This window comes from Streptomyces lasalocidi (genome assembly GCF_005280215.1).
GTDB classification, from domain to species: Bacteria; Actinomycetota; Actinomycetes; order Streptomycetales; family Streptomycetaceae; genus Streptomyces; species Streptomyces longwoodensis.
This window is the reverse complement of record NZ_SZNQ01000003.1, coordinates 288,358-403,700: the sequence shown is the minus strand read 5'-3', so window position 1 is coordinate 403,700 and position 115,343 is coordinate 288,358. Positions and strand designations below refer to the sequence as shown.

Below are 115,343 nucleotides of genomic sequence, written 5' to 3'. Positions count from 1 at the left end.
TCCTTGAACAGCTCAGGGATCTTCGGGCCCGGCTGGGTATCGGCGATCACCTTGCATGTCATGACGAAGAGATGGACCACTTCCCAGTCCGGCGGTTCCACGAACTCGGCTTTGAGGAGGCGGCTCACCGTGGAGCCGTGCAGTTTCTTGGTGCTCTTCTGCTTAGCACCCTGCTTCGCCAGCTCCTTCAACGAAGGCGTGTTCGCCGCGCGGTGCACTTCCGCGAGGCAGTGCGCGAAGTGCTTGCGGGCTTTGTCCCATATCTCCATGCCGGCCGCCCCCACTGAGAGCCGTTCAGAATCATCCCGAGCGACGCGCGGCCGCCTTCATGTGACCAGGGTGGATCGCTCGTGTTGTACCAGATCGTTCCGCGAAGCCCACTGCGGGCGCCGTCTCCCGGATCGTCTTCTTGTCGGCCGACACCACCCGTCCGTGTCCAGCCGGAAGGAGAACGATGAGCAGGCCCCGTACCCGCCGGCCCCGCCGAGGACAGACGCCCTGGGCGAAGACCGTGCTCGGCGCCGCTGTCAGTGGCACCGTCCGTGCCGTAGTCGCCTGGCTGCTCGACCACTTCGCACGCTGAGGCAGCCACCGAGTGCGCCGACGCTCCGCTCGTGACGGGGCGTCGGCGGCTCCCCACCGACCGCCGAGCCTGCTTAGCCCGGAAGCCACGAGGGCGCCCGCCCCTCCATGACAGCACAGCGGCAACCGGCGCAGGGGCAGAACGGCACAGCCAGGGTGCGATCACGCTCGCGGCCTCCCGCTGGCTCACGAGCCAGCCACCGTCGGCAGCCCGTCGAGTGATCGCGTACTCGATGCGCAGCGGTTCGAACACGGTTCTGGAGGTCGCGAATCTGGATCCCCACCACACCCAGGAGGCAACGGTCTACACCCGTAAGGCAACGGTCTCGTAGGACAAGGCAGGAGACATGCCCGAAACAGCACTGGAAGGACAGAGCATGACAGGACGTCAGCAGTCGATAGCGGGCTCGCAGGAGCGGCGGGCCTGGGCCCTTATCGAGCGGCCCTCGCCCGCGGCCACCGGTCTGCTCAGTCTGGCTCTCACACAGGCCGGGGACCTGGTCTATGAGGGCAAGTCGCTCATCGGCGCTTCCGTCGCAGCAGTGGCGATCGGAGCGTTTATGAAGTCGATCTTCAAGCGCAGTCACTGACTGCGCGGGTGGGCGCCGACCGCCCGCAGGGGAGCGATGCCTCGTCCGTCCGGGCACGTGCCCGGACGGACGACGGCCTCCCTCTCACACCCCGTCCGGGATATCCGTGCCCCTCGTCCCGCGCGGCCGCACTCGACCGCGGGCGCGGGCGGCTACGGTCAACAGGGCAGGCCACTGGCGACAGCGTTGCAGGGTCAGGCAATCGGAACCCCGCTGCGCCCCGTCAGCGCCACACGCGGAGTCGGCGCAGCCATCGCACCGGCTCACGCAGGTTCTTCTGCTCGGCGCCCCACGCCTCCCAGTCCGCCGCAGCCGCAGGTCACAGACGACAGCGGTAGGGCGGTCGGGCACAAAGCAAGAGGGAGGGCAGCGCCAGGACAGGACGGCGGCCCGGACCGGCGTACGGCAGGCGGTCCGGGCCGCCGCGGGGCGCAGAGACCTCGGTCTGCGTCAGACCTGGTGGTCCAGGAGTTCCGTGCACGTGCCCCGGCAGTGTTCACAGGTGCCGAGGGCGCTGTGCTGACCGGGGTTGCATGCGGTCCCGCAGGGGTTGCCGTCAGCTCGTTCGGCGGCGAGTTGGACCTGCCCGGGGGAATACAGGCCCTTGCCGCCTCGCAGGTAGTAGCCGGGGTCGGCAGCGAACATCCGGACGGACGCGACGACCAAGGTCTGCCCCCTGTCCGGGCCCGTCAGGACCAGGACGGAGTCCCCGGCCTTGTGATACTGCCGCATGAGCGCTGTCCTCACTTCTCGCGGAAACCGGGATCGTCACCGGCCGGGGCTTCGTCGACGGGGTCCGTCAGCGCCACCCCAGCTCCCTCTCCCAGTCGAGGAAGTCGGCGCCTTCCTCTTCCTGGCGCTGGTAGTCGTCGGCGGCCTGCCGGTTCGCTGCCCGTTCGGCGTCGTTCTTCGGGTCCGGGAACGGGTAATTGATGCTCGCCATTGAAGGCTCTGGAATCAGTAGTCGAGATCGAGGTAGTCGATGTCGTTGATTGCCACGTCCGACAGTCCCATGGCGCGTCCTCCGCCGTCCTGGAAATAGATTTCCTTGAATCCGTCGGCGATGATCTGGCGCATCTGCTGGTCGCTTGCGCCTGCGTCGCGGGCGTCGAAGAGACGCTGCGCGTACTCGGGGGGGAGGTGCACGGTGAGGCGGCGGAACCGGCCGTCGTCGGTCGTACCGACGGGGGCGGTGTAGCCGAAGCGGGCCCGGGTCTCGACGGTGATGCCGGTGCTGGAGGCGGCCTGGCGCTGGCGGCGCTTGCGCACCAGCGGCTGCCAGCGGGCCCGCACTGCGGTCTCGATTTTCGCGGCGACGTCGGGGCGGGCGTGCTTGCGGGCGCCGCGCCGGTAGCGGTTCACGCTGTCGGCGGTGACGCCGATCTCCTGTGCTACGGCCTTCGCGCTGCCGAACTGCCGGATCAGGAACCCGATCTGGCCCTTCAGCGTCTTGGGCGGTTCCTTAGTGAACGACTCCTGGTCGGCGCGCTCGATGGCGTCCTCGATCTCTCCGGCCACGGCTGTCAGTTCCCTTCGCAGGTGGGGTCCTGGCCGTCGGGGTCGGCCAGCCGGATCCAGGTCTCACGCATCTCGCGCAGGTCATGCCGCCGCAGCTCGAAGTGCGGCGAGGGCCTGCGGGTGCGCATCGAGAACTGCAGGCCTCCATGCGCGCTTCAAGGCGGTCCAGCGTCCGCTCCCGCTCGGCGCCGGCCTCGAGCGGCGGCGCGGAGCTTGGGGCGGATCCGCCCCAAGCAGCCGGGCGGGTGGTGTCGGTGGTCACGGCCTACTCGCCTTCGTCCAGGATGGCGTCGCCGCCCTTGATGTGGCGGGCCGGGTTGAGGCCCTGTTCCATCAGCTCCACCGCCCACAGCATCGGCTGGACGCCCTCCAGTTTCGCCAGGCCCGGCGTCGGCCCGAGGCGGAAGCCTCCCGGCTGGGGCTTGCCGGAGGCCGCGTAGGGCAGGAAGTCCAGCGGGCTCGCGCCCGGCGAGGGGTAGACGACGCAGTCGGAGAGCACGGCGAGCGGGTACAGTCCGGTCATCTTCGCCATGTTGCTGAGCTTGCGGTGCATGTTGACGCGGGCCTTGCTGATGACGGCGGCCCTGATGTCGGGGCGCCAGGTCGGCCGCTGGAGGGCCGGCCAGCGTTCGCCCTCCTTGTACTTTCTGCCCTGCGGGCGCTCGCGGAGCTTGCCGATGCCGCCCTTGACGGTGGCCTTGATGGCCGCGAGGACGGCGGCCAGGGCCGGGTCGGCCTGCTTGTGCTGCTCCATCGCCGCGAGGAACTCCGCGTCGGTGAGGTCCTTGGTGACGCCGAGGTCGGCGAGGGTGTCGACGTAGGCGGTCTTGAGGCGGTCGTGCCACGGGTCCAGGTAGGCGCCGGTCTCGCGGCGCAGGTATGCCTCGATCGGGTGGACGTCGTAGCCGAGCTCCTGGGCGTAGGCGACGGTGTGTGTCTGGTACCAGGCCGGCCCGGTCGGACGCTCGCCGGTCGGCGTGAACGGCGAGGGCAGGCGCGGGTCGATCTCGATGTGGGAGAGGTCGACGAGCCAGCTTCCGGGGATCTTCGGGTTGAACTTCGGGGCGTGGAAGTGGTCTGGGGCGGACAGGCCGACGACCAGGCGGGCCGCGGCGGCGAGGAAAGCTGTGTTCAAGTCGAGGCCGACCGCGAAGGGCAGCGCGCACTCCGCGCCGGTGAGGGAGTCCACCGACCGCACCCACTGGTAGGCCTCCTCGTTGAGGAACCCGCCCGTCCAGCCGGACTCCACGACGACCGGGTGCTCCGCGGTGGCCTCGGGCGGTGCGGGGTCCATGGGCTCGGTGCCCAGGCTGCCGGGGTTGTGGCCGGAGATCCAGTTGCCGGTCTGCGGGTCGCGTTCCGGCTTCGTGGGCGGGCGCAGCGCCGTCATCAGTTCCAGCCCGGAGACGGCTGTGGAGCCGCGCGGGGTGATGACCCGTTGCGCGTACACGCCGAGGACGCGGGCGACGTCGGCCGGCTCCATCTCGGCGACGCCGGGCCAGGAGCGCTCATCGAGGGCGTCCCACGACAGGATCGCCAGCTGCACGCACTGCCGCTCGCGGCCCTGCGCCTTGCGGTAGATGCGTGCCCAGGGGCCGAAGCCGCGCTGCGTGAGGTGCCACTTGGCCTTCGCCACCTGCTTGACGACCGGGTGGTCCTCCGGCAGGCGCAGGGAGCGGCGCTGCTCGTGGCCTTCCAGGCGCTCGGGCAGTCCGAGCTTCACGGCGGCGGCCGCCGTGAGGACGATCAGCGGGTCGGAGTCCTTGCCGAAGCGGTTGAGCTTGGGCGCGCCGAGGCCGGACTCGCGCAGGGTCCACTCCACGAGCTCCACCACGGTGGTGGCCGGGCAGTCGAGCACCAGGCCGTCGACGCCGTACGCGGAGCCGTCGCCGTCCAGCACGGCGAGCGGGCCGTGAGGGAAGCGCGGGTCGACGGCCGGCGCGGCCGCCTTCGGCTTCGCCGGGCGCCGGGACGTCGGGCGGACCGCCGCTGCCGGACCCGTCGAAGCCGGGGCGGGGCGCGGCGGGCGCGCGCCGGTCCCGGGGAGCGCCGCGGTCGCCGCGGCGCCAGCGGGGCCGGCCTGCTTTGCGGGCGCGTGCGGTGCGGGGGGTGCGGCCGGTGCGGGCGCAGGCCTGGTGAAGGTCTCGGGGACCGGTGCGGGTTCGGCCGGGTGCTGGGCTGCCCAGCCCTCCAGGAGCCGCAGGTACGCCTGGCGGCGCGGTGCGCGAGGTTCGGACCGGCCGGACTCCCAGTTCTTCACCGTCTGCGTCGTCGTCTTCAATGCTTCGGCCAGGCGGGACTGGCTGACTCCGGCCGCGTCGCGAAGCCGGGCCCGCTCGGCCGGCGGCGGCAGATCCGGTTCACCTGCGAGCAGCTGGTCCACCGCTGCGAACAGCTCTTCCTCAGTCGGCTTCGGCATACCACTCACCCTACGAGCTTAACTCTGAATATGTCTAGTTCTTTAGCCTTGGATTTGCGATGGGTGCTAGGGTGAGGCCGGGCCGGTTCAGGCTGTATGCGCGCCGCCTGCCCGGGCCGCACAGGATGCGAGGAAGGGGACAGCTTGTGACGGGGATCAAGCTGCGCGACCACCAGGTCGAGGCCGTCGCCGCGATCGTGCGGGGCCTGGACATCCCGCCGGGTGGTTTCCCCGCGAACGGGCTGCGCGGGCAGGTGCACGCCGCGTGCGGGACGGGCAAGACCATCATGGCCGCGGCGGCCGCGAAGCGGATCGCGCCCAAGGGGCGGATTCTCGTCCTGGTGCCGACTCTGGACCTGCTGACCCAGACCGTCCAGGCGTGGCGCGCGGCCGGCCACACCGGCCCAGCGGTGGCGGTGTGCTCGCTCAACGACGACCCGGAGCTGTGGACCCTGAAGGTCCGGTCCACCACCAACCCCATCCAGCTGGCGCTGTGGCACGGGCAGGGGCCGGTGACCGTCTTCGCGACGTACGCCTCGCTGGGCGTCCTGGCGGAGGCCTTCGAGGGCGCCTACGGCCAGCAGCTGGCCCCGATGGACCTGACCGTGGTCGACGAGGCGCACCGCACGTCGGGCTCGATGGGCAAGGCGTGGGCCGACGTCCACAACCAGGGCGTCATCCCCTCGCACCGCCGGTTGTACCTGACGGCCACGCCGCGGATCTGGGAGGCGCGCCTCGACCGCGAGGTCGCCGAAGGAGTGCGCGACCCGCTGCCGCGCGAGGTGGCGGCCTCCATGGACGACGAGAACGTCTTCGGGCCCGTCCTGTACAAGCTCAGCCTGGCCTCGGCCGTCTCGCGCGGGCTGCTGGCGCGGTACCAGATCATCGTCCTGGAGCTGAAGGACCCGGTCGTCACCCCGGAACGCCTGATGGGCGAGGACCGGCACACCGAGGAAGTCCGCGGACAGCGCCTCGGGGCGCTGCAGGCCGCGCTGCTGCACACCATGGCGCAGCACAACCTGCAGACCTGCATCACCTTCCACCACCGCACGATCGAGGCCCAGGCCTACGCGGAAGGCCTCGAGCGGGTCGCGGCGAAGCTCCACGCCAACGAGCCGGAGACCTACCCCGCTCGGATCTGGGCGGACTGGCTGTGCGGGGAGCACGTACCCGAGCACCGGCGCGAAGTCCTGAGCAGCTTCGCCACCACCGCGCGGCGGGCCGTGCTCTCCAACTGCCGCGTCCTGGGCGAAGGCGTCGACATCCGCGCCGTGGACAGCGTGGCCCTGCTGGACCCCAAGGGCGCACCGCACGACATCGTCCAGGCCATCGGCCGCGCGCTCCGCCAGAAGCCCGGACAGGGCAAGCTCGCGTCGTTGATCGTGCCGGTGTTCCTCCAGCCCGGGGAGAGGCCGGAGGACATGTTCACCTCGGGGTCGTACCGCCCCTTGGTGAAGGTACTGGCCGGTCTGCGCGCGCACGACGAAGAGGCCATCGAATTGCTCGCGATCCCTCAGGAGCCCCAGAAGGACGTCGCCCAGCCGTCCGTCAGCATCGGACCAGAGCCCGAGGAAGGCGAGGAAGAATCCCGTCTCCTGCTGCGCTTCGCGGCTCCGCGTGACCCGGCGATGGTCGCGGACTGGGTGTCCTTCAACGTCATCGACACCGAGAAGCAGGACTGGGCCCGCGGCTGGGCAGCACTCAAGCGGTTCGTCGAACGCGAGGGTCACGCCCGTGTCCCGTACGGGCGCAAGGAAGGCGCTTATCCCCTGGGACAGTGGATCGCCGAGCAGCGACGCGCCTACGGGGCGGGGCAGATGAGCGGCCTGCGCGCGGCGCGGCTGGAGAAGCTCGGCATGGTCTGGTCGCTGGCGGATGAGCGGTTCCAGGAGAACCTCGAGGCCGCCAAGGCGTGCTACGAGCAACACTGGACGCTGTGCGCACCCCGCTCCGCCACCGCGCTGGACAGGCCGGTGGGGCAGTGGCTGTCCAACCTCCGCCGCCCCGGCGCCCTCGACGGGCACCCAGAGTGGAAGGCCGCGCTGGACGCCGTGGACGCGGACTGGAACCCGGCATGGCCGGCCGACTGGCAGCGTCACTACGCCGCACTGCGCGAACTCGTGGCCGATGAAGAGGGCAAGGCAGAGGTCCTGCCCGGCTTCACGGTCCACGGCATGGACATCGGCAAGTGGCTGGCCCGCCAGCGCACGTACGAGGTCTGGGAGGCCCTGACAGACGGGCAGCGCGAGCGCCTGGAGCAGCTCGGCATCACGCCGCTCGCTCCGGAACCGCAGGGGCCCGCGAAGCCGTCGACAGCGCCCTCGGGTGCCTTTGAGCGGGGCGTCGTGGCCCTGGCGCAGTACAAGGCGCGCACCGGCTCGGTGAAGGTTCCAAGGGCTCACGTAGAGCGGCTGGAGGACGGCACCGAGGTCAAGCTCGGCGTGTTCCTGTCCAACACCAAGACCAGGCGCGCCAAGCTGAGCCCCGACAACCTCCAAGCGCTGGCCGCCCTCGGACTGGAGTGGGCTGCGCAGCCTGGCTGATCTGCAGGGCCTGGAGTTGCGAGGCAGAACACGGTGCCGCTTCCGGCATCGTCCGCGCCTCATCGCCCTGGATCATCGAGGGTGACGGCCGGGCCAGCGTGAAGATGCCGACGAGCACGGCGACGAGCAGGGCGATCAGCGGTGAGCCGATCGGAAGACGCGCTGCACGGTGTGCTCGGGGTCGTCCACCACGATGTCGACCAGGGCCTTGGCCAGCATCAGCGCCCTTTATCTAGGGGGTGAGGCGTTTTCGCCCAGGTCAGATCGCTGATCGGCAGTGCAGGCATGTAAGGCAAGTAGGACTTGGCATGTCCTCGGGAAGCGTTTCGATCGAAACACTTCCTGCACTCACGTTCGGAGCAGGTCCTCTACCAGTGAGTACACCGCCAGGCGTTGCGCCGTGTCGGGCGTGATGTACCCCAACTCCATGAACTCGCGCTGCTCTACGCCGGGTGTGAGTAGTTGCGGTACAGAAAGTGCCGTTGAGATTGATCATGCTCCGGCTGGCGTTGGGGTGAGCTGTTCGTCCGGCCGGCGGATGGCAACTGCGTTTGCGCTCCACGCTTGCGTGCCAAGATCAATCCGACGGCACGAGGCCGTCAGGACTCCCCTGGAGTGAACATGAACGAGCGGCAGACCGGAACCGTGAAGTGGTTCAACGACGAGAAGGGTTTCGGCTTCATCACACCGGACAGCGGTGGCGATGACCTGTTCGTGCACTTCAGGTCCATCGAGTCGGACGGATTCAAGTCCCTGAAGGAGGGCCAGCAGGTCTCGTTCGTTGCTAACCGCGGGCAGAAGGGCATGCAGGCGGAGGAGGTGTACGTCCTCTAGGGACTCCACCTGAACTGCGTCCTGTGACTGGTGACCTCGCCTGCGGTGCCCCTTGTGGAACCCGACCGACGGGGCGGGCGCGTGGGGGAACGTCCCGTACGCCTCGGCCTGCTCATCAGTCAGCCAAGATCAGTCTCAACGGCACTTTCTGTACCGCAACTACTCACACCCGGTGTACGTCACGAACACACCGACATGCCTGACAACCCCCGGATAGCTGTGAGGAACGTTCCTGAACAGGTGCTTGCCTCACATGCCTGACGCTCGTTTCTCACCCGAGATAACACGACCGGCAGCAGGATCGTAGCCAGCGTCGCCAGCGAGGGGAGCCGACGGGGGAGTACGGCGGAGAGAGGAGGTGTGGTGCCGCCGGTCCTACGGGGCCGGGTCGGGGAGCCGGTCCAGCGCGGCGACGGCGCGCTCGGCGATGTCCTCGGGGCCGCCGGCCACGTCGACGCCGACGCCCGCCTCGTCCGCCCCGAGCGGCTGGAGCGTGGCGAACTGCGAGTCGAGCAGCGCGGTCGGCATGAAGTGGCCCTGCCGGTGGGACATCCGGTCCTCGATCAGCGCCCGGTCACCGGTGAGGTGGACGAACACCACGCCGGGAGCGGCGGCCCTGAGCCGGTCGCGGTACGACCGCTTCAGCGCCGAGCAGCTGACCACCCCGCCCAGTCCGGCCCGCTCGTGGGCCCAGGCGCCGATGGCGTCCAGCCACGGCCACCGGTCCTCGTCGTCGAGCGGCACCCCGGCCGTCATCTTGGCGATGTTGGCCCGCGGGTGGAAGTCGTCGCCCTCGGCGTAGGGAACGCCCAGCCGGGCGGCGAGCAGGGGACCGATGGTGGTCTTGCCCGTGCCGGCGACGCCCATCACCACGACGACGTGGGGGGTACGCATCACTGCCTCGCTGTCCTCTTCGACATCCGACACCGACATCCGGCGTCCGCCACGATGAAAGCCACGTGCTGCGTGGCCGGAGTCACGGGCCAGCAGGACACTGGCCTGCTGGTTCGCCCCGGCCCCCCGCAGCGCCTCCAGCAGCCTGGCGACGGCGGACGGGTCATCGAGGGCGGCGTGCGCGGCCGGGTCACGCTCCAGCAACACGGTCAGCTGCTCGCTCGCCCCGGCCTCCCGCAGCGCCTCCAGCAGCCTGGCGACGGCGGACGGGTCATCGACCGCGGCGTGCGCGGCCGGGTCACGCTCCAGCAACACGGTCAGCTGCTCGCTCGCCCCGGCCTCCCGCAGCTCCTCCAGCAGCCTGAACACGCCGAACGGGTCATCGACGGCGACGTGCGCGGCGGCCCGCCCGGCCAACACGGTCAGCTGCTCATTCGCTCCGGCCTCCCGCAGCGCCTGTAGCAGCACGGCGACGTCGTACGGGTGGTCGAGGTCGGCGTTGGCGATGGCCCGCTCGGCCAACGCCGAGGCCTGCCCACCCTTTCCGACCCTCAGCAGCTCTCGCAGCAGTTCGGCGACGACGTCCTCTGGCGGTGCGGCCGAGGGCCGCGTGGCGGCCGGGTCGGCAGGGGCGGTGGCGCGGTCCGCAAGGTCGTCTGCGGGAGTGGTGGGTGTGGCGGAGATGGGGGCGGCGTCCCGTGAGCCCGTGGCCGGGGCGGTCGTTGCGTGCAGGGGCTCCCCTTTCGGAGCGGACACGGTGCCCGCGGGCTCCGCGTTCGGGACTGCGGCGCGCGGCAGGCGGGCCGCCAATACGGCGTACTGCCCGCCGAGCTGGGCTAGTACCGAGGCCGCGACGTAGGCGAGCGGGGGGCCGCCGCCGGTGCGTACTGGAAGTTCGGCCGATGCGGGGTCGGCGAGCAGCGCGGGGAAGTCCAGCGGCTGCCCGAATCGTTCGGCGACGAACGCGCTGGTGCGTTCCAGGATGTCCACCATGTCGTGGCGCGTGAGGTACTGGTTCAACTCGGCCCGAACGCCCGGCAGGAAGTCGTACGCCACCTGCTCGGGATCGGCTCCGGCCGAGTCCACCGAGGCAGTGAGCAGGCCGCCGAGATACACCTCGGCGAGGTGGCTGGTGTCCGAGTCAGGTAGAGCCACACGCTGCACCAGCCGCATCACCGGAAGATTCAGCCACGCAGCCGACAGGCAGCAGGCGAGCCGGAACGCCGTCGGCGACGCGGCCGCGCGGAACCTGCGCACGACGGCTGCGGGGTCGGCGGCGAGATGCGCGCCAGGAGAGCTGCCGCTCGGCGCGTCGCCGGTCCCCGTCGGCGAAGGCGTCCCGGCTGCCCGCACCGTCTCAGCCGCGGCCTGCGCCGCGCCAGGCGCGGGCCGGGCGCCGACCTTCATGGTCTGTGGCCCTAGGAGCGCGGCGTTGCGCCAGCTGGGCGCGCCCGCGATGAGGTCCGCCCACTGGGCCAGCCACCGTTCGGACAGTTCGAGCACGGGAACCGGGACATCCGGGGCCGGCATGCGGATGCCGGCGTCTGGACGGCCGCGGACCCGGGCGTCGAAGGACGCGTTTGCCGCGCCGGGGAAGGGCGCGCGCAAGGCGGCTGGCACCGCCTTCAGCCCCGCCCCGGACCACATGCGCTGCGGTAGCAGCGTGACCACGGCCAGCGGTGCGCCTGCGGCCCAGCCGCGCAGCACCGGATCCAAGCGGCCGTCTTGCCAGGCCGGACCGACCGTGTCGGAGACCACCAGGACCGCCTGCCCACCCGCGGTCGTATCGAGCGACGCGGTCGAGCGCCTGCCCTCAATGTCAGGGCCCTGCGACGGGAGCTCCACGCCGCCGCGGCCCTCGGGGAGCAGCAGCACCGCCGCGGCCGGGTCAGGCGGCGCATACAGGCGGAGCACCCGCACGGTGCGGAACGCGCCCATCTGCTCCATCAGCGCCCGCAGTTCTTCCACCGTGCGGCGCCAGACCACCATCGTCGGCGCGGCATCGACCACCAGCGTCAGGTCCAGCCAGCGGCGCGGTGCGGGGCGCAGCACGGGTGACCACAGGCCCTCCTCGGCGATCCGGGCGGCCGTCGCCTGCTCGTCGACGACGAAGGTACCGGGGTCTGGGACCCGGCGCTTGAACGGCCGCAGCGCGCGGGCCAACCGGAGTTGGTGGCGCAGTGCGGGGACCGCCGGTCCACGGGCCTGCATCGCCGCGGCGCCGGCCGCGCCGCCCTCCTCCCCGCGGGTGTGCAGAGTCGTCCCGGCGGTGCCGCCGCCGGCGGCATGGCCGGGTGTGTCGACGGGCGCCACGTCGGACGCCGCGGTGGCTGGCTTCGCGGACGCTGGGCCGGCGCCGGCGCCGGTGTCGTCGGAGACGGCTGGGGCGGCGCGCACATGCTGGGCGAGCCACAGAGCGTCGCACAGCTCGCGGGCGTCCGGCTGCAGCCCCGCCGCGCCGAGCACCGGCAGCAGGTCCTCGATCACTGCCGCGCCGCCCTGCTCATTCCGGCCCCGTCAGCGGGCGCATGACGGCCTGCACGACCGCCTCCAGAGACGCCGTCTCCTCGGGCGTGCGGTCCTCGTGCCGGCTTCCCGAGGTGGCCAGGTAGACGGCGTTGAGCAGTTGGTCGGTGGTGACCTCGGACCGCTCGCGGCGGGCGAGGAAGGCGGCGACGTGCTCGGCGGCGGCGTCGGCGGCCTCCCGCCCGAGGTGCGCGGTGACGATCGCGTCGAGCTCCTCGTCCCCAGGCTGCTGGAGATCCAGCCGCAGGCAGCGGCGCAGGAAGGCGGCCGGGAACTGCCGCTCCCCGTTGCTGGTCAGGATGACCATCGGGAAGGCCCGGCAGCGTACCCGGCCGCCGACGACGTCCGCCGTGCCGTCGCGGTCCGCGGTCATCACCGTGACCGGACCGGTCCCCTCGGGCAGGCGGGACAGCTCGTCAATCTCGAACTCGCCCTCCTCGAAGACGTTGAGCAGGTCGTTGGGAAGGTCGACGTCGCTCTTGTCGATTTCGTCGACGAGCAGCACCCGCGGCCGTGCGTAGGGCAGCAGCGCGGTCCCCAGCGGGCCCAGCCGCAGGTGCCGTCCGACGTCCGCCGCCTCGGCCGCGTACTCGTCGCGCCCGCCGCGCGCACGGCCCGTCGCAGGCGCAGCATCGGCCGAGGCGCCCACGACGCGCCTGAGGTGCCGTACGTTCTCCTCGCGCAGCCGGCCGATCGCGTCATACCGGTACAGCCCGTCGGCCAGCGTGGAGCGGCTGGTGATCGGCCAGCGCAGCAGGGGGCCGAGCGACAGCTCCTGCGCGATCAGCGCGGCCAGCGACGACTTGCCGGTGCCCGGTCGGCCGGTCACCAGCAGCGGGCGGCGCAGGAACAGCGCCGCGTTGACCATCTGCACCTCCATCGGGTCCGGCACGCGGACTGTCCCCTGCGGCAGGGCGCCGAGCCGGCGGCGCGCGGCCGGGTCGGGCGCTTCGGGTGAGGGCAGGACCGGGCCGCCGTCGAAGCTGCGCCAGTTGGGCGGTGGCGGCAGCCGGTCGACGCCGTCGTGCGGCACGCCGCTGCCGGTGTAGATGGGCCATGCGGTCACGGTGCGGCTCCTGACAGGACGGGCGGCTGCCAGCGTAGTTCGGGCGGCAGCCGGTCGGGGTCGTCCCAGAGCAGCACCAGGCCGTTCCCAGCGTGCTCCGGCGTGGCGTTGGGGTGCCGGGCGGCGGTGCGCTGCCTGCGGACGACATCGGGCAGGTCGCGCAGGGCCCGGCCGTTCAGCACGGCCTCCAGGGCGGTCCTGCGGTCCGGGCGTTCGGGGGCGGCCCGGTGCCACAGCGCGACCGGCATGCCCGCGTCGAGGACCTCCCGCAGCGCCGGGTCCTCGGCCGGGCCGTGCGGGCGTGTGTAGGCCAGGGCGGCGCAGACGTGCGCGTCACCGGGGGTGCAGCGGCCCTCAGGGCCGTGGTCGGCGGCTTCCTGCGGGGTACCGCCGCCCAGTACCCAGTGGATCGCGTCCCGCGCGTAACCGTCGCCGCACGCCGCCAGGCCCTTCCAGCGCGTCCGCAGGGCGTTGCGGGCGGCCCCGTCGTCCAGCCGCTCCAGCGGGCGGACCACCACCGGGCACAACTCGCCGACCGGTCCGGAGCGTTGCTGCACCCGCACCGGCAGTGCCTCCACCTCCTGGTCCAGCAGGGCCAGCGGCAGCAGGAACTCCACCACCGGCGCCACCGCCTGCAGGTCCCCGGCGTAGTCGGCGATCACCTCGCCCAGCTCCAGCGCGACCCGCGGCAGATCCCACGGCTCGCTGTCGGTGTACGCCTCCTGGCGCACCTCCGCGTCATGGACCGACCAGCCGGTGACCTGAAATCCTTCGCCCAGCAGGTCGGGCCGCAGCCGGAAGACGACGTGGGTGCGGCGCAACTGCCCGTCCAGCTCGTGGAGTTCGGCAAGCTCGACGCCCCAGCGCGGCGCCGTCTCGTTGAGCCACTCCCACAGCCGGTCCTGCGTGACCCGGTCGGAGGCCGCGGCCAGCCGCACCAGGAAGTGGAAGAGCGGCCGGGGCGACACCGGCCCGCGCAGCGCCCGCACAGTCGACAGCAGGTCGTCGGACAGCGCGGGCGGCGCGCAGCCGGGGACGTCCCGGGTCGCGTCGCGGAACAGCTCTCGCAGCCCTTGCGGGGCCGGTGCGCCGTCAAGGATCTCCCGCAGCGCCCGGAACTCCGCGTGGCTGAGCAGTTCGCTCGATGTCCGCCCGGACGCGCCGGGCGGGGCGCCGAGGTCGAGGGCGAGGTGCTCGGCGCCGCGCGAACGGAACCACAGGTGGCTGGGCATCTGCCGGGCCTGGCCGGCTGCCCGCAGCTTCTCGAACTCGTCTAGCACGGCGTCCCGCAGGGACTCCGCGTCGGGCGGCCACCGTTGCGGCAGCCGGGTCAGCTCCTCACGGAGCACGGCGGAGAACAGGCCGGTGCCGCGCGCGTCGTCGTTGGTCGCCGCCTCGCCGGGACTCGCCGCCGTCAGCACCCACTGCTCACGCCACAGGTCGGGCCGGCCCTCGGCGAACCGCTCGTCCGGCAGCCGGTCCGCCGCCCGGCGGGCGGGCAGCGCGCACGCGTCCACGAGCACCAACTGCCGCGGGTGGCCGGAGTAGGTGGACGACCGCAATGAGCGCAGCAGCACGGTTAGGTTGAGGTTGCGCTGGTCGTCGGAGGTCGCGTCGGCGTACAGCAGGCGTCGTTCCTCGTCCTCGATGACGCCGTGCCCGCCCCAGTAGACGACCAGCAGGCCGCTGGTCCGCCGGCGCAGCTCGGTGAGCACGGCCCGCACCGTCGCGCTGTCGGCCGGGCGAACCGGCACTTCGCCTGCGGCCGCCGCGACCGCGGGGGCGTTCCTCTCCAGCGGTGCAAGTAGCAGGGTCACCTGGTCCGCAGGAACCCCTCGTTCAGTCAGCCAGCCGGCGAACCGGCAGGCGTCCAGGGCCGGCCCGTCCAGGGACCAGCCGCCGCCCGCCGCGTAGGCCTCGACGCCGACGACGACGGCCAGGGTGTCCGCCGGCTCGGGCGGCGGAGCGGCGGCCTGGCGGCGCCGCAGGCTCACGCCAGGACCTCGTCCGGCGGCAGCACCTCGTCCAGGACCGAGTAGAAGGCCCGGTTGCCGAAGTAGGCGCTGTGGGCGCGCGGGAAGGCCGTGCGGTTGTCGATCACCCGGTCCTCGACCCGTCCGGGGAAGACACCCTCGCCGACGTAGCCGAGCAGGTCACGCCGGTCGTAGACGTTGACCCAGCGCGGGAAGGAGGCGGGCAGGCCACGGCCGAACGGCAGGACGGGCAGGGCGTCCAGCTCGTACAGCAGCGGCGCTTGGGAGCCGACTGTCACCAGCAGCTCCACCGCCGGCAGGTGAAGGTCGGCCAGCAGCTCTGCGCAGGCGATGCCGCCGAGACTGTGCGCCACCAGGACCACCGGGCCGCCGACCGGGTGCACCGCCTCGGCCAGGAAGCCGCGCAGCGCCTCCCCACGGGCGAGGTAGTGCAGGACGTCGCCGGCCGCGGGCGCGGATGCCTCGGTCAGCGCGGACCTGCGGCGTTCCAGTGGGCGGGTGGCGCCCAGCCGCAGTGCGACGTTCAGACCGAATTTCCCCACGGCCGCGCCGACGCCGCGGTCGGACCCGCCCAGCGCCGCGACCAGCGCAGCCACCAGCGCGTCGCGGTGGTCGCCGTCGCACGCCCACGTGCCCTCCAGGCGCTCGTCGGCCATACGCAGCGCCTGCGCGACGACCGCCCGGGCCAGCGCGACACGCAGGTCGCCGTCCGTCCACGAGTCGCCCAGCGTCTCGGGCTCCGCCTCCAGCGCCTCCTCGAGGACCTCCGCGTTCAGCACCGCTTCCAGCGCCGCGGCAAGGACGGCGTCGAGCCCGGCGGCTGACGCGGCATCCGCCACGTCCGGGTCGTCGGCCGACAGGGCGGCAACGTCCAGCAGTTCCTCGCCGCGCGACGCGACCCCCGGCGGCGGGGACACGGGATGCGGCGCCTGGCCGAAGGGGCCGTCCGGGACCGATCGCCCGGGGCCGGCCCAGGGCCCAGCGAAGGCGCCCTCCGCGCCGGCCAGGCGCAGCTCGAAGAGCGGGTCCCGCTCCAGTAATCCCCACAGCGCAGCGTCGGCCTCCGCGGCGTCCACCGCCGCGGACGGCTCGACCGCGACGTCACCCGGTCCGCGGTCGGACTCCCCCGCCGGCACGGACACGCCGCCCGCGTTCAGCCTCGCGCCGTGGGCGTCGCCCCAGTAGCACCGTGCCGCTTCTGCCCGCGGGCGCACCGCGGCGAGCCCCGCGGAGAACAGGGCGAACGTAGCGTCATACGACGCCTTGCGCACCCCGGTGCCGTGCACGAAAAGAACCGTCGTCAAGAGTCCCCCACCCCCGGGCGCGCGGACGCGCCCCCGCGCTGGGCGCCGGCCGTCCCGGACCGCCGCCCTCTCGTCCAAGGTCCGAACCCCACGTCCGAACCTGCCGTTCTCCACGGTAGACGCCGGTGGCTTGGGCGTTCGTGCGTTTGCGAGAAAGCGACCGGCCACGTACCGGGCATGTCCTGGGCTCTGCCCCAGCCGATACTCACCACCGCCGTGGACAGCCCTGCCCTGCCCGCCAGCTGGGCGGCCGAGCCGAAGTGGGACGGTTCTCCAGACATTCAGCTGTGTCTCACGGTCGGGTTGCAGCGATAGTTCATGGCTCCCCAGCGCTGAAGGTTCGAACGGTGCGTGTCTGCCGTCCTTCGTGGCCCTACAGCGGGAATCGCATGCCACACGTCAGCCGTCGAATCGGCTCCACTCGACATCGGCACTCAGCAAAGGCTGCAGAGCGCTTCGGTGCACAGCGCCGGCCCCCACCTCGATCCCGTCGCCTGTACCTTCGTCCGATACGTAAACGACGAGCCCGGGAGCGACGTAAAAGCGGGTCAGAGCCCATGGCCGAAAGGGGCGTAGAGGCACAGGGTGGAGTCTTGCTGTGAGCTGCTCTGCTTGGCGTGTTGTGAGCCTGTCGGCCAGTGCTGTGTAGTCGGCGCCCATGGCGGCTTCGAAGAGCGAGAACTGGATGAGGAATCCACTGAGGGGTTCATTCTCGGCGATCGGGGCTTCGTCGAACTCGCGAAACCAGACGGTTGGATCAGGCTCCGGCTCGGAGCATGTCCACAGCAGGCCCCAGGAGAAGCATCCCTGGTTCTCGACACCGAAGACCAGTAGTTCGCCCAGGTGGTCGGTACGGAGCTCGTGCTCAGGGACGATGTGATTCTGAGATCCGAGTACGGCCGGTCGCTGCCGCGCCAAGCGGTACAGATGCTCCAATCCCTCGGGCAAAGGCCGTGACGGTTCCGGCATGCTCGGTGAGCACGCGGCATGGCCGGTGTCCGGGTACCAGCCCGTGATGAACTGCTCAAGCGCTACCGCCCGGTTGTCGGTCACGTGCCGGAGCCACCGCAGGTCCGGTAGGCCCGGCGCTAAGTGGAGTGGGCGGACCACATCGAGAACTGACCTATGCAGCGGCGTTCGGAGGCGCAGCAGGCAGTCTGTCAGTACATAGTCGGTACAGCCCGGCCGCAGCACCGTCGTCGCGTGCCCGACGTGGCCGGTGCCCAGGTACAGCAACCTTTTTCCGACCCGGACGGCCAGGTGGATGGGCAGCGACGTCTGGTCCGCGCCCACTCGTCCTCGTCGCCCCACGAGGCGATCCATGACCGGTGCCGGGGCCTGGCCCACCAGGCGAACCTCCTCGGCATTCCACACGCAGCTCCGGTCCAGCGCATCGCCCACCTCCGTGATGGCTACAGTCCCCGACGGGCCCATCACGACGGTCGCACCGCCAAACATGGAGCGCTCCACGGTGGCCGCGCTCCCCGCCAGAGCCTCCATCTGCACCTCATCGGCCAGAACTGCGGTAGGTATCGCCGGACCTTGATCTGTCATGGCTGCATTCTCGCTGTGATCCCGTAGACCATCGGGACGGCTGGGCCAATTCACCCCAACAGCGAGCAGGCCAACAAGGAGGCATGGAGCCAAGGGCTGACGGAGCGAAGACGGTGTGTCATGAGACACCGCCCAGTCTGGAGAAGGACGGCTTCCGTGCGCAGCTCGCTGTGCACGCTGGCGGGCGGGTGTTGCTGCGCTCGATACAGGGCAGCGATATGACCGGCTCGTTCTCCGAGACCCGCGCCGCGGCCCTCGCGCAGCTGCCGGAGAGCACCGGCCTGGACGGTGTTATGTGACCTGTACGGGTGTCTCAGGCCCAAGGTGTCTCAGGCGGTGCACCTCCGTAGACGAGACGTGTTCGCTTCCGATAGTTCGCGAAGCCGAGGAAGGCAATCGGGCCATGCGGCCGTCGGTACGGCGCGGATAACCTGCGCGAATGAAGCGGATTCAGCGAGCGGCCGGCGCGGTCGTCGGCTCAGCGGTGGGCGACGCTCTGGGCGCCCCCTTCGAGTTTGGCCCCCAGGGAGCGTTCTCTGCGCGGTTTCCCGCGCCTGGTGCCGGTGGCGAGATGTGCGGAGGTGGTGGCTGGGACCCCGGCGAGGCCACTGACGACACGCAGATGGCCGTCTTGGTCGCGGAGTCGCTGCTGGAGCGGGGCGGGCTGGATCTTCCGGACATCTTCGCCCGCTTCCAGCGGTGGGCGGCATCAGAGCCGAAGGACATCGGCTTGCAGACCGAAGACGTCCTGACCAACGGCATGCCCTGGGACCTCGCCGCCGCGATCCACTTCCAGGTCAACCAACGAGCGGCGGGAAACGGCTCCTTGATGCGGGCATCTACCTCCGCGGTTCACTTCGCACCCGCTGGCCAGGAAGCCACCATGGACGCGGCCCACCGCATCGCTGCTCTCACCCACGGCGACCGCGCGGCCTGGGAAGGCACCGCGATCTTCCACGAGCTCATCCGCCTCACGTTCGTGGACACTGACCCCCTCGCCGCGCTCTCAGACATCCTGGCCCTTGTCCACCCCGACCACCGCGGCCGCTACGCCACCGTCCTCGCCCCCGACTGGCACCCCGATCAGGCAACCGAGTTCAACGGCGCCGTCTGGCCCTGCCTGGGCTCCGCCGTCTGGGCCCTACGCACCACCAACGACTTCGAAGGCGCGATACGCGCGGCGATCGACCTCGGCGGCGACACAGACACCGTCGCCGCAGTGACCGGAGGCCTCGCAGGTGCGTATTACGGGCTGGACGCCATCCCCGCCCGCTGGACCCAACCGCTCCATGTCCCCCTCCCAGGCTTCGACGGACGGGTGCTGCACCTGGCAGATCTACTCCGCCTTGCAGAGCGCCTCATGGAGGGGCCGTCGATGAGACAGGCGTCGCAGCCCGCATAAACGGTGAGCTGGTGATGTGGGAGCACAGCCGGCTCGCTTTCGAGCGGCTCCACTGCCGACGTTCCTTATGGGTAGACCACGAAGTGCGCCAGCCACTGCCCTGCCCCCTGAACCGCGCCGCTCTCGCGCCGGGCGAGGCACTGCTGGGTGCCGGCTCTCACGCTGGAGCAGCGCAGGCCAACAGTTGTCCAGCCGTCTGCTTCAACCCTTCGGTAGATGACCCGGCGCCCATGTGTAGCTCATCCCAACTTGTACGAATGATCGACGATCATCGCTTTGTTCCGTTCATGCCGAAAATGGTCTAGTCATGCGGTCTCGTGCTCGCGGAGACTCTGAGGCGCCAAGCGCGGCGGCACCCCGGCGAACGTCTGCCTGGGCGTTCGCTCCTACGACCCCACCGAAACGAGGGACTGCATGCGCGCACGCAAGAAACTGGCGGTAGTAAGTGCTCTGACCGCGGTGGCGGCCTCAGCCGGGATGCTGTTCGGGGCTTCCCCGGCCTCGGCCGGGCCCAACTGCGCGTCCGGCTACCACTGCGTGTTCTACCTGGGCATCAACGACTCGGCCCGCCACTCGTACTTCGACAGCGACACCGACTTCGGCAACGACACCTTCAACCAGCTGACCAGCCGCGCCGGGGGCGGCCAGGTGGTGCACAACAACGTGGACTCCGCCAGCAACTCGAGCAGCGGCAACTACGAGAGCCACTACTACACAGGTGTCGGCAGCGACTGGGGCGGCTTCCTGTTCTGCGTGAACCCGGGCTCCTCCATCGACTACCTGCCGTCCAGCCTGCAAAACCGGGCGAGCTCCCTGCAGGTACGGGCCAGGACCAGCATCCACTGCTACTGACCCCTCACTGCACCGGGCCGGGGGCAGCAGGCCACGTCATCTGCTGTCCCCGGCCCACGGCACGGAGAGAAGACCGTCAATGCCCTCGACACGCTCCACGCCCTTCCCCGGAACGCGGCGCAGGCCGCTCGGCATCGTCTCCTTAGTCCTCGCTCTCCTCGCCGTAGCTGGCCTCGCCGTCTGGACTTTGCACGACCGCCACGGCTCCTCCGCCCCACAGGACACTCAGCAACTTCGCCCGCAGCCCGCGGCCTTGCGCGCCCGGCTCCCTCTGCGCCCACTGCTTCAGGCGCCCACCGCGACATCCCGGCGAGTCCACGAGGCCGAGCAGCGGCTGATCTCCACCTGCATGGCACAGCGCGGCTTCCGCTACGAACCCGCGCCCGCGCAGACCGAGACGGATTCCGACGAAGGCTGCCCCGCCCAGTTCGGCATCGAGACCCTCGATCCGCCCTCCAACGCCGTCCCGCCCTCCGCGCTGCCCTCGGAACGCCCACGCGGAGAAGCCTTTACCCAGGCCCTCTACGGCGACCCGAAGCAGAGGATCTCCGCCCGTAACAAGGTGATCCGCGTGAGCCGGCCTGCCACGGGGTGCCTCGCCGAGGCACAGACCCGGCTGCTCGGCCCGGGCGGCCGCCAACGCGACCTCACCTTGCGCCTCCAGCTTGACCAGGGCGAGCGCGACGCTCTTCAGGCACTGGCACGGGACCCCGCCTACCGCCGTGTCACCGCGCGCTGGCGCACATGCGTGCAGCAGGCAGGCGTAAAGGCACAGGATCCGCAGAGCCTTGCCGCCGGGCTGAGTCCGGACCAGCCGCTCACCGCCCAGCCTGCAGCCCGCGTCGACGTCAACTGCAAACAGAGCACCGGCTACCTGCGCCAGGCCTACGGCCGCTTGGCCGCCATGCAGGAACGCTGGCTGAACGCCCACAGGGAAACAGAGAACGCTTGGAAGGTGCTGAGGGAGCGGGAGGCCGACGCCGCAGCCCAAGTCCTCGACATCCGCTGACCCCCGGCGCCCGGCCCTTCGGCTGGCAGCTCCGAGTACGCGGATGGCTCCCCGGACCGCTTGGAAGGCCACCGGGCATGTCATGGGCTTCGCCCGAGCCGATGCCAACCGCCTCCGGGCCCGGCCCAGCAGCGCGACCCCGTACTCGGTCCCAAGGGCTGTTACTCACTTTCGGGTGATTGCGGGGCGGTCCCCCGGGTGGCGCGTCCTGGCGACCGCGGGAAGCAACCCATGCCTTGACGGAGCAGCTGTATCTGTCGGACCGTCAACATCGTGCATTTGGGACATAAATGGAGAATGCATCTGTGGGTCACTGAAACATGAGCAGTGAGTAACAGGGCTCATGTTTTGTCCTCGATTTCTGCCTGACGTGGACAAAGTGTGTGTGCGGCCAGCCGGTCGCAACCCGCACACCGCACCACCTCCGGGCGGCCTTCACGGCCGTTGACCGGGGGGTGCCCGCACCCTTCAGGGGGACTTCTTGTCCGCTTCCGCTTCCGTCACCGGTCGTCGTCTCGCTGCTGCCGTGCTCGCAGCCGGCGCTCTCATCTCGGTGGCCGCGCTGCCGGCGTCCGCCGACGACCACTCCCGCGCCCCGCGCCACCTGGTGGAGATCTCGGCCGTCCAGTACAACTCCCCGGGCCCGGACGACCGCTCGAACCGCTCACTGAACGCAGAGTGGGTGGAGGTCACCAACACGGCCCGTCAGGCGGTCAACCTCGACGGCTGGACCCTCGAGGACGAGGACGGCCACACCTACACCTTCGACGACTACCGCCTGGCCGGCCGCGCCACGGTCCGCATCCACACCGGCGTCGGCCGCGACAGCCGCACCGACCTCTACCAGGACCGCCGCAACTACGTGTGGGACAACCGCTCCGACACCGCCACCCTGCGCAACGACCGCGGCCGCTTCATCGACGAGGTCTCCTGGGGCTACGACCGCGACCGCCACCACCACGGCGACCGCGGCGACCGCGGTGGCTGGGGCGACCGCGGCGACCGCGGCGACCGGGGCGACCGGGGCGGCAACCGCCGCTGACACCACGACCGGGTGCAGGCGGCACCCGCACCCGGTGACCTGATGCGGCGCGTCCGGCTCCCTGAGCCTGGCGCGCCGTCGTCACGACGGCGGCCAGTGCCGCTCCCCGCCAGTAGTGCGGCGGCCGCTGGCTCTGGCCGGCGTGCATGCTGTGCAAGGCCAGGGCCGCGCCGGGCTGTCAGGTCGTGGACGTGCAGGTCCTGGCCGTCAGCGGATGGTCGTCGTAGTCCGAGCGTGTTCTTTGACGGGCCGGCAGGTCTGGCCCGGAGGGCCGGGACGGTTTGCTTCGCCGCGTCCATGGCAGGGTGGCGGTCAGCAGCCAGGTGACGCGTTCGGCGAAGCGTGGTTCCGGCACCGGGATTTCGATGCCCGGGTGGCGGGTGTAGTGCCGGCTGACGGTGTCGGCGACGTAGGTGGTCAGAGCGTCGATGCGGTGGCGCCGTCGCAGGCGGGGTGTGCCGGGGCTGGCGTAGAGGCGGCTGAGGGTGTGCAGGACGGTGGGCAGGCTGGCGTCGAAGCTGATCGTCTGCGTGGGGCAGGTGCCGACGACGGTGAGGCTGTCGGTGTCGGTGGCTGCTGTGATGCGGTGGGCCTGGTGCTGGTAGAAGTCGGCGGCGTGCTGTTCGCCGCGGGCCTGGTGGTGGAGGGCCAGGCAGTAGCAGGCGGGGGCGTGGCCGTCGCCGGCGGCGTACTGCCACCAGAAGCGGGCGCCTTCTTCGAGGCCGGCGGTGTGCAGAGCGCATCCCAGGAGCCAGGCGGAGTGCAGGTCGGGCATCTGGTCGGTGAGGAAGGTGAGGGTGGTGGGGGTGACGGTGGCGAGGGCGGTCTCGCACAGGGTGGTCAGGTGGCGGGCGGCGGCCTGGTGACGGGGGTCGCGGTGGGCGGGGTGTGGGGGGTGGGGGTGGTCGGCGGGGTAGGGGGTGTCTTCGTAGGGGGCGCTGTCGTCGGGGACGTCGGGCTGTGGGTGGAGGCGGGCGCGGGCGAGGAGCTGGTCGATGGCAGTCATGGCGGGCGGGATCACTCCGGGGTCGGGGTGGTGAGGAGGGCTTCGAGGGCGGCGCGGGCGTGGTGGTCGACGGCGCGGGCGAGGGCGGGGGCGATGCCGAGGATGCGGGCGATGGCGGGGTGGGGGGTGCCGCACAGGTGCTGCAGGACGGCGATGTCCATCTGGTCGTCGGGCAGGCGGGTGATGGCGTCGAGCAGGTCGATGAGTTCGGTGAAGACGACGAGGTGCCCGGGGGTGTCGGGGTGGTCGTGGACTGCGCGGGTGGAGAACACTGCGGCGCGCAGGTCGGGGCGTCCGTCGCGGTGGCGCGGTGCGCGGGCCATGACGCGTGAGCGCAGCAGGCGCCAGGCGTAGCGGTGCAGGTTTTCGCTGGCGGTGGCGGTGTCCCAGCAGACCCAGAGGATGTCGAAGGTCTGGGAGACGACCCAGCGGGCTCGTTGGTCGGTGAGGAGGAAGGCGCGGGCGTAGTCGGTGTAGATGCCGCGGACGTCGTCGGTGAACGCCTGGTAGGGCAGGGGCGGCTCCTCGCCGTCGTGGGCGACCTGGTCTATGCAGTTCTTGATCCAGTCGTCGGCCTTGTCGGCTTCCCGGGCGGCCGCGGCCCACAGGCGGCGCAGCGGCCGGGTGGGCAGGCCCAGGGCGCGGGTGACGCTGAAGGTGATCTCCCAGGGCGGGTAGTAGTCGTTGCCGCGCAGGAGCTGGCTGATGCGGGTCTTGGAGTAGCCGGAGCGCACGACGAGGTCGTCGAGGGTCAGGCCGCTGGTGAACAGGGCGTGGCGGACGGGCTCGAGCCAGGCGCAGTGCGAGGGGCCGGCGTCCGGGGAGATCGGCGCGGGCGGGCGGCCGCGCTTGGCGGTGGTGTGCAGGGGCGGGGGCTGGTGGGACGGCCCGGGCAGGGGCATCATCGCGCCCCCTCCTGACTGTCCGCCCCCGTCCGGCCGGCGCCGGCCGGGCGGATGGGGCCGTCGGGCGCGGTGAGGGCCTGGACGATCTGCTGGATGAGCAGGCCCAGGGAGGGCAGCAGGACCGCAGCGGCGGCCGCGTGCCCGAGCACGATCATGATCGTGCTCCACGTGAGGACCACCGCCAGCACGGCAGCGGTCACCACCTTCTTACTCGACATTGCACTCGGTTTCTGTGAGCGAAGGCAACAACAGCCCTTCCTGACAGTGGTGCTGAAGCACTATCAGGAAGGACCGCCAGCATGACCGCCCCCCGGCTCACCACGCCACGTGATCATGGAGTTACGGAACAATGAACGGATACGCCACCATGCGCTACCTCCCGCCACCCCTTCACCCGAACGGAACGGCCGAACGTTCAGCACTTTGGGGCTGATACGTCACTTCTGACCGCCAGCACTGGCCTGTCCGCCATCATGGAAGGCGAAGGCGCCACTCGACGCCGCACTCCGTGCGGCCCCCTGTGCTGAAGCAACACCCAAGAGGGGGCCGCACGACCCCTCCCCCGCGCCGCGATCCGCGCGCGTCCAGCACGCCACGTCCCGGCCGGGCACCGCCCTGTCACCGATCGTGCTTGATGCCCTGACCGCATTCAGTGTCTGCACGCGAGTGGCTTCGCGGGCTGCGTGGAAGGCCTGCGGGCATGCTGTGGACGCTGCCCGAGCCGATGCTCACCACCGCCGTGGACAGCCCGGCCCTGCCTGCCGGGTGGGCGGCCGAGCCGAAGTGGGACGGCTTCCGCGCCCAGCTCGCTGTACACGACGGCGGGCGGGTGCTGCTGCGCTCGAGGCAGGGCACCGACATGACCGCCTCGTTCCCCGAGATCCGGGAAGCGGCCCTCGCGCAGCTGCCCGCGGGCACCGGCCTGGACGGTGAGCTGGTGGTGTGGGAGCACGGCCGGCTCGCCTTCGAGCGGCTCCAGCAGCGCCTCGCCCGGCGCGGCAGCGGCGCGGTGGAGGGGGCGGGCCGGTGGCCGACGCACTTCGTGGTCTTCGACCTGGTCCACGCGGACGGGGCCGACCTGACCGGCTGGCCGTACGAGCGGCGGCGAGGGGCACTGGAGACTCTGTTTGCCGAGCGCCGGCTCGTGGCGCCGCTGACGTTGTGCCCGTCGACGACCGACCCGGCCGTGGCGCGGGGGTGGCTGGAGTGGACGGCGGCCGGGCTGGAGGGCCTGTGCTTCAAGCGGCTGAACGAGCCCTACACTGGGGGCGCCCGGACCTGGCGGAAGTACAAGGTGCGCACCACCACCGAGGCGATCATCGGCGCCGTCACCGGCCCCCTGCAGGCGCCCCGGACCGTGCTGCTGGGCCGCTACGACACCGCGGGCCGGCTCCAGTACGCCGGGCGCAGCACCACGCTGTCCGCGCGGTTCGGGCGGGCCCTGGGCGACGTGCTGGCCCGGCCGACGGGCACGCACCCGTGGCAGGGGTGGGCGTTCTCGGCGGACTGGGGAACACCGCGCACGCTGGACGTCGTCCTGGTGGAGCCCGCGGTGGTGCTGGAAGTGGCGGTCGATGTCGCCCGGGATGCTGCCGGACGGTTCCGCCACCCGGCCCGCCCGCACCGCGTCCGCACCGACGTCGATGTAACGCAGGTGCCGCTGTTCGGTTAGACGCTGTCTTCTGACTCTCTGCGCTGTCTGGCTGACCGTCCGGGGAAGTCGCGGGCGGCCATCCAGATGGTGAGGTCGCGGGCGATGTCGTTGATGCTGGCCGCCGTGGTGACCTCGTGTTCGTTGCGGGAGGCGTCGCGGCGGACGATTTCGTAGCCGCCTTCGTCCAGGACAGCCGCGGAGGCGAACCAGCCGGGGTCGTTCTCATCGGACTGAACGACGACAAAGGTGTTGTCGGAGTCGTTGAGGTTGCTGATCATCATGAACAGCGCATCTTCAGAAGGGTCATCGATGTGGTCGCCACTCTCACTGTCGGCGGCGTAGTACTGAGCCCTCATCGTTTCCCACCTCGCCTGTTCATTAATTTGCTGCCAGCATGACATGAGGAACCGACAGTTCAGGCCCGTTACAGCCATTCGCCGATCACGGCCGTCGGGACGCCCGGGACACGCCGGTGAGCGTCAGTCTCCGAACATCCCGGCGAAGGGATCGGGTTCACCTGTCCAGGGATCGAGTCCAGCCTTCCTCAGCCGCCGCTCCTCAGCCCTGTGCACAAAGCATGGCGAAGCAGCCCCCCAGAGTGAGAGATCGCTCAGCGGACACTCTTCGAATTCCGCACGGAATACGCGGCACAGAAACTCCAGCATTCCGCATGAATACTCGGTCCATCGCGCATCGCCCCGCCCCCATACCAATACGGGCCATTTGTTCGGATCACTGTCCGCGGCCAGCCAGCAGAGGATGTCAGCGCTGGAATCCACACCCCAGGTGATGAGGCGCGGAACCTTCGCTGCCTCCGGCCTGGCAGTCCGCCACAAATCCTCGGCGTTCGCTGACTCCTGCTGCATGCCCGAACAAAAGGACTCGCCGCCAGGAGCAACATAGGCTTCAGGCGCCATCAGCTCCAAGTAGTCATCAACGGCGCCTTCCCCGTACGCAGCGGTGAATTCTTTGTAGTCGTCGGGAAAGCGTGTTCCCCAACTGGCCTCGATGACGTCCCAGTTCACGGGGTCACCGGCGCCCGGATGGGCGGGCATGATGCGCATCACGTCGTCAAGCCAGGCCACGGTCCATCACCTTTCGCAGGTCATCACGGCATCGACCCAGTCGGCACGGCAACACCGGTGCGACTATCGGCAACCGATCCATTCCCAACCTCACTTGCCGTGGACGAACTTGCGGTGGCGGTTGCCGGTGCAGGAGGCCCGGGTGAGGGGCAGGACCGGGTTGATGCGGGTCAGGGGCGCGACGCCGAGGCCCGCGGCGATCAACTGGGCGGGCGACGTTCCAGGCGGGGGCATGGTGGACGATGTCTGGGGTGACACCGCATGCGCACGGACACCGACATCGCGCAGGTGCCGCGGTTCGGTGGGCCCCGACAGATCTCGCCGAGCCGTGGCACCTGCACCCGGAAGGACATTGTGCAGGCCTCGCCGACCTGGAATTGCGGGCGTGAGGTACGCCCGCTGACCTCCGTGTGACTTGGCGCTCTACTTGGCCCTTACGGCTAACCCGAACGCTCAGCGGCGGGACCCACGAGCTTGGCCTTCGGAGGTCAGGTGCCACCCAGGCCCCACGCATCAAGTCCGCCGTAGATATGGGCCCTGAGGCAGTGGGGGGCGTCAAAGCCCGAGGCTTCGCCGCGGTAGACGGCGATCAAAGATTCCTTGCCCCGCCACCAGGTGTCAGCAAGTCCCTGGACTTCAGGTACCGGCTCGAATCCGTCGAGGTCCAGCTCCTCAACGGCGCCACCCTTGATCTTCGTGATCGTCTTGGCCCAGTGACCCGCATGGTCGGCCAGAGCCAGGGCTTCCACCCAACCCTCTGTGCTGGCGTGCAGCGGTGTCCAGTGGTCGGCGTCGATCCCGAACTCGCCTCCCGGCCCGATCATGAACGCGTAGGCCATCGAGACCCGACAGCCGCCTGCCGAGAACCGCCATCCGCTCACGGCCGAGCCTTCGGGCACATCGGCTTCCAGAACCCGCGGGCCGCCCTCGTATGCGGGGGCAGGGGGCAGAGCGATGCCGCCCCAGCGCTCTTGGAAGGCCACGGCCCGGTCGATCTCCGCAGGTGGTATCCCGTGCTGTAGCCATACCTCCCGATAGAGCGTGAGGTCGCGGTGTGGAACACGCAGCCCGTGCCCCTCGACGAAGTAGCGGGCTCGTCGGCTCAGGCCGTCAGGCGCCTGAGGGATCAGTGGCAATCGCGTGTCCGCCGTCATCACTTCTGCCTTTCGCAGGGAGAGGTTGATTCGGCCGGGCGCGGCGGTGCGAACGGCTGCGGAGCGCGGGACCAACGGACGGGGTCGCCGCCGGCGCCGCTGGTGAGCCAGGAACCGTCACCCAGGGGCACCAGCTCGTACGGGTTGCTCACCTCGACGGTGAACTCGCCGCTGAGGGTGCCCGTGCGTACGTCGACCAGGTGATAACGGAACCACTCCTGCTCGTCCTGACTCTCACCGCCCAGGGTGACGATGGCCGTGTCCTCGGTCAGGTAGCCGCCGCTCCATTCCACGAAGGAATCCTGCGGGTCGTACCCGAAGGCTTCAACGGGGAGCGTGAAGAGCACGCCCCCGTCGGGGTGATCGTGGAAGGCGACGTCCGCCTGCCCGTGGTCCACGGTCATGAACTGCTGCCCTGACGGCGCCAGGTCGATCAGGCAGCGGTCCGACCACGGATACGTCACGAACTCCGGCTCGCTGTCCGCCCCGACCGTGCCCCGGAGAATCACGGAGCCGTCCTGGCCCTCACCGATGTCGAGGTAGATGCTGCCGTCCCCGGGATGCAGGTGGTGAAAGGCGCCGTGACCGACCGTCTCCAACTCCCGGCGGGCGATAACCACACCGCTGTCGGCGTCGTGCACGACCCACTGGTCCCCGCCCCCGCGGCCCGCCATCGCGTCCGGCCGGTAGACCCACACCGTCCGGCCGTCCAGAGACAGCGCACAGCCAGGCCGGTGGCCATGACGTACGTCGGAGTGCGGTTCGAAGTCCGAGGCCCACACAAGGTCGCCGGCACGCGTGAGGCAGACGACTCCGTTCAGCGTCGTGTACACGACCCGTTCCAGATCCTGCCGGACCACCGACGCTACGACCTCGTCTCCATCCCGCGGCCGGAACACCGCTGCCTGCTCCAGCGTCCCGTAGACGCCAGCGCCCACGACGTAGGCGTGGATCCGCCCGTCGCGGTGACGCGTGATGACCTTCGGTGGCGGCTGAGGAATCATCCGCTGAGGCTAACGCCCAGGCCAGGCTACTCAGGAGCGGGGGCTGTGAGTGCCCAAGCAGGGGAGGCGCGGGTCAGCTAGAGCGCGAAGTGGCCGTGTGTATCGGTCGGTCAACTGCTGTGACTGAGCGCAACATCAGCCAACTAGACCGCTAACCTGCCAACTACGCCGCTAAGTCACACTCCGGCTGCGAGCGTGAGCCAGAATTGTTCGCTGCATGAGTGGCTGTCGGTGTCATGCGGTTCGATGGGGCATCGCACCCTGCCAGGACTCATCGACTCCTCTCGCCGGCCGTGAGCGGCTCACGCAAGCCATCCGCAGGCCTGGCTGGGGCCACCGGTACAGGCGCATCCCCACCCGCCGGTCGCCGTGCGGGTCGATCTCCACCTGGTAGTACAGCGTGCCGTCGGCCCACTCCTGCAAGGCGAGGATCGGGGCGTAGCGCTCGGCGCCGTGCGAGCGCACCCACAGTGCCGGGCGGTCCGTCCGCGGCCACGTCCACACCGTCGGTCTGGGCCCGTCCTCCGGGCGCCACGGGCGGGCGGGTTCTGGCTCGGTGGCGGTGCTCATGGCCGGGTGCTGGTGTGGCGGACCTTCGGGCCCCACTGCCCCAGTGCAGAGCGCATGCACCACTGGCAGAGCGGTCCTCCCCCGCGCCCGTACCTCTGCGTCTTTCGTCGGCAGATGGCACACGGGCCGACCTGGTCGCTGGGACAGGTCAGCGCGGACGGGTCCGGCTCGGAGACCGGCGGTACGGGAGTCGTCATGGGGTGGTTCCTGTTCTTGAGCGGCGGAGGCGCGTCACCTCGTCGCAGGTCACGGCACGCCTAGGGGTCGCACAATCCCGCTTTCGATAATATGTTCGATAACGTAGATGGTGGGAGGTGAGCCGTGATGACGACAGGACCAGGGTGCGGCGAGGTGCCGACGGTGATGCATGTGCGCTGCCCGGATGGGCTGCCGGAGGACCTCTACCGGCAGGTCCTGGAGCTGCTGTCCGACCTCTCTCCGGTGGTGCAGGCGTTGCCGCCGTCGGCGGCGCTGGTGGAGCTGAAAGGCGCCCTGCGCTACCACGGCACCGACACCCGCCGCCTGGGCGAGGTGCTGCGGGTGCGGACCATCTCCCGGCTCGGGGTCGACGTCCGCGTCGGCATCGGCCCGTCCATCACCGTCGCGGCGACCGCCTCCGCCCAGGTCGAAGCTCCCGGCGGGGTCCTGGCGGTGGCGCCCGGCGAGGCGGCCGGCTGGCTGGCACCGCTGCCGGTGGAGGCCCTGCACGGCATCGGCCCCCGCCAGGCCGAGGCCCTGCACGAGTACGGCATCCACACCGTCGGCCTGCTCACCGCAGTCGCTCCGGCGACCGTGCAGCGGCTGCTGGGCGGGCGTGCCGGGCGCCTGGCCGCGGAGCGGGCCCGCGGCATCGACCCGCGACCCGTCGTCCCGCGCGCCCTGCCCGCCTCGGCGAGCGTGCGCCACGCCTTCGACCGGCACACCCTGGACGGCGCCGCGGTGCGCGCCGCCCTGCTGGACCTGGTCTTCCAGCTCGGTCTGCTGCTGCGCGGGCGCGGCCAGGCGGCCCGCGCGCTCACGCTCTGTCTGCGCTTCGCAGGCGGCACCTCCTGGGAGAGGACCCGGCGTCTCGCGGAGCCGTCCGCGCACGAGGACGACCTGCGCCAGCTCGCCTACCAGCTGATGGACGCCGCCGGCCTGCAGCGCGGCCGCCTGACCGGCCTTGTCCTGCGCGGCGAGGACCTGGTCGACGCCGACCAGGTCGCCGAGCAGATCAGCCTCGACGGCGCCCGCGAATCGCGCCTGGTCGCCGAGCAGGCCGCTGACCGGATCCGCGCCAAGTTCGGCGACCGCGCCATCGGCCCGGCCGCCGTCTTCCGCCGCGCCTCCTGAACCCCGCCCATCAACCCGCCTGGAGGTGAGGATGCTGCTCGACCCGCCCGGCATGCTGCCGGTCCACCTGCTGCCGCACTGGCCCTACCTCCAGGCCGTCGACACCGCCCTCGCCGGACGCGGGATCCCGCCCGGGGCGGTACGCATCAGCCGCACCGGCCCCGAGCACGGCGAGCTCATGACCATGCGCCTGTACTGGGACGCCAGCCGCACCGGCGGCCACGGCGGGGCGCGCCTCGTCTGGGAGGAAGAGACGGGCTGGGAGTACGCGCTGGTCGGCCTCGCCCAGGACCAGGTGATCCTCGCCGGACAGGTCGACGCGCTGCACCGCATCTACGCCGCACCCGAGGACGTCGCCGAGGTCGCCGAGCACATGGTGCGCACCTGGCGGCGCCCGGCCGGCGACTTCCACCAGGAGTGGCCGCAGGCGGCCCGGACGCGGACCGCGATCGACGCCTTCCGGCGGCCATCGCCCAGCGAACCCACGAAGCGCTCTTCGAGGTAGTTGGAGCGCGCCAAAGCCGTTGGGCTGGCGCCCAAGCGGCCGGGGGACCGACTGGTATGCAGGGCCTCGTGAGGTAGCCGATGATCCATCCATGAGACCCGAAGTGCAGGCGTTCGTCGCCGCTGGCCCACTTCCCGACTGGGACGCGAGCGAAGAAGAACTTGAGAGGCGCGTTCAGCAACTTGACGCGATCTCCGCGCCGGTCACTGGGGACGAAGCGCGAGCACTCGCCTCCTGCTTCGGCCCCGACGACTGCTACGGCGTCGCTTGGAGGCTTCTCCATCTCATCAGGACGGGCCCGAACCCCGTCCTGATCACCGCCCCCCGGACAGGACGCCAACGAGTGGCACCAGCGTCTTTACAACCGAGCCGTGAACGGAGGACTTGCCTCCTGAGCCCTGGTTCGAGCAGACCTGCGCCCCGGTTCAACTCCTCGTCCTTCTCCGCGGTGCCGTGCACCCCCTCTCCTGAATCAGGTTGCCGGGGTGTCGCCTTCCGCCCGGTCGGCTTCAGCTCGGAGAGCGGCGGCCTTCTCCAGCCACATCTGTTCATCGTCGGTATGCGGACCGGCAGTCAGCGGCGGGACTCGCTGCTCCAGTTCGGCGGCGGGCCCGGAGTTCGCTGGGAGTGGTCACGGTCGGTGTCCTCATTTCTCGGTGGTGAGCCTCAAGCACTTCGTGCAGGTGACCTCGCTGCCCTCGGGCAGCCACTGGTGCGGGGCTTCGGGGTCCAGCCAGCAGTGCATAGGGCAGCCACAAGTAGCCAGACGGAAAGGGACCCACGCGGCAGGCGCGCTGGCGTTCGGTGCAGTTCAGGGCTCACCGTGGCTGGCCATGGTTGGTGTCCTCACTTCTCGATGGCGTGGGTGCGGGTGACCGCGCGGTTCGACGCGCAGGCGCACGTTCCTCGGCAGTGGTCGCAGGTGCCCAACGCGTCGTGCTTGCCTTGGTCGCATGCGGTGCTGCAGGGGTTGCCCTCGGGCCGTTCGGCAACCAGTTTGACCGTTTTTGGGGAGTAGAGGCCGCTGCCGCCACGGAGGTAGTAGCCGTTGTCCGTGGCGAACATGCGAACGGACGAGACGGTCAGCGTCTGCCCCTTCTCCGGGCCTTCCAGGACGAGGACGGAGTCCCCGGCCCTGTGGCACTTCCGCATGGTTGGTGCCCTCACTTAGCGTCGCGGTTGGCTAGTCTGGCCAGCATCGCGGTGTGGTCGCCGATGCTGGAAACGTACGCACCGCCGGGGCCATACGCGGTGGTGCGGGTGGGCAGGTACCGCTGGCCGTGGTTGTCCGGTGGAATGAGCAGGTGGCCCCGGTAGGCGTCGTCGTTGGGGGTGTCGCCCGCGTACAGGCAGAGGCGGTGGAGTCCGGTCGAGTCAACTCCGTGGACGAGCACGTGCCCAGCGGGGGTGACGGAGTCAGTGCCAGTCCAGACGATGGTTAGGTCGGCGAGACGGACGGCGCTCATCGTGTCCTCACTTCTCGCGGTGGTAGCGGTTGACGTGGTTGTTGATGCTCTCGCGGGCGCCGCGGTAGCCGCAGCCGCGCGGGCAGTCCTGCCAGATGCCCTTGCCCACGGCGGCCTTGGTGACGGACTTGTCGTCGTCGGGCCCGTAACCGTGGGCATGGAGCATCTGAGCAACGCTGGCGTCGTGGTGGATGGCGAGGAAAGCGGCTTCGGCGGTCTTGTCGTGGCCGGCGGCGAAGTAGCGGCCGTAGCCGATCTCTCGACCGCATCCGCAGTAGCAGTACCCGGTGGGCCGGGCGGTGTCGTTGCTCATCGGACACTCACTTCTTAGCGCTGTTGGAACGGATCACGGCGAGGCAGTCGGGGCACCACCGCTCACCTTCCTTGTCGAGGCTCAGCGGTACCTCGCGCTTGCCGCTGGGCATCACGATGCCGTCCTCTTCGCTGCATGCGATCTGCTGGAACGTGCGCTCAGGGTCGGAATCGACGGGCTTGTGCCAGATCAACCCCTCCGTGATTCCGCCCCGTCCCAAGATGCGTTCCGAGACAGCCAACATGACGACCTCCTCAGTGCCCGGTGATTGCTGATGCCTCATCAGAGTAGCCAGCCTTGAGGTAACTTGGCAAGGCTTGAAATCCTTGGATGTCTTGGAATGGCTTCAGGGTATGGGTCAATCAGCACCAGGACAGCGAGGACGGAGAATCGTTCCTGACGAAGAATCGAACGCATCGAACACCGGTGGCTCCGTCCTCCGCGCCGAGGCAACGGTGCGCTTCGCTCTGGATAATGTTCCTTCTCGGTTGCCAGCAAGTTCAGTTTCAGCCCGCGTCCGACCCGCTTCGCCATGGCGATCTCGGCAACCCGCACGAGGGCTCGCTGATACGCAGCAGCGTAGCGGGGCTGCTTCTGCCACGTTCGGATGGTGACGGTAGCGGAGTGCAGAGCGCTCAGACCCGGGAGCAGCGGACCGGACGCGGGACGCGATTGGCGCCTTCCGGCAGCCGTCCCCCTGACCCACTGCCGCGACCGCGGGCGCACCGTTCTTCCCGGCGTCCGGGCGGGCTCACGCCCCGGCTCGGGGGTTCAGGATGGGAGCCCGCGCTCCCCCGGGTCCGGGCGGCCGCACCGACCCGGTGCTGCTTGTGGTTGCTGCGGCCCGGCACTCCGCCCGGGCCGCACAACCACAAGCAGCACATGCTCCCCCTCACAACGCGGGTCCGGTTCACTCAGCCCTGCTCCCCATCCCCTTCGGCAGACCACCGCGAAGCTTCGGGCGCCGTGGCCTGTCACCCGCGGCGGTGCACCACCACGCCCTTACCTCACGTCGACAACGTCGTGACCGAGCACGTCCATGATCATCATGTCCGTCATCCTGACAGCGGGGACGGACAGCCATCGACGGTGCGTGGCGGTGCCCGGGACCGAGCATGCTCCCGATGATGGCTGGGTGCCGAGCACGCCGTCTGCCTATGTGCGGCCTGACACCACCCTTGCCTGCATCAGGTTGCCGAGGTGTGGGCGATGCCGTGGTCGCGGGAGAAGCGGTTGGCCTCCGCTGCCGAGCCAGCCATCTTGTGCAGCCACAGCCCGTAGGCGATCGAGGCCATCTGCTCCGCGGTGAGGTAGACCCGCCACCGGCCACTCACCCGGTCCTGCACGGCCGCCCGCACCCGCTCGTCCAGGCCCGGCGCGGGTGGCACCTGCAGCTGGTCCGCCAGGCCGGTGACCACCCGCACCACATCCATCTGCGAGGGCATGAGCTCGACCAGGCGGTACTCCGGTCCTGCCGCGGCAGGGCCTGCAGCGTGCTGAGACCGGGCGTACAGCAGCAGGTCACGGCCCTGACCGGTGAGACGGGCCGCCCAGCGCACAGGGCGCCCCGCCCGGGCGGAGAGTTCCGCTCGTTCATCGCGCTCGGCCAGTTCCACCAACCCGGAGGCGGCCGCCTTCAGCACGCCCTCGCGCGGCACCCCGTCCACGTCCAGGACCCAACCGTGCTCCGCGGTCTCCTGCCACTCCTCCACTACGCCCAGCAACTCGAGCGCCGCCGCCTGTTTCACCGCACCCATCCTGCTCCTCCCCCGCCGCCGCCGGCCTGCCTGAATGCTCAGTTCCGACGGGACGCGCGCGGCGATCTCCTTCGCCAGCCGGTCCGCCTCCGCCGACACCGGCCCACCCTCCTGCGCCACCGTCACCAGCACCCGCAGCAGATCATGGGCTTCCTCAAGAGTCAGCAACGCGAGCCGGCTCGCTGTCGCCTCAACGGGCGCGAAGTCACTGTCCTGGAGCTCGAAAGGGTCGTAGTCGTCCACACCTGTCCAACTCCCCCAACACTCACCTGGTCACCGCCGGGCTGGCACACACTGCGGCCCCGGAGGCAGGATGCCGGTCCGGGGCCGCAGTGGAAGAGGGGTGTGGTCGTGAAGGGCGGTCGCCTACGCGGCGAAAGGCACTGCCGGGCTTCAGCCGAACGATCGTCCCGACAGGCAATAGGTGAGGCCCGGGGACACTGTCCCTTTGACCACCACGCCCTGCACAACGCCACGCATCGCGCAGCCATTCCCGCACGCGGGCGGGCTCCCGCCCTGGCTCGGGGGGTCACAGGACGGGAGCCCACCACCAGCTTCCCCCGGATCCGGTCCGATCGGACGCGTTACGCGCTGCGCGGCCGCCGCGCCGCCGTCTTCTTCGCGGCGGTCTTCTTCGCCGAGGCGGACTTCTTCGCGGTCTTCTTCTTCGGCGCGGGCATGTCGTGCACGTCCGCCTCGCCGTCGTCCTCGCCGCGGGAGGCCTTCGCCTTGGCCACCGACTCCTGCAGCGCGGACATCAGGTCCAGCACCTTCGCCGGCTCCTGCGGCTCCGGGGCCTCCGGCAGCGGCCGGTGCTCCCGCTTCGCCTCGATGATCCGGGCGAGGGCCTCGGTGTAGGTGTCCTTGAACTCCTCGCCCTCCAGGTCCTCGCGGCTCATCGTCTCCATCAGCGCGAGCGCACCCTCGATCTCCTCGTCGCTCACCTCTACCGGCGGCGGCAGCAGCTCGGAGGGGTCGCGGATCTCGTCGTCCCAGTGCATCGCATGAAGCACCAGCGCATCTCCGTGCACCCGCAGCAGGCCCAGGCGCTCCCGCCCGCTCCACGCGTACTTCGCCACCGCCACCTTCGAGGAGCGGCGCAGCGCCTCAACGAGCAGCTTGTACGGCTTGGCCGCGACCGTTCCGCCGGCCTGGAGGTAGTAGCCGTCGCCGATGCGGATCGGATCGATGTCCTCCATCGGGACGAACGCATCGATCTCGATGGCCTTCGCTGTGGGGAGCGGAAGATCCCGCAGCTCCTCGTCGGAGATGGGAATGACCTGGTCCTTCGTCCACTGAAAACCCTTGCCGATCTCCGCCGTGGACACCTCGCGGTCCTCGACCTCGCAGAACTTGCGCACCCGCACCCGGCCCATGTCCTCCAGGTGGTACTGGTGGAACTGGATGCTGTGGCTCTCGGTCGCGCTGACCACGTTCACGGGGACCGTGACCAGGCCGAAGGAGATGGCGCCGGACCAGATGCTTCGGGGCATGGCACTCCTCCGCAGAAGCCCCGAGCACCACCAGCGTACGAAGACCGGCGCCATTCGGCACTCCGTCGCTTTCGCGCCTCATCCTGTCCTAGGACGGGTCAGCAGCGTGGCCGCGGTGTGGCTAGCCACCGAGTCCTGGGCGCCAGCAGCGCTGAGGGGCCGGTCACCGCCTGGAGCACCTCGCCCGGCATCTGCCCGCGATATGCCGTGAACGCGGCCGGCAACCTTCGGCGGTGCGGCTGCGCTGGGGGCCTACCGGGCGAGCGTGACGGCGACGGGCACGTTAGAGCAGCGGCTGAGGATGTCTGTCAGGGCAGCCGATTCCGCTTCGTCGGCTGTCAGGCGCCAGCGGAGTTTGTCGGCGATCCAGTCGGTGGCGTACTGGCAGCGGTAGCCCTCGGCCGGAGGCATCCACGTGGTGGGGTCCTGGTCCGCCTTCGACCGGTTCGAGGCGGCCGACACCGCGATCAGTGCGCGATCGTCGCCCAGGTCGTTGGCGTACGCCTCGCGTTCGGCGGCCGACCAGTTCGAGGCGCCAGAGTCCCAGGCCTCTGCCAGCGGGACCAGGTGGTCGATGTCCAGGCCGCTCGGACCTTGGATGTAGCGGTCGTCGTAGGGCGAGTACCACTGGCCTCCTGACAGGGTGCAGCGCGGTCCTTGGTCGGGGGCGATGACGGCCTCTGCCTTGAGGACTTCGGCGCGGGTGGTGCAGCCGTCCCGGTCCGCGTCGACCCAGTGCTTGAACGCCGAGCGCTCGTATCCGGTGCGATCCTCGCTGGCCACCGGAATTTGGGTCAGTGCCTCGCGCACGGGCAGGGTCACGGTCTGGCCAGGGTCGCGGAGCAGGGCGGAGGCTGGGGCGGCGTGGGCGGTGGCGGGGAGCAGTGCGGCCGCGAAGGCGGCGGCAGCCGAGAAGGTACGGGCGAAGCGCACGAGTGTGTCCTTACGGAGATCACCGACTGGTCGGGATCTTCGTAGCGGTTGCGCACAGCAACCCGCCCGAGGACGGCGGTGGCTCTACCCGATCGAGGGGTAAGTGCGATGGTCAGCGCGCCGACGCGGCCCGCCCATCAAGGCCTGCATGGGCAAGGGGGCGGCCGCACTCCGCATGCACCAGTACGTGGCCTCCTACCGACGGCCGTATCTCCTCGACCGACGTCTAGCAGCGTCGCTGGCGCAGATCGGCATTCGCCGGTCTCGCTTGATGGGCCCTGGCAGCGACGGTTCAGGCTGGCTCCTCCACTGAGTGGGAGTCGGTGAGCGTGAGCGCACCGCCCGTCGCGATCACCCCGACGATCACTGCGAGTACGGCGTACGTGATCCGCTCGCCGTGGAAGAAGGAGTGCACGAGGTCGCTGCTCCACACGCCCGCGGGCAGTTGGGTGGTGACCAGTGCGGCGATCAGGGTGCCGACGACGGCCGTGCCGACGCTGGTCCCGACCTCCTGGGCGGTGTCGTTGAGGGCGGTGCCGATCGACGTGCGGTTGGCCGGCATCGCTTCGACCAGGGCGATGGCACAGATCGTCATCACGGTGCGCAGCCCGATCGTCATCACGACCATGGAGACGGCGATAGCGGCGTACCCGTGGTCGACGCCCCAGGCGAGGCCGGCCAGAGCGGCGGCCAGACAGGCCGCGCCGACCAGGCAGGCGGCCCGGTGCCCGAAGCGCTTGCCGAGCCATTCCGACAGCGGCGTCGCGATGATCATGGTGATGATGATCGGCAGGTTCGCCAGGCCCGCCCGCACGGGGCTCCAGCCGTAGGCGTACTGGAAGTGGAGGATCAGCCCGAACATCACGCCGGCCATCGCGATGGACGTGCCAATCTGAGCGATGGCCGCGCCGCGGACGGTTCCGCTGGAGAAGAGCTTGAGGTCGAGCATGGGCGCGGCGCTGCGGCGCTCGTGCCACACGAACGCGAAGCCGGCGGCGACGGCGCCGAGGATCGATGTGATGGTGGTCGGGGAGAACCAGCCGTGCTCGACGCCGCTGGTCAGGGAGTAGCAGGCCAGGCCGATGGTGAGGACGCTCAGGACGGCGCCCGGCAGGTCGAGGCGGTCCTTGGTCAGGTCGTCGGGTTGGTCGGCGGCTGCCCCGAGGCGCACGCCGATGGCCGCGATCAGCGCGATCGGGGCGTTGACCACGAGCAGCCATTCCCAGCGCACGTGGGCGAGGGCCGTGCCGCCGAGCAGCGGGCCGAGGACGAAGCCGGACATGCCGACGACGATCATCAGGGTCATCGCGCGCATGCGCAGCGCCTGGTCGTCGAAGAGCCGGAAGACGAGGGAGTTGGTGATGGGTGCCATGGCGGCGGCGGCGGCGATGCCGAGCCCGGCGCGCAGCGCTATGAGCTGTCCTGCGGAGTTGACCGCGACGACGCAGAGGCTGAGCAGTCCGAAGGCGGCGAGGCCGACGAGCAGGACGCGGCGTCGGCCGAGCCGGTCGGCGAGTGACCCTGCCGTGAGGAGGAGGCCGCCGAAGGTCAGCGAGTAGGCGCCGGTGACCCATTGCAGGGCGGTCGTGCCGCTGCCGAGGTCGCGGCCGATGGTGGGCAGGGCGATGGAGAGCAGCGTGTTGTCGACCATCTCGACGAAGAAGGCGAGGCAGAGGGCGGCCAGGGGCATCCAGGCGGCGCGCAGTGACGGATAGGTACGGCTTGACGGTGGAGCGGAATCGGTGACGGCAGTCATGGCCAGCCCCCTCTCTTGGAACGCCGTAACGAACGACGTTCGATAGTGGAACGATGTTCGATGGTAGAACGATGTTCGATGCGGAAGCAAGCTGTGATTGGATGGACGCCATGACAGGCCCGCGCACGCTCCCCGCCTCCAAAGGCCCGTCCCGCGGGCGCAAGCGTGCTTCGCACTCGCTGGAGGCGGTCCTCACCGCCGCCGTGGCCCTGCTCGACGAGGCGGGCGCACCGGCACTGACGTTCCGCGCGCTCGCCGCCCGTCTCGGCACCGGCGTCGGCACCATCTACTGGTACGTCTCAAGCAAGGAAGAACTACTCGACCGCGCCACCGACCACGCGGTCGGCGCGATCCTGGCCCTCGTCGAGGGGCAGCCGGAGAGCGACGACCCCATCGCCGACCTCCGTGCAATGGCGATCACGCTGTTCGACGCGATCGTCGACCGGCCCTGGCTGGCGGCTTACTTCATGCGCAACACCGACGTGCAGGGCAACTCGCTGCGGCTGTACGAGAAGCTCGGCCAGCAGACCCTCCGCCTCGACCTCACCCCGCGGCAGCGTTTCCACGCAGTGTCCGCGATCACCAGCGTTGTCATCGGCACGGCCGCTGACCTGGGCGCGGAGATCCCGCAGGAAGTCCTCAACGGCGAGACGGACCGCGATGCCTACCTCCGCCGCTTCGCCGAGCAGTGGAAAACGCTCGACAGCGCCGCATTCCCGTTCGTGCAGCAGATCGCCGACGAATTCGCGGGACACGACGACAGAGACCAGTTCCTAGCCGCACTGGAGCTGACGTTGTCAGGGCTCCGCCTTCAGGCCGGCACCAGGTGAGAGTGGGAGCGGCCCGCTAACCCACGGCTGAGCGCGCCAGCGCTAGACACGCCGTAGTGGAAGCTCGCCGCCGAAGAGAACCCGTATCCGCCGCTCCCCGGAGTACTTGAGCGGGCGGTGGCCGCGGCGAGGCACTGCACAGCTAACGGGTCCGCACTGCCAGCGGCTGAGCGACCGCAGGTCATTCAGTGTGCCGTCTGCGGCCTCGTGGAGCTGGGCGACGACGTCGGCCACCACGTAGCGGTGCGGCAGCTGGGCAGCCGGTCCACGGTCGTTTCAGCCCTTCTCTGCTCGACGTCGGCCCGTGGCCCCACCAGATCAGCCCCTGCAAGGACTTGCCCAACGCCGGGGGGCCAGCCGGCCGGAGTGGCGCGGGCGGCCTTGAGACCGGCGGCGCCGCTGACCTGCAGCCCTCAGGGCCAAGGCGCGTCGAAAGGCCAGGGCGTCAGAAGGTGAGGTTCCAGGCATCGAACACTCAACGCAAGGCGGCCTGAACCGCGGCGGACACTCCCCGCTGCCCCAGTTTTTCTCCCGTGCTCCGACCTCCGCGTCGGAACACCACTCGTCCACCTCAGCACAGAGGCAGCTCACGGCGTTGCCGTGAGGTGAAGAAGGACGTCCTGCAAATCGCCCCTCATTGACGTGACGTACATGAGGAGCGGCGCGCAGGACGTCAGGTGGCTCGCCGGAGCGGGACGACGACGCTTTCGCCCATGCGCTTGGGGTCGAGCCGGTAGTACCGGATGTGCCCGATCCTCTCGGTCTCCTCCAGCCAGCCGGCTTCGATGACCTGCTTGCGGGTGCGGGAGAAGACGGGAGGGGCCATCCCTACCAGCTTTGCCAGGTTGGCGGCGGTCTCCAAAACAGCGCCAGACCGGTCGGTGGGGTGGAGCGCGTAGAGCATGACGACAAGTCGCTGGTTAGCGGTCATGCCGACTGTCTTCTCAAGCAGATCGAGGTTCTTCTGCTTGTCGTCGCTGCTGATCACTGGGCCTCCCACCGTGCAGGAACGTTGTCGTCGAATCCGGGGATGTCCGGCGGGTTGCACGTCTTCACCGCTTCACGCTGTTCGATCCCAGTGCCGTGGAAAGCGATGTAAGGGCTGATCCGGTAGAAGTTGTAGTTGCCGACACGTCCTCGAACGATCAGGATGCGGTGCTTCGCCAGCTTCCTGTTGATCTTGCCCACCGCGTCAGTGGACATGCCCACGCGCTTGGCGATGTCCGCGCCGGTAGCACGCAGTGGTTCCATACCCTCAGGGGAGACTCCGATCCACCACAGAACGAGGAACTTCTGACTGGGCGTGAATGCCTTCGATTCAGTGATCGCCTCGACGCGCGCCTTATCGACCTGCGTGTGCCTGCCGGAGAAGGCGTACGGCGCATAAGGTACCGGCTCGCCCGTGTCGGCATCGACCAGCCTGCGTACTGCTCCCAACGGGCCCTCCGAGCAAGGGGGGTGACTATCGATTTATGAGGGACGGCTCCGAGGCCGACCTGATGAACTTAACGTACATGAGCAGGAAGTCAATCAACTCCGCTTGTCGGCCGTGTCGTCTGCCGCCTTGCTCAGGGCATGGGTCACTGCGGCACAGCTCTCCTCATCCGCCTCATGTACTTCACGTCAATATGGCGCTGCTGCAGGAACCGGTACTCAGATCCTTCAGCCGTGGTGACGGTTCCCTCAACCGTGGTCCCTGCTTGCTTGAACGTGGTGCACGACTGCCAGGACTGCTTACCGGGTTCAGAGATCCGTGCAGGCAGTCCTCCTGGTCGTTCTCCACGGTTCCCGGATCTGCCTCACAGTTCCGACGATCGTGGTCGCTGCACGTGTTTCTGCAGGTCAGAGGCGTTTTGACGACTGCGCTCTCTTACTTAGGTAAGCATCCGCGGCGTTTGGCTGCCCTTCAATCCCCTGGCGTGATCTTGAGCGCGGCCGTACAGGAGGCGGGTGGACGCTCCCCCCTCCCCCGCCTACTGGACTTGGACCACTAGCCCTCACTCGGTCACAGCTGCCCCAGTACAGCGTCGGTTGACTCCGCAGCTGGACTGTTGCGGTGGATGGCGTGGCGCCCGTACCGAAGTGCGACCCGCTGCTTTCCGGCGCGTACGTCCTGCACCACGACGAAACGGATTCGCGCCGGAAAGTGGCGGGGCAGCGGGGTCCAGGGGCCGGCGAAGGCCCCTGGTACCACGCTGCCCCGCCACCCCCAGGACGTCTTCCCGGCAGGCAGTCCCTGAACTACCGACGACTCCTGCCACCTTGGGAGGGGTGACGCGCACTTGAGGTGCCGGCTGCACCAGCAAGAGAGTTCTGGGCGAAGGTCACAGGATTCGCACTGTTGGTGCTGTGATCAAGAAACGCGAGTCGGCGACAGCCTCGATCAGTCCGAATCTTGCTGCTTCCCACCTCCATGGGGTATGGCGAGGCAGGCCCTCGAGTTCCCCGCGGCCGGTGCACCAAAGGGGTACCTGGGTGGGGTCTCCTGGCGGGGCGGCGGGGTAGAGCCGGCTGAATGCGGCTTGGCTCAGCGATGCTGGTGGCAGTCAGTCCACGGGCAGACCTCGCGTGATGTCATGGGTATGCAGCAGGATTTCGGCGACGCTCATTGCCGCGAACCCTTCGGGGTCACAGGGGCACAGTGCCCGGCCCTGAAAGTCGGGTCGGCTGTAAGCAGGCACTACTGAGCAGCCTGCCGCAGGCCTTGGCGCCCCAGAGTGCTTCGGCCGGCGAGGCAGTGAGGCGAACGTTCAGGTCGGCAGGAAGGCAGACGTCGGCGGAGCGTGCCGCCAACCGTCCGGCATAAGCCAACAGGCCGTGACCTATGTGGGCTGTGGTCTGCCAGCAAGTCCACTCGAGCGGCCGCGTGGGATCGTCCAGTCCTCGCCGTATGGGGCCACGCGCTCGCGGAACTCCTTACGGTCGGTCTTGTGGCTGGATCCTCCTCAAACGTCGCCGATCGGGGACATCCGCCCAGCGCCCTTCTCACTGCGGGTGGGGCCACGCTCCCGGCGTTGCGCAGCGAGCTGCAGGTTGCCAGTTCAGATCGGGCAGTCTGCACATTCGTACAAGCTCCCCCACTACACCTGCAGCGATCAGAACTGACACCACCGTGCCGACTACCCGTGCCGGTCACGGCACTGGACAGCAGTCGCGCTGAACTTGACTTATGTAATGAGCCTGCGGCAGTGGCCATGGCCACTGCCGGAACAAGATCTCAGGGAGTTGATATCGGAAGCAGCGACTGAAGCGACTGAAGCCAGAACATTCGGCTGGGCCAACGGGACAATGGGGACCCGCATCCTTGCTCAGCCCTGGTGATGGGCATGCGGTATCCAGCTTGGTGATCGGTGGCAAGCCGAGGCGGCTGTCAAGCGCAGTGCGTGAGCTATGCCGCACGCAGCGTGAGAAGCGATGCTGATCTGCAGACGCTGTCAACGAACCAGAGCGTCGCTGGACGACATCGACGTTCGCCGCCCCTGAGCGGAGGATCGTTTCTGACGAAAAATCTGACGCTTCATCAGGTAGCTGGGGCTCACGCCTTTGCTACTTCCTGGAGGCGCCTGAGACGACCGCCAGCAGCGAGGCCACGAGGCGGCTATGAACGCTAGTTCGATGGCCGTGCAGTCGTCAGCGAGGCGCGGGGAGACCGTCATCCTCCGGGTGACGATCAGCATTACCGTCCGCCGACTCACCCGGCGCGAGGTGGGCAGCCTGTTCGGCGTCGGTGATCTCCCTTTTCCTTTCGCAGTAGGGTGATCTTCTTCAGCGCCATTGTCCGAACGCGGTCTACCTCGGCAGCCCGTCAGAGAAGCTCCTCGGCACGACTTTGGTCTCCACCATCCTTGCGCTTCTCGGCAAGCCGAAACAGCGCTTGGGTCATGCCCGCATCGGCCGCCTGCTGGGCGTAGTGTTCGGCGCCGTCGTGATCACCAAGATGCTTCCGTAGGAGGGCCGTCCCGCCCAGGGCCGCGATGCTGCCTGAGTCGGCCGCCGCAGGGAACAGGCTTTCGGCTGGGGTGACGTCGTCGGCTGCCTCAAGTACCGCCGCCCCGCCGCAAGTCGCCGCAGTGCGTCGGGTTCGCCGTCGTCCGCCGCTTGTCGCGCGAGCCGTTCTGCTTCGATGCCGTCGCCTGTCCCCTTCCGCGGTTCGATGATCGAATAGGGGAAGGAGAAGCTGCAACCGGCATTGGCCATTCGTGAAACAGGGCTCTGCCGCTGTGAGGTTGCCGGCCTACTTGCGATCGCTTGCCAGCCGCCGCAGCACGCCGGGCTGGCTTTGTCGGCGGCCGACGTGCGAGCTCCAGGGCCTCGTGGAAGTCTCCAGCCCCGTGTCGGCTGGCGGTGAGCTTATCGAGCGCGTAGCCGTGACCTGCTGCAGAGGCCTCACGCAGTAGGTCATCGCATGTTGCGCGGTTTGCCCTTTCTCTTTCCGCGCGCAGCATTGCGAGTTCGCACATGACAAAGCCGCGGTGTGCTTCGAGACCCTTCCGGGCGGAGCGCTCCGCCTTCTCGTGGCGTCCCGTCCGTTCCCGGTTCTACGCCAGCTGTAAGAGGCCGTCGAGGTCTCCTGACTTTGCGGCCTGCAGGTAGACGGTTTCGGCTGCCGGCTGGTCCTCGGACGCCAAGTACAGCGCGCCCAAGCGGCTCAGCGATCGTGTGCTGCCCGCGCCGACAGCCTTCTCCAGGAGCCGACGGAGAGCGTACGGTCACGGTGGCTGGCGGCCTGGGTCAAGATCGCAGGGCCTCAAGACCATTGAGCTAAGCGTGTGCGGCCGCCGTGAATGACGTCGGCGAGCATGGCTCATGTGGACTCCCGGTACGCTGATTCACAGAATGTGAATCAGCTCCGCGAAGGAGTCCCGCGTCATGGCCCGGTCCGCCCGAAAGCGCCCAGCTGCGGCAAAGCCCCTGCTCAAGCCCCCTACTCGGATTGGCAAGCTGGATGCCGCGGCCGTCATCGGGGAGCTTCGTCAATGGCACGAAGAAGCTGAGGACGAGAACATCGGCCGGATGCCAGCCGATGACGAGCTGTACGGAGCCCTGCTTTACCTTGAGGCCAACGCGGGCGCGCTCAAGAACCAGATGGTCCGACGCGAGGCCGCAATCGCCCGCGTTCGGCTGTGGGAGTACATCCGCGAAAGAGCAGACCTGCATCAATCAAGAGCGATCGAGCACGCCCGAGCTGCGGGGGCAGAGTGGGCCGATCTGACTCCAGCACTAGCCGTCAACGCGCCCAGTGCCGCGTACAACAAGTCGAAAAGGTTGCAGGCGGCGGTCCTCAGCGAAACATCACGCGTCGATCAGCCTCTCCGCCGCACACCTGAAGCTGTCCGTGAAGCTGAGCGCATCGCGGCTGCCGAAGCCGCAGCCCAGCGTCGCGTAGAGGAAGAAGCAGCACGCCGTTACGCGCTGCTCTCCCCTGTCGCACGGCGGCTCCTTGAACATCGGGCCGGCCTGAACGAAGACGACGATGTCACCTTCTGGCTAGACCAGATCGAGGCCGTGCTCCCCAGCTGCCATACCGCCACTCAACTGGTAAGCCTGCAGAGGTACATAGAAGCCCTAATCCGGGAGCTAACGAGGGTCGAGCGAACGGGACGGCAGGCAGCAACCACCGAGAACGCACGGCTCGCCTTTGTATCTGCAGCCGAACTCGTCACAACGTGAGGGCCGGTCGGGAAGGGACGGCCTGACGGCGGCCATGACAAGCTCCCCATAGGCGGCCACTTACCGCCCCACTGATGGCCACGGGATTCCCCACGTACGGCCAGATATCTCCCCGCTCGCATTGGACGCATCCCGCTCGGCGAGGCTCGGGCGGGTGAAGAACAGCAGGGAGATCATGGAGATCCTTGAGGCGTACGACCTCACGGGCAGTTACCGCGCCGCGGCCGAACTGACCGGCGTCGACCACCACACGGTGGCCCGCTATGTGAAGATGCGGGCCGCCGGCCAGCACCCGGACCAGCGTCGTCACCGGGCCCGCGCGATCGACGACTATCTGCCGAAGATCGAGGAACTGGTGGTCCGTTCACACGGCAAGATCCGAGCGGACGTGGTGCACAAGAGGATCGTCGCGATGGGCTTCACCGGCGGGGAACGCACCACCCGCCGCACCGTTGCCGAGGCGAAAGCCCAGTTCAGGGCCGGTCGGCGGCGGGTCTATAGGCCGTGGGTGACCGAGCCGGGGCTGTGGATCCAGTACGACTTCGGCGACGGACCGACCATCGCCGGACGCAAGACCATCCTGTGGTGCGCCTGGCTGGCCTGGTCCCGGTTCCGGATCGTGATCCCGATCTGGGACAAGACGCTGCCGACGGTCACCTCGTGTCTGGACGCGACGTTCCGCCGCATCGGCGGAGTGCCGGCCTACGTCCTGACGGACAACGAGAAGACGGTCACCACCGATCACGTCGCCGGGATCGCCGTCCGCAACCCGGAAATCGTCGAGGTCGCCCGGCACTACGCACGACCATACGCACCTGCCTGCCCGCGGACCCCGAGACGAAGGGCGGTTCCGAGGCGACGGTCCGCATCGCGAAGGCCGACCTGGTGCCCAAGGACGTCAACCTGCGCGAGCACTACAAGACCTTCGGTGAACTGGAGGCGGCCTGCCGGGCGTTCTGCGACGAGGTCAACTCCCGCACCCACCGGGCGACTCGGCGCAAGCCGGTCGAGCGGCTCGCTGAGGAACGACAGCGGCTGCACCCGCTGCCCAGGAGGCCGTTCACTGCCGCGTTCGGCACGACCCGGCGGGTGAACTGGGAGTCCACGATTTCGGTCGAAGGGGTCCGTTACTCCGTTCCGCACGAGCTGATCGACAACCGGGTCTGGGCCCGGTTCCACGGCGACGAGCTGATCGTCACCGCGGTCGGTGAGGACGGCTCGGCCCGCGAGGCCGCCCGCCACCGCCGCGGCCAGCCGGGCACCCCGGTCCTGGACGACGCCCACTACCCGCTGCGGGAGAACAAGGACAACGACCGCACCCCGAAGGCCACTTCGGCAGAGGAGGCTGCCTTCCTCCAGCTCGGTCCTGGGGCAGCGTCATGGCTGGTCGAAGCGGGGGCGGCCGGGGTTCGCCGCATCAAGGCGAAGATGGCCGAGGCCGTCGCCCTGTCCAAGCTCTACTCGGTGGCCGAGGTCGACCGGGCCCTGGGCACCGCCGCGGTCACCGCACGCTTCGCGGACAAGGACCTGCTGTCCATCGTCGACTACCAGGCCACCCGCGAACACACCGAACCCGTCCGCCGCAGCGAGGAACACTCCCTGCAGCCCGGCACCTCCGCCTGGTCCTCCTTCGGCCTGCCCACCCAGCCCGCCTCCGACGTCTCCGAGCACGACGAAAGCGATCCCGCCTGATGGCCACCCCACTTCGCACCGTTCCCGGCACCAACGGCGACCCGCTCGCCGAGGCCATCGAGCTGACCCGGCGGCTCAAACTCCCGCACCTGCGACGGGTGTTGGCCGACCTGATCCCCACCGCCAAGGCCCAACGCTGGGACCCGGCCGAGGTCGTCCGCGTCCTGCTGGCCGAGGAAGCCGCCGGCCGCGACCGGGCCAACCTCCACACCCGCCGCAAACGGGCCGGCTTCCCCACCGGCAAGACCTTCGGCGACTGGGACGAGACCAAGTCCGCCATCCCCCGACCCACCCAGGACGCCCTCAAGTCCCTGGAATGGATCGGCCGTCGGGAGAACTTCTGCATCTGCGGGCCCTCCGGCACGGGCAAAAGCCACTTCACCGAGGCCCTCGGCCAGACCGCCATCGAGGCCGGTCTGACCGTCTCCTGGTTCACCATCGAGGACCTCGGAGCCCTGGTCCGCCGGCACCGCGCGGACGACTCAATCGCCCGAGCCCTCGCGAAGATCATCCGCTCGGATCTGATCATCGTCGACGACATCGGCCTGCTGCCCGTCTCACCGGACGCCGCCGAGGGCTTCTACCGCCTGGTCGATGCCGCCTACGAACGACGCTCGGTCGCCGTCTCCAGCAACCTCCACCCCTCCGGTTTCGACGAGATCATGCCCAAGACCCTGGCCACCGCCACGGTCGACCGGCTCATGCACCACGCTCACATCGTCGTCACCCAGGGTGACAGCTACCGGCTCACCCAGGCCACCAGCGGACAAGGAGTGAAGCCCTTCAGCTGACCCGACCGACCCGAAGGCGGGGAATTATCTGGCCGCCACCGGGGACAACTCGATGGCCGCCAGCGGGGCGAACTCCTGGCCGCCTACGGGGAGAACGAAATGGCCGTTGACAACGGCCCGGACTCAGACGAGCGGGGTTTGCTCCGAACCTTGCACGAGGAGCTGCGCACTGGATAGGAAGCGCTCAGGCGGCGATCTTGAGGGGACGCCCGCCCCAGCGGATGCCTTTCTCGCTTTGGCCGCAGGTGCGTTCACGTCGTTCGGCGACCAGAACGTCACGGTGCGGCGTTGGCGCTGCGCCAGCGCAAGTAGACGTGCAGGGCGCGTTTGGGGCTGAGAGCCCTTCATGCCACTTGCCGTATCGGCGGAGCCTTGACCGGGCAGGAAACTGACGCTGCAGTCTCGGATGGACCGCTGTATTGCTCCACCCCGTAGCCTTCGATGTGAGCGGCACCTGCTGATCGATGACGGTCGACGCTTGCAGTGCCGGGGGAAGCATCGGCTGGTTCCCCCTGGTGATTACGCCGTAATCACCAGCGGGCGAGACCGTCGCGTGCGTGCGGACCCATTTGAGGCCTGGTCGCGCCGCCGGAGGCTAACCGCCTACGGCCGGCCCGTGGATGATGGATGGGTGACTGGTTCCGGTCTGTCACTGCATCAGATCGGGGTATGGCAGGGGGCCGACCCTCCAGTGAGAGACCCGGCCCCCTGCCATACCGGCTTTGCAGTAAGTGCGCCGGGGAAGCGGATCAGTCGAGTCAGTTCGTGTCAGCGTTAGCCAGCCTGGCTGTCCCAGTTCGGGATGAGCAGGGCCAGCACCTTGCCGAACTCCGCATCGGCATGCCGCAGATCGGATTCCTCCCCCGAAGATCGTCGCTGCACGCGGCAACGGCGGACCGATGGCAGTGAGCGTCAGCGGTGCCCGGGGAGGCACGGGTGATTACGGCGTAATCACCCGGCACCGCAGGCCTCATCCAATCCGGCTGACGGCGTGCCGCGGATCAGGTCTCTCCCTCAAGGTTCTCGCTGCACGCGGCAACGGCGGTGTCCTGTCTCAACGAAGCTAGTCGTCCACTCCTGCGCTGACCTGCGTGGACTGGATTGGTTGAGGCGCGGCGACTTGGTTCGTTGAGACAAATCTCGGGGGCCGGGACCGAACAGGCTGAGTCCTGTCCGGTCCCAGGTCGGGCTGCCGCTGTACTGGTCGGGCCGTCAGGCCCTGGCGCTGGCGACTCCTGAACTGTCCATGTAGTCGCGGACTCGCGTGATCAGTCCGTTGCGGACGTGGAGTATCAGGAGGCCGGGGACAGTGAACGTGGTGGCCTTGATCGGCAGCGTTCCCACCACGACGTGCTCGGCGACGATCACTTCGGGATCGGCGGTCTCGTAGGCCGCGACCCTCCTGACCTCCTCCACTTGGACGGGGCTGGCGCCCCAGACCGCCCGGTAGCCGGCGCGCACGGCCTCACGTCCTTCGAAGCTCGGGGGGAAGCCGGGTGAGGTGAACGGGAACTCGTGCACCGCGTCGATGGAGTAGAGATCGGCGAGATCGTCTGGGGACTTGTCGAGCATGGCTTGGTAGTAGCAAGTCAGCACCTCGTGAGGGGTGCGTACAGCAGGGTATTCAGAAGTGACACGGGGGTTATTCCATTCGCTCAACGCTTGTTGACCCACTCACGGTAGGGTCGGCCGGAAGTTCGGTCAACGGCTGTAGAGTGAGTCAGTGTCCACTCCTCGCCAGTCCCGTGTCGACCGCCGCAGAGCGACCGAGGTACGCATCCTCGACAGCGCCCGGGAGCTGTTCGCCGAGAAGGGATTCGAGCGAACCACCATTCGCGCCGTGGCGGCCTCGGCGAGCGTCGATCCGGCTCTGGTGATGCAGTACTTCGGCTCGAAGCGGGAGCTGTTCAGCCAAGCCGTGCAGGCGGTCTCCTCCCCGCTGACGGCCGCTGATACCGACGAGCTCGTCGATCAATTGCTGGCCTCGCTCGGCCTCAAGCTCGGCGGTCTTCCTGAGGGCACGTTGGTGATGATGCGGTCCATGCTCACCGATCAGGCCGCAGCAGATCACGTCCGTGCCTCTCTTGGCCGGCAGATCGAGAGCGTCGGTGCCGCCCTGCCCGATGCCGAGGATGCTGAACTGCGCGCCGCGCTGATTGTCACCGCGTTGCTGGGCGTGAGCATCGGCCACCAACTCCTCGGCCTGGCCGCGCTTCGTGAGGCCCCTGCGGATCGCATCGCCGTGTTGTTCCGCCCGGCCATCAAGGCCCTGGCAGGACCGCCGGGGTGAACTCAATGCCCCTGTTGCTCGGAATGTGAGCAGCCTGTACTCAGGCTCAGCAGCGGTAGTAGGGGTGGAACGTTTCCGCGTCGGCTTCATTGGGCTGGCGCGGTGGCGGGATGGTTTCGCGGGGGAAGTCCGCGTCGTAGATCCTCGGGACCATCCAGCACCCCCAGCACGCTCAACCGCGCGACTAGGTTCGCTGAGACAGAAGCCCGAACGACTCGGTTCGTTGAGAAAACGACTCGATTGAGTGAGACGGGACAGGCGGACCGATGGCAGTGAGCGTCAGCGATGCTCGGGAGGCACGGGTGATTACGGCGTAATCACCAGGCACGGCAGGGCTCATCCAACTCGGCTGACGGCGTGCCGCGGATCAGGTCTCTCTCCCGAGGTCGTGGGTACACATGGTGATGGCGGGCCGATGGCTGCCGGGGCCTGCCGTGCAGGAAGCATCAACTTCTACATGGCCGGTGATTACGGCGTAATCACCAGGCACCGCAGGCCTTATCCAACTCGGCTGACGGCGTGCCGCGGATCAGGTCTCTCCCCCGAGGTCGTGGGTACACATGGTGATGGCGGGCCGATGGCTGCCGGGGCCTGCCGTGCAGGAAGCATCAACTTCTACACGGCTGGTGATTACGGCGTAATCACCGTCACGGCAGGGCTCATCAAACCCAGCTGACGGCACGCCCCAAGATCAGGGAGTGTCCGACTTCGACGCATGCCCGTAGCGGAACGCTGGCTGGGGCCCTGCGTGCTACTGAAGTCCATCGACATATGTTGCGTGGGGGCGCGTGACAGCGGCTGCTGATGCGATAGCCGCTGAGGAGTGAGTATGCGCAGGGCGGTGGGCTGACCGACACCGAGAGGGCCGCGCGAGGTTGAATGCGGTTGCAGGCTGTCGTCCGCTTCGAGGCCGGGGGAGAAGGACCAAGAGGTCGTCGCCGCGCTTGCGGGTGAGTGAAGGGTCGGTGGAGCAGTGGCGCCGGGTCTCCTGACCTCAAGCCGACCGAAGGCCACTGGGCGCTGGTGAAAGCCCGACCGGGGCACCTGGCAGCTATGAACCTCGGCGAGACCACCAGAGCCGTGAAGCGTGGACTTGAGAGCGATACGTCTGAACAGGCCACTCGTGGCGATGGCGACTAGCCCCCGTTCACCGATTTCTCTGACGTACACGGGCTGGCTCAGCAGCCGGTACTTGTATCTGATCAACCCGCCTGGGGTGTTTCCCTGAGATCGGCAGCGATCCGGGTAGGCACCTCGGGTGGCGCCTTGATGGGAATCAACGAACTTGAGCTTCGGCAGCGTCAGGGGCTGGCTCACGGAAACTCCTTTCCCGATGGAGTGTCCGACAGCGCCCATGGCCGGCGAGGCGGCCGACTCCTGCCGGGTTGGCCGATCCCGACATCACCTCTTCAAGCTCAGTAGTGATTCGTCGCAGTCGGCGTTGCGGTGCAGGGGAGGTATCAGCTTCTCTTCTGCTGGTGATTACGCCGTAATCACCAGCATGGCAGCCTGTTGCGCTGATGCGGTTCCTTGCTGAGGCCGTGTTCGCGCTGCTGCGAGGCTGGTCGTCTCCCAGCGACCCCGTGGAGCTGGGTCACTGGCACGATGTGCCACTGCAGTGGACTTGGATATGGCAGAGGGCCAGCCTCCGGTGGGAGGTCTGGCCCTCTGCCATACCGACTTCGCAGTGAGTGCGCTGGGCTAGACGATCAGGTGGCTTAGCTCGTGCTCAGCGTTAGCCGGCCTGGATGGCCTGGCTATCTTTGTGCTGGATGAGCAGGGCCAGCATCTTGTCGAACTCCGCTGGCGGCATCCTGCGGATTAGGAAGTATGCAGCTTCGGCTCCGTTGTCGTAGGGGAACTTCTTGGGCTGGGGGACCTGCGTGCCAGTCGTATCCGTGGCCTTGGCCTGGTAGGGGACAGATGGGGCAGTCTCAGGGGCGTCGCTGTCCTGTCCCTCTCCTAGAGGCGACGGTGTATGCGGTACTGGCTGATCGTTGGTAGCCGGCGTCTGCGGTGCCGAGGGAGTATCGACTTCTCCCGTGCTGGTGATTACGGCGTAATCACCAGCACGGGGATCGTCTGCACTGTCCTGTTCCTCGATCGGTTGCGCCTGCTGCGCATTGCTCGTGTGGGCCTTCTCTTGTTCCTTCGGGGCCCGTTGCGCCTTCAGGTCCTTCAGGGCTGCTTCCTGTTCAACGGCTGGCTTATTGCCGACCGCACGCAGGAGATCGATGGGCTCTACGCCGATGCGAGCCTGCAGCTCTGGAGTCAGATTGAGCAGGGCGAGGCGCTGGGATACCCAGCCTTGCGAGCGGTGGAGGCGCTTGGCGAGTGCGCGCTGGCTGCCGTGAATGGCCAGTAGCCGTTGCAGAGCGCGTGCCTCGTCGATTTCTTCAAGGTCCTGCCGGTGGATGTTGGCGACAAGGGCGGACTCGAGAAGTTCCTCGGAGGTGGATCCCTGGTCGTCGCTGACCATGACCTTGATGGTGGCGAGACCGGCTTCGCGGGCAGCCGCGAGTCGGCTGCTGCCGTCGACTACGACGTGGGTGGTGTCCGGCTCAAGGGCCTCTTCCTGAGCCGGGTTGGCCTTGAGGTAGGCGTCACGGTTCATGACCGTGATCGCCTGCTTCTGTCCATGAGTTTTCAGGCTACTGGCGAGGTCGGTCAGGTCTCCGAGCGCGGAGCGCGGGTTGTCCGGGTTGGGGCTGATGCGGTGGACGGGAAGCTCTGTGGGGTCTGCCACGCCTTCGGTGGGGACCCCGGTGGCGGCGGCCACAGCCTGACGGCGCGCGCTGACCGGGCGCACTCCCCCGCCGAAGCGACCACTGCCCAGCTGGTCGGCCTTGCTCACAGCACCTCCCTAGCGAGAGCCCGCATCCCGACCGCCTGCTGCGATTTGGGCGCGTAGGACAGCAGGGGCTTTTTCACTCGGACGGCTTCCTTCTGTTCCTTGAGGTCGCCGATGAGGCCGATGACCCGCGGGTCCTTTATGTCGACCCATCCCTGGAGCGACGAGGTGGCGATGTAGCCGCGGCGGGAGTCGTAGAGGTTGACGACGATGCCGAGGTAGTCGATGTCGATCTGGAGGTCGCCGCGGAGGTCGTCGATCTGGGTGGTGAGGAGTTCGTAGGCGTCAGCGGAGCTGTCCTCGGCTTGCACAACGATCAGGGCACCGGACTGGCCGGGCTTCTCGCCGTCACGGCGCCGTCCGTAGTAGGCGGCAGCATCCATGCTCAGACCGAGGCTGGGCGGACAGTCGACGATGATTACGTCGTAATCGGCCTCCAGCGGAGCGAGAGCCCGCTCGAGGGCAGCTTCCCGGGCGCGTACTGCGGACAGGCGTACGTCGAGGAGGAAGGCGTCGTTGCAGGCGGGGAGGAGATGAAGCCTGCCTGCGAAGCTTTCGTCGTCGACGGAGACGATGAGGTCGCGGAGCTCGCCCTTGGGGTCGCCTGCCATGTGGTTGGTGAGGCTGTCCCCGTTCATCGGCAGGGGAGAGGCTCCCAACTGGTTAGTGAGGTGGCACTGGGGATCGAAGTCGACGAGCAGGACTTTCAGGCCGGGCCCGGGGAGGTTCTCGATTTCCAGCGGGTCGTCTGCGGACGCTTCACCGCTGTTCTGTGTCTCGCTCTGCCTCAGCGCTCGGGTGAGTGCCTTGGCGACGCGTACAGGGTGCAGCGCGTTGGAGTCTTCCGCGAGTGCTTCTCCGAGGCCTGCGGTGATCGCGGTCTTGCCGACACCGCCCTTCTGGTTGCAGACGATGAGGCGCCGGGTGATCTCCGGCCGCTCCACGTTGGGTGCGGGATGGGTGTCGAGCCAGAGTTGAACGGATTGGGCGAGTCCCTGGATGAGGGACACTCGGCGGTCGGTCGCGATCTCTCTGAACTGTTCCCACTGGCCAGGAGGTAGGAACGTGGAGAACGAGTCGGCGCCGGCGGTGTCGACGGTCGCGGCGGTGGAGGCGAGGCTGCACCAGTCCTTGATGCCCTGTTCCACAGCAGCTTGGATCTCGATACCGCGCTGGGCGGCTCTGATTTTGAGGTTCTGCCGGAGCCATCCCGGCAGTTTGGAGACGACCTTCTCGCGGTCGTTGGAAGTGGCTGGCGAACTCATGAGGACACCATACTAACGTTCTTGATCCTTAGGGTGGTCGACACGTTAGTTAGGCATCATCTTAGGGTGTGTTGTTCCAGTCTCCTGGGTGATTACGGCGTAATCACTTGCCTCTGACTGCTCGTCACTGCGGCTCCGTCGTTGAAGCCGTGTCCTGCTTCGGGCCAGGTCGGCCGGACGGGGACTCACGTTGTTCTGCGGCCCTGGACTGCTGGGGCGGGTGCGATTGGGGCAGCTGGCTCCAAGGCGCCCTCGGGGGTGTGCTGTTGCACGATGCGCCCCGACCCAGCACTGTCCCGGTAGGTGCCCGGCCGCCGCCAGTTTCATTTGATGGGCCCTGGCTGCGATGGTTCAGGCTGGCTCCTCGACGGAGTGGGAGTCGGTGAGCGTGAGCGCCCGCCTGTCGCGATCAGACCGACGATCGCTGCGAGTACGGCGTACGTGATCCGCTCGCCGTGGAAGAAGGAGTGCACGAGGTCGCTGCTCCACACGCCGGCGGGCAGCTGGGTGGTGACCAGTGCGGCGATCCGGGTGCCGACGACGGTGGTGCCGACGTTGGTCCCGACCTCCTGAGCGGTGTCGTTGAGGGCGGTGCCGATCGACGTGCGGTTGGCCGGTATCGCTTCGACCAGGGCGATAGCACAGATCGTCATCACGGTGCGCAGCCCGATCGTCATCACGACCATGGAGACGGCGATGGCGGCGTACCCGTGGTCGACGCCCCAGGCAAGGCCGGCCAGGGCGGCGGTCAGACAGGCCGCGCCGACCAGGCAGGCGACCCGGTGCTCGAAGCGCTTGCCGAGCCATTCAGGTTCGCCGCGCTGGAGCTGACGCTGTCAGCGTTCCGCCTTCAGGCCGGCACCAGGTGAGATTGGGAGCGGCCCGCTAACCCACGGCTGAGCGCGCCAGCGCTGGACACACGCCGTAGCGGAAGCTCGCCGCCGAAGAGAACCAGTATCCGCCGCTCCCCGGAGTGCTGAAGCGGGCGGTGGCCGCGGTAAGGCACTTGCATCGCTGCCCGGATCCGCACTGCCAGCGGCTGAGCGAGCTTGGCACCTCCCCGGCGGTGCCGGTCCGGCACCCCGTCTGGGCACCGGGTCGGTCGGAGTGACGCGTGCCATCCTCCGAGCGTGTGCGGGACCGCGGGTCACTCAGTGGGCCGTCTGCGGCCTCGTGGAGCTGGGCGTCGACGTCGGCCACCACGTAGCGGTGCGGCGGCTGGAGCAGCCGGTCCAGGGTAGAGGCTCCGGGGTCGAAGTCGCGGTTGTGCCGTACATCGAGGTAGCCGCGCAGGTTGTCGGCGGGGGTAGTTGTCCGTGCCGCCGAGGATGACGTCGTAGGGTCTCGGGCCGGGTGCCGCCCGGTCTTGTCGAACCCCATTCTCAGCTGGGCCGGGTCCTAGCTGAGGGCGTCGCCGGGATGGGTGTCTCCCGGACGGTCGACGAAGGGCGAGGTCGATCAACGACTCACCTGCCGACGCTAACTGGTGGTGCACGCACAGCGGATCCGGTGCTGCTACTGCTGTGCCTTCTCCGGTGCCGGACACCAGTCCGCCCCGTCATCCTTCCCCTGCCGCCCGCAGAACCCCATCTGCTTCGGGCGCTGCGCCCCTTCTACCCGCTGGATCGAGACGAGCTTGTCCAGCGGGACCTGCTGGTCCACCCGTCCGCCGAAGTCGATGCGGCCGCTCTCCCCGGCGAGCGCGGCGTCGTCGTGAATACCGCTGAGGGCGTGCCAGACGGCGCTCGGCGTCAACGGTAGGTCGGGGGCGGCGGACCGGAGGCGGGTGATGGCCTTCACGTAGAGGTTCACGGCGTCGAACGCGAGTGCCGCGTGCCCGTCCAGTGAGGTGTCCCTTACATCGCGGCACACGTCGGGGAACAGGTCCTTCATGGTGCTGTAGAGGTCGCTGGGATCGTTGCAGGAGGCCGATCCGACGGTGAAGTCCAGGAACTCGTAAGGGACTCGGGGGAAGGCCTTGCGGCGGGCCGGGTCGGCGCCGAGGCGGGCCACGTCGTCGCCGCCGAGGAAGACCGGCGGGTTGGAGCCGCCGCAGGTGTTGTTGGTGGCATTCAGGATCGTCTCGAAGTCCTCGCTGCGGCCCGCGAAGAAGACCAGCCCCGAGAATTTGCATGCCTCCTCCCCGACCTTCAGGGCGGACGGCCCGTGCGGGGTCCGGGCGGCCGGCTGCGCGGGGACGTACCCTTGCGGATCGGTGTCGAAGTGGGCTTCGTGGAAGGACTCGTTGACGTCCAGGAACAGGTTGTTGCTGTACTCGTCGGTCGGGTCGAGGGAGTACACGATGCGCACGGCCTTGCGCTTCAGCTGCTTCTCGGCGAGGAGATGGCCTACGTAGGCGACGGAGATCTGCGCTTCGCGCCTGTTCTGCGGTGAGACCTGGTAGTACAGCGCGGACACGCCGGGCAGTGAGTCGGCGGACAGGGTGGTGGCGACCATTGGCAGTCCCACCCGGGTCAGTTCTTCGATCGTGTTGTAGGTGGCCCTGCGGCTTTGGTCGAGGCCGGTGACGCCGACGATCGTCGAGTCGCTCCGCATCATCCGCTCGATCATGCGCGCGGCATCGGCTCCGAACTTCATGCCGGCTCCCGCGCTGGCCGGGTAGATCCGCAGTACAGGGTCGTCGCCACCGCCTGTCTTCAGCAGGCGCTGCTGCGCGCTCGCTACGCCCTGCAACTGCTCGCGGGCATAGGACAGGGTCTGGGATGTCCCGCTCTTGGGGGTGCTGAGCAGAGCGGAGAGATGGACGAGAGTGACGATCGGGCGGGTGGGATCCTCGGCGTGTATCTTTTCGGCCCTGTGGTTCTGCTCGGCGATGATGCTCAGGGTTTTACGCACGGCCGGGTCCTTGGCGCCGAAGGCGAAACCGTGCGGGGCGACACCGACGCACTCGCTGGTCGAGGCCCGCCACACCGTTCGCGCGTCGGGGTCGGAGGTGCCCAGCCCGCAGTGCTGCTGTCGCCAGTCCCGGGCATCGGCCACGGCGATGCCCACGCCGACGGCGAGCACCGCCAGGGCGGTGGTGACGGCCACGATGGTCGTCGCGCGGCCCGCCCAGACGGGAGGGCGGGGAACGGTGAGCCGGCTCGCGATCGTCGTACGTTCACCCTGCTGGAGCCGTCTGTCGTCGCCGTCCGATAACGGCTCCGGCACCCGTACCGGCAGCTGCCAGAACTCGGTGTTCCGGCCGCCGCCAGCCGCTCTTAGCCGCTCGCACCAGGCCTGGTAGGGAGTGGGGTTGTCGGTCAGCTCCCGCACTGGTACCGGTTCGGCCGGGTCCTCGGGGCGGCTCGTCACGAGGAGCAGTGGGTCGAAGGCGCCGGTGTCGTTGCGTACTTCGGAGAGCAGCCGCACCAGTTCCAGGCCGCCGTTGGGGCCGCTCACCCCTTTCAGGAGGGCGACGCAGTAGGCCGTACGACGGTGGGCGTGCCGCCGCCACGGCCGTCGCCGGTAGGCGACCCGCAGGTCCTCCAGGAAGGCGTTGATCATCAACTTGCTGATCTGTTGCGGGTCTTCACGCCCCCACCTGGGCTGGGTGAGCCGTAACGCGAACCCGATGAACGTCCCCGGATCGGCCGGCGCCATGTACGGCTGGTGCAGCAGCCACCGGTACTCGCTGCCCACACCGCGCCATACACGGAACCAGAAGACCGGCAGCAGATGCAGTCCCAGGAGGTAAGCCCACCAGGGCACGTGCCCCTGCAGGGCGACCTCGGTGCTCGGGCTGCGCATGAACCCGAACAAGCGTCTGCGCTCCAGTTCGCGGTCGCGTAGCCGGCGCAGCATGATCTGGCCGTGGTCGCTGTCGGGCTGGTCGGCCGTGTGCGTCATCTCAAGCAGCCAGTTGACGAGTCCCAGCCGCCGGAACCGTACCCGCCTGTCGTGTCCGTGGCGTGCGGAGGAAAACTCGGCGGCGAGGTCGACGAGGACGCGTCGGCACAGTTCGGCCCGTTGCCATTCAACGGACAGGTACTTGGCCTCCGCCGGGTTGCCTCGCTCGGCGACGACCCCGCTCCACTTGGCGGTCATGTCGACCACCTGGTTAGGAACCACCTGGGGTACGGCTGCTTTCAGCGCCTGCTCGACCTGGAGCGCGAGGGCGTCCTCGTGCCGGCCGAGCAGGCCGAGTATCGGGATGCCGTCGCGCTTGGGGACCTCGGTCGGCAACTCCCCCCTTTCCGGCCTGCGCACCAGGGTGCCAAGCAGCTCGAAGAGCCGGTCGCCGTGCTCGAACACGGGTCCGTCCACGGATCCCCCGATTCCCTGGTACTTACCCACCGCATCCGACAAGGCCGGATTGAAGCACTCACTCTAGTGATCGGGGAACTCACTTACCGGCCCTGTCATGAACCCTTTACAAGCGGCTCAACCGGCACGTGCACGCTGAGCTGTTACGCCTCGGTGTCACGCACCCCTGATTCCCCTGCCACACCGAATGTCACGCTGTCCATCAAGGCGATAGTTACGGTTCTGATGCACCCTCGGCGGCCTGCGCGGTGCAGCAGCGTCCCGCCGGGCGGCTGGCCCCTTGGGAAGGCTGAGAACGAACGACGACGCTGTTGAGGAGCGGCTCGTCGCATGCGTCGCCGAGATGTTCACCAGCCGGCCGCGGGAATGGGTCATCGTCCGCGCCCTGGCCGCTGGGGCCGGGATGTCGACGGCGGCGGTGTACTCGCTGTTCGACGGCAGGGACGCGCTGATCGGCGATGTGCGCGACAAAGCGGTGGCCGGGCTCTTCCGGGCGCTCTCGGTGGTGCCGGCGTCCAAGGACGCCCTCGCCGACGCCTACCCGCCGGCCGTCGTGTACCGGCAGTGAGAGGCGAGCACCGCCACCTCTACACGGTGTTGTTCGGTGGTGTGCAGTCCTTCGACCCGTCGGGCTCGGTCGGTACCGGTGACCCCGTCAAACCGCTCCTTGCGGCTATCGAGCGTGCTTTGACGGAAAAGTACCCGCTGCCCGTCGCTGGTGGGGGCCGACCATGGTCAATGCCTGGTGCTCTCGATGCCGAGGACGTCGTACAGGTGCTGGCCGTGGGCCCATTTCTTCAGTTCCGCACGGCCCATGAGGAGGATCTGGTGATGCGCGGCGAAGTCGGCTGCCGGATGGGTGAAGCCATTGAGGCCGATCATGATCGGGATGTCGGCGCCGTGGTGCGGACGGGCTGTCCCGTTGAACTTCTGCACGTGCCCGGAGCCGACCGGCTTCTGGTACTGCTTGCACTGCAGGATCAGTAGGCGGTCGGCCCCGTCCCGGGCGGTGACGTCAACGCCCAGGTCGCCGGCACCGCCGACCCGTCGAGGACTGCGGAATCCGTCACGAGCCAGGAGGTCCGCGCACGCTTGCTCGAAGCCGGTGGCGCTCATCGAAGACAGCTGCTTCATCTTGAAGGTCAGCAGGTCCGGGCCGGGATCGTCGTCCGACGAGGCGACGAACTCGCCGTCCGCGCTGACGTAGGTGTAGGTGCCAAAGAAGAATGAAAGGACCTTACTGGCCAGGATGAGCACGGCCAGTGCGCCGACCACGATCAGGGCGGTCCACCATGGGTAATCTGCGATGAGGTTCCACAGATCCACCGTGATCCACCGGCTGACGTCCTCGGTGAGCCACTTCCACAGCATCTTGCCGATGGCCAGCGCGACTACGGCGTACAGCAGGAACTTCAGCAGTGGGTCGAGTGACCCGTCTTCGTCGAACACCACACCCCCAGACATGTCGGCTGATGACCAGCAAGCCCGTCGGTCAGCTGCCCCTCCCCGTCGGCGGCCGCGACCTACGGACCATCCCAAGATTTCGGTGTAGCAGGGGGTAATGACAGAACCCGATGAATCATCACGATGCGCAGCTCGGCAAGGACTCCATCCGGCCACGAGCGCCGCACGACCGGGGCTGGGCTTGCGCCCACCGGCCTGAAGCGGCTGACCTTGGTGGACGCGTCTTCTCAGTTCGCGAAGCGGCCGCCGCGCACCTCGGAAGATCTCGTGTCGGTCCTGCGTTGAGTGACCTGTCTCCTGTGGTTTCGGATGGAGTGACGCCTGACTGGGCCACCGTCAGAAATGGCGAAATGCGGCGGAGGCGCGCTCGCCGCTGTGATGTGCAAAAGGCGAGGTGCGGCAGGCCCCGGGGCCGACGGGGTGATGCGGGGTTCAGCGTTCGGGTTTGGGGGGCCGCTGCATCAGCGCGGCCGCGGCCTGGTCGAGCGTGACCTTCTCGTGCAGCAGGTCGGAGACGATCTCGGTGATCGGCATCTCGACGTCGTGGGCGGCGGCCAGGTCGAGGATCGCCTCGGCGCTCTCGACGCCTTCGGTGGTCTGCCGGGTCTCGGCCATGGTCAGGCCGTGGCCGAGGTGGGTGCCGAAGGTGCGGCTGCGGGAGAGCGGTGAGGAGCAGGTGGTGCCAGGTCGCCCAGGGGGCGAGGGTGGTCGGGTGGGGAGACGAGGCCGGACTTCCGGCCGCCGCCGGCCTTCCGCTGTTGGCGGTGGCTGCGAGGCTGGCCGGATGAACGCCGATGACGAGCAGCTGCTGCGCGGCCGGGTATACGGCCGCGCAGCACGACGCCCCCAACCCGATCCCGCTGCCGCACCAGACGTACGTCGCGCTGGTCGGCGGCCCGCTGGACGGGCTGCACGCTCCGGAGCAGCTGTCCCCGGCTACCTGCGTCGCCCGCTGCGGTGGAGGTGTTCTTTGAGCTGTTGGCGCAGGGCGGGCAGCGAGAGCGTGGCGCCCAGGGAGGTGAGGAAGTCGGGGACGGTCCAGGTGATCAGCGCGCCGTGGCGCGAGAGGTAGAGACCTACGCGATTCATGCGGTAGACGTCGTCGTAGTCGAGCAGCAGGTAGCCGGCGAGCTGCTGCACGGCGGCGCGGTTGAGGGAGTGCGGGCGGGTGGTGGCTTTGCAGTCGATGAGCAGCCCGTCGACGATGAAGTCGGCGTCGGCGCCGCCCAGGTCGGCGCTGCCGGCGAAGACGGGCCCGCAGACTCGCTTGTGTTCCGGCAGGCTTCTGAAGGGCGCGAAGGGACGTTCGGCGAGCGCCATCTGGTCGCTGATATCCTCCAGGACGTACGCGGGGACCGCCGCTGTCAGATCGTCCAGCGTGGTGCCGGCGTCGGCGCCAGCGAGCAGGTTGCGGCGGCGGGAGAAGATGCCGTTGCGGTAGACGGCCTCGAAATACCCGGCCACGTGGCACAGCCGGGTCAGCTCTTCGTCGTTCAGCTTGGTGGTGCCATCCAGGTGGGCTTGCTAGCGGGCCAGCAGCTGCGTGCCTGCCTCGTGCAGGTTCCGGCGTACGCCGGCCGCGGGAGCTCCCTCCCCAGGCGCGAGGCTGCCCAGGATCCGGATGCCGAGGGCGACCGCGTCTCCGGCGCCGCGCCCCAGTATGAGCCTGAGACGGTAGTCGATGGTGTGTCCGAGGGCCGCGTAGTCGGGCCGCCGTTCGTTCATCGGCTGCGCCGCGGGCGGCAGTGTGCGTACCTGCTGCTGGTATGCGCTGATGAGCTGCTCTGTACGGGGCAGGTACCGCTCCAGGAACTGCGACATCGGTGAGCGGGGATACTGCAGCTGTCCGGTGAGCGGCAGCGCTGCCAGCGGCACCCCTTCAGAAGTAGCGGTGGCGCCGGCGCGCGAGGCGGTGCTGATCTGGGCTTCGGCCCACTGCAGACCCGAGCAGTCGAGCACTTCGCGGGCCCGGGTCACCGCGACATAGATCAGCCGCGCTTCCGCCGGATGCACGGAGCGCGCTGCGCTTTCGCCGGCTTCGGGGGTGAAACCGCTGCCGATGCGTACCCGCTGCCATTCACGGCCCTTGGCCTTATGCACGGTGGACACCACGACGCGCGCCTGGTCCTCGTCGGCCATGCGCTGCACGGCCGCGATGATCTGCTGGGGACCATAGGTGTCGACCAAGTCCACGAGGGCCTTGAGATCGGCTGCCGCAGAGTCTTGTTCGGCGTACTCCTGAACCTCGCCCCAGGAGGAGAACAGGAACAGCTCATGGTGCGAGGTCCGCCTGCCCGCCTGCAGATCAATTGCCGCCTGGGCGATCTTCAGCAGCGGCTTGCCGCCCCCCACCAGCGCGACCGGAACGCCTTCGTCGAGGAAACGCAGCACCTCGGCGAGCGCATCGGCATTGCCCCGGCACAGCACCGCATCCGGCACCTCGACCTTCCCAAGCCCCGAAGGCCGGCCGGCATGTCCAGTGAGCTGCATCGGCGACGACGCGGCCCGCAGCCACCGGTTCGCCACCTCGGCGATCGCCGGCCCGAACCTGAAGGACTGTGTCAACTCCATGCGCTGCCCCGGAAAGCTGCTCATGATGTCCTTGGCGTGCCGCCACTCATAGATCTGCTGAGCAGGATCGCCGACACAGACACGCTGGGCGTCCTGCGCGAGGAAGATCTCCTCAAGGACGGGGTTGGTGTCCTGCGCCTCATCCAGGAGCACAAAGTCGGCGGGCAGCCTCGGCCGGGTCAGCGCCCACATCTTCAGGTAGTGATCGTGGTGGAAGGGCAGCTGGCCCTCAGGAGAGCAGATGTCCTCCCACGCCCACTGCGCTCGTCTCAGCAGAACTTCCGCCAGATACTGCACGCCCTGGTCGTCGAGCCCGTTCACCGTTCCCAGGTGCCGGGCCGCAACCTGCTCATCGGTGCTGTAACAAAAGCGTCGCACCATCTCCATCACCAGCCGCGCCAGCGTCGTCGCCCGCAGCCGCTTCTTGTTGACGGTCAGGTCCCGGTCCAGGCCCAGTAAGCGCGCCGTACGGCTCAGCGGCATGTGACGCGATGCCTCAAGCCTCCCCTGGAAACGCCTGCCAACCGCCTGATACGCCAGCGAATGCGATGTCCGGCACTCCACATTCGGGCCGAACCGCGCCCGGGCCTCCACCGCGATGGGTTTGTTGAAAGCCACGTACAGGCCGCGGCGACGGGATGCCGCACCCATCATCGCGAGTGTCGACGTCTTGCCCGTGCCTGCACCAGCCACCAAGGCCAGGTTGTGCCCTGCGGCGAATGCCTCCTGGGCAGCTTCCTGCTCTGCCGTCGCCTTCGGGACCACACCACACCTCTTTCGCTTGCTCCGCGAGCCTTTGGACGGCCAGCTCCAGCCGCACGATCAGTTTGGCAACACCCACTGACACCCTGACACCGAAATGGGTATGCGCTTACGGAACATCAAAAAATTGGCCGATCCCGGCAGTGGGGAGGTGTCCTGTCCGCCGCCGCTGCTGGCGGGAGTGTGTGAAATGGTGTGGGTTCGGCGGGCAGACGTCATGCATTCTGACGGTTCGTCGTTCTTTTCGGGTGATGGCTGTCTGTGGCGAGGGTGGGGGTGTGGGGCGTTGTTGGTGCGCTCCGCGCCGGGGGCGGGGGACGGTCGGGCACCTTGAGGGTAGCTGGCCTGCCTGGAGGAGGAGTTGCTCAACGGGTGCTGGCTGGCCAGGACAGGTACGGGGCGCGGGGGTGACGCGTTGGCGGCGGACCGGGGTGTGGTGTGTGAGCTGGCCGGGTTCGGGCGGTGTCCGGTGTGGGAGGTCCAGGCGGGGGATGTGGACCGGTTCCTGGGCCACCTTCGGACGGGGCGGAATCCCGCAGGGGTCAGCCCTCAACAGGTTCGGCGTCTGTTGAGCGGGACTTCCCGAATTCGGGAAGTCCCGCGATTTTTGGCGGCTCGGGCGCTGCTGTGCGTGGACTGCGACGGGCGGCTACCGCCGCATTGCCCGGTGGCTAAGGTCCTGTCCTGCTGCGTCCGCGGCGGGCGTAAACACAGGACAGGGCCGGGTGCAGCGTCGTAAGACGTGCAGTGGTCAGTGTGCCGAATCTACTGGTGCGCGGACTTGTCCGGGTTCGGGCTGTTGTCCGGACCGGCTCTGCAATGAGGCGAGCCCCCGGGCCGGGGGAGGCCCAGGAGCTCGCTTGCGTATCCGAGGAGGTTCGGATGTTCGTGCACGCGTCCTGTCCAACGGCTGTGCGGCGGGGAGGTTACGGTTTATCTGACCGGTCAGGCGACCTGATTTTGCGGTGGTTGCCCTGTCCTGGCCGTGGTGGCGGTGGTGTGGGCCCGTCAACGCCTGCCGAGGCCCTGTTGACCTGCTGCGAAGGGGCATGTCGTGACGGAGCTGGCGCGGTGCTTCGTCGTGTGAGCTGGTGGTGAGGTGTGGGTGGGAGTTGCTGAACTGTGCCTGCGCTGCGTAGGCCGCGCTTCACAATCAGCAGGACAGCAACAGACGTCCCTTCCGGGGGAGCAGCGCGATGCGGTTGCCGACGTAGGCCAGCAACGCGCGTTGCCAGTTCTCGAGCGTTGCCCGAAACCGTCGATACATGTTGTCCGCTTTCGCCTGTAGAGCCAAGTGATAGCCGGCAGCGCGGACGAGCCGAGAGGGAAGAACGTGCTGGGCCGTGTGCGCTCCTCACGGACGGGCCAGATCATGCCCAAGCCCATTCCCACTTTCCGCGGCGCCTCCTGTTCTGCCACGCTGGCGACGTCGCCGTCAGGCGGCCGCCGCCGAAGCCGCCCGGCGGCCAGCCGCTGCGTCGGAGCCGGAGGCCGACGGCCAGGAGCTGGGCAAGCCCCGCTGCGGCCTGTTCCGCTGACGGACGTGATCCGGGCAAGGCCGTAGGCGACCGACCCTGGGCAAGCCTTTCGCCAATGAGGGCTTGCCCGTATTCGGCGCTGGGCTTGAGACCGCGCGCTGAGACCCGGCCGCGACGAAGGAGGAACTGGTGGACAGCTTTGAGGCCGGGCAGACAGTGGTACGGCGGGAGGTGCACCGTACGGGGGCGGTGTGGAGCGAGCATGCGCTGCGCGTCGTCGCCGATACCAGCGAGGCCCTGGTGGCCGCCTGCTCGCCGGGCGCCGAGACCCGCTGGCCGGCCCTGTACGTCAAGGCCCGTAACGACGGTGACCGCTCGGTGCGCACGGAGGCGTTCGATGCGATGGCGAGCGGCATGTGGGAGCTCGCGGACGCGGTGTGGCAGGATACCGAACTGCTGCTGTGGAAGCCGCCGGCGGCGTGGTTCAGCGTCAACGCCTTCTACACGAGCACGGGGCTGCGGAACTGGTACGTGAACTTCGAGCGCCCCACCCGCCGTACGACACATGGGTTCGACACCTTTGATCTCACCGTGGACTTGGTCGTCGACCCCGACCTCAGCCGCTGGGAGTGGAAGGACGAAGACGAGTATGCGCACGTGCGGCGGCTCGGCATCGTCACCGACATCGAGCACCGAGCCGTGGACGCCGCCCGAGGCCAGATCCTCGCTATGCTCGCCGAGCGCTCCGGTCCGTTCGCCGACGCCGCCTCGTGGATGGCCTGGCGGTGGGATCGAGCCTGGCCCGTCCCGCGGCTGCCACGCATGTCGAAGGCCGTGCAGGGGGGTGCACCGGAAGGCGGTTGAACTCGGCACCTGTCGAGAGGATCCCGAGGTAGTCGCTGACACTGAGGGTTCCGTGGTCATGGCGATCTCCCCGCCGTCACCGAGGAGACGCATACCGCTTGGTGAAGATGACCCCACCGACTCCCGACGCGAAATCAGTGGGAGAGCAAAGCCGGAAAGACTGTCGTCCGACCGGGCATGACCGTGAAGTCGTCGCTTCCGGACGGACCCAGGACTGAGACATCCCCCGTGAGCGCCTTTCACCTGAGTACGTGTACTCAGGTGAAAGGCAGGCGAGGTGAGCCAGAGTGCTTCTGTTGCTGAAGACGATGACGGGAGTGCGCAGTGAGCGGTGCGGGGGCAGCTGTACCGATACCAGGGCCGCGGCGGCCGAGCGGGCGCACGCTGCGTGCGGCCGGAGTGGGGCTTGGCCTCATGGTGGGGCTGTTCCTCGCGGAGTGGCTGCTGGTTTCTTCTTCCGCCTGCCGGAACGCCCCCGGCTGGGGCTGCGTCGGGGTAGTCGTGTGGTGGGGCGACGCCACCCCGTTCGTGCTGCTTATCGTCGGGTGGCCGGTGTTGCGGATGCTTGGGGTGCGCCCGGCATGGCTCACCGCGCTGCTCGGCGCCGGTCTGAGCTGGTACCTGCTGCGGCATCTCACGGCGGCGGCCAGCCTCCCCGTGCTACCGGGCGGCATCAACTGGGTCCAGTTCGCGCTGCCGACCGCCGCCTTCGCCCTCGCAGCGTGGCTCACCGCGTCTTTGCGCCCGTGGCTGCCGCGCGTGGCGCTGGTGGTGGCGCTTGCACTGGTGGTGCCGGTGAACACGTTCGCCGTCTCGAAGGTCAACGACAGCCGGCAGAATGCGGCCTTGTCGGCGACCTCTGTCCCGCTGCTCGGACCGCAGGTCCCCAGCGGTTACCACATCGAAGGTGTCGGGACCGAGGCCCTCACCGCTCCCACCTTTTATTACCGTCTCGCCCCCGACGGGCAGGATGCGACCACCATGGCGGAGCTGCAGCGCGAGATCCAGGTCTTCGTCGCGCCAGTGCAGCCGCAGTTCACCCCCCTTCGCACTGCGCCGCGGTCAACTCCAGCTATCCCGTCCCAGCCCCCGCCTGTACCGCCGTTGCGCCGGACGTGTGGCGTTCGGGGAACTCGCAGTACGTCTCCTACTACATCCGGGTTGGCGACACGGTGGCGGACATCCAGGCGACCTCGCCGCCGGTGAGCGCGGCTGTGCTGACGTCAATCGCGCGGAGCATGAGCGTCCGTCAGCCGTCCTACTTCATCGGAGGGTGAGGGGCTGCTTGCAATGCGGCCCTGCAGTCGAGTTGCCCTTTCAATGTAGAAGCCGCTGCGCCGTTCCGCTGGAAGGTCTGTGGAGGGTCTCCACTCGCGGGCGACGCCGAGTGCCTTGGTGACGTGGTCGTGGCCGAGGCTGACGGCCACGGACACTTCATGGGTGCGGACCGAGTCGGGGCCGAAGGCCGTGCCCGTGTAGACACCTTCCGGGAGCCGCTCGGCGAGGTTCCGGGCCTCCGCTAGGGCGTGTGTCGGAAGTGCTCTAGTGACCTGAGTCAGAGATTCGTCGGCAGTAGGCGGCAACCCTGTCGAGAATCTCGTCGGCTGTCTTTGTCCAGACGAAGTCACTAGCCTGGCTTCGTCAGGGGTTGGTCACCGACCGTCGTCCACGTGGTCCGGGGTGACGACGGACGTGACCGCACGGGCGAGCAGTATGGACGGCTCCTGCCCCTCGACCGTGACATCCGTATTGATCATGATCACCAGAGTGGCCCGCCGCCCGACGCGGTGTCGGCCACCCCGGAGGCAGCTGTGCACAGCGCGCCGTGAGCGCCGAAGCCGCTCGCGCGCCGCTCCGGCTCGAGCCGGTGGGCCCAGCGGCGATCGCCTGTCTCACAGCAGGGCCGTGCGACGCCTCACTCGACGGCCGGTACCAGCTTCCGCAGCGCCTTCTTGTCGACTTTCCCCATCGGTGTGCGCGGAAGCTGCGGCACCGGGATCAGCCGGTCGGGGATCTTGTACGTGGCCAGGCCGTGGCCGCGCAGGAACTCCTTCATGGCGGACGGGCGGATGTCGGCCTGGTCGAGGACGACGAAGGCGTAGGTCCGTTCGCCGAGCACGGTGTCCGCCACGCCGATGACGGCCGCGTCCTGGACCGCGGGATGGGTGCGCAGCTGCCGCTCCACCTCCTCCGCGGAGACCTTCTCGCCGGCCCGGTTGATCACGTCCTTGATCCTGCCGACGATCACGATGTTGCCGTCCGGGCGGCGTCGGACGAGGTCGCCGGTGCGGAAGAAGCCGTCCGGCGTGAACGAGCGGGCGTTCTCCTCCGGGGCGCGGTAGTACCCGCGGATCGTGTAGGGGCCCCGGACCTGCATTTCGCCGGCTTCCTCGTCGGGCAGGGGGTTCCCCGACTCGTCGACGACGCGCACCTCGTCACCCGGTGACATGGGCCGGCCGTCCGTGCCGACGGCCACCTCCTCCGGGTCGTCGAGCCGGGTGTGGGTCAGCAGACCTTCGCTGATGCCGTACCACCGCTGCACCCTGCACCCCAGTGTCTTCGCCGCACGGAGCGCCAGGGCCGGGTCGAGCGGTGCGCTGCCCACCTGGACCAGCAGGCGGGACAGTTCCCCGGGCGGTCGCCCGGCGTCGGTCCACAGCCGCAGCACCGAGGGCACGACCGTGGTCACCGTGACCCCCTCGCGGCGCATCAGCGCGAAGACGTCGTCGGGCCGCACACTCGACGTGAGGACCGCCTTGCCGCCCAGCAGGAGGCTGCCGAGGACGCCCGGGCAGGCCAGGGCCGCCTGGTGCGCGACCGGGTTGACGGCGAGGTACACCACCTCCGCGCCCACCTGCATCGCCTCCGCGCTGGCCCGCATGACGTATGCGTAGTCGTCATGGGTCCGCGGGATCAGCTTCGGCAGCCCGGTGGTGCCTCCGGAGAGCAGGAACAGCGCGGGGTCGGACGCGTCCACGCGGGGCAGCGTGACGTCCTTCGCGTCCAGCGACTCCAACGAGGTGAACTCCTGGGCGTTGCCGCTGACGATTACGTGCGGGACCGGCGCGATGTCCCGGGCGATCGTGCGGAAGTCGAACCCGCCGAACTCGTCCTTCACCACATAGGCGACAGCTCCGGAGTGCGCGCACAGGTGCGCGATCTCGGCTCTGCGGTGACCGGGCAGTGCGAGCACCGGGATCGCACCGGCCCGCATCAGGGCGAAGACCACGACGACGAACTCGGGGACGTTGGGCAGCTGCACCACCACGCGGTCCAGGGGCCTGATGCCCAGTCCGATCAGGCCACCCGCCAGCCGATCCGCCCGCCGGGCCAACTCCGCGTAGGTCATCCGGCGTTCGCCGCACACCACGGCCACCCGCTCGGCGTTCCGCTCGCACGACTCGTGCAGCAGGTCGCCGAGCGGCCGGCCGAGCCAGACTCCGTTCCGGCGCAGTTCTGTCACGAGGTGCTCGGGCCAGTGCACGAAACCGTCAAGCATGATCACGGTCCCTTCCAGAGGTCGATCGAGGCGTGGAGCGGGGTGACGATCGGGGCGGCATGGCGGTCCTGTTGGCTCCAGGGGGACGCTCGACCCGGACCGACCTGGACCGACCTGGACCGACCTGGACCGACCTGGACCGACCTGGACCGACCTGGACCAGCCCTGCCGCGGGCCGTGGGCCGCCGGTCGCGCGTCGTGCCGCGTCGCCTCCCTTGGCATCGTCAGCGTCAAGGCGCGCCGCCCCCCGGTCTCTTGCCGACATCTGTCGTGGGCCGTGCGAATCCCCGGCGAGTGGCAAACATGGTGCGGACGGAACGACGGCCGCCGGGAGGGCGAACAGGATGAGCGGGAAACGGGAGCGCGGATGGGTGCGGTCGCTGGCCACCGGTGACCCGCTCGGCCTGCGGGTGGTGTGCTTCCCGCACTCGGGGGGCTCGGGGATCGCCTTCGGCGAGTGGGCTGCCGCGGTGCCGCCCGGGGTGTCCCTGATGGCCGTCCAGTACCCGGGCCGCGGCGACCGCTTCGGGGAGCCCCCGGTGGACGACGTGACCGCGATGGCCGCCTCCGTCGCGGCGGAGCTGCGGCGTCTGCCGCCGGGCGACCACATCCTCTTCGGGCACAGCCTGGGCGCCCTGGTCGCCTACGAGACCGCCCTGCTGCTGAGGGACGCCGGCGAGGGACCCCGGGCACTCTGCGTCTCCGCGGCTCTGCCACCCGGCCGGATGACTGACAGAGACACCTACAAGGCACCCGACGACGAGTTCTGGACGACCCTGTGCGCACTGGGCGGCATCGAACCCGCCGTCGCCGGGAACGCCGAACTGCGCGACCTGCTCCTGCCCGTCATCCGCTCCGACCTGCGGGCCCACGCCACCTACCGCCCCCGCCCTGGCATCCGTCCGCTGTCCTGCCCCGTGCGCTGCTACCACGGCGAGGGCGACCCCCTGGTGGAGCAGGACCAGTTGGCGGGCTGGGCGGCCGTCACCACCGGCGGCTTCACCGAGACCGAGCGGCCGGGCGGGCACTTCCACGTGACGGCCAATGTCGCGGAACTCGTCAAGGACGTGCTCAGCCAGGGCCGGAAGTGAGACGGCCGTGACCACCATTGCGGTGATCCCCGGTGACGGCATCGGCCCGGAGGTGATCGAGCCGGCCCTGGACGTCCTCGACGCGCTCGGCCTCGGGACGCGCACCGACATCCTCGACCACGTCAACGCGGACACGTACCTGCGAACCGGGGAGGCCCTGACAGGCTCCGACCTCGACCGGATCAGGTCCAGCGAGGCGGCGCTCCTCGGTGCGGTCGGCGACCCCCGGCTCGGCGACACATCGTACGTGCGCGGCGTCCTCACCACCCTGCGTCTCGAACTGGACCTGTACGTCAACTACCGGCCCGCCAGGCTCTGGCACGACAGGCTCAGCCCGCTGCGCGACCCGGCCCGCCGGGCGATCGACTGCGTGATCGTCAGGGAGAACACCGAGGGGCTCTACAGCGGCATCGGCGGCGGTGCGCGGACCGGGACACCCGAGGAGATCGCCGTGGATGTGGACCTCAGCACCCGCCACGGGGTGTCACGCGTGCTGGAGTTCGCCTTCTCCGCGGCACGCAGGTCGGTGTGCCTCGTCGACAAGGCCAACGCCGTCCGCAACGGCGGGCAGTTGTGGCAGCGGTGCTGGGGCGAGGCGGTGGCTCGGCACCCGCACATCGCGACGTCCCACCTCTACGTGGACACCGCCGCGCTACGCCTGGCCACCGACCCGACCGGCTTCGACGTCATCGTCACCAACAACTCCTACGGCGACATCCTGAGCGACCTCACGGCCGCGCTCGCCGGCGGCCTGGGCGTCGCGGCGTCCGCCAACCTCAATCCGGTGACGGGACGAGCCCTGTTCGAGCCCGTGCACGGCAGCGCCCCGGACATCGCGGGCAGCGGCACCGCCAACCCGTTCGGGGCGATCCTCTCCGTGGCCCTGCTGGCCGAGCACCTGGGCCGGAATGAGGAGGCGGACGCCGTGCGCCGGGCGGTCGCCGCAGCCGTGGCGGCCGGCCGTGTCACCCCCGATCTCGGCGGACCTCTCGGCACGAAGGAGGTGGGTGCCGCGGTCCTGGCGGAACTGCGGCGGCCATGACCGGGCGCGGACGCACGGACGCCCGTGCATCGACGGGCGGAGCCAACGGACGAGGGGCGGGAACAGCATGAACGGCACCGGCACGGGCCGCACGGACGGGAACGGCACCCACTCCACGGCCGAGAACGCAACGACCCGCACGGACCGCACCCAGGAGACCGTCATCGTGGGCGCCGGTCTGGTCGGCGCGGTCGCGGCGTGCTACCTCGCCCCGCGGTTCGGACCCGTCACCGTCCTGGAGAAGCGGCCGGACCCCAGGGCCGACCCCGGCCCGCAGCGCCGGTCTCTCGTCGTGATGCTGTCGGCACGCGGCTGGCGCGCCCTGTCGGACCTCGGCGTCGCGGACGCCGTACGCCGGATATGTGTCCCTCTCCACGGACGGTGCGGGCACCTGCCCGACGGCCGGACACGGATGACTCCCTACAGCCGGGACGGCCGGCCCATCTGGGCCGTGGAGCGCCGCCGGCTGCACCGGATCCTGCTGGACGCGGCCGAGGCAACCCCCGGTGTGAGCATCCGCTTCGGGCAGCGCGTGCGTTCCGTGAACCTGGACCGTCCCGCGGTGCAGGTGGAGGACCGGCACGGCACCCACCGGCTGACGTGCCGCCGCATCCTCGGCTGCGACGGCGCGCACTCCGCCACCCGGGCGGCCCTCCAGGCACGCGGCGCCCGGATCAAGGTGCGCACACTGGACCTGGCGTACCAGGAGATCGACGTGCCGGCCGGCCGGCTGGAGCCGGACATCACACACTACTGGCCCAGCGGGCAGGCCATGTTCGCCGCACACCCCCTGCCGTCGGGGAAGCTGTCCGGCTCCCTGTTCATGCGCCGCGACGGCCCCGCCCCGTCCTACGCGGCGGCCCGCGGCGGCCAGGAGCTGTCCGCGTTGTTCGCCGCACACTTCCCCGAACTGACCGGCATCATTCCCGACATCGAGGAACAACTCGCCGTCAAGGCGGTCTCCACCCTGACGGCCGTCCACTGCGACCGGTGGGTCTGGCGGGACACCTTCGCGCTGCTCGGCGACTCCTGTCACGCGATGGCGCCCTTCATGGGACACGGCATGAACTGCGGCTTCGAGGACGCCCGTGTCCTCGTCGACTGCCTCGACGCCACCTCCGACCCGTCGGCAGGCCTGGCTGCCTACGAGACGTCGCGCACCGAGGACGCCCACGCCATCTCCGAACTCTCCTACCGGCACTACTTCACCATGGCCAACCCTCCGCGCGAGGAGAGTGCGGCGGATGTGCTGCGCGGGCGGCTGACGACCCTCTTCCCCGACCGGTTCGTCCCGCTGTACGAGCGGTGCGCCTTCACCGAGGACGGCTACGCCTCCGTACTGCGTGACGACCGGCGGCTGGACCGGCTCGTGGCGGAGTTGCTGGCCCGGCACGGCACCGGACTGGTGTCGGTGCCCGACGACCGGCTGCGCGCCTGCGTCCACGCCCCGACCACAGCAACCCTGGAGGACTCCGGATGTTCGTGATCCTGTTCAAGTCGCACCTGTCCGAGCAGGCCGGCGAGGAGTACGAGGCGACCGAGGAGCGGATGCAGGAGCGGGTCCGCGCCATCGCCGGGTCCGATCCGGTGGAGGTGAAGCACTACACCGGGGAGGACGGTGAACGACTCGCCGTCATGATGTGGCGCGACGGGGAGACACTCGACAAGTGGCGGTGCGACCCCGAGCACCGGGTGGCGCAGCGCATGGGCCGCGAGCACTGGTACGCCTCCTACGAGTTGACCGTCGCGCAGGTGATCCGTACCAGCGGCCACGACAACCGGAGCCGGGCCGGGACCGCCGACGAGCCGCGCCACTAGGCAGCGTCTTGTCGATCACGTCTGGAGCCAGATGAGTGTGCTGGCCAGGGTGATGGCGGCGAGGTAGCGGCCGGGCTGTTTCTCGTAGCGGGTGGCGATGCCGCGCCACTGCTTGAGGCGGTGGAAGCAGCGCTCAACGACGTTGCGGCGCCGGTAGACGGCTCGGTCGAAGCCACAGGGCCGTTCGCGGCGACGGCGTCGGCCCGCGAGCTGGTCGACGCGTTCGGGGATGGTCGCTTTGATGCCGCGTCTGCGCAGGTAGGCGCGGAAGGTCCGGGCCGAGTAGCCCTTGTCGGCAACCACCCGCTCCGGGCGGACGCGAGGCCGTCCCGGCCCGGGCCGGGTGACGCGGATCTTGTCGATGACCGTCTCGGCCTGGGTGCAGTCGTTGCGGGTGCCGGCTGTGACCGTGAACGCCAGGGGGCGGCCCCGCCCGTCGCAGGCCAGGTGGATCTTGGTGGTCAGCCCGCCTCGGGAGCGTCCGAGGCCGCGTTCCTCGAGCCCCCTTTGGCCGCGGTGTGCTGATGGGCCCGCACGATCGTGGAGTCCAGCGCGACCAGCCAGTCCACCTCCGCCCGCTGCCGGGCCGCGGCCAGAAGCCGGTCGAAGGTTCCGTCGGCAGCCCAGCGGGCGAAACGTCCGTGCACGGTCTGCCAGGGCCCGAACCGCTCCGGCAGATCCCTCCAGGGCACCCCGGTACGGAACTTGAACACAATGCCCTCCAGCACCTGGCGGTGATCCCGCCACCTGCCCCGGGCACGACCCGCAGGCGGCAACAACGGCTCGATCACCGCCCACGCGGCGTCAGTCATCTCCCCATCCCTCACGACCAGCCCAACGATCGGATGATCGGAAAGACACCCCCTAGGCCCGGGCGGACCGGCGTGAGGTCCTCCGGCTCCGCGGGCGGAGGGCGTGCAGCGGCAACACCCGGGGCGGGCGCGGAACAGGCCCCGACCGGCGTCGCATGGCGCGGAGATGGTGGCCAATTCCTTCCCGGTCTCTGGCCAACATCTTTCATCGCGGTTGTTCGACCACCTGGACCACGACAAGCATCGGGCACGGCAAGGGGCCGTTGACCGGGAAACCACTGTGCTGGGGGCATCTGGATGGGTTGTACCGGCGTCACATCCGCGCAGGAAGCCATGTGGCTCGCGCAGGAGTTCAGCCCTGAGGTACCGAACAACGTGGCGACCCTCTGGGACATCGACGGCGACCTGGACACCGCCCTGCTCGCCGACGCTCTGCGGGCGGCGGTGGCGGAGGCCGACGCGCTCAAGGTCAACTTCCGCCGGGACGACGACGTGCTGCGGCCGGTCGTCCGGGACCTCTCGGAATGGGAGCCGTTCCGCCTCGACGTCGGCGACGCCGCCGATCCGGCCGACGCGGCCCGCGCCGTCGTCGCCGACCTCGTGCGCCGGCCCTTCGACCTCGCCGAGGACGCGCTGCTGCGGACGGGCTCCATCCGGCTGGGGCCCGGACGCCACCTGCTCGTGCTCGTCTTCCACCACATCCTCACCGACGCGTTCGGCGTCCTCACGCTGCTGTCGGGGCGGATCGCCGAGATCTACCGGGCGCTGCGCGCCGGCTCGGGGGTACCGGCCGGCGCACCGAACCCGCCGCAGGACGCGGCGGACAAGGACGCCGCCTACCGGACGTCGAAGCGGTTCGCCGACGCCGAGCGGTTCTGGCCCGACTACCTCGCTGGTGACCTGCCCGCCGCCCGCCTGCCCGCCGGTGTCCGTCCGCCCGCAGGCGCCGCCGGCGGCGAGCCCGGGTACTGGGACGGCCTCACCGAGCCGCAGGGCATGTTCACCCGCACCACGACGGTCCCGGCCGCCGAACTCGCCGACTGGGAGCGCGCCTCGCGCGCGACCGGGACCTCGGTGCCGGATCTGATCGCCTCGGCAGCCACCGCGTTCCTGGGGCACATGTGCGGTCTGGCCGAGCCGCTGCTGACCATCACCGTCAACCACCGCGTCGGCGCGCTGCGCCGCTCCCTCGGCCTGCTCTCCAACCGGGTGCCGCTGGGCTCGCGGGTGGACCCCGAGGCCGACTTCGTGGAACTGGCCGAGGCGCTCGGCCGGGAGCGGCGCAGTGTCCTGCGGCACGCCCGGCACGACATCTCCCTGATCAAACGGGCGACCGGTCACCCCGCGGACGCGCGCAGCCCGTTCGGCGCCGTCGTCAACGTCCTCCCCGCCGTCGGGGCGCTCGACCTGGCGGGCGCCACCGCCAGCTTCGCCGGAGGCACCTTCGGCGTGATCGACGAGGTGATGATCTGCGTCTACACCGACGGACGGGCCGGCAGCGACCTGTACGTCCGGTTCGACGCGCCGCGCACCGAGTACGACCAGCAGGACATCGCCGGGCTCGCGGACCGGTTCACCACGTTCCTGCGGAGGGCCCTGGCCGACCCACGGGCCCCGGTCGGGACCGTCACCGCGCTGCACCCCTGCGAGCAGCGCGCGCTGCTCACCGAGTACGCCGGTCCCACCGTGCCCACGCCGCCGGTGACCCTGACCGAACTGCTGGACCGGCAGGCCCACGCCACCCCGGACGCCGTCGCGCTGCTGTGGGAAGGATCCCCGACGACCTACCGGGAACTGGCCGAGAGGTCCGGCCGGCTCGCGCGCCTGCTCACCGAGCGCGGCGCCGGACCCGAGCGGTGCGTGGCCGTCGCGGTGCCCCGCTCCCCGGAACTTGTCGTCGCGCTGATCGCGGTCCTCAGGGCGGGCGCCGCCTACCTGCCGGTCGACCCGGACTACCCGGCCGCGCGGGTCGCCTTCATGCTCGCCGACGCCCGGCCCGCCCTGCTGCTGACGGCCAAGGACACGGCGGACCGGCTGCCCCCGACGGACGTCCCCGTGCTCCTGGTCGACGACGTCCCGCCCGCCGAAGGGCCCGTCGCCCCCGCCGCGCACGGTGTCGACCACCCCGCCTACATGATCTACACGTCGGGGTCGACCGGACGGCCCAAGGGCGTCGTCGTCACGCACGCCGCGATCGTCAACCGGCTGCTCTGGATGCAGGACCGCTTCCGCCTCGACGGCACCGACCGGGTCCTGCAGAAGACCTCCGCCTCGTTCGACGTGTCCGTCTGGGAGTTCTTCTGGCCGCTGATCACCGGCGCGACCCTGGTGATCGCCAGACCGGACGGGCACCGCGACCCGGACTACCTCGCCGAGCTGATCCGGCGGGCCGGCGTCACGACGGCGCACTTCGTCCCGTCGATGCTCGCGGAGTTCGTCACCGACGGAGCGGCCGCCGCCTGCACGGGGCTGCGCCGTGTCGTGTGCAGCGGAGAGGCGCTGCCGGCCGAACTGGCCGCGCGCTTCCACCGCACGTTCGGCGTACCGCTGCACAACCTGTACGGGCCCACCGAGGCGGCCGTGGACGTCACCGCCTGGGAGTACCGGCCCGGGGCGCGCACCGTCCCGATCGGGACCCCGATCTGGAACACCGCGCTCTACGTCCTCGACAGCCGACTGCGACCGCTGCCGCCCGGCGTCCACGGCGACCTCTACATCGCGGGCGCCGGACTCGCCCGGGGCTACCACGACCGCCCCGGCCTGACCGCGGAGCGCTTCGTGGCCTGCCCCTTCGGTGAACCCGGGCGGCGCATGTACCGCACGGGCGACCTGGCGCGGTGGAACGCCCAGGGGGAGTTGGAGTTCGCCGGTCGCGCCGACCACCAGGTGAAGATCCGCGGCTTCCGGGTCGAGCCCCAGGAGATCGAGGACACGCTGACCGGCCATCCCGCGGTGCTACGGGCGGCGGTCGTCGCCCGGCCCGGCCGGGGCGCGGACGCAGCCGCCCAACTCGTCGCCTACATCGTCCCGGTGACCGCCGGCGGCAGCCGCCCGGCCGGCGCCGACTGGGATCTCCACGCCGGTGTGGACCTCGCCGAACTGCGGGGCTTCGTGGCCGCGCGGCTGCCCGCCCACCTCGTGCCCGCGGCGTTCGTCGCACTCGACCGCCTGCCGATGACCGCGAACGGCAAACTCGACCGGGCCGGGCTGCCCGAGCCGGAGATCACCCGCCAGGCCCACCGTCCGCCCGCGACCCGGGAGGAGAGCCTCCTGGCGGCCGCCTTCGCCGAGGTGCTCGGCCTGAGCGACATCGGAGTGGACGACGACTTCTTCGCCCTGGGCGGCGACAGCATCCGGGCGATCCAGGTGGTGGCCCGCGCCCGCGCCGGCGGCCTCGCCCTCAGTCCGCGCACCGTCTTCGACTGCCGCACCGTCGCCGCGCTGGCACAGGCGGCGAGCCGTACCGACGCCCCGGCCGCCCTCGCCGAACCGGAGGGCGGAGGCGTCGGCCTGCTGCCGCTGCCCCCCATGGCCCGGCTCCACGCCGAGCGGGGCCCGGGCCTGGACCGCCTCGCCCAGTGGCTGGTGCTGGAGCTGCCCGAGGCCGTGGACCTCCACGACCTCACCGAGGCCCTGCGCTGCGTGCTGGACGGGCACGACGTCCTGCGCTCACGGTTGACGGACGACGGCCTCCTGGTGCAGCCGCCCGGCACGGTGGACGCCGGAGCCCTCATGGACCGGATCGACTGCACGGGGGACTGGGGCGGCGAGGCGTGGCAGACCCTGCTGCGCGCCCGCGCCGCCGAAGCCGTGCGGCACATCGACGCCCGCGCCGGGCGGATGCTGCGGCTGGTGTGGTTCCGGGGGACCGCGGGCGGGCCCGGGCGCCTGTTGGTCGCGGCCCACCACCTGGTCGTCGACGGCATGTCCTGGCGGATACTGCTGCCCGACCTGGCCGCCGCCTGGCGGCAGGTCCGGGACGGCCGCACTCCCGTACTGCCGCGGGTGGGCACCTCTCTGCGGGGCTGGCTGCACGCCCTGGCCGAGGAAGCGGCCCGCCCCGAGCGGGTGGCGGAGGCGGCGTGGTGGCGCGAGCTGCTCGCGGCCCCCGTCGCACCCGTCGGCTCCCGGCCGCTCGACCCCGTCCGGGACGTCACCTCCACCACCCGCACCGTCCGGGTGGAACTTCCCGCCGACCTCACGGACGCGCTCCTGACCTCCGTGCCCGCGGCCTACGGCAGCGGCGCCGACGACGTCCTGCTCACCGCCCTCGTCCTCGCGCTGGCCCGGCGACGCCGGGGCCTCACCGACGGCACGGCGGTCGTGCGGCTGGAGGGGCACGGCCGGCAGGAGGAGCTGGTGCCCGGCGCGGACCTGTCCCGCACGGTCGGGTGGTTCACCACGGTCACCCCCGTACGCCTCGACGTCTCCGGGATCGACGTGGACGCCGCGATCACCGGGGCGGCAGCCGCCGGAGACGCCCTGAAGCGGGTGAAGGAGCAGCGGCGGGCCCTGCCCGACGGCGGCATCGGCTACACCCTGCTGCGCTACGTCAACGACGACACCGGCGAAATGCTGCGTCCCCACCCGGCGGACGACATCGGCTTCAACTTCCTGGGGCGCTTCACCTTCGAACGCCCGGAGCCGGTGCCCGGCCAGGACCCCACCTCCGGCTGGATCCCGGCGCCGGAATGCGCCGAGCTGGTCGCCGCACCGGCCGCGGACATGCCGGCCCCGAGCGCGCTGGAACTGAACGCCCTGGTGACCGGGACCGGCGACGACGCCCGCCTCGCCGCCCTGTTCACCTACGCCACCGGGGTGCTGACGGGCGACGAGGTCCGCGCCCTGTCCCGGACCTGGTGCGCCGCCCTGCGCGGCCTGCGGGACCTGGTCGCAGCCGGGGGACGGGGTCTGACCCCGTCCGACGTCCCGCTGGTCACGGTCGGTCAGGAGGCTCTGGACGACTGGCAAGGACGCTTCGGACGCGTCAGCGACGTGTGGCCGCTCACGCCGTTGCAGGACGGGCTGCTCTACCACACGATGCTCGCGAGCAGCGCGTCCGAGGCGTACCAGACGCAGTTCGTGTACCGGCTCGAGGGCGGTGTCGACCCCGGGCGCCTGCGGGTTGCGGGCCAGGCCCTGCTCGACCGGCACCCGAACCTGCGGGTCGCGTTCCAGCCGGGCGCCACCGGTGCACCCGTGCAGATCGTCGTGGACGACGTCCCGCTGCCCTGGCGGCACCTCGACCTCACCGGCGAGGACGACGCGGCCCAGCGGCTGGAGGAGATCCTCGCCGGGGAGCGCGACGCCCGGTTCCACCCGGACAGCCCGCCGCTGCTGCGCCTGACCCTCGTCACCCTCGGCCCCCGGCACGCCGAACTGGCCCTCACCGCCCATCACGTGCTGCTCGACGGCTGGTCCGTGCCGCTCATCGGACGTGAGCTGATGGACCTCTACGCGGCGGGCGACACCGGACGCGCCGTGCGCTCGCACGGGTACCGGGACTTCCTGAGCTGGCTCACACACCAGGACGCGGCACAGTCCGCCCGCGCCTGGGCCCGCGAACTGGCGGGTGTGACGCAGCCGACCCTGCTGGCGCCCACGACACCCGGTGCCCGGCCCGCCGACAGCGGCAGCGGGCAGATCGACGTGCCGCTGACCGGCGAGGACACCACCGCCCTGGCGCGCCGCGCCGCCGAGTGGGGCGTCACCACCAACACCCTGGTGCAAGGCGCCTGGGCCATGATGCTGGCCCAGCTCACCGGCAGCCAGGACGTGCTGTTCGGTGCCACGGTCGCCGGCCGGCCCACCGGGCTGCCCGGTGCGGCCGGCACGATCGGCCTGTTCATCAACACGGTGCCGGTGCGGGTGCGGTGGGCACCGGCCGACGCCGTGCCGGAGGTGCTGCGACGGCTCCAGGACGCCCAGGCCGGGCTGCTGGACCACCATCACGTGGGACTCGCCGACATCCAGCGGGCGACCGGGCTGAACGAACTGTTCGACACGCTGGTGGTGTTCGAGTCGTTCCCGGTCGACCGGACCGGTCACCCGGCGGCGGACGCATCGACGCGCCCGGGATCGGCGGTACCCGGATCGGCGGCACCCGGATCGGCGCGACCGGTGGTGGCGGGTATCCGCCCGTACGCCCCGCCCCACTATCCGCTCACCGTCATCGCGGCGGCCGACCCGCTGCTGCGGATCTCCTTCCAGTACCGCCGCAACGTCTTCGCGCGGACCGCCGTGGAGGCGCTCGCCGACCGGCTGGTGCGGATCCTGCGGCAGTTCGCCGCCGGCTCGCCGCCCACCGCAGGCGCGCTCGACGTGCTGTCCGGCGCCGAGCGCGAACAGGTGCTGCACGGCTGGAACGACACGGCGGTCACGCCCCCCGGGCGGACCGTTCCCGAACTGATCGCGGCACAGGCGGCCCGGACGCCCGAGACCGTCTGTGCCGAGTTCCGCGGGCACCGGCTGACCTACCGGGAACTGGAGGAGCGGTCGGGCCGGCTGGCGCACTGGCTGGCCGGGCGGGGTGTGGGCCCGGAATCCCGGGTCGTGGTGCTGCTGCCGCGCTCGGCCGACCTGGTGGTCGCCCTCCTGGCCGTGTGGAAGGCCGGCGGCACGTACGTGCCGGTGGACCCGGAGTATCCGGCCGCCCGGGTGCGGGCCGTGGTCGAGGACAGCGCACCGGTCCTGGTCCTCGACGAGAAGCGGCTGGCTTCGGTGGACCTGACCGACCGGTCCCCGCACCCCGCCCGCGGCCCGCGCGTACCGCTCGGCGCCGACCACGCCGCCTACGTCATCTACACGTCCGGCTCCACCGGCACGCCCAAGGGCGTGGTGGTCCGGCACGGCGCGCTGGCGATCCTGCTGACCGGTATGCAGAAGCGTTTCGCCCTCACACCGGACGACCGGCTGCTGGCCTGCGCCACCGTCGCGTTCGACATCGCCGCGCTGGAACTCTTCCTGCCCCTGCTCACCGGCGGACGGGTCGTCCTGGCCGGCAAGGACGACATCACCCAGCCGACGGCGCTGCTGGACCTCGTCCGGCAGTCCCGTGTCACCGTCATGCAGGCCACCCCGGCGCTCTGGCAGAGCCTCGCCACCCACGCGCCCGACTGCCTGATGGGGCTGAGGGTGATCTCCACCGGCGAGGCCCTGCCGCTGGCACTCGCCGAGACCCTGTCCCGGCACGCCGCGGAGGTCACCAATCTCTACGGCCCGACCGAGACCACCGTCTACGCCACCGCTGCCCGTGTGCTCCCCGGCGGCCGCGGCATGCCTCCCTCCGTCGGCGGCCCCGTCGCCGGCACCCGGATCCTCGTCCTCGACCGGGCACTGCGCCCCGTACCGCCCGGCGCCACCGGCGACCTCTGGATCGCCGGCGACGGCCTGGCCCGCGGGTACCACAACAGGCCGGGCATGACCGCGGAGCGGTTCGTGGCCTGCCCGTTCGGTCCACCGGGTACCCGGATGTACCGCAGCGGGGACCTCGCCCGCTGGACGGCCGCGGGCGAGGTCGAGTACCTCGGCCGCTCCGACCACCAGATCAAATTGCGCGGTCACCGAATCGAGCCCGCCGAGGTCGAGCACACCCTGACCTGCCATCCCGCGGTGCGCCGCGCCGCCGTCATCGTCCGGGAGGACCGCCCGGGGGACCGCCGGCTGGTGGCGTACGTGGTGCCGGAGGCGGGCGCCGAACCCACCACGGCGCTGCTGCGGGAGGTGGTGGGACAGCGGCTTCCGGCCTACATGATCCCGGCCGCGTTCGTGACCCTCACCGAAGTGCCCCTGACCCCCAACGGAAAACTCGACCGTTCCGCCCTGCCCCGCCCGGAGTTCGCCGGGGACGAGTACCGGCCTCCCCGCACACCCCGGGAAGAGACGTTGTGCGCCTTGTTCGCCGAGGTTCTGGGCGCCGAACGCGTCGGCCTGGACGACGACTTCTTCCTTCTGGGCGGCCATTCCCTGATGGCCACCCGGCTGGTGGCCCGGGTGCGCGCGGAAATGGGCGTGGACATACCGATGAGCATCCTCTTCACCGCGCCGACCGTCGCCGGACTGACCGCCCGCTGGGACGAGATGGCGACCTCCACTCGAATGCCGCTGCGGAGAATGACCGAAAGGTAGGAGAAACCATGACCCCCCTGTCGTACGCGCAGCGGCGCATGTGGTTCATCAACCGCTTCGAAGGCCCTTCCTCCACCTACAACATCCCGCTGCTCCTGCGCTGCCACGGCCCGCTCGACACCGTCGCGCTGCGGGCGGCGTTCCGTGACGTGATGGTGCGCCACGAAGTCCTGCGCACAGTGTTCGCGGAGACCGACGGCCAGCCGTACCAGCGAGTCCTCGATCCCGCCGACATCGACCTCCCGTGGCAGGACTGGGGCCGGGTGGCCCCCGAACGGGTGCCCGGCGTGGTGGAGTCGGTGAGCGGCAGCTGGTTCGACCTGTCGGCGGACGTGCCGCTGCGCGGCTGCGTCCTGCAGAGCGGCGACGAGGAGTACCTGGTCGTCCTGGTGCTCCACCACATCGCCGGCGACGGCGGTTCGCTGGCCCCGCTGGCACGTGACGTGTCGACGGCGTACCGGGCCCGGGTCACCGGCACGGAACCGGATTGGCCCGAACTGCCCGTGCAGTACTCGGACTACGCGTTGTGGCAGCAGGAAATGCTGGGCGACGAAAAGGATCCGGACAGCATCGTCTCGGTGCAGAGCGCCTATTGGGGTGAGGAACTGGCCGGAGTGTCCAAGCCTCTTCCCCTGCCCTTGGACCGGCCCCGCCCCGAGGTGGCGACTTTTCGCGGCGATTCCGTCCCGGTGGGTTTACCGGCCGAACTGCGCGCTGCCGTGGAGAGGTTGGCGCAATCCAATGGTGTGACGACGGCAATCGTGCTCCAGACCGCTTTGGTGGTATTGCTGCACCGGCTGGGGGGAGGCAAGGATGTGACCGTCGGCTCCCCGATCGCGGGCCGCACGGAGGAGGCGCTAAATGAACTGGTGGGCTTCTTTGTCAACACCTGGACCCTGCGCGTGCAGGTGAGCGCGGACCGGAGTTTCGCGTGGGTCCTCGAACAGGTCCGGAAGAAGGCGATCGCCGCCTACGACCACCAGGACGTGCCGTTCGAAAGGCTCGTGGAGATCCTGCGGCCGGAACGGTCGACCGCGCATCACCCCCTGTTCCAGGTCGTGCTGGCGTGGCAGAACAACACCCCGCCGCACCTGGACCTGCCGGGTCTCACCGTGACGATGGAACCGCTGCCCACGGGCAGCGCCAAGTTCGACCTGTTCTTCAACCTGGCGCCGGACGACGTGACCGGCTCGGTCGTCGGTGAGATCGAGTATGCCACCGACCTCTTCGACCGCTCCACGGTGGAGGACGTCGCGGCACGGTTCGTGGCCGTCGTCGAGGAGGTCGTGGCCGACCCGACGACCTCCGTCGGCACGGCGGTCGCGGCCGGAACCGGCAGGTCCGGCAACTCGCTCGACGCCGCCGAGCGCCACCGGATCCTCGTCGAATGGAACGACACCGCACGCTCCGTCCCCTGCCCCGGACCGGTCCATCTGCTCTTCGAGGAGCAGGCCGCACGGCGCCCGGACGCCGTCGCCCTGCGCTGGGCCGCCGGCACCATGACCTACGGCGAGCTGAACCGGTGGGCCAACCGTGTCGCCTGGGACCTGAAGGAACGCGGGGTCGGCCCCGAGACGGTGGTCGGCGTCGGCGTGCCCCGCGGACCGGCCATGATCGCTGCCGTCCTCGGTGTGCTCAAGGCGGGCGGCGCCTACCTGCCGCTGGAACCCGCGCTGCCGGCCGACCGCGTGGCCGGCATGCTGGAGGACGCCGGGTGCGCCCTCGTGCTGTCCACGCCCGACACCGAACGCTGGGCCCTGCCGGACCACGTCGCCTTCGCCGAGCTCGCCGGGGCCCGGTCCACCGGCGCCTACCACGACCCGGAACCGGCCGCGGGGCCGGACAACACGGCGTACATCATCTTCACCTCCGGTAGCACCGGGAAGCCCAAGGGTGTGGCGGTCACCCACCGCCCGGTGCACAACCTGCTGAACTGGTGCTACCGCACCTTCGCGTTCGGCCCCGACGACGTCGTCCTGTGCGTGACGTCTCTCGGCTTCGACCTCTCCGTCTTCGACATCTTCGGTCTGCTCGGCTGCGGCGGCGGCGTCTACCTGGCGGACGCCGTGCAGCAGCGCGATCCGCACCTCCTGCTGGACGTGCTGCTGAGCGAGCCGATCACCTTCTGGGACTCGGTGCCCACCACCCTCAACCAGGTCGCGTCCCTGCTCACCGAGGACGGCGGGTACGAAGGCACCGACGATTTGCGCCTGGTGTTCCTCTCCGGCGACTACACCCCGCTGTCGCTGCCCGACGAGGTCCGCCGCGTGTTCACCGGCGCGGAGATCGTCAGCCTCGGCGGCGCCACCGAGGCGACGGTGTGGTCCAACTACTTCCGGGTCCGGGAGATCGACCCGTCGTGGCGCAGCATCCCCTACGGCCGCCCCATCGACAACGCCCGCTATTACGTGCTCGACGAGGACATGGAGCCCTGCCCCGTCGGCGTGGAGGGCGACCTGTACATCGGCGGCGACTGCCTCTGTGTCGGCTACGTCAACCGGCCCGAGCTGACGGCGGAACGTTTCGTCCGTGACCCGTTCAGCACCCGTGAGGGCGACAGGCTCTACCGCACCGGCGACCGGGCCGCCTTCTTCCCGGACGGGAACATCTGCTTCCTCGGCCGCGCCGACAACCAGGTCAAGCTGCGCGGGTTCCGCGTCGAGCCCGGGGAGATCGAGCACGCACTGGTCCGGCACCCGGCCGTCCGCCAGGCCATCGTCACCGCCCGCGAGGACCAGCCCGGCGACCTGCGCCTGGTCGCCTACGTCGTCCCCGACACCGCCGCCCTGCCGTCCGCCGGCGGGACGCAGGACCAGGTGGGGGAGTGGCAGGAGGTCTACGACCAGGCCTACTCCGACGACGGCGGACACGTGTTCGGAGAGGACTTCACCGGCTGGAACGGCTCCGCCACCGGTGAGCCGATCCCCGTGGAGGAGATGCGGGCCTGGCGTGACGCCGCCGTAGCGGGTGTCATGCGCTGGTCACCCGAGCGCGTCCTCGAACTCGGTGCCGGCACCGGCCTGCTGCTCGCGCACATCGCCGGCCGGGTCCGGGAGTACTGGGCCACGGACCTGTCCCGGGCGGTGATCGACCGGCTCCGCGACCAGGTGACCCGGGCCGGACTGGCCGACCGGGTCCGGCTGCGCCATCAGGCCGCCGACGACCTCACCGGACTGCCCGCCGGCGGATTCGACACCGTGGTGCTCAACTCGGTCGTGCAGTATTTCCCCGACGAGCGCTATCTCGCCCGGGTGCTGGACGGAGCCTGGCGCCTGCTCGCGCCCGGCGGCCGGATCGTGCTGGGTGACATCAGGCGGGCGGCCTCGCTGCGCACCCTCCAGACGGGCGTCCAGCGCGCGAGGCACCCCGACGCGACGCCGGCCGTCCTGCGCACCATCGTCGAGCAGGCCGTGCTGCTGGAGAAGGAACTGGTGCTCGACCCGGAGTGGTTCCTGCGCTGGGCGCAGGACGCGGGGGCGACCGGAGCCGACATCCGGGTCAAGGACGGTACCCACCACAACGAGCTGACCCGGCACCGCTACGAGGTCGTGCTGCACAAGCCGGGCACCGGACCGGCGCACGCCCCGCGTCGGCTCGACGATGCCCCGGCCCTGGTCTGGGAAGGCGACCTGGACCGCCTCGCCGACCGGTTGGGCGGACGGCCCGAGGCGGCGGTGCGCATCACCGGCATTCCGAACGCCCGCCTCACCGACGAGGCCGCGGCGGCCCGCGCCCTCACCCCGGACGACTCCGCCGAGCCCGGGCCGCCGCCGCTCGACCCCGCCGAGATCCGCGCCTGGGCCGCCCGGCATGGCTGGGACGCGGTACCCACCTGGTCGGCCGACGCGCCCGACCTGCTCGACGTCGTCGTAATGCTGGACGGCCCGGCCCCGCGCACCCCCCTCACCGGCACCTACCTGCCGGCCACTGACGGACGGGCCACGGCGAGTGATCCCGCGGTCGCCGCCGCCGTCACCGCTCTGCTGCCCGCACTGCGCGGCCACCTGCGGGAGACACTGCCCGAGTACATGATCCCGGCGGCCGTCGTCCCCATCGCCGCCGTGCCGCTGACCGACAACGGCAAGCCCGACCGGCGCGCCCTGCCCGCGCCCGACTACACCGCGGGCGGCGGCCGGGCCCCCGGCACGCCGGAGGAGGAGTCGCTGTGCGCGCTGTTCGCCGCGGTCCTCGGCCTCGACCGGGTCGGCGTGGACGACAACTTCTTCACCATCGGCGGCCACTCGCTCCTGGCCACCCGGCTCGTCAGCCGCATCCGCGCGGAGCACGGCGTGGAGATCCCCATCCGGGCCGTCTTCCAGTCGCCCACCGTCGCGGAACTCGCGGCCCACCTGACCGCTGCGGACGACCTCCGCCCGCCCCTGCGGCCCCAACCCCGGCCCGAACGGCTGCCCCTGTCCTACGCCCAGCAGCGGCTGTGGTTCATCCACCGTTTCGAGGGCCCCTCGGCCACCTACAACATCGCGCTCGCCCTGCGGATGCGCGGCACCCTCGACGCGTCCGCCCTGCGCCGCGCCGTGCACGACGTCGTCGAGCGGCACGAGTCGCTGCGCACCGTCTTCGGCGAGGCGGACGGACAGCCGTACCAGCGGATCCTGCCGCCGGCCTCGGTCGAGGTCCCCTGGGAGGAACGCGAGGTCACCGAGGCCGAACTGCCCGGCCTCCTGCGCGAGGCGGCGCGCCGCCCGTTCGACCTGGCGACCGAGATCCCCCTGCGCACCTGGCTGCTGCGGACCGGTCCCCGCGAGGCGGTGTTCCTCATCGGCGCGCACCACATCGCCGCCGACGGCTGGTCCGCCCTCCCGCTCGCCGAGGACCTCACCACCGCCTACGAGACCCGCCAGGCGGGCCGGACGCCCACATGGGAACCGCTGTCCGTGCAGTACGCCGACTACACGCTGTGGCAGCGGGACCTGCTGGGCGACAGCGAGAACCCGGACAGCCTCTACCGGCGGCAGCTGGACTACTGGACGACCCGGCTGGCCGGCCTGCCCGAGACCGTCACGCCTCCTACCGACCGGCCGCGGCCCGCCGTCGCGTCCTACGCCGGCGACCTGGTCCCCCTCACCCTGGACGCCGAGCTGACCGACGGCGTGCGCCGCATGGCCCGGGAATCGGGCGCCACGGTGTCGATGGTGCTCCAGGCGGCCCTCGCCGCGCTGCTCACCAGGCTCGGCTCGGGCACCGACGTGCCCATCGGCTCACCCATCGCCGGCCGCACCGACGAGGCGCTCAACCGGCTGGTCGGCTTCTTCGTCAACACCTGGGTGCTGCGGGCCGACACCTCCGGTGACCCCTCCTTCGCCGAACTCGTCGGCCGGGTCCGCGAGGACAGCCTCGCGGCCTACGACCACCAGGACATCCCGTTCGAGCACCTCGTCGAGGTGCTCAACCCCGTCCGCTCACCCGCCCACCATCCGCTCTTCCAGGTGTGCCTGGCGCTGCAGAACAATACGCGGCCGGAGTTCCACCTGACCGGCCTGACCGTCACCGAGGAGCCGTTCTCCCTCGGCACCGCCCGCTTCGACCTGTTCATCAGCGTCACCGAACGGGACGAGGAAGGCGCACCGTCCCGGATCGAGGGCTTTGCGGAGTACGCCACCGAACTCTTCGACGAGGGCACTGTCAGGACTCTGCTCGACCGCTGGCGGCACTTCCTGCGCCAGGCGGTCGCCGCCCCGGACACGCCCATCGGATCCGTCGGTGTCCTGACAGAGGCCGAGAGCGCGGCGCTGGACGCCTGGGGCGGCCCGTCCCGGGACGCCGGGTCCCGGACCGGGACCGTCACCGAACGGTTCGCCGCCGCGGCCGCCGCGACACCGGACGCCACCGCACTGGTCGCCGCGGACTCCGCACACACCTGGACCTACGCGGAACTGGACCGCTGGGCCAACCGGCTCGCCCACCACTTCCGCGCCCGGGGCGTACGACCGGCCGACCGCGTCGCGCTCGTGATGGAACGCTCGCCGCTGCTGATCGCCGCCGTACTCGGTGTCCTCAAGACCGGCGCCGCCTACGCGCCGGTCGACCCCTCCTACCCGCCCGAGCGCATCGACTTCCTCCTCGCGGACCTCGCTCCGGCCGTCACAGTGGACGAGGCACTCGCCGAGGTGGACCTCTCCGGGCTGCCCGACTCGCCGCCCGACACGACGGGCCCCGGCGAGCACGCCGTCGCCTACGTGATGTACACCTCGGGTTCCACCGGCAGGCCCAAGGGCGTGGAGGTGACCCACCGCAATGTCGTCGACCTGGCTCTCGACGGCTGCTTCCGCAATGGCGCCCATCGCCGCGTGCTGGTCCACTCACCGCATACCTTCGACGCGTCGACGTACGAGATGTGGGTGCCGCTGCTCGGCGGTGGCACGGCCGTGGTCGCCCGCGTCGGCCGGCCGGACACCGCGGAACTCGCCCGGCTGGTCGCCGAGCGGGAGGTGACGGCCCTGTGGCTGACCGCCGGACTGTTCGCCGTGATGGCCGAACAGCACGCCGAGTGCTTCGGCGGGGTCCGGGAAGTGTGGGCGGGCGGCGACGTCCTGTCGCCGAGCGCCGTCCGCACCGTCCTCGATGCGTGCCCCGGCCTCACGGTGGTCAACGGCTACGGCCCCACCGAGACCACCACGTTCGCCTCCCGGCACCGGATGACCTCCGCGGAGCAGGGCGCCGGCCCGCTGCCCATCGGCAGTCCGATGGACGGCAGCCGCCTCCTCGTGCTCGACGACCGGCTGCGGCCCGTACCGCCCGGCGTGGTGGGAGAGTTGTACATCGGTGGCGACGGGGTGGCCCGGGGCTACGCCGGCCGTCCCGGCCTGACCGCCACCCGGTTCGTGCCCGACCCTGCGTCGAAGGCCGGAGGACGCGTCTACCGCACCGGCGACCTCGTGCGCTGGGACGGCGCCGGCCGCCTCCACTACGTCAGCCGCAGCGACGATCAGCTCAAGCTGCGCGGCTTCCGCGTCGAGCCGGGCGAGCTGGAGGCGGTGCTGCGCGAGCAGGAAGGCGTGGCGAACGCGGTGGTCGCCGTGCGCAGCGACCGGCTCGGCGAACGCCGCATGGTCGCCTATGTGGTGCCCGGTGACACCGCGTCCACCGGCCGTGACGCCGCCGAACAGGTCGATGAGTGGCGCGAGGTCTACGACACCATGTACGGCGGGACGGAGGTCGCCACCGACACGGTCGGCGAGGACTTCACCGGCTGGAACAGCTCCTACACCGGCCTCCCCATCCCGCTGGAGGAGATGCGGTCCTGGCGGGAAGCGGTACTGCGGCGGGTGCGGTCCCTGCGCCCGCTCCGGGTGCTGGAGATCGGCGTCGGCTCCGGCCTGCTGCTCGGCCCCCTGGCACCCGAGACCGAGGAGTACTGGGGCACCGACTTCTCGGCGCCCGTCATCGAACGGCTGCGCGCCCAGACCCGGGCCGACCGGCGGCTGGCGGACAAGGTGACCCTGCGGTGCGGGCCCGCCCACGACGCCGAGGGCCTGCCCGCCGGGTACTTCGACACGGTGATCCTCAACTCGGTCGTGCAGTACTTCCCGGACGCCGACTACCTCGGCCGCGTACTCGACCTCGCGATGGACCGCCTCGCACCCGGCGGACGCGTCGTCCTCGGCGACGTGCGCAACCACCGCACCCTGCGCACCTTCGCCGCCGCGGTGCACCGCTGCCGGCAGCCCGCCGACGGCCCCGCCGCCGTGCAGGCCGCCGTCGAACGCGCGGTGCTCGCCGAGAAGGAGCTCGTCGTCGACCCCGGCTTCTTCACACGCTACGCCGAGACACACCCGGACACCGTCGCGGCCGACATCCGCCTCAAACAGGGCACTCACCACAACGAGCTGACCCGCCACCGCTACGAGGTCGTGCTGCACAAGGCGCCGGCGAAACCGCTGGACCTCGGCGACCTGCCCGAGGCGGTGTGGGCGTCGGAGGTCCGCGAACTGGACGACCTGGACGCCGCGCTGGCCCGGCACGGCGGCCGACTCCGCCTGACCCGCGTCCCCAACGCCCGCCTGGCCGGCGAGGCCGCGGAGTGGGGCGCCCCCGCCGAACTGGGCGGCACCCTCGACCCCGCCGAACTGGAGGCGTGGGGTGCCGGGCGCGGGCTCGCGGTGTACTGCACGTGGTCGCCCCAGGCCGGGGACTTCTTCGAGGCGGCCGTCGTGCCCGACGTCGACGCCGTCTGCTGCGACGGCCTGTACCGGTCCACCGGTGCCCCTGCGGCCCGACTGGCCAACGTCCCCGCGGTCTCCCGCCGGGCCTCCCGGCTGCCCTCCGTGCTGCGCGGGCGGCTCGTCGGCCGGCTGCCGGAGTTCATGATGCCCGCCGAGATCGTCGTCCTGGACCGGCTGCCGCTCACGGAGAACGGCAAGGTGGACCGTGCGGCCCTGCCCGAACCGGACCCGGTCGACGGGGAACACCGCGCCCCGCGCACCCCACGCGAGGAGCAACTCGCCGAGCTCTTCGCCGAAGTGCTCGGCCTGGACCGGATCGGCATCGACGACGACTTCTTCGCCTGCGGTGGACACTCCCTGCGGCTGACGCGTCTGGCCTGGCAGATCCGCGAGAAACTGGGCGTGGACGTGCCGATCCGCACGGTGTTCCAGTACCCGACGGTCGCGGAACTGGCGGCACAGCTGACCACCGACACCGACGCCCAGTTCGAGGACCCCTTCGCCGTCCTCCTGCCGATCCGCACCGAGGGGCAGCAACCGCCCCTGTGGTGGCTGCACCCGGGCGGCGGGCTGAGCTGGCCCTACCTCGGCTTCGCCCGTCACCTGGACCCGGGCCGGCCGCTGTACGGCATCCAGGCACGCGGCTTCGACGGCACCACCGCGCCGGCCGCCTCGATCGAGGAGATGGTCGAGGACTACCTCGAGCAGGTGCTCCGCGTCCAGCCGAGCGGCCCCTACCACCTGCTCGGCTGGTCCTTCGGCGGCACCCTCGCCCACGCCATGGCGGCCGAACTCCAGCGCCGCGGACACGAGGTGGCCCTCCTGGCGCTCCTGGACGCCGCGCCCTCCAGCCACTTCGCCGACCTGGAGGCGCTGGACGAGTCCATGGTGCGCCGCTACCTCGCCAACTACATGGGACACCTGGCGGGGATGGAGGAATACCCGTCGCTCGTCACCACCGCCTCGTCGATCTTCATCGGGCAGATGGAGCAGATGCGGCGGTTCACCTCACCGCGGTACCGGGGCGACGTCGTCTTCTTCAACGCGCTCCTCGACCCCGAGACCCACGACAAGCGGGTCATGGACGAGGACCTCGACGTGCTCTGGCAGGACCACGTCGACGGTCGTGTGCAGCGCATCGACATCCCTTGCGCGCACAACGAGATGTACTGGCCACGGAACGCGGCCGAGATCAGCCGCACCATCAACCGCATGCTGCGGGCGTCGCAGTGACCCTGCCGAGCCCGCACCTGCCGAGACGAGTTCTGGAGGACACAAGGTGAGCACCAACCCGTTCGACGACGAGACCGGCCGGTTCCACGTGCTGGTCAACGGCGAGGACCAGCACTCGCTGTGGCCCGCCTTCGCCGAGGTGCCCGCCGGATGGCGCAGCGTCTTCGGCCCCGCCGCGAGGACGGAGAGCCTCGCCTACGTCGAGGAGCACTGGACCGACATGCGGCCGCGCAGTCTCCGCGAGGCGGCCGACGGCTAGAGCTGTGCCGCCGCCGCGGCGGCCCGCGGCTTGTGGTGCCCGTCCGGCCGACGTGAGCATGCCGTCGGCCGGCGATGACCGTGACCACCTGTATGCGTCGACGGGGAGGCGCACGCTGTGCGATGTACGACCAGCGATGTCATGTTCGTCCGATGGCCGGCCCAGACAGACCTTCGCAACCGATGTAGGAGGGACGGTGTGCCCCGGCTCCTCGTAGTGGAGGCGGGGGCCCGTCCGCCCGTGTGCAACGACCCCTTCGAGGACTGGGTCCGGGCGCCCATCTCGCGGGACGATCTCGACGCCCGGGTCCGGGCTCTGCAGAACCGGCTCGACAGCCGGCAGATCCCCACCCTCGACTCCGCCGGAACACTCACCTTCGGCTCACACTCCATCACCGTCTCCAACGTGCAGACCGAGTTGATGGAGCTGCTCATCGAGCACTTCGGCGAGGTGGTGTACCGGCACGAGCTCGCGCAACGGCTCGCGGAACGCGTGCAGAGGCCGACGAGGAACTCGCTCGACCTCCACATCATGCGGCTGCGCCGCCGCCTGGCGTCGACCGACCTGGTGATCCGCACCGCCTGGGGCCGCGGATACGCCCTGGAGGTCGAGGCCCGTTGACCCCTGCCGTCCGCCCCCCCGCTCACGCCCGAAGGGCCTCCCGGTCTCGCCTCTCGGGAGGCCCGCCCGCGGGGGCCTAGCATCTGAGCAGTGATCCCGTCGGAGGAAGGTGCGCGGTGACGAAGCAGGCCGACCCGTCGGCAGGGACCAGCCTCTGGTCCAAGTCCGAGGTCCGGCGTGGAGGGCGCGGTGAGCGGCCCTCCGGGCTCGACCGGAAGCGGATCACGGCGGCGTCGGTGCGGCTTCTGGACGACAGGGGACTCGCCGGGTTCTCCATGCGCCGGCTGGCCGCCGCACTGGACGTCACCGCGATGTCCCTGTACTGGTACGTCGACACCAAGGACGACCTGCTCGAACTCGCCCTGGACGCCGTCTACGGCGAGTTGGAGCCGACCGAGGCGGACCGCGCCGGCGAGGACTGGCCCGAGCAACTGCGGCGGCTGGCCACGGCGTACCGGGGACTGCTGGTGCGCCACCCGTGGTTGCCGGCGCTCGCCGGACGCTACCTCAACATCGGCCCCAACTCGCTGGCGTTCTCCCGCGCGATCCAGCAGCTCGTGCGCCGGGCGGGGCTGCCCCCGCACGGCGTGACCGGGGCGATCGCGGCCGTCCTGCAGTTCGTGCACGGCTACGGCACGATCGAGAGTCGCTTCCTCACCCGGATCGCGGACACCGGGCTGTCCCCGGAGGAGTACTTCCAGCGCACCATGTCCCTGGTGGACGAGGTCCCCGGAACGGCCGAGGTCATCGGCGAGTCGAAGGACATCATGGCGGCACGCGGCGGCGACACGGTCGCCGAGATGCTGGACCGCGACTTCACCTTCGCCCTGGACCTCCTGATCGCGGGCATCGAGGCCGTGGCCGTCCGCGGGTGACGGCCCGTGCCGCTACGCGTGGTGCACCTTCCCGCGCAGCCGGCGCAGCTCGGGGAAGGGCCGCGTCACCCGGCGGGCGAGGAAGTCGACACCGCTCGAACCGCCGGTTCCGCTCTGCTCACCGATCATCTTCGACACCAGTGCCAGATGAGCCACCTTCCAGTGCCAGTACCCGTTGCCCAGGTCCACCAGCCCCTCCGCGAGACGGTGCAGCACACCGGTCTCCACGCCGCGCCGGCAGACCTCGTCGACCGACCGCCCGTGGTACTCGGCCGCCGCCGCGAACGCCTCGTAGAGGCTGCCCTGGTCGTGACTGTTGCCGAAGAGCGCCGTCAGCCTGCGGAACTGCGCGGACTGCGCGCCGCTCGCCGTGTCGAGATAGGCCCGGAACTCGGCGAAGTAGCGCAGCGGCAGCCTCTCCAGCACCAGCAACTGCTGCTGGAGCACCCGCAGCACATCGACGGACCGCAGCAGGAACTCCAGGCCCAGCTCCAGATCGTGCGGGTCGCAGGGAGGCAGGAGCGCCTCCGCGGCGGCGTCCAGGTCGGCCCCGAGCTGCTTGAGCCACAACTCGCAGGCCTGGTGCGTGATGATGAAGAACTGCTCGGCCAGGACGGCCGCGCCGCCGGCGGTGTGAGGGACGCGCGGCTCTTGCAGCGAGAGCAGGGTCTCCATGTGGAGATAGTCCCCATACGTCAAAGTACTCAGGACGCCGCCTCCTCGTCATAGGTGGTCCGCCGGCCGCGGCCGGAGTGTCCGACGCGCCCGACGACCGAGGGACCTGATCGTGACACGGGAAGGAACCGGCTGATCAGCAATCTTTCCTCTTCCATTCACGAGGAAAGACGTGCGCAAGAGCTTCCCGCCGCGGACGCCGGCGATGTGACGATCGCGGCATGACCACCCCCACCGAGCTGGACCTGACCCGCGCGAGCACCTTCGTGGAGCACGACGCCCACGCGTTCTGGCGCGACGTGCGCAAGCACCGGCCCGTCTACTGGCACGACGGGGACCCCGGGTTCTGGGTCGTCGCCCGCCACGCCGACGTGCTGGCCTGCTACACCGACGTACGCTCCCTGAGCTCCGCCCGCGGGACCGTACTGGACGTCCTCCTCAGCGGCGGCGACTCGGCCGGCGGCCAGATGCTCGCGGTCACCGACAGACCCCGCCACCGCGAACTGCGCAACCTGATGCTGCGCGCCTTCTCCCCGCGCGTCCTCGGCACGGTGGAGGAGAAGGTGGTGGAGCGGACCTCACGGCTCATCCGCACCGTCACCCGGCGCGGCCGGTTCGACTTCGCGGCGGACGTCGCCGAGCACATCCCGATGAACACGATCTGCGATCTGCTGTCCGTTCCGGAGGCGGACCGCGAGAAGCTGCTGCGCTGGAACAAGCTGGCCCTCTCCTCGGACGACGCCGAGGCGGACCGGCTGGACTCCCTGGAGGCCCGCAACGAGATCATCGGCTACTTCATGGACGTCGCCCGGCACCGCCGCTCCGACCCCGGCGACGACATGATCAGCATGATCGCCACGGCGGAGGCGGGAGGCCGCCCGCTGACCCTCGAGGAGGTCGCGCTCAACTGCTACAGCCTCGTACTGGGCGGCGACGAGTCCTCCCGCGTGTCCGCGATCTGCGCGGTCAAGGCGTTCGCCGAGCACCCCGCCCAGTGGCAGGCGCTGCGGGAGGGGACGGCCGCGCTCGACACCGCGGTCGAGGAGGTGCTGCGCTGGGCCACACCCGCCATGCACTTCGCCCGCACCGCGACCCGAGACCTGCGGATAGGCGACCGGCAGGTGCGGGCGGGGGACATCGTCACGCTGTGGAACACCTCCGCCAACAACGACGAGGAGGTGTTCGACCGGCCCCGCCGGTTCGACCCTGCCCGCTCACCCAACAAACACCTCTCCTTCGGCCACGGCCCGCACTTCTGCGTCGGCGCGTTCCTCGGCCGGGCGGAGCTGCGCGCCCTGCTGAGCGCACTCGTCGAGTCTGTCGCCGAGATCGAGGTGTGCGGCGAGCCCGCCCCCATCTACTCGAACTTCCTGAACGGGCACGCCAGTCTGCCGGTCGCCTTCCACTGACGGTTCGTCAGGCGGGTAGGCGGCTCCCGACGACCGCGGCCAGCTCGCCGATCGAGGCCGCCTCCAGCACGGTCCGCATCGGCAGTGCGACCCCGAACCGCTCCCGGATCCGGGACACCAGCCTGGTTGCCTGCACGGAGTGGCCGCCGAGCTCGAAGAAGTTGTCGGCGGCCGTCGCCTCCGGGGCCCGCAGGACGTCGCGCACGATCGCGCAGACCGCGGCCGCGCAGTCGTCTGCCTCGGGCTCCCGCGCGCCCGCCGCCGGTTCCGCGCCCGCCGCCGGAGCCCCGGCATGCGCCAGTACCCCGGCATCCGCCTCCGGCCGCGGCAGGGCTCCCCGGTCGATCTTCCCGTTGGTCAGGGTCGGGAACCGCTCCAGCACGGTGACCCGTGCGGGCACCATGTGCGCGGGCAGCGACGCGGCTACATGGGCGCGCAAGTCGCCGGGGTCGACCGGCGCCGTGGTGGTGACGTAGCCGACGACGTGCGCGTCGGCCAGCTCACCGCGCACCACCGCGACGGCGACGTCCACCACCGGATGGGCGGCGAGCCGCGCCTCGATCTCGCCGAGTTCGACGCGGAAGCCGCGCACCTTTACCTGCCCGTCCGCGCGGCCCGCGAAGAACAGCTGACCGTCCGGTCCTCTGCGTCCCCGGTCGCCCGTGCGGTACATCCGGGTGCCCGGCGGCCCGAACGGGTCGGCCACGAACTTCCCCGCCGTCGCGGGTGACCGGTTGAGATAGCCGCGCGCCAGCCCGCTGCCCGCGATGTACAGCTCGCCCTCCTTGCCGGGCGGCACCGGGCGCAGGCGCTCGTCGAGCACATGCACCCGCTTGCCGACCCAGGGCGCGCCGATCGCGATGTCACCGGTGTCCCTCACCGGGCCGGCGATCGTCGCCCCGACGGTCACCTCGGTCGGGCCGTAGCCGTTGAACATCCGCCGCGTCCGCGACCATTTGCGCACCAGCGTCGGCGTACAGCTGTCGCCCGTGGACATGACCGTCCCGCCGGGCAGGACGTCGTCGGCGTCGGTCTCGCTGAGCGCGACGGGGGGAAGCACCGCGTGCGTGATGCCGTACTTGACCAGGGTGTTCCCCAGCGGGTGGCCCGGCAGCAGCTCCTCGGCGGCCACCGTCACCAGAGCCGCCCCGGACAGCAGCGCCAGGGACACGTCCCAGAAGGCGGCGTCGAAACTGATGGACGCCCACTGGAGCACCCGGTCGCCCGGACCGGCCCGCAGGACGGCCCTCTGGGTGGCCACCATGTCGGGCACACCACTGTGCGGCACGGCGACACCCTTGGGCGTCCCGGTCGACCCCGAGGTGTAGATGACGTACATCAGGTGCTCGGGACGCAGAGGGGCACGGCGCTCGTGCTGCGCCACGTCGTGTTCCGGCAGTCGCGCGCACGCGGCGCGGAAGGCCGGGTCGTCGCAGACCACCTCCTGCGGACCCTCGCCGAGCTTGCCGAGGGGCGCCACCGAGGAGGACCGCAGCAGCAGCACCGGCCGCGCGTCGGACAGCATGAACGACAGGCGTTCCGCCGGATACTCCGGGTCGAGCGGGAGGTAGGCGCCGCCCGCCTTGAGGACCGCCATGATCGACACGATCAGCTCCCGCGACTTCGGCATCGCCACCGCGACGAGCGAGTCGGGACCGACACCGTGCGCGATGAGCAGGCGGGCCAGCCGGTTGATCCGGGTGTTCAGCTCCGCGTACCGGAGGGTGTCCTCCGCTTCGATGAGCGCCGGCTCTCCGCCCCGTCGGGCGACGACCGACTCGAACAGTGCAGGAACCGTGTTCAAGTGCGCTCAGCTCCTTCGGGAGGCTCCCTGACCGACGGCGAATCTAATCTCCGGCGCCCGGGGAGCCCGGCGAATCCTTCCCGTCTCTGTCAGCGCCCGCTCACGGCACCGGCAAGGGCGGCTGTGAGACCGGCCGGACCGGTGACTGCGTCGCCGTCGCGGACGTGCAGGACGGCGTCCGCGGTGTCCAGCACGGCCTGCTGAAGCGGGAAGTAGCCTTGCTGCGGGCTGACGTCCGTCCGGCTCCGCGCTGCGGTGGCCGCGCCGGTCGGGACCAGAGCGCAGTCGGTGACGGCGTCCTGCAGGACGCTCTCGTGGGTCCCCGGCTCCGGGTCGCCCAGCCCGAGGGCTCCGCTGCGGCCCAGACTGCCGGCCACGAAGACGTACTCCTCGCCCAGCAGCGGTGCCACGACCGTGCCGGCCCCCGGCCAGTCGACGTGGATGTCTCCGAGGCTCCAGGTGCTCGGAGTCCGCTGGAGGTGCGTGTTGTGGGCGAAGACGAGTGTGGCGCCCCGGCGGCCCTCGATGCTGCGGATGTCGAGGAGGTTCTGCGCCATGAGCGCGTCCCGGGTGGCGAACAGCCTCGACAGCCGGGTGTTCTTCTCCAGGCGCAGGGCGGCCTGCCGGTGGTAGCGCAGCAGACCGAGGCCCGCGGTGAGGTGGGTCCGGGCGCGCAACCACTCCGCGCGCGACGTCTGCGAGATCCGCTCGGCGGCACGGGAGTGGAGCAAGGTGAGCATGTCGTCGGCGAGGGAACGCAGCCGATCGGCCTCGACAGTGGCGCCGACCGACATGGCCGGGTCCATCACCGCCTCCGTGCGGCTCCACTGCTCGTCCGATCCGGACAGTCCGGCCAGGTCGAGGTCGAGCCCCAGATAGTCGCGGGCGTGCTCGAGGCACCGCCGCGGACTCGGGGCGCTGGTCGTCTCGGTCGGGACGTCGAAGCCGTGGAAGCTCAGCTGTTCCTGCGGGGGCAGGCCCGCGTTGTGGTCGCGCATCCAGGCGACGAGGCGCCGGTTGGTCTCCATGCCGCCGAAGCCGTGCGAGAAGCCCTCCCGCATCACCTCGTCGAGGTCCCCGGCACCGCCCTTGACGAAGTCGTCGACGCGCAGCGCGGCGACGCGGTCGGTCTCCAGCGCGATCGAACGGAAGCCGGCGCCGGCCAGCCCGGCGAACAGCTCGTTGCGCACCCACCCGAAGGAGGGTTCGCGGTGGGTGGGTTCGCCGAACGCCAGCAGGGAGCATGAGGCCAGGGGAAGGTCGTGCAAGTCCTTTCTCATGTCTGTCCATCGAATCATTGAAAGACCTGTTGAAGCTTGGGCCGACGCAGCCGCTGCCGCGGCCGGACCCGCGGAGCCGGGAGGTCTCAAACCGTCGGTGGGGACTCCGGCCCGGGAGCGGCCTCCCCGGCGGCCCCCGGCCTCGCCGGGGTGATGCCGTGCAGGGCCACGTACCCGCCGAGACGGGCTGCCGCGTCGAGCATGGAGACACCGCGGACGGTGAGCCGTCGCCGCCAGTCGTCGAGCGCGTCTGACAGCGCCTCGGTGCCGCCGGCCGTGCGGATCTGCCGGATCACCGTGCGGATGTGCTCCAGCGGATAGCCGCCACGGCGCAGCAGATGGGTCAGTTCGGCGTCGCGCACGTCGGTGGCGCCGAACGAGCGGTGGCCGGTGACCGGTTCCCGGGCGGGGGAGAGGATGCCCACCGCCTCCCAGTTCCGCAGCGTCGCCGCGGTGACCCCCAGGCGCCGCGCGAGTTCGCCGATGCTGAGCGGGTCGCCGTCGGCGGACGCGCGTGCGGCGACCTCCCGGTCGCGGGTCAGGTGCTCCACCGCCCGCCCCACCGCGTCCAGCGTGCTGCGGTCGCGCAGCAGTTGGGCGTGGCCCCGGTCGACGGCGGTCAGCGCGCCGTCGAGGTCACCGGTGTTGAGCGACCGCATGATCTCGCCGCCGGTGGCGTAGCCGTAGGCCTGGACGAGCGCCAGATAGGCGCGCAGCGCCGCCGCATGGACCTCGGTGTAGGTGCGGTAGCCGGACGGTGTGCGCCGGGCGAGCGGGATGAACCCGTCCCGCTCGTAGTTGCGGACCGCCTGGGTGGAGATGCCGTGCTCACGGGCCAGGTCGTGGGGACGCAGGTGTTTCACGCTTTGAGACTTTATCCCAGATACTCGCCGTCGAAAGCAGAAAAGTCTCAACCGAGTTTGCAGGTATACGCTTGAGCACATGAACCGGGACGCCCAGGAACGTCTCACCACGTCACATGACGAAGGCGTGCCGCGTCCGACTCAACGGGAGGGACACCATGACCGCCGGTACGGAGACGGACACCCAGCCCGCACAGCTGTGCGCCGCCGACAGCCACGACATGATCCGGGTGCACGGAGCACGTGAGAACAACCTCAAGAACGTGCAGGTGGAGATTCCCAAACGGCGGCTGACCGTGTTCACCGGAGTCTCCGGCTCGGGCAAGAGCTCCCTGGTGTTCGACACGATCGCCGCGGAGTCGCAGCGGCTGATCAACGAGACCTACAGCGCCTTCATCCAGGGGTTCATGCCCACCCTGGCGCGGCCGGAGGTCGACGTCCTCGACGGGTTGACCACCGCGATCCTCGTCGACCAGCAGCCGATGGGCACCAGCCTCCGATCCACGGTCGGCACCGCCACCGACGCGGGCACACTGCTGCGCATCCTCTTCAGCCGGCTGGCCAAGCCGTATATCGGCACCCAGAAGGCCTTCGCCTTCAACGTCGCCTCGGCGGACGCGTCCGGTGTCCTCGTGGTGAACGGCAAGAAGATCGAGAAGGGCTTCAGCGTCGTCGGCGGCATGTGTCTGGCGTGCGAAGGTATCGGCTCCGTCTCGGACATCGATCCCGCCCAGCTGTTCGACGCCTCCAAGTCCCTCGCGGACGGCGCGATCACCGTCCCCGGCTGGAAGCCCGACGGCTGGGTGGTGCAGTCGTTCACCGAGTCCGGCTTCTTCGACCCGCACAAGGCGATCCGCGACTACACGGAGCAGGAACGGCACGGGTTCCTGCACGGGGACCCGGTCAAGGTCAAGGTGAAGGGCGTCAACACCACCTACGAGGGCCTCCTCGCGCGGGTGCGCAAGTCCTTCCTGTCCAAGGACAAGGAGACGCTCCAGCCGCACATCCGCGCCTTCGTGGACCGCGCGGTGACGTTCTCCGCCTGCTCCGAGTGCCACGGCACCCGGCTCAGCGAGACCGCCCGGTCCGCGAAGATCGACGGACTGAGCATCGCCGACGCCAGCGCCATGCAGATCAGCGACCTCGCGGCGTGGATCCGCGGTCTGACCGACCCGTCGGTCACGACCCTGCTCACGGTGCTCGGCCAGACCCTCGAGTCCTTCGTGCAGATCGGCCTGGGCTACCTCTCGCTCGACCGGTCCTCGAGCACGCTCTCCGGGGGCGAGGCCCAACGCGTCAAGATGGTGCGCCACTTGGGCTCCGCGCTCACCGACGTCACCTACGTGTTCGACGAGCCGACCGTCGGACTGCACCCGCACGACATCCAGCGGATGAACGAACTGCTGCTGCGGCTGCGGGACAAGGGCAACACCGTCCTGGTCGTCGAGCACAAGCCGGAGACGATCGTGATCGCCGACCACGTCGTCGACCTGGGTCCGCTCGCCGGCACCAAGGGAGGCGAAGTGGTCTTCGAGGGCACCGTCGAGGGCCTGCGCGCCAGCGGCACCGTCACCGGACGCCACCTGGACGACCGGGCCTCGCTGAAGCCGTCCGTGCGCCAGCGGACCGGGGTCGTGGAGGTGCGCGGCGCCGACGCCCACAACCTGCGCGACGTCGACGTGGACATCCCGCTCGGCGTGCTCACCGTGGTCACCGGGGTCGCGGGCTCCGGAAAGAGCTCGCTGATCCACGGATCGGTGGCGGGCCGGGACGGCGTCGTCACCGTGGACCAGTCACCCATCAAGGGCTCGCGGCGCAGCAACCCGGCCACCTACACGGGCATGCTCGAACCGATCCGCAAGACGTTCGCCAAGGCCAACGGGGTCAAGCCCGCCCTGTTCAGCCCCAACTCCGAGGGAGCCTGCCCCACCTGCAAGGGCGCGGGCGTCATCTACACCGACCTGGCGATCATGGCAGGTGTCGCCACGACCTGCGAGGACTGCGGAGGCAAGCGGTTCCAGCCCTCGGTGCTGCAGTACCGGGTCGGCGGCCGGGACATCAGCGAGGTGTTCGCCATGCCGGTGGCCGAGGCCGCCGAGTTCTTCCGCACCGGTGAGGCACGGACGCCGGCCGCGTGCACCGTGCTCGACCGGCTTGCCGAGGTCGGCCTGGGATACCTCAGCCTCGGACAGCCGCTCACCACCCTCTCCGGGGGCGAGCGGCAGCGGCTGAAGCTCGCCGGACACATGGGCGGAGCGGGCAGCGTCTACATCCTCGACGAGCCGACCAGCGGCCTGCACCTGGCCGACGTCGAGCAACTGCTCCGCCTGCTCGACCGGTTGGTCGACTCCGGTAAGACGGTCATCGTCGTGGAACACCACCAGGCGGTCATGGCGCACGCCGACTGGATCATCGACCTCGGCCCCGGTGCCGGCCACGACGGCGGCCGGGTCGTCTTCGAAGGCACCCCCGCCGACCTGGTCGCCGCCCGCTCCACCCTCACGGGCGAACACCTCGCCCAGTACGTCGGCGCCTGACGCCGAGCGGCTCCCGCACCTGCCCCCGTCCGGCGACCCGGCGGGGGCACGGTCCGGGATTCCTCCAGGAAGTCCATCTCTTCCGGCCGCCGTTGTCCGCTCGCAGCCGCATGATGTCTGGCTCACCTCTTTCCCCGCGCCCTTCCGCCGTCCCGCCGGCGACCACAATGCGGGCTGACGGCTTTTACCCGCCGACAGCCCGTGCCGGTGGCCCGCCGGCAGCCCGTGCAGGCGTGCTCGCCGACGCCCGTGCCGGTGTGCCCGCCGGCAGCCCGTCCCGGTGGGCCCACCGAGCACCTGCCGGCCCACTTCAGCGGCGCGCGGGCCCCGCGCATGCCGCCCTACGGAAGGGATCAGAGCGATGTCCTCACCCGCCGACCACACCACCGTGATCGTGGGAGCTGGCCCCGCAGGACTCACCGCGGCCCTCGGCCTGGCGAGATACCGGCACCCCGTGATCGTCGTGGACAGCCCGCGCGCACCGCGCAACAGCGCCTCGGCGGGAGTCCACGGCCACATCGGCATGGACGGCGTCACCCCCGACGAATTCCGGGCCCGCGCCTGGCGGGAACTCTCCCGGTACAGGACCGTCGAACGGCTGGAGGACGAGGTCGACAGCGTGTCCACCGCGCCGGGCGGAGGCTTCCGCATCACCCTCGGCAGCGGGGGAAGCGTCGAGTCCGCAACCGTCCTGCTCGCCACCGGTGTCCTCGACGTCCATCCGTCCGGCGTGGACGGCTTCGCGGAGTGCTGGGGCCGCAGCGTGATCCACTGCCCGTTCTGCCTCGGTGAGGAGAACGCGGGCGGGAGCTGGGCGACGCTCGCCGACAACGCACACCTCGCGGGACTGTCCGCGGTGGCCTTCCGCGCCTGGAGCGAGGACACCATCGCGATCTGCCCGGAATCCATGCCCGGCCTGGACACCGCCCGCGCGACCGCCCGCAGTGGGGGAGGGGACGTCGTCACGGGCACCGTGCGCCGTCTCCACCACCGGCAAGGGGCCCTGTACGGAATCGAGTTGGCCGACGGGCGGATCCTGGAGCGGCAGACCCTCGTGTGGACGCCACCGCAACGCCAGCAACCCCTCGTGCAGCGGGCGGCCGACGAGCTGAAGCTGACTGTCGACGACGCCGGTTTCATCGGCGTCGACGACTCCCAGTGCACCAGCGTGCCGGGCCTGTACGCCGCCGGTGACCTGACCAGTCGCTGGAAGCAGTCGGTCACCGCGTCGACCGCGGCGGGCGCGGCGGCCGCCGACGCCATCCACATGTCGGCCCTGCTCAGTGCCGTGCACCAGTGAGCGGGCCCCGGCCGTGTGCACGGTGCACCGCCCGTCCGGGAACCGGCCCTGCGGCGCAGTATCGGGGCGGCGGCGCAGAACCGGCCCTGCGGCGCAGTACCGGCCGGTGGACGGCACGGCGGTGACAGAAGTCCGCAAGAGACCCGGGAAGTGCCGGCAGGCATCGCAATCATGGCAGCCATGACTGAACCTGCCGGCGCACCCGACGCAGCCGCGGCGATGACCGAGGTGTTCGACGCCGTCTATCGTGGAGAGAGCCCCTTCGGCAAACGCCCGCCATGGGACATCGGAGCCCCCCAACCCGCTTACGTGGCACTGGAGAAGGCGGGTCTCATCCAGGGCGCCGTGCTCGACGCGGGCTGCGGCACCGGTGAGGACGCCCTCCACTTGGCCGGCCTGGGCTACGCCGTGACAGGGCTGGACCTGTCCCCGACGGCGATCTCTGTCGCCCGGGACAAGGCCGACGCGCGCGGACTCGGCGCCGTGTTCGAAGTCGCCGACGCCCTCGACCTTACAGGCTGGGAGGAGCGCTTCGACACCGTGATCGACTCCGGCCTCGCCCACACCTTCGAGGGTGACAGGCTGCGCGCCTACGCCACGGCCCTGCACCGGGCCTGCCGTCCCGGTGCGGTGGCGCACATCCTCTCGATCAGCGACCGGGGATCCGCCGAGATGCAGGCGCGGCTCGCCGAGGCCATCGACGAGATACCGGCGCCGCTCCCGGACGACGATGAGTCGCCCACCCTCAAGCGTTCCGCCGACCACCTGCGCGACGGCTTCGCCGAAGGCTGGACGATCGAGTCGATCGACGAGTCCCTCATGCGCGGCGTCATCCCGACCACGTCCGAACTGCTGGACGTGCACGCCTGGCTCGGACGCTTCCGCCGCGACTGACCGCACCCAAAGAAGACGGCCCCGAGAAGGCGAGGAACGATGAAGGTGCGAGTAGGCAAGTGGCTGCGGACCGCCGCGTCCTCACCGACGGGCCGGGCCGCCAGACGCGCGCTCGCGGCGACCGGTACCTCTGCGTCCCGACCGAACCGGTCCGGGGCCGCGCGCGCCGCCTACCGGTTCGGCTGTGTCTACACCGGCTTGTACTGCCTGACCTCCCCACAGGTGTACCTGGCGCTGCGCGGGGGCGGCATGGGGCGCCTTCAGGAGGCGGCCGACGCCTGGGCGAAGCTCTGGGCGATCCGCCCGGTGCGGAACTGGATGGCCGTCCGAATCCTCGGCAAGGAGCTGGGCGACCGCTTCGAAGGCGGCGACGACCCGCACACCTGGGCGGGACAGCTCTGCTGGCTCGCGGGCGCCGCCGTCGCCACTCCGGCCTTGTCCGTGCTGGAGCGCCACCGGACGGGTAGTGCGGCGCCGCAGGAGTGGCTCCGCCTGGCCGCCCGCTTCTGTCTCGCGGGCCAGATGTTCTCCTACGGCGCGGCCAAGGCCGTCCCGCTCCAGTTCCAGCTGCCGCCCTCCAAGCTCGTCGAGCCGCTCGGGGAGCTCAGCCCGATGAGCCTGCTGTGGGCGCAGACGGGATCCTCGAAGCCGTACCAGATGGTGCTCGGGTGCGCCGAGATCGCGGGCGGACTGCTGCTCGTCCTGCCGCGGACGGCGCCGCTGGGCGCGCTGCTATCCGCGGCGGAGATGGCCCAGGTCCTCCTGCTCAACCTGACCTTCGACGTCCCGGTCAAGGTGCACTCCTACCAGCTGCTCCTGCTCAGCCTGCTGCTGCTGGCCCCGCACGCGCCCCGCCTGGCCGGGGCCGCGCTCACCGGGCATCAGCTGCCCGCCGCCTCGACCGGAGACCTCTTCCGTTCCCGCCGGGCGAACCGGATCGCCACCGCCCTCCAGGCCGGGGCCGGACTCTGGCTCCTCGGCGCCCAACTGCGCAACGACTTCACGTTCTGGAAGAACCACGGAGGCGGACGCGAGAAGCCCGCACTCCACGGCATCTGGGACGTCACCGACTTCTCCGTCGACGGCGAGCAGCACCCGCCTGTGACCACCGACGACCGTCGCTGGCGCCGCGTCGTCGTGGACTCCGCCGACGTCGTGGCCATCCAGCACATGGACGACTCGCTCGACCCGTGCATGGCGGCGATCGACATGGACGCCCGCTCCCTCGCCCTGACCAAGATGACCGACCCCACCTGGCGGGTGACCTTCGCCTTCGAGCGTCCCGCCGACGATGCACTGATCCTGGAGGGCAAGGCCGACGGCTGCCACCTCCGCCTGCACCTGCGCCGCCGCGACCCGCACACCTTCCCTCTGATCAGCCGCGGCTTCCACTGGGTGCAGGAGAACTCGTCGCTGCGGTGACGCGATGACGGGCCACCGACCGGCACCGGCGGTGCGGTGGCCGAGGCGTCCGAGGAAGGGGATCAACGCATGAGCGGTGACGTCGACGCACTGACCGCCGAGGTGAGGGGGCCCGTCCTCCTGCCCGGCAGCGGGGAGTACGACGAGGAACGGGCCGGATTCCAAGCCGGCTTCAGGCACCGCCCGGCACTCGTCGTCGGCGCGACCCGCCCCGAGGACGTGCGCGCCGCGGTCCGCTTCGCCGCCGAACGGAGCATGCCCGTCGCCGTGCAGTCCACCGGACATGGCATCGTCACCGCCCTGAACGGCGAGGGACTGCTCATCACGACCCGCCGGATGAAGGCCGTCACGGTGGACGCCGACGCCGCCACGGTCACTGCCCAGGCCGGCGTGCTGTGGGGAAATGTCGTCGAGCAGACCGCCCCCCACGGCCTGGCCCCGGCCAACGGCTCGGCCCTGCACATCGGCGTCGTCGGCTACCTCCTCGGAGGCGGCGTCGGCCTGCTCGGCCGCCGCACCGGATACGCCAGCGACCACGTACGCGCCCTCGACATCGTCACCGCGGACGGACAGCTGCGCCACGTCACGGCCGGCTCCGACCCCGACCTGTTCTGGGCCCTGCGCGGCGGCGGAGGCAACTTCGGCGTCGTCACCGCCGTCGAGACCGCCCTCATGCCGGTGACGCGGCTGTACGGCGGCGCCCTCCACTTCGCCGCCGACCGCCCCCTCGACCTGCTGCACGCCTACCGGACGTGGACGTCCACCCTCCCCGAGGAACTGACCTCCTCGATCTGCCTCATGACCTGCCCACCGTGGGCCGATGTCCCCAAGCCGCTGCACGGACGCTACGCCGCACACATCCGCATCGCGTTCACGGGACCCACCGACGAGGGCGAACGGCTGGTGGCGCCGCTGCGGGCACTCGGCCCGCGGCTCGTCGACACCGTCCGGGACATGCCGTACACACAGGTGGGCACCATCTACCGGGATCCGCAGACCCCGCACGCCTACTTCGGCAACAACGTCCTGCTGCGCGAACTCGACCCCACGGCCCTGCGGACCGTCGTGGACGTGGCGGGGCCCGATGCGCCGGTGCCGTGCAGTGTCGAGATCCGTCACCTGGGCGGCGCCTTCACCCGCCGGCATCCCGGCAGGGGGGCGGTCGGCGCCAGGCAGGCCGCGTACATGCTGCGCGTGACGACCGGCGGCACGGCCACGCCGTCCACGTCTGCCCGGCCGGTCCACCAGAAGGTGTACGACGCCCTGAAACCCTGGACCGTCGGCCGCAGCCTCAACTCCGTCTACAACGACGGCGCCCCGGTGCCGGAGGAGCAGGTACGGGAACTCTTCGCGGCCGAGGACTTCGAGAGGCTCCGCCGCGTGAAGACGCTGCACGACCCGCACAACCTGTTCCGGTTCACGCACAACGTCCGGCCGAAGGGCGTGAGTTGAAGGACAACAGCGGCGGCCGCCCGCCCCTGTGCCTCGGCGCGGCCCTGGTCGTACTGGTGCCGCAGACCGTCGGGGAGGACGGAACCGCGCGGGGAGCGGGCTTCGCGCACTCCGTCGGCGAACGCGCGCTGCCCGGCGGTGTGCGGCAGTGCGTCGTCCCACTTCTTCCACGGCCACAGACCACCGATGGCGTACCGGCCATGCCGGTCGGGGTGCACGACCTTCGTGCCTCCGCCGTCGCCGCGGTAGGCCGCCGTCCAGGTGAAGCGCAAATTCTCGCCCTCCCAGGCGGCCGACAGGGCACAGGCGTCGCGGAGCAGGTCGTCGACGATGTGCTGCGCCCCGCGGCCGGTGAACAGCGGCGCATCGTAGGCACCGAGTTCCTTCGGGAGCAGTCCGGCGTAGGGGCCGTAGGCGGTGCACGGCACGGTGATGATCTGGACGGTCGGGGCCGTCATGGCAGTGCTTCGTCCTTCCGTCGGGGCAAGGGCAGGGTGGTCAGGTGACGGGGGCCAGTACCTTCTGGATGCTGCTCAGGCGGCGCTGGGCGGTCTGGGCGCGCTGCTTCCACTCGGTGAGGCTCTTGGCGAGCCGTTCGCGTTCGCGGGTGGTGCGCTCCAGGTCGAGGCGGAGGGTTTGGGCGGACCAGGCGAGCTCCAGCAGTTCGCTCACGGTGAGCGTGCTGAGGTCGGGAGCGTCCAGCTTCTTGCCGGGCTCCGTGTCGGGCTTGTGGGCCTTGAGGTGGGGGCGTACGGCGATGGCGGTGTCCCCGATGAATCCGCAGCCGGCCCAGGCGCATCCGTAGACGACCGATCCGTCTTCCAGGAGGATCTTGACGATCTGCTTGAAGTGGACCGGCTTCGCCGGGGTGCTCAGCGGGGTTTCAGCGAACTCGACCCCGATGACCTCGAGGCCGTTGACCTTAACGGGGGGTGGCGGGGTCCTGTGTGGGGCGAGAGCGGTGGTCACGCTCGGACGGTCCTTCCGGGTGGGAGCGAGGATCTTGGCATGGCCCGACCGCCACGAGGGAGGAGCGGAGGCCGGGCCGGGGCGGCACGGCGTCCGGGGACGGGCCGGTCTGCCGTGCGGCCTGATCGGGGCGGGCTACCGGGGTGGGCACCTGATAGGCAGGGGCTTGGCCCGGCCCGGGCGTCCGACCGTGCCGTTCATGCGGCCGGGTCGGGCGTGACGGCGGGCGGGACGCGGTGCTGCTCGGCGAAGTTGCGCAACCACAGTGGCTTGAAGCGCTGGAAGTGCTCGCTGTCCGGGTAGCAGCGCGTGACGTGGGAGAAGGAGGCCGGATTGACGGTGCCGTCCTTCCGGACGCGCAGTCCGGCGATCTCCAGGCTGTACAGAATGACGGGGGCGAGCTCTCCATCATGCCGACAGCGCTCCGGCTCAGGCTGCCCGTGCCGGCCGCATCCCGTCCCGCATGCTCGGGCGACCCTGTCTTCGTGTCCTGCGGCGGCCGGCTCGAGGGCGAGCAGGGTGAGCACGGCGATGGCGATGGCGAGATGGGCCCCCTTCCGGGCAGGCACCAGGTGGGCCGGGCGCGGCGGATGGCGGAGCATGGAGGCTCCTGTAGGCCTGGCGCAGGTTGCGCAGACGGTTGCGAGTGGGGCCTGCTGCGGCAAGAGGTGCCACGGGAAGAAACCGGCGCGCCGGTGGACCCGCTATCGCGGCGCTGAGATGGCGGGCAGGTACGGGGCGGCGGCCGGTGTGGTCCAAGGCGTATCCAGGACGCGACCTGCAGCCAGGCCCGGGTGATGGTGCGCCGACGCGGCCGTCGCGAGGGCCTTGTGCGTGTGACGGCGTGCACGGGTACGCCAGCACACGCGTGCGCATGAGACGGGGCAGCATGGATGGCGGAGCGAAGCGTGCGCGCTGCACCGCATGGGCATGAAAGCGAGGCGCACCCGCCGCGCGGCAGACCCCGGCCCTCGGGGGCGCGCCGCTGTCAGCGTGGTGGCCTGACGTCGCGACGGCTGACCGCGGCCGTGCCGCCCAGCTCGTCCAGGAGGCCGATGAGCACGGAGCGGGCGGCGTCGAAGTCCGGCGTGCCGGTGCGCTCTCGCAGACGTTTTTCGAGGCGTTGCCGCGCGTCCCGGGCGGCGGTGACCGCTGCCTTGCCCCGGTGGGTGAGGGCGACGTGGCGGACTCGGGCGTCGTGCGCGCTCGGCAGTCGCTCGGCGTAGCCCAGGCGCTCCAGCTCGGCGACCACCTTGGACGCTCCCTGCTGGGTCATATCCAGCCTGGCCGACAGGTCGCTCACGGTCGGCCGGGCGTTGATCAGGTGCTGGAAGACGTACCCGTGGGACGTCCTGAGGTCGCCGAACCCCTGCGCGGCGAGGTCCTCTTGGACGGCGCCGGCGGCGGCGGAGCCGACGAAGAGGGCGAGGGTGCCCAGGTCGAGGTCGGACGGGTCGACTGGTGTGCTCATGGGACCAGTCTCTATTTGACAACCAAGGTTGTGCAATTATGGTTGTGTATATGAGAGAAGCAAGCACCCACCCCCACGTCCGTACCGCCCTGCGCTACCACGAGGCGGTGGCCCGGCTGGCGCCGCCGCAGGAGCTTGAGGAGTTCCTGCACCCGGACATGGTCCACACCCAGCTCCCGAACGCACTGTTTCCGGCCGGTGTCGAGCGTGACCTGGCAGCAACCCTCGCCGCGTCGAGCAAAGCCCGCACGCTGCTGACGGCCCAGAGCTATCAGATGCTCAACGCGGTTGCGTCCGGCTCGCAAGTGGCCCTGGAGGTTGTCTGGTCGGGCACTCTGGCCGTTCCCTTCGGCAGCCTGCCGACGGGCCATGTGACGCGCGCGCACATCGCGGCTTTCCTCGAGTTCCGGGACGGCAGGATCATCGCCCAGCGCAACTACGACTGCTACGAGCCCCTCCCCGCCTGAACCGACAAGGGCGCCCTCGCGACACCGGCGAGGGGATGTCTTGTCGATCAGGCCGGATCAGGGAGCGACGCCTGGTGTGCCTTGCATTGCAAGGCGGAGGAGCTTGGCGTTGGGGAGCATCGGCAACTGGCCGTGAGGTCGGGGAGGGCGGCGGCGGCTCACTCGGGTGGTGTTTGCCTGAGGTGTCGATGCTGGCGCCGTGTGGGTGGGTAGCATCCGGCGGTAACAACACCAGAGGAGCGAGTCGCAATGGCCAACGAGCCGGAAGTACCCACCGTCCAAAGCCTGCAGAGTCAGTACGAGGCTCGATTCGCCAACCACCTGTCGGAAAACAGGGAGGAACAGGCTCGTCTGCGTGCGCGTCTTGAGGAACTCGTGGCGGACGAGGCTTGGCTAGCGCGGGCGCTCGAGGCAATGTCCGCGCAGCCTGAAGACAGCACCGAAGTTCAGGAGAAGGGGCAGGAGTTGGCGCGGTCGCATCGTAACGCAACCGAAGCAGTAGAGGCTGCCGGTGCAGCCGAGTCGGCCATTGAGGCTTCCTCAGCGCTGGTCAGGCAGCGGCAGGGCAAGTCGGCGACGGCACCTGTGAAGAAGAGCACCGCCAAGAAGAGCACCGCTAAGAAGACGACTGCGAAGAAGGCGTCCGCGGCGAAGAAGAGCGCGCCGGACGAGCAGGTGCCCGCAGCGAATAAGACAAGGGCCCAGTCCAGCGAACCGTCGTTGGGGCTGTTGCTGCTGAGTATCTTGCGACGGCACACTGGGCAGCCGCGCACTGCCGGTGAAGTGGTCAGCGACCTGGAGCAGGAGCATCCCGAGCGGGCCCGCGAAGTCAACACCGTGCGCAACACGCTGGAGCGGCTGGTGGCCAAGAGCCTCGTCGATCGGATGAAGCAGAAGAACACTGTGCTCTATACCGTTGCGGCCGATGCTGTGTCCGCGTCGGACGATGCCGGCAATGAGGCGAGCGAACCCACCGGATAGAGGCCGACGCGCCCCCGACTCCTCGCCCGGCTCCGTGATGCCGATCGGGCCGAGCAAGCGTTGCCTTCCTGCTTCCTTGAAACAGTGGGCAAGACACCGCCGCCAGAGGCTCAACGGGGATGCGTTCGAGTGCCTCCGCTACCTGCGGGACGAAACCTTCACCCAGCTCGGGACCACCTTCGTCGGCGGCTACGGCTGCCACACGGTGCTGCGCCGAGCGGGCTCTGCACTGCGTCTCGCTGCCCGGCAGCGCGGGACAACTGGTCTGAACGGCTGATCTCACGCGGTGATTGCATGCACAATTGGACCGGGCGGGGGAAGCGGCGTCACACGCACCTGGGGAGGTTCGGACGCCGCCTCCCACGCTGCCCGTCCAGCGCCGACGCTTGCACCACACGACCATGATCCGCACCGCGGCCGCTATGCAACTGTTGGCGGGCACCGGCCTGACGGCGTGGGAGCCCGGCCGGCAACGCGTTCGAGCGGCTCCAACAGCGCTTCGCCCGGCGTGGCAGCGGCGCAGCCGAGGGAGCGCGCTAACGGCCGACGTACTACATGGCCTTGACTGCTCCGCGCGAACGGGAGTGACCTGGCCAGCTGGCCGTACGAGTAGTGGTGCGCGGCATTGAAAGCCCCTTTCAGCTGACTGCCGGTTCAAGACGGCCGTGACGGTCCCTACCGCCACTAGTCTCCTGAGTCAGGAGTTCCGTATATATCTGTAGGCGAGTTGGTGTTGTCGGTGGAGGAGCGGGCGGCGCTTGAGGGGTGGGTGCGGCGTCGTTCGACTCCTCAGTCGTGGGCGGTGCGGTGCCGGATCATCCTGGCCTGCGCGGACGGCATGTCGAACAAGGACGTCGGTGCCTTAGACCGTGTCCTACATGGTCAATTGGTCGTTCGACTGGTTATGGGGAGTGGGCGGTGGGGATGGATCGTGCCAGAGGGCCTGTGGGAGATCGCCAGGCCACTGTTGCCGCCGGCGCGGGTGCGGCCGCAGGGCGGCGGGGTCGCGAACATCGATGACGAGGCGGTGTTCGCCGCGATCATCTACGTGCTGGTCAGTGGTTGTGCCTGGCGGGCGTTGCCGCCATGTTTCGGGGCGTCGAAGTCGACCGTGCACCGCCGGTTTCTCATCTGGTCCCGGGCCGGTGTGTGGGGACGACTGCACCAGAAGGTGCTCGAGCTCCTGGACCGCCAGAACCTCGTCGACCTGTCGCCCGCTGTCCTCGACTCCGCTCACGTCCGTGCTAAAAAGGGGGCGAACTTGCAGGTCCGAGCCCCGTGGACCGGGGTAAGCCCGGTTCCAAGATGCACGTCCTGTCGGATGCGAACGGACTGCCCCTACGCGTCGGACTCTCCGCGGCCAACACCCACGACAGCCTCGCCCTGAAGCCGATGCTGTCCCACTTCCACATGGGACACGAATCCCACGCGACCGATTCCAAGCCCGTGCGGCTTCACGCAGACAAGGCATACGACATCCCTCACCTGCGGCGATGGCTGTGGGGCAAGCGCATCGGCGTCCGTATCGCCCGCAAAGGCATCGACTCCAGCGAGCGGCTCGGTCGTCGACGATGGGTCATCGAACGCACCATGTCCTGGCTCACCGGATACCGCCGCCTCAACCACCGCTACGAACGCCACCCCCGCAACTACCTGGCCTTTCTCGGACTGGCAGCCGCACTCTGCTGTTACAAGCGGCTCCTCAAACTGACCATGTAGGACACGGTCTTAGTAGGCATGACGGGGCAGTCGGTGGGCCGCTGGCGCTCGAGGTTCGTCGAGCATCGGATCGCCGGCCTGGGTGACCTGCCCAGATCCGGCGGTCCCCGCTCGGTGAGCGACGAGCAGGTTGCCGCAGTGGTGAAGCGGACGCTGGAGTCGGCCCCGAAAAGCGCCACGCACTGGTCGACGCGGGCGATGGCCAAAGAACTGGGCCTGTCCCAGTCGACCGTGTCGCGGATCTGGCGGGCCTTCGGCCTGCAGCCCCACCGCTCGCAGACCTTCAAGCTGTCGACGGACCCGTATTTCGCGGACAAGGTGCACGATGTCGTGGGCCTGTATCTGGACCCGCCCGAGCGGGCGATGGTGTTCTGCGTGGACGAGAAGACGCAGATCCGTGCCCTGGACCGCTCCCAGCCGGTACTGCCGATGATGCCCGGGGTTCCTCAGCGGGTCACCCACGACTACGTCCGCGCCGGCACCACCACCTTGTTCGCGGCACTCGAGGTCGCCACCGGCACGGATCCCTGCACCGCCGACACCGGGCCGAGGAGTTCAAGAAGTTCCTGATCAAGCTTGACCAGGAGATCCCGGCAGATCTGCAGGTGCACCTGATCCTCGACAACTACGCCACCCACAAGACGCCGGCCGTCAAAAGCTGGCTGATCGCCCACCCCCGCTTCCATCTGCACTTCACGCCCACCGGCTCGTCCTGGCTCAACCTCGTGGAACGGTGGTTCGCAGAGCTGACCAACAAGCAGATACGACGCGGCGTGCACAAGAGCGTCCACGCCCTCGAAAAGGACATCCGCACCTGGATCGCCGCATGGAACACCGACCCCAAACCCTACATCTGGACCAGAACCGCGGACGAGATCCTCGAACGCCTCGCCAGTTATTTAGCAAGATTCCTGACTCAGAAGACTAGTACTGCAACGGTGCTTGTCCTGAGTGCTGGGCAGTTCTCAGGGGCTGTGGCCGCGTCGTTTGTAGTGGCTGATGCGTGCTTGGTGTTGGCGTCGTCGGCGCCATGTCGACCAGTGCAGGACGTGGTCGATGGGGGTGGGGCGGCGGTCGGTGAGGCGGGTGATCAGGCGTCGGATTTCGGCGAGGCTGAGGTGGATGAGCTGGGAGGATCCGTTTCTGCTTTCTCTGCATCCAGTTGGCGGGATCGCAGGACGGTGAGGCAGGCGTGGGCGGCCATGGCAAGGGTCATGTGGCGGTGCCAGCCGGGATAGCGGCGGACCTGGTAGTCGTCCAGGCCGCACTCCTGCTTGGCGCTCTGGAAGCATTCCTCGACGGCCCAGCGGCTGCCCGCGATGCGTATGAGTTCGTCCAGTGTGGTGTCGGTGGGGCAGTAGGCGATGTAGTAGGAGATCTCCTCGGGCCTGCTGACGCTGCGGCGGGCGAGGACCCAGTGCCGGCGGTCTTCGCGGTGCCACGGCCGCACTTCGACGCGGGCCCAGTCGTAGATCCGCCGGCCGTGTGCCCCTTCGCCGCAGGAACGGCGTTTCCACTTCTGCCGGGGCAGGCCGGGAAACAGCTCGTGGACGGGATGGTCGATTGCCCAGCGGGTGACGACGGTGTCGTGCCGGGTGGTGGCCATGACGTGGAAGACATCCGCCTGCTCGAGCTCGTAGCGCCAGCCCTTGGAGAAGCCGTATGCGGCATCCGCCGTCACCCAGGCGAACGGGATCCGGTCCGCGATGGCCTTGCGGACCATCGCCTTGGCCATGGCCACCTTCGTGGCGAAGGCGACCTCGTCGCCGATGCCGGCCCGGCGGCAGCGTTCCCGGTCGTCCATCCACGACGTGGGCAGATAGAGCCGCCGGTCGATCAGCGTGCGGCCGCGGCCGGTGGCGTAGGCGAGGAACACTCCGATCTGGCAGTTCTCGGTGCGGCCGGCGGTTCCGGAGTACTGCCTTTGCACCCCGGCCGAGCGCAGGCCCTTCTTCAGGAAACCGGTGTCGTCGACGATCAGCACGGCGTCCCGGTCGCCGAGGTGTTCCACGACGTAGTCGCGTACATCGTCCAGGACCTCATCCGCGTCCCACTCGATCCGGTTCAACAACCGGTGGAGACGGTCCGGGCCTGCGTGCCCGGCCTCCTCCGCCAGCGTCCAGCCATTCTTGCGCTCCAGCGGAGCAATCAGCCCCCCGCATGTAAGCGAGCGCCGACTGGCGCGGCTCTTCCCGGTTGAACCGGTGCACGAACCGGTCATGCAGAGCGTCCAGTTCACCGGCCCACAGCCTGACATCGGCAAGGTCCCCACCCATGACCACACCAACGACTGAGCTGGCCAGCAGTCACGGCAAAGACCGTTGCAGTACTAGTCTTCTGAGTCAGAAGTTCCTTATATAACTGTAGGCTTGCGGTATGGCTCGTACGGGGCGGCCGAAGGCCGAGTTGGTGCTGTCGGTAGAGGAGCGGGCGGCGCTGGAGGGGTGGGTGCGGCGTCGCTCAACTCCTCAGTCCTGGGCGGTGCGGTGCCGGATCATCCTGGCCTGCGCAGACGGCATGTCGAACAAGGATGTCGGTGCCTTGGTGGGCATGACGGGGCAGTCGGTGGGCCGCTGGCGGGCGCGTTTCAACGAGCATCGGATCGCCGGCCTGGGTGACCTGCCAAGATCCGGCGGTCCCCGCTCGGTGAGCGACGAGCAGGTCGCCGCAGTAGTGAAGCGGAC

The 115,343-nt window shown here is 69.9% G+C and carries 85 protein-coding genes and 11 pseudogenes (2 of these 96 only partly in view); 42 read left to right on the top strand and 54 right to left on the bottom strand.

The features are described from left to right. A protein-coding gene (locus E4U91_RS37370) for a tetratricopeptide repeat protein (RefSeq protein WP_137311441.1) crosses the window boundary here: on the bottom strand, positions 1 to 269 show its 5' portion. 3,544 nt of this gene lie to the left of the window's left edge; 269 of the gene's 3,813 nt are visible here — the first part of the coding sequence; it begins with the start codon at positions 267 to 269; its stop codon lies off the left edge, out of view. A gap of 185 nt (positions 270 to 454) precedes the next feature. On the opposite strand from E4U91_RS37370, the gene E4U91_RS39725 reads away from it, so the two are divergent. After that, positions 455 to 583 (top strand): hypothetical protein, encoded by a 129-nt coding sequence (locus tag E4U91_RS39725; RefSeq protein ID WP_277755382.1) that lies wholly within the window; start codon positions 455 to 457, stop codon positions 581 to 583. 376 nt (positions 584 to 959) lie between these two features. Further along, a complete protein-coding gene (locus E4U91_RS37360) occupies positions 960 to 1,172 on the top strand; it encodes a hypothetical protein (RefSeq protein ID WP_137311439.1) in 213 nt (70 codons plus the stop codon). A gap of 450 nt (positions 1,173 to 1,622) precedes the next feature. Here E4U91_RS37360 and E4U91_RS37355 read toward each other — a convergent pair whose 3' ends face one another. The 5 genes from E4U91_RS37355 to tap form a co-directional block, all read right to left on the bottom strand. Beyond that, a complete protein-coding gene (locus E4U91_RS37355) occupies positions 1,623 to 1,904 on the bottom strand; it encodes a hypothetical protein (protein WP_137311438.1) in 282 nt (93 codons plus the stop codon). A gap of 67 nt (positions 1,905 to 1,971) precedes the next feature. Further along, positions 1,972 to 2,115, bottom strand: coding sequence for a hypothetical protein (locus tag E4U91_RS38370; RefSeq protein ID WP_168218322.1), 144 nt, complete (start codon positions 2,113 to 2,115; stop codon positions 1,972 to 1,974). 14 nt (positions 2,116 to 2,129) lie between these two features. Beyond that, a complete protein-coding gene (tpg, locus tag E4U91_RS37350; RefSeq protein ID WP_137303045.1) occupies positions 2,130 to 2,690 on the bottom strand; it encodes a telomere-protecting terminal protein Tpg in 561 nt (186 codons plus the stop codon). A gap of 5 nt (positions 2,691 to 2,695) precedes the next feature. Continuing rightward, positions 2,696 to 2,818 (bottom strand): hypothetical protein, encoded by a 123-nt coding sequence (locus E4U91_RS39720; RefSeq protein WP_277755381.1) that lies wholly within the window; start codon positions 2,816 to 2,818, stop codon positions 2,696 to 2,698. A gap of 137 nt (positions 2,819 to 2,955) precedes the next feature. Continuing rightward, complete coding sequence (tap, locus tag E4U91_RS37345) at positions 2,956 to 5,109, bottom strand: telomere-associated protein Tap (RefSeq protein WP_137311437.1); 2,154 nt, start codon at positions 5,107 to 5,109, stop codon at positions 2,956 to 2,958. A 146-nt stretch (positions 5,110 to 5,255) separates the two neighbouring features. Between tap and E4U91_RS37340 the strand changes: the two genes are divergently transcribed. Next, entirely contained in the window at positions 5,256 to 7,652 is a 2,397-nt protein-coding gene (locus E4U91_RS37340) for a DEAD/DEAH box helicase (protein ID WP_241678977.1), read from the top strand. An 82-nt stretch (positions 7,653 to 7,734) separates the two neighbouring features. Here the strand turns inward: E4U91_RS37340 and E4U91_RS37335 are convergent. Then, positions 7,735 to 7,874: pseudogene (locus E4U91_RS37335) on the bottom strand (GntT/GntP/DsdX family permease); the annotation flags it as partial. Between the two features lie 399 nt (positions 7,875 to 8,273). Between E4U91_RS37335 and E4U91_RS37330 the strand changes: the two are divergent. Further along, positions 8,274 to 8,486: a cold-shock protein gene (locus E4U91_RS37330; protein WP_137311435.1), complete on the top strand. Its 213-nt coding sequence runs from the start codon at positions 8,274 to 8,276 to the stop codon at positions 8,484 to 8,486. A 375-nt stretch (positions 8,487 to 8,861) separates the two neighbouring features. On the opposite strand, the gene E4U91_RS37325 is transcribed toward E4U91_RS37330, so the two are convergent. The 6 genes and pseudogenes from E4U91_RS37325 to E4U91_RS37305 all read right to left on the bottom strand — a co-directional run bounded on the left by E4U91_RS37325 (position 8,862) and on the right by E4U91_RS37305 (position 17,824). Beyond that, positions 8,862 to 9,380 (bottom strand): gluconokinase, encoded by a 519-nt coding sequence (locus E4U91_RS37325; RefSeq protein WP_137311546.1) that lies wholly within the window; start codon positions 9,378 to 9,380, stop codon positions 8,862 to 8,864. A 951-nt stretch (positions 9,381 to 10,331) separates the two neighbouring features. Continuing rightward, positions 10,332 to 11,846: pseudogene (locus E4U91_RS39715) on the bottom strand (SAV_2336 N-terminal domain-related protein); the annotation flags it as partial. Between the two features lie 37 nt (positions 11,847 to 11,883). Then, on the bottom strand, positions 11,884 to 12,972 hold the full coding sequence (locus E4U91_RS37320; RefSeq protein WP_137311434.1) for an AAA family ATPase: 1,089 nt from the start codon (positions 12,970 to 12,972) through the stop codon (positions 11,884 to 11,886). After that, positions 12,969 to 14,966 (bottom strand): VMAP-C domain-containing protein, encoded by a 1,998-nt coding sequence (locus tag E4U91_RS37315; RefSeq protein WP_137311433.1) that lies wholly within the window; start codon positions 14,964 to 14,966, stop codon positions 12,969 to 12,971. Before E4U91_RS37315 ends, E4U91_RS37320 begins: the two co-directional genes overlap by 4 nt. Beyond that, positions 14,963 to 16,270 (bottom strand): RBBP9/YdeN family alpha/beta hydrolase, encoded by a 1,308-nt coding sequence (locus tag E4U91_RS37310; protein WP_137311432.1) that lies wholly within the window; start codon positions 16,268 to 16,270, stop codon positions 14,963 to 14,965. Before E4U91_RS37310 ends, E4U91_RS37315 begins: the two co-directional genes overlap by 4 nt. Before the next feature lie 399 nt (positions 16,271 to 16,669). Then, complete coding sequence (locus E4U91_RS37305; protein WP_137311431.1) at positions 16,670 to 17,824, bottom strand: hypothetical protein; 1,155 nt, start codon at positions 17,822 to 17,824, stop codon at positions 16,670 to 16,672. A gap of 83 nt (positions 17,825 to 17,907) precedes the next feature. Here E4U91_RS37305 and E4U91_RS37300 point away from each other — a divergent pair, with 83 nt between their 5' ends. From E4U91_RS37300 to E4U91_RS37280, 5 genes are all read left to right on the top strand, one after another. Continuing rightward, positions 17,908 to 18,123 (top strand): DNA ligase-like domain-containing protein, encoded by a 216-nt coding sequence (locus E4U91_RS37300; RefSeq protein ID WP_241678976.1) that lies wholly within the window; start codon positions 17,908 to 17,910, stop codon positions 18,121 to 18,123. Positions 18,124 to 18,263: 140 nt separating this feature from the next. Beyond that, positions 18,264 to 19,226 carry an ADP-ribosylglycohydrolase family protein gene (locus tag E4U91_RS37295; RefSeq protein WP_137311430.1) on the top strand — a complete coding sequence of 321 codons (963 nt, stop codon included), beginning with the start codon at positions 18,264 to 18,266 and terminating at the stop codon, positions 19,224 to 19,226. 414 nt (positions 19,227 to 19,640) lie between these two features. Beyond that, positions 19,641 to 20,078, top strand: coding sequence for a hypothetical protein (locus tag E4U91_RS37290; protein WP_137311429.1), 438 nt, complete (start codon positions 19,641 to 19,643; stop codon positions 20,076 to 20,078). Positions 20,079 to 20,427: 349 nt separating this feature from the next. Continuing rightward, positions 20,428 to 21,087, top strand: a complete 660-nt coding sequence (locus E4U91_RS37285; RefSeq protein ID WP_137311428.1) for a hypothetical protein — start codon at positions 20,428 to 20,430, stop codon at positions 21,085 to 21,087. A gap of 526 nt (positions 21,088 to 21,613) precedes the next feature. Then, on the top strand, positions 21,614 to 22,129 hold the full coding sequence (locus tag E4U91_RS37280; protein WP_422070956.1) for a lamin tail domain-containing protein: 516 nt from the start codon (positions 21,614 to 21,616) through the stop codon (positions 22,127 to 22,129). A 178-nt stretch (positions 22,130 to 22,307) separates the two neighbouring features. Here the strand turns inward: E4U91_RS37280 and E4U91_RS37275 are convergent, their stop codons facing one another. From E4U91_RS37275 to E4U91_RS37265, 3 genes are read right to left on the bottom strand one after another with little or no spacing between them, the layout of a single operon-like run. After that, positions 22,308 to 23,135, bottom strand: coding sequence for a hypothetical protein (locus E4U91_RS37275; RefSeq protein WP_137311426.1), 828 nt, complete (start codon positions 23,133 to 23,135; stop codon positions 22,308 to 22,310). Between the two features lie 11 nt (positions 23,136 to 23,146). Beyond that, positions 23,147 to 24,040 carry an XRE family transcriptional regulator gene (locus E4U91_RS38365; protein WP_241678975.1) on the bottom strand — a complete coding sequence of 298 codons (894 nt, stop codon included), beginning with the start codon at positions 24,038 to 24,040 and terminating at the stop codon, positions 23,147 to 23,149. Next, positions 24,037 to 24,258: a hypothetical protein gene (locus E4U91_RS37265; RefSeq protein ID WP_137311425.1), complete on the bottom strand. Its 222-nt coding sequence runs from the start codon at positions 24,256 to 24,258 to the stop codon at positions 24,037 to 24,039. Before E4U91_RS37265 ends, E4U91_RS38365 begins: the two co-directional genes overlap by 4 nt. A gap of 482 nt (positions 24,259 to 24,740) precedes the next feature. On the opposite strand from E4U91_RS37265, the gene E4U91_RS37260 reads away from it, so the two are divergent. Continuing rightward, entirely contained in the window at positions 24,741 to 25,712 is a 972-nt protein-coding gene (locus E4U91_RS37260) for an ATP-dependent DNA ligase (protein ID WP_137311424.1), read from the top strand. Here E4U91_RS37260 and E4U91_RS37255 read toward each other — a convergent pair. The 6 genes from E4U91_RS37255 to E4U91_RS37235 form a co-directional block, all read right to left on the bottom strand. Further along, the gene (locus E4U91_RS37255; protein WP_137311423.1) at positions 25,709 to 26,050 is read right to left on the bottom strand and encodes a hypothetical protein; all 342 of its coding nucleotides are present in this window, start codon (positions 26,048 to 26,050) and stop codon (positions 25,709 to 25,711) included. The genes E4U91_RS37260 and E4U91_RS37255 overlap by 4 nt on opposite strands. A gap of 123 nt (positions 26,051 to 26,173) precedes the next feature. Beyond that, positions 26,174 to 26,779, bottom strand: a complete 606-nt coding sequence (locus E4U91_RS37250; protein ID WP_137311422.1) for an SMI1/KNR4 family protein — start codon at positions 26,777 to 26,779, stop codon at positions 26,174 to 26,176. A gap of 90 nt (positions 26,780 to 26,869) precedes the next feature. Further along, entirely contained in the window at positions 26,870 to 27,013 is a 144-nt protein-coding gene (locus E4U91_RS38360) for a hypothetical protein (RefSeq protein ID WP_168218321.1), read from the bottom strand. Between the two features lie 254 nt (positions 27,014 to 27,267). Next, positions 27,268 to 27,933, bottom strand: coding sequence for a hypothetical protein (locus E4U91_RS37245; RefSeq protein WP_137311421.1), 666 nt, complete (start codon positions 27,931 to 27,933; stop codon positions 27,268 to 27,270). Continuing rightward, complete coding sequence (locus E4U91_RS37240) at positions 27,933 to 28,937, bottom strand: hypothetical protein (RefSeq protein ID WP_137311420.1); 1,005 nt, start codon at positions 28,935 to 28,937, stop codon at positions 27,933 to 27,935. The genes E4U91_RS37245 and E4U91_RS37240 overlap by 1 nt, the downstream gene beginning before the upstream one ends. A 234-nt stretch (positions 28,938 to 29,171) precedes the next feature. Beyond that, positions 29,172 to 29,507: a hypothetical protein gene (locus tag E4U91_RS37235; protein WP_137311419.1), complete on the bottom strand. Its 336-nt coding sequence runs from the start codon at positions 29,505 to 29,507 to the stop codon at positions 29,172 to 29,174. 324 nt (positions 29,508 to 29,831) lie between these two features. Between E4U91_RS37235 and E4U91_RS37225 the strand changes: the two genes are divergently transcribed. After that, positions 29,832 to 30,839 (top strand): DNA polymerase Y family protein, encoded by a 1,008-nt coding sequence (locus E4U91_RS37225; RefSeq protein WP_137311417.1) that lies wholly within the window; start codon positions 29,832 to 29,834, stop codon positions 30,837 to 30,839. A gap of 31 nt (positions 30,840 to 30,870) precedes the next feature. Then, a complete protein-coding gene (locus tag E4U91_RS37220; protein WP_137311416.1) occupies positions 30,871 to 31,344 on the top strand; it encodes a DUF6292 family protein in 474 nt (157 codons plus the stop codon). Between the two features lie 846 nt (positions 31,345 to 32,190). Here E4U91_RS37220 and E4U91_RS37210 read toward each other — a convergent pair. From E4U91_RS37210 to E4U91_RS37175, 8 genes are all read right to left on the bottom strand, one after another. Continuing rightward, the gene (locus tag E4U91_RS37210) at positions 32,191 to 32,496 is read right to left on the bottom strand and encodes a hypothetical protein (RefSeq protein ID WP_137311415.1); all 306 of its coding nucleotides are present in this window, start codon (positions 32,494 to 32,496) and stop codon (positions 32,191 to 32,193) included. Between the two features lie 11 nt (positions 32,497 to 32,507). After that, a complete protein-coding gene (locus tag E4U91_RS37205) occupies positions 32,508 to 32,810 on the bottom strand; it encodes a hypothetical protein (RefSeq protein ID WP_137311414.1) in 303 nt (100 codons plus the stop codon). A 7-nt stretch (positions 32,811 to 32,817) separates the two neighbouring features. Further along, complete coding sequence (locus E4U91_RS37200) at positions 32,818 to 33,123, bottom strand: hypothetical protein (RefSeq protein ID WP_137311413.1); 306 nt, start codon at positions 33,121 to 33,123, stop codon at positions 32,818 to 32,820. Positions 33,124 to 33,130: 7 nt separating this feature from the next. Continuing rightward, positions 33,131 to 33,367, bottom strand: a complete 237-nt coding sequence (locus E4U91_RS37195) for a hypothetical protein (RefSeq protein ID WP_137311412.1) — start codon at positions 33,365 to 33,367, stop codon at positions 33,131 to 33,133. A gap of 943 nt (positions 33,368 to 34,310) precedes the next feature. Then, positions 34,311 to 35,123, bottom strand: coding sequence for a DUF6417 family protein (locus tag E4U91_RS38505; RefSeq protein ID WP_174867969.1), 813 nt, complete (start codon positions 35,121 to 35,123; stop codon positions 34,311 to 34,313). 341 nt (positions 35,124 to 35,464) lie between these two features. Further along, positions 35,465 to 36,373 (bottom strand): non-homologous end joining protein Ku, encoded by a 909-nt coding sequence (gene ku, locus E4U91_RS37185; protein WP_137311411.1) that lies wholly within the window; start codon positions 36,371 to 36,373, stop codon positions 35,465 to 35,467. Between the two features lie 252 nt (positions 36,374 to 36,625). Further along, the gene (locus E4U91_RS37180) at positions 36,626 to 37,306 is read right to left on the bottom strand and encodes an HNH endonuclease family protein (protein ID WP_137311410.1); all 681 of its coding nucleotides are present in this window, start codon (positions 37,304 to 37,306) and stop codon (positions 36,626 to 36,628) included. A 292-nt stretch (positions 37,307 to 37,598) separates the two neighbouring features. Beyond that, positions 37,599 to 39,062 (bottom strand): MFS transporter, encoded by a 1,464-nt coding sequence (locus E4U91_RS37175; protein WP_137311409.1) that lies wholly within the window; start codon positions 39,060 to 39,062, stop codon positions 37,599 to 37,601. Positions 39,063 to 39,241: 179 nt separating this feature from the next. Here E4U91_RS37175 and E4U91_RS37170 point away from each other — a divergent pair, with 179 nt between their 5' ends. Further along, positions 39,242 to 39,892 (top strand): TetR/AcrR family transcriptional regulator, encoded by a 651-nt coding sequence (locus E4U91_RS37170; protein ID WP_137311545.1) that lies wholly within the window; start codon positions 39,242 to 39,244, stop codon positions 39,890 to 39,892. 673 nt (positions 39,893 to 40,565) lie between these two features. On the opposite strand, the gene E4U91_RS37165 is transcribed toward E4U91_RS37170, so the two are convergent. Further along, the gene (locus E4U91_RS37165) at positions 40,566 to 40,877 is read right to left on the bottom strand and encodes a replication initiation protein, RepL2 (RefSeq protein WP_137304509.1); all 312 of its coding nucleotides are present in this window, start codon (positions 40,875 to 40,877) and stop codon (positions 40,566 to 40,568) included. Continuing rightward, entirely contained in the window at positions 40,877 to 41,329 is a 453-nt protein-coding gene (locus E4U91_RS37160) for a MarR family transcriptional regulator (RefSeq protein ID WP_137304501.1), read from the bottom strand. Before E4U91_RS37160 ends, E4U91_RS37165 begins: the two co-directional genes overlap by 1 nt. A gap of 3,432 nt (positions 41,330 to 44,761) precedes the next feature. Here E4U91_RS37160 and E4U91_RS37150 point away from each other — a divergent pair. From E4U91_RS37150 to istB, 3 genes and pseudogenes are all read left to right on the top strand, one after another. Next, positions 44,762 to 45,562 (top strand): hypothetical protein, encoded by an 801-nt coding sequence (locus tag E4U91_RS37150; RefSeq protein WP_241678974.1) that lies wholly within the window; start codon positions 44,762 to 44,764, stop codon positions 45,560 to 45,562. Positions 45,563 to 45,716: 154 nt separating this feature from the next. Continuing rightward, positions 45,717 to 47,254 (top strand): annotated as a pseudogene (gene istA, locus E4U91_RS37145) (IS21 family transposase). Continuing rightward, complete coding sequence (istB, locus tag E4U91_RS37140; protein WP_137311230.1) at positions 47,254 to 48,045, top strand: IS21-like element helper ATPase IstB; 792 nt, start codon at positions 47,254 to 47,256, stop codon at positions 48,043 to 48,045. Before istA ends, istB begins: the two are co-directional and overlap by 1 nt. Positions 48,046 to 48,229: 184 nt before the next feature. Here the strand turns inward: istB and E4U91_RS40075 are convergent. Beyond that, a pseudogene (locus E4U91_RS40075) lies at positions 48,230 to 48,371 on the bottom strand (IS630 family transposase); the annotation flags it as partial. A gap of 886 nt (positions 48,372 to 49,257) precedes the next feature. Then, a complete protein-coding gene (locus E4U91_RS37130) occupies positions 49,258 to 49,617 on the bottom strand; it encodes a nuclear transport factor 2 family protein (RefSeq protein ID WP_137311408.1) in 360 nt (119 codons plus the stop codon). 151 nt (positions 49,618 to 49,768) lie between these two features. Between E4U91_RS37130 and E4U91_RS37125 the strand changes: the two genes are divergently transcribed. Further along, positions 49,769 to 50,335: a TetR/AcrR family transcriptional regulator gene (locus E4U91_RS37125; protein ID WP_137311407.1), complete on the top strand. Its 567-nt coding sequence runs from the start codon at positions 49,769 to 49,771 to the stop codon at positions 50,333 to 50,335. A gap of 879 nt (positions 50,336 to 51,214) precedes the next feature. Then, positions 51,215 to 51,318 (top strand): annotated as a pseudogene (locus E4U91_RS40070) (helix-turn-helix domain-containing protein); the annotation flags it as partial. A gap of 752 nt (positions 51,319 to 52,070) precedes the next feature. On the opposite strand, the gene E4U91_RS37115 reads toward E4U91_RS40070, so the two are convergent. The 5 genes and pseudogenes from E4U91_RS37115 to E4U91_RS37095 form a co-directional block, all read right to left on the bottom strand. Then, a complete protein-coding gene (locus E4U91_RS37115) occupies positions 52,071 to 53,189 on the bottom strand; it encodes a ParB/RepB/Spo0J family partition protein (RefSeq protein ID WP_137311406.1) in 1,119 nt (372 codons plus the stop codon). Continuing rightward, positions 53,186 to 54,451 (bottom strand): ParA family protein, encoded by a 1,266-nt coding sequence (locus tag E4U91_RS37110; protein ID WP_137311405.1) that lies wholly within the window; start codon positions 54,449 to 54,451, stop codon positions 53,186 to 53,188. The genes E4U91_RS37115 and E4U91_RS37110 overlap by 4 nt, the downstream gene beginning before the upstream one ends. A 351-nt stretch (positions 54,452 to 54,802) precedes the next feature. Then, positions 54,803 to 55,260 (bottom strand): annotated as a pseudogene (locus E4U91_RS37105) (MFS transporter); the annotation flags it as partial. A 445-nt stretch (positions 55,261 to 55,705) separates the two neighbouring features. Next, a pseudogene (locus E4U91_RS39470) lies at positions 55,706 to 55,831 on the bottom strand (SAM-dependent methyltransferase); the annotation flags it as partial. 135 nt (positions 55,832 to 55,966) lie between these two features. Beyond that, positions 55,967 to 58,717, bottom strand: coding sequence for a type 1 periplasmic-binding domain-containing protein (locus E4U91_RS37095; protein WP_137311404.1), 2,751 nt, complete (start codon positions 58,715 to 58,717; stop codon positions 55,967 to 55,969). A 280-nt stretch (positions 58,718 to 58,997) separates the two neighbouring features. Here E4U91_RS37095 and E4U91_RS37090 point away from each other — a divergent pair, with 280 nt between their 5' ends. Continuing rightward, positions 58,998 to 59,285, top strand: a complete 288-nt coding sequence (locus E4U91_RS37090; RefSeq protein ID WP_174867974.1) for a hypothetical protein — start codon at positions 58,998 to 59,000, stop codon at positions 59,283 to 59,285. A gap of 167 nt (positions 59,286 to 59,452) precedes the next feature. Here E4U91_RS37090 and E4U91_RS37085 read toward each other — a convergent pair whose 3' ends face one another. Beyond that, on the bottom strand, positions 59,453 to 60,166 hold the full coding sequence (locus E4U91_RS37085; RefSeq protein ID WP_137311403.1) for a restriction endonuclease: 714 nt from the start codon (positions 60,164 to 60,166) through the stop codon (positions 59,453 to 59,455). A gap of 447 nt (positions 60,167 to 60,613) precedes the next feature. Next, positions 60,614 to 60,802 (bottom strand): hypothetical protein, encoded by a 189-nt coding sequence (locus E4U91_RS37080; protein WP_422070959.1) that lies wholly within the window; start codon positions 60,800 to 60,802, stop codon positions 60,614 to 60,616. Positions 60,803 to 60,975: 173 nt separating this feature from the next. On the opposite strand from E4U91_RS37080, the gene E4U91_RS40065 reads away from it, so the two are divergent. Next, positions 60,976 to 61,155 carry a hypothetical protein gene (locus E4U91_RS40065; RefSeq protein WP_137311402.1) on the top strand — a complete coding sequence of 60 codons (180 nt, stop codon included), beginning with the start codon at positions 60,976 to 60,978 and terminating at the stop codon, positions 61,153 to 61,155. Here E4U91_RS40065 and E4U91_RS38355 read toward each other — a convergent pair. Both E4U91_RS38355 and E4U91_RS37070 read right to left on the bottom strand, forming a co-directional pair. Then, a complete protein-coding gene (locus E4U91_RS38355; RefSeq protein ID WP_168218320.1) occupies positions 61,118 to 61,645 on the bottom strand; it encodes a hypothetical protein in 528 nt (175 codons plus the stop codon). The genes E4U91_RS40065 and E4U91_RS38355 overlap by 38 nt on opposite strands. A gap of 60 nt (positions 61,646 to 61,705) precedes the next feature. Beyond that, the gene (locus E4U91_RS37070) at positions 61,706 to 63,517 is read right to left on the bottom strand and encodes a UvrD-helicase domain-containing protein (protein ID WP_168218319.1); all 1,812 of its coding nucleotides are present in this window, start codon (positions 63,515 to 63,517) and stop codon (positions 61,706 to 61,708) included. A gap of 1,664 nt (positions 63,518 to 65,181) precedes the next feature. Between E4U91_RS37070 and E4U91_RS37065 the strand changes: the two genes are divergently transcribed. After that, positions 65,182 to 65,856 carry a ribonuclease FAU-1 family protein gene (locus E4U91_RS37065; RefSeq protein WP_137311401.1) on the top strand — a complete coding sequence of 225 codons (675 nt, stop codon included), beginning with the start codon at positions 65,182 to 65,184 and terminating at the stop codon, positions 65,854 to 65,856. A gap of 414 nt (positions 65,857 to 66,270) precedes the next feature. Further along, entirely contained in the window at positions 66,271 to 67,062 is a 792-nt protein-coding gene (locus tag E4U91_RS37060; protein WP_137311400.1) for a hypothetical protein, read from the top strand. A gap of 446 nt (positions 67,063 to 67,508) precedes the next feature. Here the strand turns inward: E4U91_RS37060 and E4U91_RS37050 are convergent. Together E4U91_RS37050 and E4U91_RS37045 are read right to left on the bottom strand one after the other, a co-directional pair. Then, a pseudogene (locus tag E4U91_RS37050) lies at positions 67,509 to 67,634 on the bottom strand (serine hydrolase); the annotation flags it as partial. Between the two features lie 137 nt (positions 67,635 to 67,771). After that, a complete protein-coding gene (locus E4U91_RS37045) occupies positions 67,772 to 69,355 on the bottom strand; it encodes a (2,3-dihydroxybenzoyl)adenylate synthase (RefSeq protein ID WP_137311399.1) in 1,584 nt (527 codons plus the stop codon). Positions 69,356 to 69,699: 344 nt separating this feature from the next. Between E4U91_RS37045 and E4U91_RS37040 the strand changes: the two genes are divergently transcribed. The 4 genes from E4U91_RS37040 to E4U91_RS37025 all read left to right on the top strand — a co-directional run bounded on the left by E4U91_RS37040 (position 69,700) and on the right by E4U91_RS37025 (position 73,306). Next, the gene (locus E4U91_RS37040; protein ID WP_168218318.1) at positions 69,700 to 70,446 is read left to right on the top strand and encodes a thioesterase II family protein; all 747 of its coding nucleotides are present in this window, start codon (positions 69,700 to 69,702) and stop codon (positions 70,444 to 70,446) included. Between the two features lie 7 nt (positions 70,447 to 70,453). Further along, complete coding sequence (locus tag E4U91_RS37035) at positions 70,454 to 71,488, top strand: isocitrate/isopropylmalate dehydrogenase family protein (RefSeq protein WP_168218317.1); 1,035 nt, start codon at positions 70,454 to 70,456, stop codon at positions 71,486 to 71,488. Positions 71,489 to 71,555: 67 nt separating this feature from the next. Then, entirely contained in the window at positions 71,556 to 72,974 is a 1,419-nt protein-coding gene (locus tag E4U91_RS37030) for an FAD-dependent oxidoreductase (protein ID WP_137311396.1), read from the top strand. Beyond that, the gene (locus E4U91_RS37025) at positions 72,965 to 73,306 is read left to right on the top strand and encodes an antibiotic biosynthesis monooxygenase family protein (protein ID WP_137311395.1); all 342 of its coding nucleotides are present in this window, start codon (positions 72,965 to 72,967) and stop codon (positions 73,304 to 73,306) included. Before E4U91_RS37030 ends, E4U91_RS37025 begins: the two co-directional genes overlap by 10 nt. 15 nt (positions 73,307 to 73,321) lie before the next feature. Here the strand turns inward: E4U91_RS37025 and E4U91_RS37020 are convergent. Beyond that, positions 73,322 to 74,118, bottom strand: a protein-coding gene (locus E4U91_RS37020) for an IS5 family transposase (RefSeq protein WP_419249442.1) whose coding sequence is annotated in 2 segments (ribosomal slippage) — positions 73,322 to 73,821 and positions 73,821 to 74,118 — 798 coding nt in all. Because the reading frame shifts where the segments join, the coding sequence is not laid out codon by codon here. Positions 74,119 to 74,415: 297 nt separating this feature from the next. Between E4U91_RS37020 and E4U91_RS37015 the strand changes: the two genes are divergently transcribed. From E4U91_RS37015 to E4U91_RS36995, 5 genes are all read left to right on the top strand, one after another. Next, complete coding sequence (locus tag E4U91_RS37015; RefSeq protein WP_137311394.1) at positions 74,416 to 82,245, top strand: non-ribosomal peptide synthetase; 7,830 nt, start codon at positions 74,416 to 74,418, stop codon at positions 82,243 to 82,245. A gap of 8 nt (positions 82,246 to 82,253) precedes the next feature. Then, positions 82,254 to 91,661, top strand: coding sequence for a non-ribosomal peptide synthetase (locus tag E4U91_RS37010; RefSeq protein WP_137311393.1), 9,408 nt, complete (start codon positions 82,254 to 82,256; stop codon positions 91,659 to 91,661). A 46-nt stretch (positions 91,662 to 91,707) separates the two neighbouring features. Continuing rightward, entirely contained in the window at positions 91,708 to 91,920 is a 213-nt protein-coding gene (locus tag E4U91_RS37005) for an MbtH family protein (protein WP_137311392.1), read from the top strand. 198 nt (positions 91,921 to 92,118) lie between these two features. Further along, positions 92,119 to 92,541 carry a winged helix-turn-helix domain-containing protein gene (locus tag E4U91_RS37000; RefSeq protein WP_206666946.1) on the top strand — a complete coding sequence of 141 codons (423 nt, stop codon included), beginning with the start codon at positions 92,119 to 92,121 and terminating at the stop codon, positions 92,539 to 92,541. A gap of 116 nt (positions 92,542 to 92,657) precedes the next feature. Next, complete coding sequence (locus E4U91_RS36995) at positions 92,658 to 93,416, top strand: TetR/AcrR family transcriptional regulator (protein WP_137311391.1); 759 nt, start codon at positions 92,658 to 92,660, stop codon at positions 93,414 to 93,416. Positions 93,417 to 93,428: 12 nt separating this feature from the next. On the opposite strand, the gene E4U91_RS36990 is transcribed toward E4U91_RS36995, so the two are convergent. After that, positions 93,429 to 94,115: a tryptophan 2,3-dioxygenase family protein gene (locus E4U91_RS36990; protein WP_277755380.1), complete on the bottom strand. Its 687-nt coding sequence runs from the start codon at positions 94,113 to 94,115 to the stop codon at positions 93,429 to 93,431. A gap of 197 nt (positions 94,116 to 94,312) precedes the next feature. On the opposite strand from E4U91_RS36990, the gene E4U91_RS36985 reads away from it, so the two are divergent. Then, a complete protein-coding gene (locus E4U91_RS36985; protein WP_137311389.1) occupies positions 94,313 to 95,500 on the top strand; it encodes a cytochrome P450 in 1,188 nt (395 codons plus the stop codon). Positions 95,501 to 95,507: 7 nt separating this feature from the next. Here the strand turns inward: E4U91_RS36985 and E4U91_RS36980 are convergent, their stop codons facing one another. The 3 genes from E4U91_RS36980 to E4U91_RS36970 form a co-directional block, all read right to left on the bottom strand. Continuing rightward, on the bottom strand, positions 95,508 to 97,304 hold the full coding sequence (locus E4U91_RS36980; RefSeq protein WP_137311388.1) for a non-ribosomal peptide synthetase: 1,797 nt from the start codon (positions 97,302 to 97,304) through the stop codon (positions 95,508 to 95,510). Between the two features lie 89 nt (positions 97,305 to 97,393). Next, positions 97,394 to 98,602, bottom strand: a complete 1,209-nt coding sequence (gene ecm14, locus E4U91_RS36975) for an N-formyl-beta-hydroxy-L-kynurenine formamidase Ecm14 (protein WP_125458608.1) — start codon at positions 98,600 to 98,602, stop codon at positions 97,394 to 97,396. A gap of 68 nt (positions 98,603 to 98,670) precedes the next feature. Further along, on the bottom strand, positions 98,671 to 99,447 hold the full coding sequence (locus E4U91_RS36970; protein ID WP_137311387.1) for a TioE family transcriptional regulator: 777 nt from the start codon (positions 99,445 to 99,447) through the stop codon (positions 98,671 to 98,673). 158 nt (positions 99,448 to 99,605) lie between these two features. Between E4U91_RS36970 and E4U91_RS36965 the strand changes: the two genes are divergently transcribed. The 5 genes from E4U91_RS36965 (at position 99,606) to E4U91_RS36945 (ending at position 107,052) form a co-directional block, all read left to right on the top strand. Continuing rightward, positions 99,606 to 101,984 carry an ATP-binding cassette domain-containing protein gene (locus E4U91_RS36965; RefSeq protein ID WP_137311386.1) on the top strand — a complete coding sequence of 793 codons (2,379 nt, stop codon included), beginning with the start codon at positions 99,606 to 99,608 and terminating at the stop codon, positions 101,982 to 101,984. A gap of 361 nt (positions 101,985 to 102,345) precedes the next feature. After that, positions 102,346 to 103,284 carry an NAD(P)/FAD-dependent oxidoreductase gene (locus tag E4U91_RS36960; protein WP_137311385.1) on the top strand — a complete coding sequence of 313 codons (939 nt, stop codon included), beginning with the start codon at positions 102,346 to 102,348 and terminating at the stop codon, positions 103,282 to 103,284. A gap of 180 nt (positions 103,285 to 103,464) precedes the next feature. Next, positions 103,465 to 104,178, top strand: a complete 714-nt coding sequence (locus tag E4U91_RS36955) for a class I SAM-dependent methyltransferase (protein ID WP_206666945.1) — start codon at positions 103,465 to 103,467, stop codon at positions 104,176 to 104,178. Positions 104,179 to 104,217: 39 nt separating this feature from the next. Then, complete coding sequence (locus E4U91_RS36950; protein ID WP_137311384.1) at positions 104,218 to 105,600, top strand: DoxX family protein; 1,383 nt, start codon at positions 104,218 to 104,220, stop codon at positions 105,598 to 105,600. A gap of 69 nt (positions 105,601 to 105,669) precedes the next feature. Beyond that, entirely contained in the window at positions 105,670 to 107,052 is a 1,383-nt protein-coding gene (locus tag E4U91_RS36945) for an FAD-binding oxidoreductase (protein WP_137311383.1), read from the top strand. Between the two features lie 498 nt (positions 107,053 to 107,550). On the opposite strand, the gene E4U91_RS36940 is transcribed toward E4U91_RS36945, so the two are convergent. From E4U91_RS36940 to E4U91_RS36930, 3 genes are all read right to left on the bottom strand, one after another. After that, positions 107,551 to 108,021 (bottom strand): hypothetical protein, encoded by a 471-nt coding sequence (locus tag E4U91_RS36940; protein ID WP_137311382.1) that lies wholly within the window; start codon positions 108,019 to 108,021, stop codon positions 107,551 to 107,553. Positions 108,022 to 108,218: 197 nt separating this feature from the next. Beyond that, positions 108,219 to 108,623, bottom strand: a complete 405-nt coding sequence (locus E4U91_RS36935; protein WP_137311381.1) for a hypothetical protein — start codon at positions 108,621 to 108,623, stop codon at positions 108,219 to 108,221. 386 nt (positions 108,624 to 109,009) lie between these two features. After that, positions 109,010 to 109,492, bottom strand: a complete 483-nt coding sequence (locus tag E4U91_RS36930; RefSeq protein ID WP_137311380.1) for a MarR family winged helix-turn-helix transcriptional regulator — start codon at positions 109,490 to 109,492, stop codon at positions 109,010 to 109,012. A 50-nt stretch (positions 109,493 to 109,542) separates the two neighbouring features. Between E4U91_RS36930 and E4U91_RS36925 the strand changes: the two genes are divergently transcribed. The 4 genes and pseudogenes from E4U91_RS36925 to E4U91_RS36905 all read left to right on the top strand — a co-directional run. Then, positions 109,543 to 109,959 carry a nuclear transport factor 2 family protein gene (locus E4U91_RS36925; protein ID WP_241678973.1) on the top strand — a complete coding sequence of 139 codons (417 nt, stop codon included), beginning with the start codon at positions 109,543 to 109,545 and terminating at the stop codon, positions 109,957 to 109,959. A 249-nt stretch (positions 109,960 to 110,208) separates the two neighbouring features. After that, a complete protein-coding gene (locus tag E4U91_RS36920) occupies positions 110,209 to 110,940 on the top strand; it encodes a BlaI/MecI/CopY family transcriptional regulator (RefSeq protein WP_137311378.1) in 732 nt (243 codons plus the stop codon). Between the two features lie 904 nt (positions 110,941 to 111,844). Continuing rightward, positions 111,845 to 112,659 (top strand): IS5 family transposase gene (locus E4U91_RS36910; RefSeq protein WP_168218332.1). Its coding sequence is split into 2 segments (ribosomal slippage): positions 111,845 to 112,187 and positions 112,187 to 112,659, totalling 816 coding nucleotides; the frame shifts between segments, so codons are not numbered across the junction. A 30-nt stretch (positions 112,660 to 112,689) separates the two neighbouring features. Next, positions 112,690 to 113,567 (top strand): annotated as a pseudogene (locus E4U91_RS36905) (IS630 family transposase); the annotation flags it as partial. Positions 113,568 to 113,749: 182 nt separating this feature from the next. On the opposite strand, the pseudogene E4U91_RS36895 reads toward E4U91_RS36905, so the two are convergent. Then, positions 113,750 to 114,935 (bottom strand): annotated as a pseudogene (locus E4U91_RS36895) (IS701 family transposase). Positions 114,936 to 115,035: 100 nt separating this feature from the next. Between E4U91_RS36895 and E4U91_RS36890 the strand changes: the two are divergent. After that, positions 115,036 to 115,343: pseudogene (locus E4U91_RS36890) on the top strand (IS630 family transposase) (its annotated part continues 652 nt past the right edge of the window); the annotation flags it as partial.

Excerpts from the sequence above, each read along its gene's own strand:
- E4U91_RS39725 (WP_277755382.1), top strand. The coding sequence starts at position 455 with ATGAGCAGGCCCCGTACCCGCCGGCCCCGCCGAGGACAGACGCCCTGG.
- E4U91_RS37360 (WP_137311439.1), top strand. The coding sequence starts at position 960 with ATGACAGGACGTCAGCAGTCGATAGCGGGCTCGCAGGAGCGGCGGGCC.
- E4U91_RS37355 (WP_137311438.1), bottom strand. The coding sequence starts at position 1,904 with ATGCGGCAGTATCACAAGGCCGGGGACTCCGTCCTGGTCCTGACGGGC.
- E4U91_RS38370 (WP_168218322.1), bottom strand. The coding sequence starts at position 2,115 with ATGGCGAGCATCAATTACCCGTTCCCGGACCCGAAGAACGACGCCGAA.
- E4U91_RS39720 (WP_277755381.1), bottom strand. The coding sequence starts at position 2,818 with ATGCGCACCCGCAGGCCCTCGCCGCACTTCGAGCTGCGGCGGCATGAC.
- tap (WP_137311437.1), bottom strand. The coding sequence starts at position 5,109 with ATGCCGAAGCCGACTGAGGAAGAGCTGTTCGCAGCGGTGGACCAGCTG.
- E4U91_RS37330 (WP_137311435.1), top strand. The coding sequence starts at position 8,274 with ATGAACGAGCGGCAGACCGGAACCGTGAAGTGGTTCAACGACGAGAAG.
- E4U91_RS37325 (WP_137311546.1), bottom strand. The coding sequence starts at position 9,380 with ATGCGTACCCCCCACGTCGTCGTGGTGATGGGCGTCGCCGGCACGGGC.
- E4U91_RS37305 (WP_137311431.1), bottom strand. The coding sequence starts at position 17,824 with ATGACAGATCAAGGTCCGGCGATACCTACCGCAGTTCTGGCCGATGAG.
- E4U91_RS37300 (WP_241678976.1), top strand. The coding sequence starts at position 17,908 with ATGGAGCCAAGGGCTGACGGAGCGAAGACGGTGTGTCATGAGACACCG.
- E4U91_RS37295 (WP_137311430.1), top strand. The coding sequence starts at position 18,264 with ATGAAGCGGATTCAGCGAGCGGCCGGCGCGGTCGTCGGCTCAGCGGTG.
- E4U91_RS37290 (WP_137311429.1), top strand. The coding sequence starts at position 19,641 with ATGCGCGCACGCAAGAAACTGGCGGTAGTAAGTGCTCTGACCGCGGTG.
- E4U91_RS37285 (WP_137311428.1), top strand. The coding sequence starts at position 20,428 with ATGGCACAGCGCGGCTTCCGCTACGAACCCGCGCCCGCGCAGACCGAG.
- E4U91_RS37275 (WP_137311426.1), bottom strand. The coding sequence starts at position 23,135 with ATGACTGCCATCGACCAGCTCCTCGCCCGCGCCCGCCTCCACCCACAG.
- E4U91_RS38365 (WP_241678975.1), bottom strand. The coding sequence starts at position 24,040 with ATGATGCCCCTGCCCGGGCCGTCCCACCAGCCCCCGCCCCTGCACACC.
- E4U91_RS37265 (WP_137311425.1), bottom strand. The coding sequence starts at position 24,258 with ATGTCGAGTAAGAAGGTGGTGACCGCTGCCGTGCTGGCGGTGGTCCTC.
- E4U91_RS37260 (WP_137311424.1), top strand. The coding sequence starts at position 24,741 with ATGCTGTGGACGCTGCCCGAGCCGATGCTCACCACCGCCGTGGACAGC.
- E4U91_RS37255 (WP_137311423.1), bottom strand. The coding sequence starts at position 26,050 with ATGAGGGCTCAGTACTACGCCGCCGACAGTGAGAGTGGCGACCACATC.
- E4U91_RS38360 (WP_168218321.1), bottom strand. The coding sequence starts at position 27,013 with ATGCCCCCGCCTGGAACGTCGCCCGCCCAGTTGATCGCCGCGGGCCTC.
- E4U91_RS37245 (WP_137311421.1), bottom strand. The coding sequence starts at position 27,933 with ATGACGGCGGACACGCGATTGCCACTGATCCCTCAGGCGCCTGACGGC.
- E4U91_RS37240 (WP_137311420.1), bottom strand. The coding sequence starts at position 28,937 with ATGATTCCTCAGCCGCCACCGAAGGTCATCACGCGTCACCGCGACGGG.
- E4U91_RS37235 (WP_137311419.1), bottom strand. The coding sequence starts at position 29,507 with ATGAGCACCGCCACCGAGCCAGAACCCGCCCGCCCGTGGCGCCCGGAG.
- E4U91_RS37225 (WP_137311417.1), top strand. The coding sequence starts at position 29,832 with ATGACGACAGGACCAGGGTGCGGCGAGGTGCCGACGGTGATGCATGTG.
- E4U91_RS37220 (WP_137311416.1), top strand. The coding sequence starts at position 30,871 with ATGCTGCTCGACCCGCCCGGCATGCTGCCGGTCCACCTGCTGCCGCAC.
- E4U91_RS37210 (WP_137311415.1), bottom strand. The coding sequence starts at position 32,496 with ATGCGGAAGTGCCACAGGGCCGGGGACTCCGTCCTCGTCCTGGAAGGC.
- E4U91_RS37205 (WP_137311414.1), bottom strand. The coding sequence starts at position 32,810 with ATGAGCGCCGTCCGTCTCGCCGACCTAACCATCGTCTGGACTGGCACT.
- E4U91_RS37200 (WP_137311413.1), bottom strand. The coding sequence starts at position 33,123 with ATGAGCAACGACACCGCCCGGCCCACCGGGTACTGCTACTGCGGATGC.
- E4U91_RS37195 (WP_137311412.1), bottom strand. The coding sequence starts at position 33,367 with ATGTTGGCTGTCTCGGAACGCATCTTGGGACGGGGCGGAATCACGGAG.
- ku (WP_137311411.1), bottom strand. The coding sequence starts at position 36,373 with ATGCCCCGAAGCATCTGGTCCGGCGCCATCTCCTTCGGCCTGGTCACG.
- E4U91_RS37175 (WP_137311409.1), bottom strand. The coding sequence starts at position 39,062 with ATGACTGCCGTCACCGATTCCGCTCCACCGTCAAGCCGTACCTATCCG.
- E4U91_RS37150 (WP_241678974.1), top strand. The coding sequence starts at position 44,762 with ATGGCCCGGTCCGCCCGAAAGCGCCCAGCTGCGGCAAAGCCCCTGCTC.
- istB (WP_137311230.1), top strand. The coding sequence starts at position 47,254 with ATGGCCACCCCACTTCGCACCGTTCCCGGCACCAACGGCGACCCGCTC.
- E4U91_RS37130 (WP_137311408.1), bottom strand. The coding sequence starts at position 49,617 with ATGCTCGACAAGTCCCCAGACGATCTCGCCGATCTCTACTCCATCGAC.
- E4U91_RS37110 (WP_137311405.1), bottom strand. The coding sequence starts at position 54,451 with ATGAGTTCGCCAGCCACTTCCAACGACCGCGAGAAGGTCGTCTCCAAA.
- E4U91_RS40065 (WP_137311402.1), top strand. The coding sequence starts at position 60,976 with ATGACGAGCAGCTGCTGCGCGGCCGGGTATACGGCCGCGCAGCACGAC.
- E4U91_RS37060 (WP_137311400.1), top strand. The coding sequence starts at position 66,271 with ATGGTGGGGCTGTTCCTCGCGGAGTGGCTGCTGGTTTCTTCTTCCGCC.
- E4U91_RS37045 (WP_137311399.1), bottom strand. The coding sequence starts at position 69,355 with ATGCTTGACGGTTTCGTGCACTGGCCCGAGCACCTCGTGACAGAACTG.
- E4U91_RS37040 (WP_168218318.1), top strand. The coding sequence starts at position 69,700 with ATGAGCGGGAAACGGGAGCGCGGATGGGTGCGGTCGCTGGCCACCGGT.
- E4U91_RS37030 (WP_137311396.1), top strand. The coding sequence starts at position 71,556 with ATGAACGGCACCGGCACGGGCCGCACGGACGGGAACGGCACCCACTCC.
- E4U91_RS37025 (WP_137311395.1), top strand. The coding sequence starts at position 72,965 with ATGTTCGTGATCCTGTTCAAGTCGCACCTGTCCGAGCAGGCCGGCGAG.
- E4U91_RS37015 (WP_137311394.1), top strand. The coding sequence starts at position 74,416 with ATGGGTTGTACCGGCGTCACATCCGCGCAGGAAGCCATGTGGCTCGCG.
- E4U91_RS37010 (WP_137311393.1), top strand. The coding sequence starts at position 82,254 with ATGACCCCCCTGTCGTACGCGCAGCGGCGCATGTGGTTCATCAACCGC.
- E4U91_RS36985 (WP_137311389.1), top strand. The coding sequence starts at position 94,313 with ATGACCACCCCCACCGAGCTGGACCTGACCCGCGCGAGCACCTTCGTG.
- ecm14 (WP_125458608.1), bottom strand. The coding sequence starts at position 98,602 with ATGATTCGATGGACAGACATGAGAAAGGACTTGCACGACCTTCCCCTG.
- E4U91_RS36965 (WP_137311386.1), top strand. The coding sequence starts at position 99,606 with ATGACCGCCGGTACGGAGACGGACACCCAGCCCGCACAGCTGTGCGCC.
- E4U91_RS36960 (WP_137311385.1), top strand. The coding sequence starts at position 102,346 with ATGTCCTCACCCGCCGACCACACCACCGTGATCGTGGGAGCTGGCCCC.
- E4U91_RS36955 (WP_206666945.1), top strand. The coding sequence starts at position 103,465 with ATGACTGAACCTGCCGGCGCACCCGACGCAGCCGCGGCGATGACCGAG.
- E4U91_RS36950 (WP_137311384.1), top strand. The coding sequence starts at position 104,218 with ATGAAGGTGCGAGTAGGCAAGTGGCTGCGGACCGCCGCGTCCTCACCG.
- E4U91_RS36945 (WP_137311383.1), top strand. The coding sequence starts at position 105,670 with ATGAGCGGTGACGTCGACGCACTGACCGCCGAGGTGAGGGGGCCCGTC.
- E4U91_RS36935 (WP_137311381.1), bottom strand. The coding sequence starts at position 108,623 with ATGCTCCGCCATCCGCCGCGCCCGGCCCACCTGGTGCCTGCCCGGAAG.
- E4U91_RS36930 (WP_137311380.1), bottom strand. The coding sequence starts at position 109,492 with ATGAGCACACCAGTCGACCCGTCCGACCTCGACCTGGGCACCCTCGCC.
- E4U91_RS36925 (WP_241678973.1), top strand. The coding sequence starts at position 109,543 with ATGAGAGAAGCAAGCACCCACCCCCACGTCCGTACCGCCCTGCGCTAC.
- E4U91_RS36920 (WP_137311378.1), top strand. The coding sequence starts at position 110,209 with ATGGCCAACGAGCCGGAAGTACCCACCGTCCAAAGCCTGCAGAGTCAG.